At 57.7% G+C, this 90,610-nt stretch carries 87 protein-coding genes and 1 riboswitch (1 of these 88 running past the window's edge); of the genes, 54 read left to right on the top strand and 33 right to left on the bottom strand.

Translation table 11 applies throughout. The features are described 5' to 3' along the window. The first annotated feature begins 84 nt into the window (after positions 1-84). The 20 genes from mraZ to mutT all read left to right on the top strand — a co-directional run bounded on the left by mraZ (position 85) and on the right by mutT (position 23,294). The gene (gene mraZ / locus NOR51B_RS01560) at positions 85-537 is read left to right on the top strand and encodes a division/cell wall cluster transcriptional repressor MraZ (protein WP_009021481.1); all 453 of its coding nucleotides are present in this window, start codon (positions 85-87) and stop codon (positions 535-537) included. Continuing rightward, positions 537-1,457, top strand: coding sequence for a 16S rRNA (cytosine(1402)-N(4))-methyltransferase RsmH (gene rsmH / locus NOR51B_RS01555; protein WP_009019244.1), 921 nt, complete (start codon positions 537-539; stop codon positions 1,455-1,457). Before mraZ ends, rsmH begins: the two co-directional genes overlap by 1 nt. After that, the gene (ftsL, locus tag NOR51B_RS01550) at positions 1,454-1,732 is read left to right on the top strand and encodes a cell division protein FtsL (protein WP_050759393.1); all 279 of its coding nucleotides are present in this window, start codon (positions 1,454-1,456) and stop codon (positions 1,730-1,732) included. Before rsmH ends, ftsL begins: the two co-directional genes overlap by 4 nt. After that, positions 1,732-3,456 (top strand): peptidoglycan D,D-transpeptidase FtsI family protein, encoded by a 1,725-nt coding sequence (locus NOR51B_RS01545; protein ID WP_009019624.1) that lies wholly within the window; start codon positions 1,732-1,734, stop codon positions 3,454-3,456. Before ftsL ends, NOR51B_RS01545 begins: the two co-directional genes overlap by 1 nt. Further along, positions 3,453-4,907 carry a UDP-N-acetylmuramoyl-L-alanyl-D-glutamate--2,6-diaminopimelate ligase gene (locus NOR51B_RS01540; RefSeq protein ID WP_009019247.1) on the top strand — a complete coding sequence of 485 codons (1,455 nt, stop codon included), beginning with the start codon at positions 3,453-3,455 and terminating at the stop codon, positions 4,905-4,907. The genes NOR51B_RS01545 and NOR51B_RS01540 overlap by 4 nt, the downstream gene beginning before the upstream one ends. Next, entirely contained in the window at positions 4,900-6,270 is a 1,371-nt protein-coding gene (locus NOR51B_RS01535; RefSeq protein WP_009021035.1) for a UDP-N-acetylmuramoyl-tripeptide--D-alanyl-D-alanine ligase, read from the top strand. The genes NOR51B_RS01540 and NOR51B_RS01535 overlap by 8 nt, the downstream gene beginning before the upstream one ends. Then, a complete protein-coding gene (gene mraY / locus NOR51B_RS01530) occupies positions 6,264-7,346 on the top strand; it encodes a phospho-N-acetylmuramoyl-pentapeptide-transferase (RefSeq protein ID WP_009021118.1) in 1,083 nt (360 codons plus the stop codon). Before NOR51B_RS01535 ends, mraY begins: the two co-directional genes overlap by 7 nt. Positions 7,347-7,357: 11 nt before the next feature. Beyond that, positions 7,358-8,719 (top strand): UDP-N-acetylmuramoyl-L-alanine--D-glutamate ligase, encoded by a 1,362-nt coding sequence (murD, locus tag NOR51B_RS01525; protein WP_040481542.1) that lies wholly within the window; start codon positions 7,358-7,360, stop codon positions 8,717-8,719. Continuing rightward, a complete protein-coding gene (gene ftsW, locus NOR51B_RS01520; RefSeq protein WP_009020865.1) occupies positions 8,716-9,900 on the top strand; it encodes a putative lipid II flippase FtsW in 1,185 nt (394 codons plus the stop codon). Before murD ends, ftsW begins: the two co-directional genes overlap by 4 nt. After that, positions 9,897-10,997: an undecaprenyldiphospho-muramoylpentapeptide beta-N-acetylglucosaminyltransferase gene (murG, locus tag NOR51B_RS01515; protein WP_040481539.1), complete on the top strand. Its 1,101-nt coding sequence runs from the start codon at positions 9,897-9,899 to the stop codon at positions 10,995-10,997. Before ftsW ends, murG begins: the two co-directional genes overlap by 4 nt. Beyond that, on the top strand, positions 10,987-12,438 hold the full coding sequence (murC, locus tag NOR51B_RS01510) for a UDP-N-acetylmuramate--L-alanine ligase (protein ID WP_040481536.1): 1,452 nt from the start codon (positions 10,987-10,989) through the stop codon (positions 12,436-12,438). Before murG ends, murC begins: the two co-directional genes overlap by 11 nt. Continuing rightward, on the top strand, positions 12,435-13,370 hold the full coding sequence (locus tag NOR51B_RS01505) for a D-alanine--D-alanine ligase (protein WP_009020777.1): 936 nt from the start codon (positions 12,435-12,437) through the stop codon (positions 13,368-13,370). Before murC ends, NOR51B_RS01505 begins: the two co-directional genes overlap by 4 nt. Positions 13,371-13,398: 28 nt before the next feature. Beyond that, the gene (locus NOR51B_RS01500; protein WP_050759392.1) at positions 13,399-14,157 is read left to right on the top strand and encodes a cell division protein FtsQ/DivIB; all 759 of its coding nucleotides are present in this window, start codon (positions 13,399-13,401) and stop codon (positions 14,155-14,157) included. Next, a complete protein-coding gene (gene ftsA / locus NOR51B_RS01495; protein WP_009018868.1) occupies positions 14,157-15,389 on the top strand; it encodes a cell division protein FtsA in 1,233 nt (410 codons plus the stop codon). Before NOR51B_RS01500 ends, ftsA begins: the two co-directional genes overlap by 1 nt. A gap of 62 nt (positions 15,390-15,451) precedes the next feature. Next, a complete protein-coding gene (ftsZ, locus tag NOR51B_RS01490) occupies positions 15,452-16,633 on the top strand; it encodes a cell division protein FtsZ (RefSeq protein WP_009019393.1) in 1,182 nt (393 codons plus the stop codon). A 135-nt stretch (positions 16,634-16,768) separates the two neighbouring features. Further along, on the top strand, positions 16,769-17,689 hold the full coding sequence (lpxC, locus tag NOR51B_RS01485; protein WP_009020629.1) for a UDP-3-O-acyl-N-acetylglucosamine deacetylase: 921 nt from the start codon (positions 16,769-16,771) through the stop codon (positions 17,687-17,689). A gap of 162 nt (positions 17,690-17,851) precedes the next feature. Further along, positions 17,852-18,775, top strand: coding sequence for a M23 family metallopeptidase (locus NOR51B_RS01480; RefSeq protein ID WP_009020736.1), 924 nt, complete (start codon positions 17,852-17,854; stop codon positions 18,773-18,775). Between the two features lie 78 nt (positions 18,776-18,853). Further along, on the top strand, positions 18,854-21,580 hold the full coding sequence (gene secA / locus NOR51B_RS01475) for a preprotein translocase subunit SecA (protein WP_009021476.1): 2,727 nt from the start codon (positions 18,854-18,856) through the stop codon (positions 21,578-21,580). A gap of 2 nt (positions 21,581-21,582) precedes the next feature. Further along, on the top strand, positions 21,583-22,779 hold the full coding sequence (gene argJ, locus NOR51B_RS01470; RefSeq protein ID WP_009020942.1) for a bifunctional glutamate N-acetyltransferase/amino-acid acetyltransferase ArgJ: 1,197 nt from the start codon (positions 21,583-21,585) through the stop codon (positions 22,777-22,779). Positions 22,780-22,898: 119 nt separating this feature from the next. Then, positions 22,899-23,294 (top strand): 8-oxo-dGTP diphosphatase MutT, encoded by a 396-nt coding sequence (gene mutT, locus NOR51B_RS01465; RefSeq protein WP_050759508.1) that lies wholly within the window; start codon positions 22,899-22,901, stop codon positions 23,292-23,294. Here the strand turns inward: mutT and coaE are convergent. Genes coaE through pilB form a run of 4 tightly spaced genes read right to left on the bottom strand, consistent with a single transcriptional unit; the run spans position 23,266 to position 27,722 of the window. After that, positions 23,266-23,874 (bottom strand): dephospho-CoA kinase, encoded by a 609-nt coding sequence (coaE, locus tag NOR51B_RS01460; protein ID WP_009021114.1) that lies wholly within the window; start codon positions 23,872-23,874, stop codon positions 23,266-23,268. The two genes, mutT and coaE, sit on opposite strands and share 29 nt — an antisense overlap. Then, positions 23,871-24,731, bottom strand: a complete 861-nt coding sequence (locus NOR51B_RS01455) for a prepilin peptidase (RefSeq protein WP_009019743.1) — start codon at positions 24,729-24,731, stop codon at positions 23,871-23,873. Before NOR51B_RS01455 ends, coaE begins: the two co-directional genes overlap by 4 nt. Before the next feature lie 28 nt (positions 24,732-24,759). After that, the gene (locus NOR51B_RS01450) at positions 24,760-25,968 is read right to left on the bottom strand and encodes a type II secretion system F family protein (RefSeq protein WP_009020882.1); all 1,209 of its coding nucleotides are present in this window, start codon (positions 25,966-25,968) and stop codon (positions 24,760-24,762) included. Between the two features lie 23 nt (positions 25,969-25,991). Beyond that, positions 25,992-27,722 (bottom strand): type IV-A pilus assembly ATPase PilB, encoded by a 1,731-nt coding sequence (pilB, locus tag NOR51B_RS01445; RefSeq protein ID WP_009020317.1) that lies wholly within the window; start codon positions 27,720-27,722, stop codon positions 25,992-25,994. A 532-nt stretch (positions 27,723-28,254) separates the two neighbouring features. Between pilB and NOR51B_RS01440 the strand changes: the two genes are divergently transcribed. Genes NOR51B_RS01440 through rffA form a run of 5 tightly spaced genes read left to right on the top strand, consistent with a single transcriptional unit; the run spans position 28,255 to position 32,337 of the window. Beyond that, positions 28,255-29,091: a class I SAM-dependent methyltransferase gene (locus NOR51B_RS01440; RefSeq protein ID WP_009019534.1), complete on the top strand. Its 837-nt coding sequence runs from the start codon at positions 28,255-28,257 to the stop codon at positions 29,089-29,091. Next, complete coding sequence (locus NOR51B_RS01435) at positions 29,088-30,014, top strand: glycosyltransferase family 2 protein (protein ID WP_009021598.1); 927 nt, start codon at positions 29,088-29,090, stop codon at positions 30,012-30,014. Before NOR51B_RS01440 ends, NOR51B_RS01435 begins: the two co-directional genes overlap by 4 nt. Positions 30,015-30,016: 2 nt before the next feature. Next, positions 30,017-30,805, top strand: a complete 789-nt coding sequence (locus NOR51B_RS01430; protein ID WP_040481529.1) for a GNAT family N-acetyltransferase — start codon at positions 30,017-30,019, stop codon at positions 30,803-30,805. Then, the gene (locus NOR51B_RS01425; protein ID WP_009019643.1) at positions 30,802-31,200 is read left to right on the top strand and encodes a GtrA family protein; all 399 of its coding nucleotides are present in this window, start codon (positions 30,802-30,804) and stop codon (positions 31,198-31,200) included. Before NOR51B_RS01430 ends, NOR51B_RS01425 begins: the two co-directional genes overlap by 4 nt. A gap of 9 nt (positions 31,201-31,209) precedes the next feature. Continuing rightward, positions 31,210-32,337, top strand: coding sequence for a dTDP-4-amino-4,6-dideoxygalactose transaminase (gene rffA, locus NOR51B_RS01420; protein WP_009020655.1), 1,128 nt, complete (start codon positions 31,210-31,212; stop codon positions 32,335-32,337). Positions 32,338-32,718: 381 nt separating this feature from the next. Here the strand turns inward: rffA and NOR51B_RS01415 are convergent, their stop codons facing one another. The 6 genes from NOR51B_RS01415 to NOR51B_RS01390 all read right to left on the bottom strand — a co-directional run bounded on the left by NOR51B_RS01415 (position 32,719) and on the right by NOR51B_RS01390 (position 42,158). Then, complete coding sequence (locus tag NOR51B_RS01415; protein ID WP_009020876.1) at positions 32,719-34,845, bottom strand: hypothetical protein; 2,127 nt, start codon at positions 34,843-34,845, stop codon at positions 32,719-32,721. 88 nt (positions 34,846-34,933) lie between these two features. Beyond that, positions 34,934-35,350: a pilin gene (locus tag NOR51B_RS15830; protein WP_009019020.1), complete on the bottom strand. Its 417-nt coding sequence runs from the start codon at positions 35,348-35,350 to the stop codon at positions 34,934-34,936. Between the two features lie 672 nt (positions 35,351-36,022). Further along, a complete protein-coding gene (locus tag NOR51B_RS01405; protein WP_009019178.1) occupies positions 36,023-37,894 on the bottom strand; it encodes a sulfatase-like hydrolase/transferase in 1,872 nt (623 codons plus the stop codon). Continuing rightward, positions 37,881-38,504, bottom strand: a complete 624-nt coding sequence (locus tag NOR51B_RS01400; RefSeq protein ID WP_081443864.1) for a class I SAM-dependent methyltransferase — start codon at positions 38,502-38,504, stop codon at positions 37,881-37,883. Before NOR51B_RS01400 ends, NOR51B_RS01405 begins: the two co-directional genes overlap by 14 nt. 237 nt (positions 38,505-38,741) lie before the next feature. Then, positions 38,742-40,937 carry a malate synthase G gene (locus NOR51B_RS01395; RefSeq protein WP_009020627.1) on the bottom strand — a complete coding sequence of 732 codons (2,196 nt, stop codon included), beginning with the start codon at positions 40,935-40,937 and terminating at the stop codon, positions 38,742-38,744. A 258-nt stretch (positions 40,938-41,195) separates the two neighbouring features. After that, the gene (locus tag NOR51B_RS01390; RefSeq protein ID WP_009019617.1) at positions 41,196-42,158 is read right to left on the bottom strand and encodes a LysR family transcriptional regulator; all 963 of its coding nucleotides are present in this window, start codon (positions 42,156-42,158) and stop codon (positions 41,196-41,198) included. A 161-nt stretch (positions 42,159-42,319) separates the two neighbouring features. On the opposite strand from NOR51B_RS01390, the gene NOR51B_RS01385 reads away from it, so the two are divergent. Together NOR51B_RS01385 and rraA are read left to right on the top strand one after the other, a co-directional pair. Further along, a complete protein-coding gene (locus NOR51B_RS01385; RefSeq protein ID WP_009020393.1) occupies positions 42,320-44,083 on the top strand; it encodes an acyl-CoA dehydrogenase in 1,764 nt (587 codons plus the stop codon). Between the two features lie 6 nt (positions 44,084-44,089). Further along, complete coding sequence (gene rraA, locus NOR51B_RS01380; RefSeq protein ID WP_009021377.1) at positions 44,090-44,578, top strand: ribonuclease E activity regulator RraA; 489 nt, start codon at positions 44,090-44,092, stop codon at positions 44,576-44,578. A gap of 12 nt (positions 44,579-44,590) precedes the next feature. On the opposite strand, the gene nadC is transcribed toward rraA, so the two are convergent. Further along, complete coding sequence (nadC, locus tag NOR51B_RS01375) at positions 44,591-45,421, bottom strand: carboxylating nicotinate-nucleotide diphosphorylase (protein WP_050759391.1); 831 nt, start codon at positions 45,419-45,421, stop codon at positions 44,591-44,593. A 95-nt stretch (positions 45,422-45,516) separates the two neighbouring features. Here nadC and ampD point away from each other — a divergent pair, with 95 nt between their 5' ends. The 4 genes from ampD to NOR51B_RS01355 all read left to right on the top strand — a co-directional run bounded on the left by ampD (position 45,517) and on the right by NOR51B_RS01355 (position 49,899). Beyond that, positions 45,517-46,131: a 1,6-anhydro-N-acetylmuramyl-L-alanine amidase AmpD gene (ampD, locus tag NOR51B_RS01370; protein WP_407635203.1), complete on the top strand. Its 615-nt coding sequence runs from the start codon at positions 45,517-45,519 to the stop codon at positions 46,129-46,131. After that, positions 46,128-46,934, top strand: coding sequence for a regulatory signaling modulator protein AmpE (ampE, locus tag NOR51B_RS01365; RefSeq protein WP_009020216.1), 807 nt, complete (start codon positions 46,128-46,130; stop codon positions 46,932-46,934). Before ampD ends, ampE begins: the two co-directional genes overlap by 4 nt. A 71-nt stretch (positions 46,935-47,005) precedes the next feature. Continuing rightward, positions 47,006-48,496 (top strand): sigma-54-dependent transcriptional regulator, encoded by a 1,491-nt coding sequence (locus tag NOR51B_RS01360; protein WP_009020237.1) that lies wholly within the window; start codon positions 47,006-47,008, stop codon positions 48,494-48,496. Positions 48,497-48,522: 26 nt separating this feature from the next. Then, positions 48,523-49,899, top strand: a complete 1,377-nt coding sequence (locus NOR51B_RS01355; protein WP_009019838.1) for a protein kinase domain-containing protein — start codon at positions 48,523-48,525, stop codon at positions 49,897-49,899. Positions 49,900-49,988: 89 nt separating this feature from the next. On the opposite strand, the gene NOR51B_RS01350 is transcribed toward NOR51B_RS01355, so the two are convergent. The 5 genes from NOR51B_RS01350 to NOR51B_RS01330 are packed head-to-tail and all read right to left on the bottom strand — an operon-like array spanning position 49,989 to position 54,737. After that, on the bottom strand, positions 49,989-50,924 hold the full coding sequence (locus NOR51B_RS01350; RefSeq protein ID WP_009019104.1) for a ketopantoate reductase family protein: 936 nt from the start codon (positions 50,922-50,924) through the stop codon (positions 49,989-49,991). Next, a complete protein-coding gene (locus NOR51B_RS01345) occupies positions 50,921-51,766 on the bottom strand; it encodes a phosphotransferase (RefSeq protein ID WP_009019442.1) in 846 nt (281 codons plus the stop codon). The genes NOR51B_RS01350 and NOR51B_RS01345 overlap by 4 nt, the downstream gene beginning before the upstream one ends. Next, a complete protein-coding gene (pnuC, locus tag NOR51B_RS01340) occupies positions 51,733-52,305 on the bottom strand; it encodes a nicotinamide riboside transporter PnuC (RefSeq protein WP_009021440.1) in 573 nt (190 codons plus the stop codon). Before pnuC ends, NOR51B_RS01345 begins: the two co-directional genes overlap by 34 nt. Then, positions 52,306-52,569, bottom strand: coding sequence for a YkoF family thiamine/hydroxymethylpyrimidine-binding protein (locus tag NOR51B_RS01335; RefSeq protein WP_040481523.1), 264 nt, complete (start codon positions 52,567-52,569; stop codon positions 52,306-52,308). Further along, entirely contained in the window at positions 52,569-54,737 is a 2,169-nt protein-coding gene (locus tag NOR51B_RS01330) for a TonB-dependent receptor (RefSeq protein WP_081443861.1), read from the bottom strand. Before NOR51B_RS01330 ends, NOR51B_RS01335 begins: the two co-directional genes overlap by 1 nt. Positions 54,738-54,774: 37 nt before the next feature. Beyond that, a riboswitch (TPP riboswitch) is annotated at positions 54,775-54,921 on the bottom strand. 123 nt (positions 54,922-55,044) lie between these two features. Between NOR51B_RS01330 and NOR51B_RS01325 the strand changes: the two genes are divergently transcribed. From NOR51B_RS01325 to NOR51B_RS01245, 17 genes are all read left to right on the top strand, one after another. After that, on the top strand, positions 55,045-56,142 hold the full coding sequence (locus NOR51B_RS01325) for a sensor domain-containing diguanylate cyclase (protein ID WP_009020041.1): 1,098 nt from the start codon (positions 55,045-55,047) through the stop codon (positions 56,140-56,142). Positions 56,143-56,310: 168 nt separating this feature from the next. Next, positions 56,311-56,925, top strand: a complete 615-nt coding sequence (gene cysC / locus NOR51B_RS01320; RefSeq protein WP_009020070.1) for an adenylyl-sulfate kinase — start codon at positions 56,311-56,313, stop codon at positions 56,923-56,925. Between the two features lie 19 nt (positions 56,926-56,944). Beyond that, positions 56,945-58,132 carry a sulfate adenylyltransferase gene (gene sat / locus NOR51B_RS01315; protein WP_009020689.1) on the top strand — a complete coding sequence of 396 codons (1,188 nt, stop codon included), beginning with the start codon at positions 56,945-56,947 and terminating at the stop codon, positions 58,130-58,132. 124 nt (positions 58,133-58,256) lie between these two features. Further along, positions 58,257-59,261 (top strand): type II secretion system protein GspC, encoded by a 1,005-nt coding sequence (gene gspC, locus NOR51B_RS01310; RefSeq protein WP_230198377.1) that lies wholly within the window; start codon positions 58,257-58,259, stop codon positions 59,259-59,261. Positions 59,262-59,292: 31 nt separating this feature from the next. Beyond that, on the top strand, positions 59,293-61,323 hold the full coding sequence (gene gspD / locus NOR51B_RS01305) for a type II secretion system secretin GspD (RefSeq protein WP_040482232.1): 2,031 nt from the start codon (positions 59,293-59,295) through the stop codon (positions 61,321-61,323). Between the two features lie 16 nt (positions 61,324-61,339). Continuing rightward, a complete protein-coding gene (gspE, locus tag NOR51B_RS01300) occupies positions 61,340-62,854 on the top strand; it encodes a type II secretion system ATPase GspE (RefSeq protein ID WP_050759507.1) in 1,515 nt (504 codons plus the stop codon). After that, positions 62,851-64,071 (top strand): type II secretion system inner membrane protein GspF, encoded by a 1,221-nt coding sequence (gspF, locus tag NOR51B_RS01295; RefSeq protein ID WP_009019782.1) that lies wholly within the window; start codon positions 62,851-62,853, stop codon positions 64,069-64,071. Before gspE ends, gspF begins: the two co-directional genes overlap by 4 nt. Before the next feature lie 3 nt (positions 64,072-64,074). Then, on the top strand, positions 64,075-64,506 hold the full coding sequence (gene gspG / locus NOR51B_RS01290) for a type II secretion system major pseudopilin GspG (RefSeq protein ID WP_009021400.1): 432 nt from the start codon (positions 64,075-64,077) through the stop codon (positions 64,504-64,506). 43 nt (positions 64,507-64,549) lie between these two features. Further along, positions 64,550-65,107: a prepilin-type N-terminal cleavage/methylation domain-containing protein gene (locus NOR51B_RS01285; RefSeq protein WP_040481520.1), complete on the top strand. Its 558-nt coding sequence runs from the start codon at positions 64,550-64,552 to the stop codon at positions 65,105-65,107. After that, on the top strand, positions 65,082-65,489 hold the full coding sequence (gene gspI, locus NOR51B_RS01280; protein ID WP_040481517.1) for a type II secretion system minor pseudopilin GspI: 408 nt from the start codon (positions 65,082-65,084) through the stop codon (positions 65,487-65,489). The genes NOR51B_RS01285 and gspI overlap by 26 nt, the downstream gene beginning before the upstream one ends. Beyond that, the gene (gene gspJ, locus NOR51B_RS01275; RefSeq protein ID WP_009019664.1) at positions 65,473-66,129 is read left to right on the top strand and encodes a type II secretion system minor pseudopilin GspJ; all 657 of its coding nucleotides are present in this window, start codon (positions 65,473-65,475) and stop codon (positions 66,127-66,129) included. The genes gspI and gspJ overlap by 17 nt, the downstream gene beginning before the upstream one ends. Continuing rightward, the gene (gspK, locus tag NOR51B_RS01270; protein WP_050759390.1) at positions 66,110-67,156 is read left to right on the top strand and encodes a type II secretion system minor pseudopilin GspK; all 1,047 of its coding nucleotides are present in this window, start codon (positions 66,110-66,112) and stop codon (positions 67,154-67,156) included. Before gspJ ends, gspK begins: the two co-directional genes overlap by 20 nt. 90 nt (positions 67,157-67,246) lie before the next feature. Further along, positions 67,247-68,416, top strand: coding sequence for a type II secretion system protein GspL (gene gspL / locus NOR51B_RS01265; RefSeq protein ID WP_050759389.1), 1,170 nt, complete (start codon positions 67,247-67,249; stop codon positions 68,414-68,416). After that, positions 68,413-68,880, top strand: a complete 468-nt coding sequence (gene gspM, locus NOR51B_RS01260) for a type II secretion system protein GspM (protein WP_009021069.1) — start codon at positions 68,413-68,415, stop codon at positions 68,878-68,880. The genes gspL and gspM overlap by 4 nt, the downstream gene beginning before the upstream one ends. After that, complete coding sequence (locus NOR51B_RS01255) at positions 68,877-69,617, top strand: type II secretion system protein N (RefSeq protein WP_040481515.1); 741 nt, start codon at positions 68,877-68,879, stop codon at positions 69,615-69,617. The genes gspM and NOR51B_RS01255 overlap by 4 nt, the downstream gene beginning before the upstream one ends. Positions 69,618-69,829: 212 nt before the next feature. Then, complete coding sequence (locus tag NOR51B_RS01250; RefSeq protein ID WP_040481512.1) at positions 69,830-71,170, top strand: sodium-dependent transporter; 1,341 nt, start codon at positions 69,830-69,832, stop codon at positions 71,168-71,170. Position 71,171: 1 nt separating this feature from the next. Continuing rightward, positions 71,172-72,587: an alanine/glycine:cation symporter family protein gene (locus NOR51B_RS01245; RefSeq protein ID WP_009020132.1), complete on the top strand. Its 1,416-nt coding sequence runs from the start codon at positions 71,172-71,174 to the stop codon at positions 72,585-72,587. A gap of 45 nt (positions 72,588-72,632) precedes the next feature. Here the strand turns inward: NOR51B_RS01245 and NOR51B_RS01240 are convergent, their stop codons facing one another. From NOR51B_RS01240 to NOR51B_RS01220, 5 genes are read right to left on the bottom strand one after another with little or no spacing between them, the layout of a single operon-like run. Then, positions 72,633-73,715 (bottom strand): S1C family serine protease, encoded by a 1,083-nt coding sequence (locus NOR51B_RS01240; protein ID WP_407635202.1) that lies wholly within the window; start codon positions 73,713-73,715, stop codon positions 72,633-72,635. After that, complete coding sequence (gene htpX / locus NOR51B_RS01235; protein WP_009020158.1) at positions 73,712-74,587, bottom strand: protease HtpX; 876 nt, start codon at positions 74,585-74,587, stop codon at positions 73,712-73,714. Before htpX ends, NOR51B_RS01240 begins: the two co-directional genes overlap by 4 nt. Positions 74,588-74,589: 2 nt before the next feature. Continuing rightward, a complete protein-coding gene (locus NOR51B_RS14750; protein WP_154647572.1) occupies positions 74,590-74,913 on the bottom strand; it encodes a heat-shock protein HtpX in 324 nt (107 codons plus the stop codon). A gap of 30 nt (positions 74,914-74,943) precedes the next feature. After that, entirely contained in the window at positions 74,944-75,663 is a 720-nt protein-coding gene (locus NOR51B_RS01225; protein ID WP_009020768.1) for a J domain-containing protein, read from the bottom strand. Next, a complete protein-coding gene (locus NOR51B_RS01220) occupies positions 75,663-76,355 on the bottom strand; it encodes a vWA domain-containing protein (RefSeq protein ID WP_009021678.1) in 693 nt (230 codons plus the stop codon). The genes NOR51B_RS01225 and NOR51B_RS01220 overlap by 1 nt, the downstream gene beginning before the upstream one ends. A 133-nt stretch (positions 76,356-76,488) precedes the next feature. Between NOR51B_RS01220 and msrA the strand changes: the two genes are divergently transcribed. Then, positions 76,489-77,154, top strand: coding sequence for a peptide-methionine (S)-S-oxide reductase MsrA (msrA, locus tag NOR51B_RS01215; protein WP_009021348.1), 666 nt, complete (start codon positions 76,489-76,491; stop codon positions 77,152-77,154). A gap of 34 nt (positions 77,155-77,188) precedes the next feature. Here msrA and NOR51B_RS01210 read toward each other — a convergent pair whose 3' ends face one another. The 8 genes from NOR51B_RS01210 to NOR51B_RS01175 all read right to left on the bottom strand — a co-directional run bounded on the left by NOR51B_RS01210 (position 77,189) and on the right by NOR51B_RS01175 (position 83,279). Further along, the gene (locus tag NOR51B_RS01210) at positions 77,189-77,902 is read right to left on the bottom strand and encodes a 16S rRNA (uracil(1498)-N(3))-methyltransferase (protein WP_009019662.1); all 714 of its coding nucleotides are present in this window, start codon (positions 77,900-77,902) and stop codon (positions 77,189-77,191) included. Positions 77,903-77,905: 3 nt separating this feature from the next. Continuing rightward, the gene (gene rimO, locus NOR51B_RS01205) at positions 77,906-79,252 is read right to left on the bottom strand and encodes a 30S ribosomal protein S12 methylthiotransferase RimO (protein ID WP_009020710.1); all 1,347 of its coding nucleotides are present in this window, start codon (positions 79,250-79,252) and stop codon (positions 77,906-77,908) included. A gap of 56 nt (positions 79,253-79,308) precedes the next feature. Beyond that, positions 79,309-79,812, bottom strand: coding sequence for a DUF2244 domain-containing protein (locus NOR51B_RS01200; RefSeq protein ID WP_009020025.1), 504 nt, complete (start codon positions 79,810-79,812; stop codon positions 79,309-79,311). A 78-nt stretch (positions 79,813-79,890) separates the two neighbouring features. Continuing rightward, positions 79,891-80,577 (bottom strand): RluA family pseudouridine synthase, encoded by a 687-nt coding sequence (locus NOR51B_RS01195; RefSeq protein WP_009019328.1) that lies wholly within the window; start codon positions 80,575-80,577, stop codon positions 79,891-79,893. Continuing rightward, on the bottom strand, positions 80,574-81,332 hold the full coding sequence (locus NOR51B_RS01190; RefSeq protein WP_009018867.1) for a pyridoxine 5'-phosphate synthase: 759 nt from the start codon (positions 81,330-81,332) through the stop codon (positions 80,574-80,576). The genes NOR51B_RS01195 and NOR51B_RS01190 overlap by 4 nt, the downstream gene beginning before the upstream one ends. Then, positions 81,329-81,952, bottom strand: coding sequence for a peptidylprolyl isomerase (locus tag NOR51B_RS01185; protein ID WP_009021705.1), 624 nt, complete (start codon positions 81,950-81,952; stop codon positions 81,329-81,331). Before NOR51B_RS01185 ends, NOR51B_RS01190 begins: the two co-directional genes overlap by 4 nt. Before the next feature lie 16 nt (positions 81,953-81,968). Next, on the bottom strand, positions 81,969-82,667 hold the full coding sequence (locus NOR51B_RS01180) for a TIGR04211 family SH3 domain-containing protein (protein WP_009018892.1): 699 nt from the start codon (positions 82,665-82,667) through the stop codon (positions 81,969-81,971). Positions 82,668-82,685: 18 nt separating this feature from the next. Beyond that, complete coding sequence (locus NOR51B_RS01175; protein WP_009020060.1) at positions 82,686-83,279, bottom strand: inner membrane-spanning protein YciB; 594 nt, start codon at positions 83,277-83,279, stop codon at positions 82,686-82,688. A gap of 128 nt (positions 83,280-83,407) precedes the next feature. Between NOR51B_RS01175 and NOR51B_RS01170 the strand changes: the two genes are divergently transcribed. The 5 genes from NOR51B_RS01170 (at position 83,408) to NOR51B_RS01150 (ending at position 87,350) form a co-directional block, all read left to right on the top strand. Continuing rightward, positions 83,408-84,217 (top strand): PHP domain-containing protein, encoded by an 810-nt coding sequence (locus NOR51B_RS01170; protein WP_009021532.1) that lies wholly within the window; start codon positions 83,408-83,410, stop codon positions 84,215-84,217. Beyond that, positions 84,214-84,840 (top strand): L-threonylcarbamoyladenylate synthase, encoded by a 627-nt coding sequence (locus tag NOR51B_RS01165; protein ID WP_009020230.1) that lies wholly within the window; start codon positions 84,214-84,216, stop codon positions 84,838-84,840. The genes NOR51B_RS01170 and NOR51B_RS01165 overlap by 4 nt, the downstream gene beginning before the upstream one ends. Positions 84,841-84,854: 14 nt before the next feature. Further along, positions 84,855-85,730, top strand: coding sequence for a segregation and condensation protein A (locus NOR51B_RS01160; protein ID WP_009021119.1), 876 nt, complete (start codon positions 84,855-84,857; stop codon positions 85,728-85,730). Then, positions 85,730-86,482 carry an SMC-Scp complex subunit ScpB gene (scpB, locus tag NOR51B_RS01155; RefSeq protein WP_009021642.1) on the top strand — a complete coding sequence of 251 codons (753 nt, stop codon included), beginning with the start codon at positions 85,730-85,732 and terminating at the stop codon, positions 86,480-86,482. The genes NOR51B_RS01160 and scpB overlap by 1 nt, the downstream gene beginning before the upstream one ends. A 70-nt stretch (positions 86,483-86,552) precedes the next feature. Then, positions 86,553-87,350, top strand: coding sequence for a pseudouridine synthase (locus tag NOR51B_RS01150; protein ID WP_009021212.1), 798 nt, complete (start codon positions 86,553-86,555; stop codon positions 87,348-87,350). Between the two features lie 35 nt (positions 87,351-87,385). Here the strand turns inward: NOR51B_RS01150 and NOR51B_RS01145 are convergent, their stop codons facing one another. The 4 genes in view from NOR51B_RS01145 to NOR51B_RS01130 are tightly spaced (at most 20 nt apart) and all read right to left on the bottom strand, a layout consistent with a single transcriptional unit that may run on beyond the window. Next, positions 87,386-88,138 carry a YciK family oxidoreductase gene (locus NOR51B_RS01145; RefSeq protein WP_009019200.1) on the bottom strand — a complete coding sequence of 251 codons (753 nt, stop codon included), beginning with the start codon at positions 88,136-88,138 and terminating at the stop codon, positions 87,386-87,388. After that, positions 88,135-88,812 carry an HAD family hydrolase gene (locus NOR51B_RS01140; RefSeq protein WP_009020650.1) on the bottom strand — a complete coding sequence of 226 codons (678 nt, stop codon included), beginning with the start codon at positions 88,810-88,812 and terminating at the stop codon, positions 88,135-88,137. The genes NOR51B_RS01145 and NOR51B_RS01140 overlap by 4 nt, the downstream gene beginning before the upstream one ends. Next, positions 88,809-89,513, bottom strand: coding sequence for a bifunctional 2-polyprenyl-6-hydroxyphenol methylase/3-demethylubiquinol 3-O-methyltransferase UbiG (gene ubiG, locus NOR51B_RS01135; RefSeq protein WP_009020126.1), 705 nt, complete (start codon positions 89,511-89,513; stop codon positions 88,809-88,811). Before ubiG ends, NOR51B_RS01140 begins: the two co-directional genes overlap by 4 nt. A 20-nt stretch (positions 89,514-89,533) precedes the next feature. Continuing rightward, positions 89,534-90,610 carry the 3' portion of a TRZ/ATZ family hydrolase gene (locus NOR51B_RS01130; protein WP_009018921.1) on the bottom strand. It continues 249 nt past the right edge of the window, so 1,077 of the gene's 1,326 nt are visible here — the last part of the coding sequence; the start codon falls outside the window, past its right edge; the stop codon is at positions 89,534-89,536.

Raw genomic sequence — 90,610 nt, 5'->3', positions numbered from 1 at the left:
TATCCCTATAGTGGCGAAAAGTGGGGCAAAGTGGTTTTTCCTGTCCCATAGTGGTGAGTTTTTAAGCGGGGTGGGACGAGGCGCATGTTCAGAGGCGTGCAGCACATCAATATGGATGCCAAGGGTCGCATGGCGATACCTGCGCGTCAGCGGGATGTGCTGATGACCGCCTGCGACGGACATATTGTTGCCACCATCGATACCCAGTCCTCCTGCCTTGCCGTTTACCCGCTGCCCGAGTGGGAGCGCATTGAATCCGAGGTCCAGGCGTTGCCCGCCCTTAACCCGGGTGTGAAGCGATTCCAGCGATTGGTTCTGGGTTATGCCTCCGATATCGAGCTCGATGCCAACGGACGCTTTCTGGTACCGCCGTCGCTTCGCGAATACGCGGGGCTTGAGAAGAAGGTCGTTTTGGTGGGGCAGGGAAATAAATTTGAGCTCTGGTCAGAATCGCTCTGGCTGGCTGAGCGTGAGGCTGCACTGTCGGCGGATGCGGGCTTCGAAGTGCCCGCTGAGCTGCTGTCGCTCACACTCTGATGGCTTCGGGCCATCGATCGGTATTGCTTGAGGAGGCGGTGACTGCGTTGATAACGACCGCGGACGGCACCTATGTTGATGGCACCTATGGCCGTGGTGGGCATAGTCGCCGGGTGCTTGCTGCGCTCAGCGAAGCCGGCCGTCTTATTGGCTTTGACAAGGATCCTGAAGCGGCAGTGCACGCCGAGGACCTCGCCGCTACTGATTCCCGCTTCAGCTTCTTCCACCGGAGTTTCGCCGACATCCCTGACATCAAACGCCCGGAGCAGGGGTTTTCCGGTGTGCTTCTCGATCTTGGTGTTTCCAGTCCGCAGCTGGATAACGGAGAGCGGGGATTTAGTTTCCAAAGCGACGGTCCGCTCGATATGCGCATGGACAGTTCGTCGGGAGTCACCGCCGCGGTGTGGATAAATAAAGCGCCACTGGCTGAGCTGATACAGGTGTTCAGGGATTATGGCGAGGAGCGTTTTGCGACGCGGATTGCCAATGCCATTATCGACGCCCGCGAAGAGACGCCGATTGAGCGCACCGGGCGACTGGCTCAGATTGTCAAGGTTGCCCATCCGCGCTGGGAACCCCACAAGCACCCGGCGACGCGGGTGTTTCAGGCGATTCGCATCTTCATTAATCGGGAGTTGGAGGATCTTGAGTCGGTTCTTGTGCGGGTAATCGATACGCTGGACGTGGGCGGCAGGCTGGTAGTTATCAGTTTTCACTCCCTCGAGGACCGGATCGTCAAGCGCTTTATGCGCGACGAGTCTCGAGGCGTCTCGGTGCCCCGGGGAGTTCCGATCCGGGATGCGGATATGGGTCGCCGGTTGCGGGTAGTGGGCAAGGCGGTCAAACCTTCTACAGAGGAATTGGCGAATAACCCCCGAGCGCGCTCGGCGGTGATGAGAGTCGCGGAGCGGTTGGCGTGATCGGTGCCGGGCGCAGCAGTTTAGGAATCGCATTGGTCGTCACGGTGAATACGGTGTCGGCGCTGGCGCTGGTGTACTCCTCGCATGTCTGTCGCCAGTACTATGCGCAATTACAGCACCTGGAGCAGGGTCGTTGGGCGCTCGAAGAGGATTTCAGCCGGCTGCTGATTGAGCGCAGCACTTTGGCCAGTCCCCATCGCGTCTATCAAGTGGCAACAAACCAGCTGGATATGGCACCGCCGCCTGCGGTCGATATTCTTGTGGTGGCGCCCTGATGCCGGCGGCCGCGCAAAATCTGGGTGGCGGGCGCCTGATCATTGTCGCTGCATTACTGACGATGTTGCTCGGATTGTTGCTGGCACGTCTGGTTATGCTCCAGGTGCTGGATGAAAAGGGTGGTGCCGAATTTCTCAAGCGTCAGGGTGATCTACGCGCCGTCCGCAGCGCCGAAATTCCCGTGTATCGAGGGTTGATTACCGACCGCCGCGGGGAGCCCCTCGCGGTGAGTACACCGGTGGTATCGCTGGTCGCCAACCCACAGCGATTACGCGACTCGAGTCGAATTGCCGAGCTTGCCGGCGCCATTGGTCTTGCGGAGGCGGAACTCAGGGAAAAGCTGGACCAATACCGCAATAAACAATTCATGTATTTGCTTCGACATCAAACGCCGACGGTCGCCCGCAGGATCCTGGCATTGGGAATCAAGGGCGTCAGCGGTGAGCGTGAGTATCGACGTTTTTATCCGGCAGGGGAGGTGGCGGCCCATGTGGTCGGTCTCACCGATCGGGACAGTCAGGGTATTTCCGGGCTGGAACTGGCTTTTCAGAGTGCGCTCTCGGGTACGCCGGGTAAGAAACGATTTATTAAAGACCTGCACGGCGACTCGGTCCGCGACATCGGTGTACTCGTCGAGCCTGAGCCCGGTGAGTCGGTTTCGCTGAGCATTGATTTACGGCTCCAGTATCTGCAGCACCGAGAGTTGCAGCGGGCCATGATCGAGACGGGTGCTGACGCGGGTGCCGCAGTAACGATTGATGCCTGGACGGGTGAGGTTCTCGCCATGAGCAATCACCCGGTGTTTAACCCGAATTCGCGCCAGTTCGATTACCAGTCGGCCCGAAATCGCGTGGTCGCCGACGAGTTCGAGCCGGGATCGACGATGAAACCACTGACGCTGGTAGCGGCGCTTGAGAGCGGCCAGTTCACCATTGACACCGTGATCGATACATCGCCGGGGCGGATCAGAGTCGGGCGCAAAGTGCTGCCCGATCCCAAAAACTACGGTGAGATCACCGTGTCACGGGTCATCGAAAAATCGAGTCAGGTCGGCGTCACCAAAATCGCGCAGCAACTCGACCACGAGGCTGTACTCGATGTTTACCGGCGATTTGGTCTCGGCGAACCCACCAGCGTCGGCTTTCCCGGCGAGCGTCCCGGGATGGTGCCGGACCGAACCCGGTGGAGTGAGATCGAAAAGGTCACATTGGCATTTGGTTACGGTTTAACCGCGACGCCGCTGCAGGTAGCCAGCGCTTACGGCGTCTTTGCCAACCGCGGTCGCCGCATACCGTTGACGCTGCTCAAGCGCACTGCTGACGACCGCCCTGAAGGTCAGCAGGTGATCGCTCCCGAGATCGCCGATGACGTATTACGGGTATTGCATCGGGTTACCGGAGAGCACGGCACCGCGCGCAAGGCGCGCGTTGCCGGTTTTGAGGTGGGCGGCAAGACCGGCACGGTGCACAAGGTCGGTGCTTCGGGGTATCTCGCGGACCAATACGTCGCGCTCTTTATCGGTATTGCGCCCATCGAAGCTCCGCGCTACGTCACCGCAGTCGTTATCGATCGACCCAAGGGCGATAGCTACGGTGGCGGCTCGGCCGCGGCGCCGGTTTATTCGCGTATCACCGAAGGCGTACTGCGACTCGGCAACGTGCCCCCTTCGCCGCCGCACCAGGATGCCGGTGCGCAGCTGGCCATCGCAGGAGGTGGGGCGTGACACTGGCGGTAAAGTCTTTGGCGGAACTGATCGACGTCCCCGCCGAGCTCGGAAGTGTCGCGATCAGTGATATCACTCTCGACAGTCGCGCGGTGGCACCGGGGGCGGTCTTTGTTGCCATGCCTGGCGGTGAGTCCGACGGCCGCGGCTTCATTGATGACGCACTCCGCGCCGGTGCGGCGGCTGTACTTGCCGAAGCTGACGGGCTGGCGCAGCAGCACCCGAAAGTGATTGCGGTGCCCGCTCTGCGATCCCGCTGTGGCGACATTGCCCGCCGGGGATTTGGTGACGTCAGCGCGCGCATGGCGCTGGTCGCCGTGACCGGGACCAATGGCAAGACATCGATCGCCGACATCACCGCCCAGTTGCTGCGCGGATTGGGCGTGAAGACGGGCACTATTGGCACACTCGGTTCGCGGACGAACACAGTCGCTGCTACCGCGGTAAACACCACCCCGGACGTATTTACCCTGCATCGAACCCTGGCCGCCTGGCACGCGGAAGATATTGATCACGTGGTGCTCGAGGCGTCGTCTCACGCGCTGTCGCAGGAGCGTTTGGCGGGACTCACCCTACGCACCGGTATCTTCACCAATTTATCCCGTGATCATCTCGATTATCACGAGGATGAGCGCGCCTACCTCGCCGCCAAGCTCCGACTGTTCAGCGATTATCCGCTCCAGTACGCCATCTACAACGCCGATGATCCTATGGCGTCCGAGGTTCGAACGGTGGCATCGTGCCCGACGCTCGGTATTTCAATGAGCTCCGCGGAAGCGGATGTCTTTGCGCAGTTCGAAGTACTGCAGAGCGGACTGAATATAACCCTGCATGCCCCCTACGGAACGGCCAGTGCAGAAACGCCGCTTTCGGGGACCTTCAACGCCTTCAATGTGGTGGCGGCTGTGATGGCGGCGACGACCCTGGGCTACGACTTCGAACAGGTAATGGCGTTGCTGCCTACCCTGAAGACTGTCCCGGGCCGCATGCAGCGTGTGGCCAGCCCGCAGGAATTGGCGGTAGTCGTGGACTACGCCCATACCCCGGAAGCGCTGGCGGTCGCGATTGAAGCACTGCGACCCGGCTGTACCGGTGAGCTCTGGCTGGTTTTTGGCTGTGGCGGCGATCGCGATCGCGGTAAGCGCGCGCAAATGGGCCGTATTGCAGCCACCCTTGCCGATCGTGTTGTTGTGACCAGCGATAACCCCCGTTCCGAGGCGCCTGAGCGCATTATCGATGACATTCTGAAGGGCATTGATGGTCCCGCAGTGGTCGTCGAGGATCGGCGCGGCGCCATCATGCATGCGCTGGGTGCTGCGCGCCCGGGGGATGTGGTCCTCATCGCCGGTAAAGGGCACGAGGACTATCAGGAATCAGCAGGTGTCAGGCGTCCCTTCTCCGATAGTGCTGTCGCCCAGGAATTTTTTGCGGGGTCCGCGGCCAATGATTGAAGCGCTGGACCTCAATGCTATTGCGACGCGACTCGGGGCTGAGGTTCTCGGCGCCACCGATGCCCTCCGTGTTTCCGGTGTTGCCATCGACAGCCGCACTGTCAGCGCCGGTGACTTGTTTGTCGCGCTGCGCGGGGAGCGCGTTGATGGCCATGATTATGTCGCCGCGGCGCATGCCGGGGGTGCGGTGGCAGCCGTTGTCGAGGAGCCGGTGGCTGTTGAGATCCCGCAGCTGCAGGTGGCGGCATCTGTGGATGTATTGTCGCTGATTGCGGGCATGGTCCGTGAGCAGTATCGAGGCGTTCTCGTCGGCATTACCGGTAGCGCCGGCAAAACCAGCGCCAAAACCCTGCTGGCGTCGGTACTGGCGGAGGCGGGCCCCACGCTGGCGACATCCGGTAATCAGAACAATGAAATTGGCGTTCCGTTGACGCTGTTTAGACTCGATCCCGCCATTGAGTTCGCTGTTGTCGAGATGGGCGCGGGCAGGCCCGGAGATATCGCGCATCTCTGCGCTGTCGCGAGACCGGGTATCACCGCATTGCTCAATGCCGCGCCTGCGCATCTGGCGAATTACGACAGCGTGGATGCTATCGCCCGGACCAAGGGGGAAATCCTGGCTGCTCTGGGAAGCGGTGACCTCGGGGTGTTTAATGGAGATCAACGCTATGCCGACGTCTGGCGCGAAATGGCGGCACCCGCGGAGGTGCGCACCTTTGGCATGAGCAAGGGTGTCGATGTTCGTGCCATCAACATTCAGTACGAGGGCTACAAGGGTACTCATTTTCGGGTCAAAACACCGGAAGACGGTTTTGATGTCGCGCTGAAGCTGCCGGGCAGTCCAGGGGTCTATAACGCACTCGCAGCCATTGCCATTGCCGGCGCCCTGGGGCTGAGTCCAGCCGCTATCGCGCGCGGGCTTGAAAAGGTGAGCCCCGAGCGCGGTCGCGGAAGAGCGCTTCGCGCCAGCAGCGGCGCGCAAATCGTCGATGACAGTTACAACGCCAATCCTGTAGCGGTGGCTGCGGCGATCGATACGCTTGCAATGACCCCCGGCAGGCGCTCGCTGATTCTGGGCCCGATGTTGGAGCTCGGACCGAAGACCGATGAATTCCATCGCGAAATGGGTGTGCGTGCCAAAGAAGCTGGCCTCGATCGCCTGATCACCGTGGGCGAGGCTACCCGGCCGGCGGCCGAGGGCTTCGGCGGTTCGCCACAGCATTTTGCCGACAACTCAGCGCTGCTCTCAGCACTCCCTGATTTTACCAGCGGTGACACTGTGTTGGTTAAGGGGTCCCGAGGCGCTCGATTGGAAGTAGTGGTGGATGCCCTGTTGGGTGAGCTGGAGGCTGCGGCATGCTGAAGTGGCTGGCTGAGCAGTTGATCCCGCTGGAGCCGGGCTTTGCCGTTTTCCAGTACCTGACGCTGCGAGGCATTCTTGCCGCCGGGACAGCGCTGTTGATATCGCTGCTGGTGGGTCCCTGGATGATCCGACGACTCAATCGATTGCAAATCGGTCAAGCGGTCAGGATCGACGGGCCCCAGACCCACCTGGCAAAGGCGGGAACGCCGACCATGGGTGGGGCGCTGATTCTCGTGTCAATTGCCGTGGCCTCATTGCTTTGGGGCGACCTGGGTTCGCGTTACCTGTGGGTCACGCTGGCGGTAACCATCGCCTTTGGTGCAGTCGGTTGGGTTGATGACTATCGCAAGGTCGTGGAGAAGGATTCCCGCGGGCTCCCTGCGCGCTGGAAGTACCTCTGGCAATCGATCATCGCGGTGATTGCCACTGTTTATTTAGCAGCGTCTGCCGTAGACCCCGCCGAGACGACGCTCTATGTGCCCTTCTTCAAGGACGTGGCGCTATCGATGGGGTGGCTGTTTGTTCCCTTTTCCTATTTCGTGATCGTCGGTTCCAGTAACGCGGTCAACCTGACCGATGGTCTGGATGGTCTGGCTATCCTGCCGACGGTGATGGTGGCGACGGGCCTGGGCGCCATTGCCTACGTCACCGGCAACATTAATTTTTCAGATTACCTGAATATCCCCTACCTCGCCGGCAGCGGCGAGTTGGTGATTTTCTGCGGTGCGATCGCGGGGTCCGGCCTCGGATTCCTGTGGTTCAACACCTATCCGGCGATGGTCTTTATGGGTGATGTGGGTGCGCTGGCACTGGGGGCGGCTCTCGGAGTTATGGCGGTCATCACCCGGCACGAAATTGTATTGCTGATTATGGGCGGCATATTCGTTCTGGAAACCGTGTCGGTCATGATTCAGGTGGCTTCTTTCAAGCTGACGGGTAAGCGCGTATTTCGGATGGCGCCAATCCATCATCACTTTGAGCTCAAAGGCTGGCCCGAGCCTCGCGTCATCGTCCGATTCTGGATTATCACCGTAATGCTGGTCCTGTTCGGTCTGGCAACGCTGAAGCTGCGATGAGGAGTGACGTGATGACATCCGCTCTAATCGCCTCCAGTGAATCAAGAATGATATTGGGGCTCGGTGCGACCGGTTGCTCGGTGGCAAGATTCTGGCAGCGTAACGGCATACCCTTTAAAGCCTGCGATACCCGACCTGAGATGGAGTCCGAGTTGCTCCATTGCGAGGCGACCGCCGGCGCGGAGCAGGTTCTCTTTGGCGACTTCGACCCGGTGGTGGTCGATGGGTTGACCGAATTGGTCGTGAGCCCGGGAATCGCCATGGACCACCCCCTGGTGGATCGTGCCCTGAAGGCTGGCGTGCGGGTGATTGGCGACATCGATTTATTCATGGCCGAGGCCAACGCACCCGTAATAGGTATTACGGGCTCCAACGGCAAGTCCACGGTGACGGAGATGGTTGCGGCGATCTTACGTGCGTCGGGCAGTGCGGTGGCAGTGGGCGGCAATCTGGGTACGCCAGCGCTTGACCTGCTGGAGCATCCAGCCGATATCTATGTGCTCGAGCTGTCCAGTTTTCAGCTCGAGCGCAGCGAAAAGCTGGGCCTTGCCGTTGCCACCGTGCTCAATATCTCTGCTGACCATCTCGATCGGCACGGGTCGATGCCTCGATACCATCAGGCGAAACACCGTATTTTCCGCGGTGCCCGTACGGTTGTCGCCAATCGAGCGGATCCACTGACTGTTCCCCTGCTGGAAGAAAAGGCGGATGTCGTGGTGTGGCGCGACGGCGAGCCAGACCTGCGTGAATTCGGTACCCGAGTGGTCGACGGCGAGGTGATGCTCTGTCGCGGCTTTGACACGCTGGCTGCGGCGACGGAGCTGCCATTGCCTGGTCGCCACAACCTGGCGAACGCCCTGGCGGCAATGGCAGTGGCCAGTGCGGCGGGCGTGGACGACGAGCAGTTGGTGCCGGGACTGAAACACTTCCACGGCTTGCCCCATCGCTGCGCTCTGGTGCGCGAGCTCGACGGTATTCGCTTTATCAATGACAGCAAGGGGACCAATATCGGGGCGACCCGAGCGGCGCTGGAGGGCCTGGGCGGCAACGGCAACGTGGTGCTCATCGCCGGGGGCGTCGGTAAGGGTCAGGATTTCACCGAGCTGCAAGCTTCAGCGGAGCAACGGTGCCGACGTGTTTTGACAGTCGGTGAGTCGGCGCGGGAAATCGAGCTGGCCTTGGGTGCTACCGTCCCGTGCCAGCGCGTCGAGACTATTGAGCAAGCGGTGACCCGTGGCCGTGAATTAGCCAAGGCCGGGGATATCGTACTGCTGTCCCCCGCCTGTGCGAGCTTTGATCAGTTTTCGGGATATGCGGCGCGCGGGCTTGCCTTTGAAGAGGCCGTGAAGGCGTTGCAGGAGGGTGAGCAGTGAACGCCATCACCTTCAGCCCAGCCCGACCCGATCCGCTGTTGTCTGGTCTCGCCATCACATTGATAGCGGTGGGCCTGGTGGCCATCAGCTCTGCGTCCATCGAATACGGGGATCACTACTTCGATAACCCCTGGCACCATACGATCCGGCATTCGATCTATCTGGTGCTGGCGGTGGCGGCCGCAGGTGTGGCCTACATGGTGCCCACCACGTTCTGGCAGCGCACCTCGCCGTGGTGGTTACTACTGGGCTTCGCCCTGCTGATTCTTGTGTTGCTGCCCGGTATTGGGCGCAACGTCAACGGGAGTCAACGGTGGCTACCGATTGGCCCGCTCACCGTGCAGCCCTCTGAAGTGGCCAAGTTTGCGGTGGTGCTGTATCTGGCGGGTTTCCTGGTTCGCCACCAGGCAACGGTTCGCAGTCACTGGGAGGGGTTGGCGAAGCCGGTGGGTATTCTTGCAATGGTCGCTCTGCTGTTGCTGCTCGAGCCGGACTTCGGTGCCACCGTGATCACCACTGGCACGGTATTTGGCATGTTGTTTCTCGCCGGCGCGCGCCTGATTTATGTGCTTGGTCTTGTGGGTGTCGCCGTGGGTGCGTTGGTTGTGATGGTTGTGAGTGCGCCGTATCGCCTACAGCGACTGACCGCTTATACCGATCCGTGGGCAGATCCTTACGGCAGTGGCTTCCAGCTCATCCAGTCATTGATTGCCTACGGCCGCGGCGAGTGGTGGGGCGTTGGCCTGGGTAATAGCATCCAGAAATTGTTTTACCTGCCCGAAGCCCATACCGACTTTGTGTTTTCCATCTGGGCGGAAGAAACGGGCCTGGTGGGCTCGACGCTCGTCATTCTGGTCTATGCATTACTGGTCGGCCGCATCCTGCACATCGGGTACACATCGATTCGTCTCGATGACGCCTTTGCGGCTTACGTCTGTTACGGCATTGGTCTGATTTTCGCGGGCCAGGCCTTCGTCAATATGGGTGTCAGCTCTGGATTGCTACCTACCAAGGGTCTCACCTTGCCCTTGATCAGCTACGGCGGTAGCAGTCTTATCATCAGCTGCGTCATGCTCGCTATTGTGCTCCGTATCGAGCACAACAACCGCCTCAGCGGTGGGCAGTCTGGTAAAAAACGCCGGGCGGGAAGCCGTCGAGCGGCGGGGAGGGCGCGCGCATGACGGCCCCTCGTGTGTTAATCATGGCTGGTGGCACCGGCGGACACGTGTACCCCGCGCTTGCCGTCGCCGAGGAGCTGCGGCTGCGTGGTTGGATGATCGACTGGGTGGGCACCCAGCGCGGACTCGAGTCCCGCGTGGTTCCGGAGCACGGTATTGAGCTGCACACCCTCCCGGTGCGCGGCTTGCGCGGGAAGGGTATTCTCGCGCGTGTTTCAGGGGTGCTGCGCCTGGGCCTGGCGATGATCGCCAGTCTCGCACTGGTTGCTCGCCTGAAGCCGGATGCCGCTCTGGGAATGGGCGGTTATGCTGCGGGCCCCGCCGGGCTTGCCATGCGAGTGTGGCGCAGGCCGTTGGTGATTCATGAGCAAAACGCGGTGGCAGGGACCACCAATCGCCTGCTGGCGCCGTTTGCCAATCGGATTCTCTGCGGCTTCGAAGGCGCTTTCAGCGCGCCCAGAATCGTTGAGGTGGTGGGCAATCCGGTCCGCGATAGTATTTTTTTGCAGACCGCTGAAAAGCACTACCCGGAACGATTCACCCCTGAACGGCCGCTCCGGTTGCTGGTGCTTGGCGGCAGCCTCGGCAGTGCTCCGATCAATAACGCCGTACCCGCCGCGGTATCCAATTTGCTAGACAGCGCGCCAGACGCACCCGTCACGATACGCCATCAATGCGGCGAGTCGCACTTTGCGGCCACCCAGGGGTTGTATGCAGAGTTGGCGCAGGCGGTCACCGTCATTCGTTTTATTGAAGATATGGCCGACGCTTATCGGTGGGCAGATCTCGTCATTTGCCGCGCCGGTGCCTTGACGGTCTCGGAGTTAGCGGCAACGGGCACGCCCGCCATTCTTGTCCCATTACCCCATGCGATTGACGATCATCAGACCCGCAATGCGGAGGTGTTGAGTGCGGTGGGCGCCGCGGAGCTGCTGCCCCAGCGCGATATCAGCGATACGGTATTGGCCGATCGACTGAATCGGTTTCTGCGTCATCCCGAGCGCCTGAAGGACATGTCGGTATCCGCACGATCCCTGAGTCCTGCCGCCGCCACTCGTCGCGTGGCGGATGTTGTCGAGGAGGTGGCCCATGTCGCCTAAATCCCGATCGACCGAGACTGGGCCGTTTGCAGTGCCAGCCATGGGCCGTATCCGCGAGATCTTCTTCGTCGGCATTGGCGGTTCGGGGATGAGCGGTATAGCCGAGGTCCTCGTCCGGCTCGGCTATCGGGTTGCGGGATCCGATGTACAGGATAGCCCTGTCATCGAGCGGCTGCGCGGCCTCGGTAGCACGATTCATATCGGGCATGACGGTGACAATATTGCCGGCGCCGATGTGCTGGTGGTTTCGAGTGCCATTGCCGATACAAACCCCGAACTGCAGGCGGCGAAGGCGAGCAGGATTCCGATTGTTCCGCGCGCAGAGATGCTGGCAGAGCTGATGCGCTATCGATACGGTATTGCCGTCGCGGGCACCCACGGCAAGACCACGACCACCAGTTTGATCGCGTCGATACTGGGTGAGGCGGGCGAGGACCCCACCTTTGTCATCGGTGGCGTTCTCAATCAGGGGGGCAGTAATGCGCGGCTCGGTGACGGCCGCTTTCTGGTGGTTGAGGCCGATGAGAGCGACGCGTCGTTCCTGCATTTGCTGCCAATGATGAGTGTGGTCACCAACGTGGAAGCCGACCACATGGACCACTACGGTGGCGACTACGCCAACTACGAACGCGCCTTTGTTGAGTTCCTGCACAACCTCCCCTTTTACGGGCTGGCCGTGATGTGCATCGATGACCCGGGGGTGCGGGCCGTGCTGCCCACCGTCACGCGGCAGGTGCTGTCTTACGGACGAGACGACACCGCTGACTTCCAGCTGACAGCGCTTGAGGGCGATGGAATGGTGACCCTGCTGACGGTGCGCCGGCCCGAGCCGTGCAAGACCCTGGAGCTCACGCTCAACATGCCGGGGGTGCACAACGCCCTCAACGCCACGGCGGCGGTCGCGGTGGCGACCGAGCTGGGTATCGCCGATGACGCCATTGCGGCAGGGCTTGCCCGCTTCGGCGGGGTGGGCCGTCGTTTCAGCCGCCTCGGCACCGTCCGCTGGGAGCACGGCGAAGCCCTGTTGATTGACGATTACGGCCATCACCCTACCGAGGTTGCCGCAACACTGGCAGCGGCCCGATCGGCGTGCCCCGATCGGCGGCTGGTCATGCTCTACCAGCCCCATCGCTACAGCCGCACCCGGGATCTCTATGAGGATTTTGTCGCTGTGCTCTCGGATTGTGAGGTCTTGCTGCTGCTGGATGTCTATTCCGCCGGTGAGGAGCCGATTGCCGGAGCCGACAGCCGCGCGCTGACCCGTTCGATCCGACAGCGCGGTGCGGTGGAGCCGATCTTCGTCGCTGATGCCGAAGCTCTGGCCCCGGTACTGATCAATATTCTGCGCGACGGTGACCTGCTGCTCACCCAGGGTGCCGGCAACATCGGTGGTATCGCACAAACCCTCGCCAACGCGGATCGGTTGGAGGATTTGCTATGAGCCCGACGGTCTTCAAGGGAAAGACCCTCGCGGTATTACTAGGCGGAACGGCAGCTGAACGCAGCGTGTCGCTCCAGAGTGGCGAGAATGTCGCGACAACGCTTGCGACCACCGGCGCAGAGGTGCGTCGGGTGGATACCGCCGACAACGGCTGGCAGCAACAGCTCAAGGGCGTCGATTTTGCCTTCAACCTGCTGCATGGGCCGGGTGGTGAGGATGGCACTGTTCAGGGTTTTCTCGAGTACGAGGGTATTCCCTATAGCGGTTCCGGGGTGCTGGGCTCGGCGCTCACCATGGATAAAGCGCGCACAAAATGGCTGTGGGCGGGAATCGGCCTGCCCACGCCCGAGTTCCTGTTGCTCAATCGTGACAGTGAGTGGCAGGCCATCATCGATGCCCTCGGCCCGGTATTTGTCAAACCGACCCGCGAGGGCTCGTCGATCGGTATGTCCCACGCCGCCTCCGCCAGCGAATTGGCCGATGCCTACGACAATGCCGCGAGCTACGGTACCGCCGTGATGGCTGAGCAGTATATCGAGGGGAGTGAATATACCGTCGCCATCCTCGGCGATCGGGCACTGCCATCGATTCGCATCGAAACCGATGCGGCGTTCTACGATTTCGAAGCCAAGTACGTTTCCGAGGATACCCGCTTCTTCTGTCCATCGGGTCTCGCGGAGCAGGACGAAGCGGCGTTGGCCCAGCTCGCTCTCGATGCCTTTGCGGCCACGGGCGCCTCCGTTTGGGGACGCGTCGATGTCCTTCGCCGTCGCAATGGCGACTGGCAGTTACTCGAAGTCAACACGGTGCCGGGTATGACTTCCCACAGTCTGGTACCCATGGCGGCAAAGCAGGCGGGGTTGTCGATGGCTGAGCTGTTGGCGGCGATTTATGTCTCGAGCAGCGAGGAGTGTGGCGTTGACCGGTCGTAAGTCAAACACACAGCGAGGCGCCCGGCGTATGCGGTCAAAACCGGCCACTACGTCGATCAGCTCGACCGTGGGCCTGTGGTTTAACCGGGCACTGATCTTGCTCGCTACCGCAATGGTGGCCGCGGCCGCCGCCCGAGGCAGTAGCTATCTGATGTCGCTGGAGGTCGAGCGGATCGCCGTCACCGGCGACCAGGTCAATATCGACCCTGAGGACATCCAGTCGCTGGTCGCGCCGAAGCTGGTCGATGGTTTTCTCGCCGCTGATTTGGAGGCGCTGGCTTTCGATCTAGAAGCAATGCCGTGGGTGTATCGCGCGTCGGTGCGCAGACGCTGGCCGGATGCGGTCGTGATCCATATCAAGGAGCAGCAGCCCATCGCGCGCTGGGGCGATCGGGGCTTTCTCAATCACGAGGGCGATTTATTTGTGGTGGAGCCCGGTGCTGGATATTTACAGCTTCCCCAATTGCACGGTGAGGCCGGCAGTGAAAGGGCGTTGATGCGGCGTTACCGCAGTCTCGAGGCGCTGCTGACACACCTCGATATCGGTGTTCACCGGCTGTCTGTCGATGAGGTGGGTCAGTACACCGTGGCGCTCGATAACGGCGTTGAGGTCCTGCTGGGCAGCGATGATTTCGTCGCCCGTGCCCGACGATTTATCAGTCTTTACGAGCGCGAATTAGCTCAGTTACCCGTGGCGTATGTCGATTTACGGTATTCCGACGGCGCCGCCGTTCAACTCAATGATCAGGTTGCCATGACAGAACAGCAGATGCAGGAGGGGCCGTAATGGCCGCGACACCGGATAAACGCATGATCGTCGGGCTCGACATCGGCACCTCAAAGGTGGTTGCGGTCGTGGGGGAGCTCGACACCGACGGCAGTATCGAGATTGTCGGCATCGGTTCCCACCCCTCTCGAGGAATGAAAAAAGGCGTGGTGGTGGACATCGAGTCCACGGTTAACGCCATTCAGCGCGCGGTGGAGGAAGCCGAGCTGATGGCCGGCTGCCAGATTCATTCAGTGTATGTGGGCATCGCCGGCAGCCATATACGTTCCATGAACTCCCACGGCATTGTGGCGATCAAGGACGGTGAGGTTTACCCGCCAGACCTGGATCGGGTGCTCGATGCGGCTCAGGCGGTCGCGATTCCCGCGGACCAAAAGGTATTACACGTGCTGCCGCAGGAGTACGTCATCGATAACCAGGGGGGCATCAAGGAGCCACTGGGTATGTCGGGGGTGCGCCTCGAAGCCAAGGTGCATCTCGTGACCTGCGCCGTCAACGCCGCCCAGAATATTGAAAAATGCATCCAGCGCTGCGGCTTGGCAGTCGACGGCATCATTTTGGAGCAACTTGCGTCCAGTCATGCGGTCATCACCGCCGATGAGAGCGATCTCGGTGTCTGCATGGTCGATATCGGTGGCGGCACCTCCGATATCGCCATCTTCACCGATGGCTCGATCCGGCATACCGGGGTCATCCCGATCGCCGGTGATCAGGTGACCAACGATATCGCCATGGCCCTGCGCACGCCGACTAATCACGCCGAAGAGATCAAGATTCGCTACGCCTGTGCGTTGACGCAGCTGGCCCGACCCGAAGAGACTATCAAGGTACCGAGCGTCGGTGATCGCCCGCCCCGAGACCTCTCGAGACAGTCGCTGGCGGAGGTGGTCGAGCCCCGCTACGACGAATTGTTCACCTTGATCCAGTCTGAGCTGAGGCGCTCGGGGTTCGAGGAGTTGGTACCCGCCGGCATCGTGCTCACCGGTGGGACCTCGAAAATGGAAGGGGTGGTCGAGCTCGCTGAAGAGATTTTTCACATGCCGGTGCGGGTGGGTTCGCCCCAGCACGCCACCGGGCTCAACGACATTATTCGCAATCCCATTTATGCCACCGGCGTGGGGCTTTTGATCCATGGCGCCCGCGATGTGGATGGGGTTTCAGGGGGTCGAGAGACCCGCATCTCAAGGGGAGTGCTTGCCGCCATCAAAGACTGGCTCGGCAAGCACTTTTAACGATTTTCAAGGGGAAACGTCGGTCAATGGCCGGCAAAAACTGAAGTAAGGGGAGTAACACCATGTTTGAACTTGTAGACAACGCACCACAAAACGCAGTGATTAAAGTTATCGGGGTCGGAGGCGGTGGCGGCAACGCCGTGCGCCATATGATCGAACACAATGTCGATGGGGTCGATTTTATCTGCGCCAATACCGACTCCCAGGCACTGTCTGACATTATGTCGAAGACGGTGCTGCAGCTCGGTACGGGCATCACCAAGGGCCTGGGTGCCGGTGCCAATCCTGAAATAGGGCGGGCCGCGGCGCTTGAGGATCGCGATCGTATCGCCGATGCGCTGCGGGGCGCCGATATGGTGTTCGTCACGGCGGGCATGGGTGGAGGCACCGGTACCGGCGGCGCTCCCATTGTTGCGGAAGTCGCGCGGGAAATGGGCATTCTGACCGTGGCGGTGGTTACGCGCCCCTTCAGTTTTGAAGGAAAGAAGCGATTGGCGATCGCAGAAAACGGATTGCGGGAACTTGAGGAGCATTGTGACTCTCTAATCACGATTCCGAATGAAAAACTGCTGGAGGTTTTGGGGAAAAATACCAGCCTCTTGGATGCCTTCAAGGAGGCGAATGATGTACTTTTAGGGGCTGTTCAGGGGATTGCAGACCTGATTATCCGCCCGGGCATGATTAACGTCGACTTTGCCGACGTGCGCACGGTCATGTCAGAGATGGGTTCGGCCATGATGGGCACCGGTAGTGCCTCTGGCGAGAACCGGGCGAGGGAAGCCGCGGAGCGAGCTATCAACAGCCCGCTACTGGACGATATCAACCTCGCAGGTGCGCGTGGGATTTTGGTTAACATCACCGCCGGCATGGACCTGTCGCTCGGTGAGTTCTCCGAAGTTGGCGACACGATTGAGGAATTTGCCTCAGATGAGGCCACTGTTGTCGTCGGGACGGTGATTGATCCCGAGATGAGCGACACGCTCAAGGTTACAGTGGTGGCGACCGGCCTCGGCGCGGCAGCAGGCGCGATGGCGGATCGGCCACAATTGAAAACGGTGACGACGAAGGCCAGTCCGGCGATGACGGCCGACGGCACACCGAACTACGGCGAAGAATACGATTTACCCCCGGCAAGACGCGGAGGTTTAAGAGCAGGTGGCGGCGGCCAGGCAGCAGCGGTCGCCGACAATGGCGGCGAGGAGTATTTCGATATTCCCGCATTTTTGCGTCGCCAGGCGGACTGACACCGGAGCGTCCGCCGAAACGACCGGAGTTTTTTCGATCCCGCAGGGGTCGTTGTAATTTCGGATAACGTTGCGGTAACCGCAGCGGCAGGGCCTTGGTGCTCGGTTGTTGCGAACGGACAGGAAAGTGTGAGCATGATCAGACAGCGAACGTTGCGAAACCCGATCAAGGCCACGGGTATTGGGCTGCATACCGGTGAGAAAGTGTTTCTCACGCTCAGTCCGGCTCCCGTCGACAATGGCATTGTTTTTCGACGCACCGACGTCTCCCCCGTCGCGGAAATCCCCGCCCGCGCCGAAAACGTCGGTGATACAACGCTCTCGACCAGTCTGGGATTGGGTGAGCACCGAGTCTCCACCGTGGAACATCTGTTGTCCGCGATGGCGGGACTCGGTATCGATAACGCTTACATCGACGTCACAGCGCCGGAAGTGCCGATTATGGATGGCAGTGCCGGCCCGTTCGTCTTCCTGCTGCAGTCCGCCGGTATTGAAGAGCAGAACGCCGCCAAACGTTTTATTCGGATCAAGCGACCGATTACCGTGACCGATGGTGATAAAAGCGCCAGCCTTCTCCCCTTCGATGGCTTCAAGGTGTCTTTTTCCATCGATTTTGACCACCCCGTGTTCCGTGATCGATCGGCTCATGCCCAGATCGATTTTTCCACCACCTCTTTCGTCAAGGAAGTCAGTCGCGCACGGACCTTTGGTTTCATGCACGAGATCGAATACCTGCGCTCGAAAGGTCTCGCGCGCGGCGGCAGTGTGGACAATGCGATTGTCGTGGACGAGTACCGAATCCTGAATCAGGACGGCCTCCGTTACGAGGATGAATTTGTAAAGCACAAGGTGCTCGACGCTGTTGGCGATCTGTATCTCCTCGGGTATAGCCTGATAGGCGAGTTCAAGGCCCACAAGTCCGGCCACGCCCTGAACAACGCGGTATTAAGAGCCCTGATTGCCGAGGAAGACGCCTGGGAAATGGTGACTTTCGAGGACGAAGCCGAGACCTCGCCCATCGCGTTCGGTGGCAACCCGGGTCTCGCCACCGCCTGACCCCCGCTCAGCGCCGACCCCAGACACGTGACTCACGGCTGAATTCTTCAGCCCGTTTTTGACTTTCTTGGACGATCCCGGCGGCGCGACGGTCGCATTTGGCGACTTTGCTCCGGGGCGTAGTCGTGGCATCATTGGCGGCCCTGATTTTTGAGCTATTAATTGAAACTCATTCTCGTTCAGCGTAAAGCCGGATCCCGAGCCATCGAGCTTGGCCGCTGGTCGTGGGCGGTGGTTTCGGCCTGTGTGCTCGGCCTGCCCCTGGGGCTGACCGCATTGGGCTACCAGCTGGGCCAGGCGAATGGTGCTGAGGACGCGCTCCACGAACGCATCAGTGCGGCTGAGGCCGCGGCGAGTGCCCGCGCCAATGCGCTGGCGCAGCTCGGCGCCGACGCAGAGAACCGCCTGACCGCCATGACACGGAAGTTGGCCGAGTTACAGGCGCGCCTGACTCGACTCGACGCGCTGGGCGTTCACCTGACCGAGTTGGCCGGGCTCGATAACGGCGAGTTTGATTTTGATTTGGTGCCCGCCGTCGGCGGACCCGCGGCGTCGCTGTCTGCCGGGATTGACCCCAAAGAGGTCGAAAACGATTTTGCCCGCCTGAGCGCCACCCTCGATGACCGGGAATCCCAGTTGGATATCCTCATCGGTTTACTGCTGGACTCAGAAATTCGCAAAGAGAGTATTCCCGCCGGTCGTCCGATAGCGGCGGGCTGGTTGTCTTCGCCCTACGGCAGTCGCACCGACCCCTTTACCGGCCGCAAAGCCTGGCACGATGGTATTGATTTTGCCGGTCGCGAGGGCAGCGACGTCATCGCCGTTGCCAGTGGTGTAGTGAGCTGGAGTGGCGAGCGTGCGGGTTACGGCACCATGGTGGATATCTCCCATGGCGATGGCCTGATCACTCGCTACGCCCACAATCAGGAAAACCTGGTTGCCGTGGGCGATCTGGTTCGTCAGGGCGAGCCGATTGCGCTGATGGGCAGCAGTGGCCGCTCCACCGGACCGCATCTGCATTTTGAAGTCTACAAGCACGGACGACCGGTCGATCCGGCCTCTTATATCCGCCGCAACCGGCGCTGATTTTCTTCGAGTCCTGCCCTCCCGGGCACCTCACCGGGCGCTGGCGTCCGCATCACTTTATCTATCGAAGTCCATACCATGATTGTTAAATCGCTAAAGAAAATATTTGGCACGCGCAATGATCGCGAGCTCAAGCGCATCTCCAAGGTCGTCAAGCAGATCAACGCGCTGGAGGAAGACATCCAGGCGCTGGATGATACGGCGATCAAGGCGAAAGCCGACGAACTCAAGGCGCGGGTCGCCGACGGTGCCACCCTGGATCAGGTCTTGCCCGAGGCGTTTGCCCTGGCCCGCGAGGCCGGCGTGCGTGCCCTCGGCCTGCGTCATTTCGACGTGCAGTTGATCGGTGGTATTGCTCTTCATGAAGGCAACATCGCGGAAATGCGCACCGGTGAGGGTAAAACCCTGGTGGCGACGCTGCCCGCGTTCCTGAATGCACTTTCGGGGAATAACGTACATCTGGTGACGGTCAACGATTACCTGGCCAGCCGCGACGCCGCCTGGATGCAACCGCTGTATGAATTTCTCGGCATGAGTGTCGGCGTTATACGCGCCGGGCAAAGCCCCGAGGAAAAGCGCGCCGCCTATCAGTGCGACATTGTCTACGGCACCAACAATGAATTCGGTTTCGATTACCTCCGGGACAACATGGCCTTTGCCCTCGCGGACAAAGCACAGCGCGACCTCTCGTTTGCCATTGTTGATGAGGTGGATTCGATCCTGATTGATGAAGCGCGGACGCCGCTCATTATTTCCGGCGCGGCTGAGGATAGCTCGGAGCTCTACAAGGCGGTCAATCGATTGATCCCCAAGTTGACTGAAGCCAGCGACGAGGTCGAGGGCGACTACACGGTCGACGAGAAGCACCGCCAGATCGAGCTCACCGAGGACGGACACGAGAAAACCGAGGCGATGCTGGTCGAAGCGGGACTGCTGGAAGAAGGTGACAGCCTGTACGCCGCCACCAACCTGAAGTTACTGCATCACGTGCACACTGGGCTTCGGGCCCATGTCCTGTTTCAACGGGACGTGGAGTACATCGTTCAGGAGGGGCAGGTGGTGCTGATCGACGAGCATACCGGTCGAACCATGCCCGGTCGTCGCCTGTCCGAGGGTTTGCATCAGGCGATCGAAGCGAAGGAGGGCGTGTCGATTCACAACGAGAGCCAGACCATGGCATCGACCACGTTCCAGAATTACTTCCGCCTGTACGGCAAGCTCTCGGGTATGACCGGTACTGCCGACACCGAAGCGTTTGAATTTAAACAGATTTATGGGCTCGACGTGTTGGTGGTGCCCACCAATAAACCCATGGTGCGAAACGACCTCAACGACCTGGTTTATTTGAGCCAGGAAGAGAAATTCGATGCCATTGTTGAGGATGTTAAATCCTGTATCGAGAGCAACGCGCCGGTGCTGGTCGGTACCGCGTCGGTCGAGACCTCGGAAGAACTCTCGGCAAAATTTCGCGCGGAGAAGGTCGAGCACAAGGTACTGAATGCCAAATACCACGCGCAGGAGGCGGAAATTATTGCCCAGGCCGGGCGCCCGGGCGTGGTGACGATTGCCACCAACATGGCCGGTCGCGGTACCGATATCGTGCTCGGCGGCAGCCTCGATGCGGAACTGAAAGCCGCAGGGGATATCGGCGAGGAGAAGAAAGCCGCGATTCGCGAGGAATGGCAGCGCCGGCACGATGCGGTGATGGAAGCGGGCGGTCTGCACATCCTCGGCACCGAACGCCATGAATCCCGGCGCATCGATAACCAGCTGCGGGGTCGTGCCGGACGACAGGGTGACCCGGGTGTGACCCGTTTCTATCTTTCGCTGGAAGACAGTTTGATGCGGATTTTTGCTTCCGATCGGGTCAAGGGCTTTATGCAGGCCCTCGGTATGGAAAAGGGCGAGGCGATCGAGCACAAGATGGTGACCAATGCCATCGAGAAAGCCCAGCGCAAGGTGGAAGGGCGCAACTTCGATATCCGCAAGCAGTTGCTGGAATACGATGATGTCGCCAACGACCAGCGTCAGATCATCTACAGGCAGCGCAACCAACTGCTGAGCGAGACTGATGTCAGCGAGACGATTACCACGATACGGCGGGATGTGGTCAACGAGGCCATCGATACCTTTGTGCCGCCGATGAGTGTTGAGGAGCAGTGGGATGTTCCCGGTTTGGAGCGGCATCTGGAGGCGGAATTCGTGACGGCGCTGCCGGTTGCTGAGTGGCTTGAGGCGGATACTTCGCTGCACGAGGAGAGCCTCCGTGAGCGCATAGTCGCCGAGGTGCAGGGTGCTTACGACGCCAAGGCCGGGGAGGCCGGTCCGGGTATGCGCCATCTGGAGAAGCAGATCATGCTTCAGGTGCTCGATACCCTGTGGAAGGAGCATCTGCAGACCATGGATCAGCTGCGCCAGGGGATTCATCTGCGCGCCTATGCCAACAAGAACCCCAAGCAGGAGTACAAGCGGGAGTCGTTTGCGCTGTTTGAGTCCTTGTTGATCCGGTTGAAGTACGAGGTGATTCGCTTTCTGAGTCATGTGCAGATTCAGAACAAGAATGAGGCGGAGCAACTCGAGCGGCAGCGGCGGGAAGAAGCAGCGCGCAAGCAGCTGGCGTTCGAGCATGCCGAGGCCAATGTGGCTGCCACCGAGGCAGGAGGTCCCGATCAGGCGGGAACGCCTGCGGCGCCACCCGCCAAGCCGCAGCAGGTCGTTCGCGACCAGCCCAAGGTGGGGCGCAATGATCCCTGCCCCTGCGGTAGCGGTAAGAAGTACAAGCAGTGTCACGGAGCCCTGGCTTGAGTTTGGCGCTACCCATTGCCGGAATCCGACTGGGTGTGGCTCAGGCGGGCATCAAGAAACCCGATCACGACGACCTGACGGTTGTCGAGCTGGCCCACGGCACCGCGGTGTCCGCGGTATTTACCCAGAACGCGTTTTGCGCAGCACCCGTGCGGGTTGCCAAAGCACACCTCGGCGTGGGCTATCACCGCCCGACCCATCTGGTGATCAATACGGGTAATGCCAATGCAGGTACCGGTGAGCCGGGGATGAAGGCGGCGTTTCGTACTTGCGAGGCAGTCGCGCAGTTCGGTGGCGCCCGCGCCAACGCAGTACTGCCGTTTTCAACCGGTGTGATTGGCGAGCCGCTACCCGTGGAGCGTATTGAGCAAGCGCTGCCCGATGCCTTCGCGGATCTGTCGTCCACTGGTTGGGAGCGGGCGTCCTGGGCCATCCTGACCACCGATACCCGGCCCAAGCTGACGTCCCGCGAGGTCACCATTGATGGCGATACCGTAACCATCACCGGTATGGCCAAGGGCGCGGGTATGTTGTGCCCCAATATGGCGACGATGCTCGCCTTTATTGGCACCGACGCTGCAGTGGCAAAGCCGGTGCTCGATGAGGCACTGAGCCAGGCGGTATTGGCGAGCTTTAACCGCATTAGCGTCGACGGGGATACCTCTACTAACGATGCCGCGGTCCTGTGTGCTACCGGCAAGGGCGACGTTGCCATTGGTGAGGATGATTTCAGTGCGGCGGCTCTATTTGTAGACGCGCTGACCGAGTTGTGTCTTGAGCTGGCGCAGGGACTGGTGCGCGACGGCGAGGGCGTGTCCAAGTTTGTCGCGGTTGAAGTGATTGGCGGCAGGAGCCAGGAAGAGTGTGATCAGATCGGCTACACGATCGCCCACTCGCCACTGGTCAAGACTGCGTTGTTCGCCAGCGACCCGAACTGGGGCAGGCTGCTCGCCGCCATTGGCCGAGCGGGATTGCCGGACCTGGTGGTCGAGGATGTGGCGATCCATATCAACGACGTATTGATTGCCGAACACGGCGCCCGGGCGGCGAGTTATACCGAAGAAGCGGGAGCGGCCGCTATGGCCGATGAGGACCTAAACATTCGTGTGACCCTGAATCGGGGTGAGGCCAGCGGCACCATCTGGACGTCAGATTTGTCCTACGATTACGTGCGTATTAACGCCGAATATCGTACGTAATCCTCAACCCATGCGTTGTTTCTGCTCTGGGTTAGCCGATTCTCCCCACTCGTGTGCCGGCTGTACCTCGGCATGTGTGCCCGGGCAGGCTGATTTTTCGAACCATTGGTGCGACGGTAATGACTGACCGGATTCATGTGGCGGTGGGTGTGCTTCGGGATGATCAATCCCGAATTTTGATTACCCGTCGCGCCGCTGACGCCCACCAGGGCGGGTTATGGGAGTTTCCGGGCGGCAAGGTGGAATCCGGCGAGACCATCCAGAGTGCCCTGGCCCGGGAGTTTCTTGAAGAGCTGGGTACCCGGGTGCTCGAAACTGCTCCGCTTTGTGAGATTACCCACGACTATAGTGACAAGGCGGTGCTGTTGGATGTGCACTGGATCACGGCGTGGGAGGTGGAGCCCCGAGGGTTGGAGGGTCAGCCCCTGGCCTGGGTGCCGCCAGACGAGCTTGAAAACTTTGAATTCCCTGCTGCGAACCAACCCATTATTGAGGCGATTGCTGCGCAAGCCTGAGCAGTGTTTGGTGTAGCTGCACAACCTGCTCGTCCAGTGCTTCGAGTGTGCCACTGTTGTCAATCACGGTATCAGCGTTGGCCAGGCGTTCGGGACGCGGAAGCTGGGCGGCCATTATTTTCTCGACCAGTGCGGCATCGTTATTGTCCCGCGCCATGGTGCGCTCAAGCTGGACGGACTCGGGTACATCCACGACCACGACGTGATCGGCAAAGCTGTTCTGCCCGGATTCCAGCAGAAGGGGCGAGGCGAGGATGACGTAGGGTGAGGTTGCGCTATTCAGCTGGCTTGCCAATTGATCGCGAATTCTCGGGTGGGTGATCGCCTCCAACTGCTTACGCTGTTTGGGGTTTTCAAAGACAATTTTGCGCAGCTGCGCCCGGTCGAGGTTGCCGTCGGCCTGTATAACACCCGGACCAAAATGCTCGCGAATCTCATCGAGGGCAGGCTGCCCCGGCGCAACAATCTCTCGAGCAGCCACATCGGCATCGACCACGGTAATGCCGAGTGCCGCCAAACGATCGGTGACCGCCGACTTGCCGCTACCGATACCGCCCGTAACCCCCACGCAGTAGGTCATTGCAGACCGCTGAATTCGAGATAGCGGGCTGTTAGTTGCTCACCATAAAACAGGAACAGCAGGCCGGCGCCCGCCAGATAGGGACCGAAGGGCATGGGGATATCCCGGCCGCTGCGCTTCAGCATGACGAGCAAAATACCAATGACAGCGCCGACGAACGACGAGAGCACAATAATCAGCGGTAGCGACTGCCAGCCAAACCAGGCGCCGAAGGCGGCGAGCAGCTTGAAGTCGCCATAGCCCATACCCTCCTTGCCCGTGACCAGCTTGAACAGCCAATAGACCGACCAGAGTATGAGGTAGCCGGCCATGGCACCCATAACGGCAGCCTCCAGCGAGGTAAAAACACCGAACAGATTGAATACCAGGCCAAGCCACAACACCGGCAGGGTAATGCTGTCTGGCAGCAGCCGGGTGTCGATATCGATACCCGTGAGCGCGATCGATGCCCAGATAAGCAGCAGCGCGCCGAGCAGCTCGAGGCTATAACCAAAGGTGATTCCAGCCGCGACGCAAAGCAGGGCGCTGGCCAGTTCTACCAGCGGGTAGCGGATGGAGATTGGCCCATCGCAGTTGGCGCATTTACCCCTGAGTGCCAGATAGCTGATTAAAGGGATGTTCTGCCAGGGTTTAATCGGTGCCTGACAATGGGGGCATTGGGAGTTGGGGACGGCCAGCGAAAGGGGTTTTTCTTCTGGTGCTTCCTGCTCGAGTAGCTCGCAACAGTCGCGACGCCAGCCCTGTTCCATCATTCGGGGCAGGCGATAAATGACGACATTGAGAAAGCTGCCGATGGTAGCGCCGAAGAGCGCAAGCCCAAGCAGGAGAAAGCCGGTGTGTTCGACCAGGGGTGACATCGCTGCGCCTTGCTGTGGCGGTGGATCGTTAAACCACGGATCCGAGCATGAAGATGGGTAGATACATGGCAATCATCAGACCGCCAATCAACACACCCAGAACCGACATAATGATTGGCTCCATCAGCGCGCTCATGTTGTCTACCGCATCATCGACCTGTTGCTCGTACTGATCGGCGACTTTTCCGAGCATTTCATCAAGGGAGCCCGATTCCTCACCGATGGAGGTCATTTGCAACAGCAAAGTTGGGAACAGGCCCGTCGACCGGATTGCTGCATACAATGAGGTTCCCGACGTGACATCATCGCGAATTCTACGAATGCCATTGGAGTAAATAGCATTGCCAGCCGCCCCCGCAGTTGAATCGAGCGCTTCGACTAAAGGAACACCTGCTGCGAAGGTTGTTGAAAGCGTGCGCGAAAAACGGGCAATCACCGCGTCGTGGACAATGCCACCGATTATAGGAAGCTTGAGCGACAGTGCATCAATCCAATCGGAGAAACGTTTCGATCGCCGTCGGGCCTGAGCGAAAGCGGTAAGCGACGCCATAATGCCAATCAGAATCGCCAGCCACCATTTTTGCACTACTTCGGAGATGCCCAGCACGAAAAGGGTGAAGCCCGGTAGGTCGGCGCCGAAGCCCCGAAAGGTCTCGGCGAAGGTGGGTACCACTTTGACCAGCAGGATACCGGTAACAATAATGGCGACCACAACCACGGCAATGGGATAGGTCAGGGCTTTTTTGATCTTGGCTTTTAACTGCTCGGTTTTTTCCTTATAGGTCGCCACGCGATCGAGCATGGTTTCCAGGGTGCCGGAGTTTTCACCGGCGGCGACAAGGCTACAAAACAGATCATCGAAATATTTGGGGTGTTTTTCAAAGGCGTTTGCCAATCCCCCGCCCGCGGCGACATCGTTTTTTATCGTGGTAACGAGATCTCGCATGCTCTCGTTTTCGACGCCCTCTGAGACAATATCAAAACTCTGAACCAGAGGGACGCCGGCTTTCATCATCGTCGCCATCTGGCGACTGAATATAGCAATATCGACAGGTTTTATTTTCTTGGCGCTGCCGAATAATGGTTTGGGTTTCTTTTTAACCGACTTTACCGCTACCCCCTGCTTGCGCAACTGGGCTTTGGCTATGGCGAGGCTGGACGCAACGATTTCGCCCTGCATATTCCGACGCTGCTTGTCGGTACCTTTCCAGACAAAAATGGTGTTGGTGGCTGCCATCGCTTGCTTAGCTCATGATTGAATTAGTCGGTAGTTACGCGGTTCACTTCGGCCAGACTGATCAGCCCCGCAGCACATTTTCTAAGCGCGGAGGTTCTAAGATCGTCGAAACCCGCTTCCCGCGCCTCCTTGGCAATCTCCAGGGAATTGCCATTTTCCATAATCGCGGTCGCAATACGTTTGGTGATTTTTACCACCTCATAAATGCCGACCCGACCCTTGTGGCCATCTTTGCATTCGTCACAGCCCACGGGCTTATGAATAGTTGCATTCGCGAGCATCTCTTCGGTAAAACCAAGCTCGAGAAGCGTGTTGTGGGGTACGTCTGTTTCGGGTTCTGCGCAGTTCTTGCACAATCGCCGGCCGAGCCGCTGCGCGATGATCAGTGATACCGATGCTGCAATATTAAATGCGGGTACGCCCATATTGAGCATTCGGGTGATGGTCTCCGCCGCGCTGTTGGTGTGCAGTGTGGATAGCACCAGGTGGCCGGTTTGTGCCGCCTTCACCGCAATCTCCGCGGTCTCCAGGTCACGGATCTCACCCACCATGATGACATCGGGATCCTGGCGCAGGAATGAACGCAGGGCTTCGGCAAAGTTCAGACCGACTTTTGGGTTGACATGAACCTGATTGATCCCATCCATGTTGATTTCAACCGGGTCCTCTGCGGTAGATATATTCCGCTCCGGGTCGTTCAGAATGCCCAGGCCCGTGTAGAGCGAAACGGTTTTACCGGAGCCGGTGGGTCCGGTGACCAGAATCATGCCCTGCGGTCGGCTGAGGGCATCCATGTACATTTCCTGTTGTACCGGATCGTAGCCCAGCGCATCGATACCCATATGCGCTGCCGCGGGATCCAGAATCCTCAGCACAATCTTCTCACCGTACAGTGTGGGTAGGGTATTAACCCGAAAGTCGATCGCCCGGGTTTTGGATAGACGCATCTGGATGCGGCCATCCTGGGGCACGCGACGCTCGGAAATGTCCATCTGCGACATGACCTTCAAGCGTGCGGAGAGTCGCGGCGCGAGATTGCGAGGTGGCTTGACCATTTCCTGTAAAATGCCATCGGTTCGGAAGCGAACACGATATTCCTTCTCGTAGGGTTCGAAGTGAATATCCGAGGCGCCCTGCTTGATGGCATCCAGTAGCACTTTGTTGACAAAGCGAACTATCGGGGTGTCATCTGCGCCACTGCCCGGGTCGTCACTATCCTCTTCTTGGACGCCCTCCGAGATTTCGAGGTCGAACTCCCCATCCTCGCCCAGATTATTCATGTCATTCGCGAAGGAGTCGGCCTGCTCTACGACAACGGCCAGCATTTTGGCTAGGTCGCTCTCCGGTACCAGAACCGCTTCAGTGCTTAAACCGGTAGCGAACTTTATTTCATCGAGCGCGTTCAGGTTGGTCGGATCGGACAGCGCGATGAAGAGCCGATTACCACGCTTAAATAGCGGTAACGCATGATGCTTGGACAGCAAATCGGTGTCGACCAACTCCTGAGGGAGGCTTTCTTTGGCGATTGCAGTGAGGTCGAAAAGGGGTGCGCCAAATTCGCGCGAGGCAATATTGGCCAGCCGGTCACTATCCACGTCCATGGACTCTACGAGGTGGCGGACCAGCGATACCTTTGCTTTGGCGGCTTCTGCGACGGCGGAAGCCGCCTGTTCTTCGCTGACAAGGCCATCCTCCACCAGCCGACCGGCGAGTCCGCTGAGCTTGGTGGTTTTGCCGTTTACGCTGACATTCATTTCGCCAATATATCGTGTTTCGCAGGGGCTTTCATAGCGTTATTGACAGACTTTTCTTCCGAAACGGTGTATCACGCCTTCCTGAAAAGTACGCCCGGCAAGGTTAATGCGTGACCACGTACTCTGCTTTTCAGAGGAGCCATGGCAAGGCAAACTAAAGAAGCTAAATGATTGCTTCGATTTTCGCTGTGCGGCAACATGCTCGATACAGTGTTGGCCCTCATAGATTTTTATGCTGTATTCAAAACCTCGTGCCTAGTTGTGGAGCAGGCGGTTGCGTTGATTTCATCTATGGCTAGCCAATCATCAGATTTTCTGGTGCCAGCTAAAGGCCCAAGAATTGCCGCGCTAAGACGACATAAATACTTCTTACTACACCAATTTTGGGGTGCTAAATAAAGAAGGTGTTGGTATCGATAAAAGCTTGTTTTTAAAGTATTTTCACCGGTGAATGCTGAAGCTAATGCAGTTCTATACGCCTATGGCAAATACATATTGGAACGTATTGTGCAGGTAGTTTCTGGGGGGTGTGATGAAATTAAGGTCCACTGATAGTATCAAGCGTCCAGCAAAGCCGGTTAAGCACCGTGATGATGAGTATGATCAATCCAGCTTTTATTCCCTCCGGTTAATGCAGGAGAATCATTTTTGGTATCGCGGACGACACCGCTTCCTATTGGCTTCACTGGACCGCTTTCTGCCAGCTAGCGCTCCACCCCTTACTTGTGTTGACCTTGGCGGAGGTGTCGGCGGGTGGGTAAAGTATCTTTTTGATCATCGGCCGACTTGTTTCGCTGAGTTGGCGCTGGCGGATTCTTCTCTCACGGCTTTGGATATGGCGGCGAGTCTAATGTCGCCCAATATTTCGCGGTATCAAGTAGACCTAATGAATCTGGACTGGGAGAAGGCATGGGACATCGCATTTCTCCTCGATGTCATTGAACACTTGCCGAATGATGACCATGCCATGCGCAACGCCGCACGGATCCTAAAACCAGGCGGTCTGTTGTTCGTAACGACGCCGGCTTTGAAGCAATTTTGGAGTTACAATGACGTGCTTGTAAATCACCAGCGACGATACAGCGTAGAAGATTACGCACAGCTCGCGCAGCACAGTGGGTTAGAGCTATTGGATGCTCGATACTTCATGTTTCTGCTAAGCCCTTTATATTGGCTATTTCGACAGCGTTCGGGTGTGCTTGAGATGACAGCTGAACAGCAGAGAACGTTCTTGAAAAATAGCCATAGAGTGCCGCACAGGTTAATAAATTTTTCGCTTGCAGCTGTGTTTGCAGCCGAGACACCGTTGGGTCACTGGGTGCGTTTCCCATGGGGCACCTCTATTCTCGGCATTTTTCGTAAATTATGATTTCCTTCCTTATTCCCGTATACCGGTCTGCGGAGAGCTTGCGCGAATTGCATTTTCGCATTGGAGCTGTATTTGAAAACTTTCCAGACGGTTTTGAAATTATATTCATTGAAGACTGCGGTGGCGACGTGTCATGGCAGGCCATTCAAGATTTAGCAGAGCAAGACGCACATGTCAGAGGTTTACGCCTGAGCCGTAACTATGGTCAGCATAATGCTTTGCTTTGTGGAATACGTGAAGCTCGGGGTGAGATAGTTGTTACCTTAGATGACGATCTTCAGCATCAACCTGAGGAGATTCCGAAGTTACTCGCGAAATTAAACGATGGATTTGACGTGGTGTATGGGCCACCAGCCCATCAACAGCATGGTTTATTTCGCGATCTGGCCTCTCATATTACAAAGCTAGCATTAGAAGGCGCGATTGGTGCTGCAAACGCTCGGCAGGTGGCCGCGCTCAGAGTATTTAGAACCCGACTTCGCGATGCTTTTTCTGACTACCGGAGCGCCACCGTCAATATCGACGTGCTGTTGACTTGGGCGACAACGAATTTTTCAGCGGTACCCGTGGAGCATTCCCCGCGTCGCTTTGGCAAGTCCGGCTACACCTCGCGTAAACTTATCAGTCACGCATTCAATATGATGACGGGTTTTTCCACCCGACCGTTACAAATAGCCAGCATGATGGGATTTTGTTTTGCGTTTTTCGGATTGCTCGTCTTAGTTTACGTACTTTCTAGTTGGTTGATCAGTGGAAGTTCCGTCCCCGGTTTTATGTTTCTGGCCTCAATTATTACTATCTTCTCGGGAGCGCAGCTGATGGCCTTAGGTATCATCGGAGAGTATTTGGCCAGAATGCATCTCAGGATTATGGAGCGACCCCCATATGTCGTCTTCCAAAGAACTGATGATGAGAGCAGTTAGGCATGACTGCTACTGCACTTCTCGAATTTGCCTTGGAAACACCTAATATCAGATTAATTGCCAGAGAAGTGTCATGGGATAGCGTGGTATTCTCTACCCGAGTTTTGCAATTGCAGGAATTTGAGTTGCTCGATCAACGAGCAGCATTTTATGACTTTAAAAACTATGAAGGGTGGGTGGCAAAAGAAAAAGTTGGCGTTGTAAGTTGCCGACTGCCGAATGAGCGGATTCGTGAGTCGATGTTCCTTGAGGCCCGTAATTTTAAATTTATCGAAACGGTACTGCATCCTTGTCTAAATCGTCTGCAACATAGATCTTTTGAGGCCGTTAACTTAAACGTAGCGACTGCCAATAGCAGCGACCTTGATATTCTGGTTGACGTGGCCAAACAGTCTTTTGGGTACGAACGCTATCATATCGACCCAAGATTTAACTCCAAGCGGGCAGATGAAAGATATGGGCGTTGGGTAGCAGCTAGCTTGTGCCATGAATCCCAGAGGTTGTTAAAGGTTATGGACGGCGAGCGCTTGGTTGGTTTTTTTGTAGTAGAACACAAGCGGAACCAAGAAATTTATTGGCATCTGACGGCGATTAATCCTCGCTGGCAAGGACGCGGTTATGGGTACAGGGCCTGGTTGGCAATGCTTCGGCACCATCAGATGGCAGGTTACCGCTCGGTAACAACGACGATATCAGCTGGGAATAGCCGAGTGCTCAATCTGTATGCCAAGCTTGGCTTTCGATTTATTGCGCCAGAGAAGACGTTTCATTGGGTTAATGAGCTCGCATGACTGACTGGAGATTGCAGATCCTCCGATTTGCCGTGGTGGGTTTAATCTCCAACAGTTTTTTATTTTTTCTCTATTTGCTGCTTACATCGTTAGAACTTGGCCACAAAAGCGCAATGACCCTTTTGTTTGTAGCAGGGATGCTGCAGACGTTTGTAGCGAATAAACACTGGGTTTTCGATTATGAAGGCGGGTTCTGTATATCTTTTTCAAGGTATGCTTTGATTTACTTTCTTGCTTATTTTTTTAATCTTGCAGCACTTCTTATATTAGTTGATTTCTATCAATTTCCCCATCAGCTTATCCAAGGGGTCGTGATTTTCGTGGTCGCTCCCTTGCTTTTTCTTCTGCAACGCTATTGGGTGTTTCGTGCAACTGATTCATCGGTTATGGACTGACAATCGCTAATGACTATTGTGTTTAACAAGCCATACCTCTGCGGCGAAGAGCTCCGGAACATTGCACAGGCCCATGCCAATGGGCAAATAGCAGGCGATGGGCCATTTACTAAAAAATGTCAGACTTGGTTGGAGCAAGTTACGGGCTGTAAAAAGGCTCTGTTGACGCATTCCTGCACTGCTGCATTAGAGATGGCGGCCATACTAGCTGATATAAAGCCGGGCGACGAGGTGATAATGCCTTCCTATACCTTTGTGTCCACTGCTAATGCCTTCGTCATTCGTGGCGCTGTACCGGTTTTCGTCGACGTTCGCGCAGAGACGTTCAATTTAGACGAGAGATTAATCGAGCCCTCTATTACGCCGCGTACTCGAGCCATCGTGCCGGTGCATTACGCCGGTGTCGGCTGCAATATGAATGTCATTATGGCTATCGCGGAGCGCCACGGACTGCTCGTTATCGAAGATGCTGCACAGGGAGTTATGGCTAGTTATGTCGACAGACCGCTTGGGGCAATTGGTCATTTGGGGGCCTTTAGCTTTCACGAAACTAAAAACATTATTGCAGGTGAAGGGGGCGCGCTTCTGGTGAACGATCCGACTCTCGTAGATAGAGCCGAGGTCATCAGGGAAAAGGGCACAAATCGCAGTAAGTTTTTTCGTGGCGAAATCGATAAATATACCTGGGTCGACACAGGCTCTTCCTATCTGCCAGGAGAGATGGTTGCGGCATTTCTCTGGGCTCAATTTGAGGAGGCTGAGCGCATCACCACGTGTCGCCGCGAGCTATGGATGAGGTACCATGAGGCGTTCTACCCGCTAGAGCGTGCGGGTCGTTTACGCCGACCATCAATTCCCGACGGTTGCGGCCATAATGCGCATATTTATTATCTGGTTTTGCGAGATTTAGCGGATCGCACCGATTTTATTCGAAAAATGAGGGCTAAGGATGTCCAGTGTGTTTTTCATTATGTGCCTCTGCATAGTTCACCACAAGGTGCCAGGGTTGGCCGGTCTAGTGGTGAATTGCCAGTCACTAATGAGTTATCCGATTGTATCGTCCGCTTGCCGCTCTGGTTGGGGTTGGAGGAGGAGCAACACAGGGTGATCGAAGCGGCGTTAGGCTCTCTTCACTAACAGCGTTTGATTTGCCTTTGGTGGCGAAGCCGCGGCAATGGTGGGTATTACTTCTCCACGCTAATAGCCAAGAGACGCCGGCCGACGCTATTACGCTCAGGTAATCAGCAAAGTCCAAACTTCTCGATTAATATTCCTACGCTAACTTCATCTTTTTGGATGAAAGTTATTGTCTCATACTGATCGGAACCGTCGAGTGCACTATGGAATTCTGCAACCCTGATCCTTGAGAGCAGTGGAGTCTGCATTCATGAGAATAAAATTTTCGATTACATATTACGCCTCACTGATAAACAATCTTTCTACGACCTAATCCCTGTGCTGGTCTCCAATGATGGGCATCAAAAGATTTGTCAGGCTACTTAATAGTCGTCTCGCGGATCAGAATGCAATATCAGGTAAAGGCGCACCGCTCATGCTTAGCAGCGACTCGCAGTGATCCGTGTAAATGTAGTTATCTAAGCTGGTACTTCGACTCGGATTCATTTCGATGCGATGCCGCTTCGAGAAGTTTCTTGCTAAATTATTTATTCCTTCATTTGATTCTGTGTCGAGCGCAAGAGTGGTATAAAGCTCTAAAATCTTAACAGCCTGTGGTCTCGTGATTAATCTTTCTGGCGAGGAGTCCTCCCAGTAACTAGTCATTACGGCGACGAGCAAGCTAGTCTGGAAGTCAGTATCTTTATTGTCTCTTGCGTTATAAGCCATAACGATAAGATCTAAAGTGCTTCTGTTCGAAAGTGCTTCGAAAGCTTTCTTTGTACGTTCGTAGTCCTCTTGGGAGATTGCCGAATACATGAGGGGCCTAAGATAGGCATCTCGATAGAAAATTGAATTCTTCATTAGATTGGTAGATTCCAAAAATCCATCTACTCCGACAGGTACACTTTCTAGGGCGAAAGTGAGTTCTTTTAGAATTTCATTCCTGGGTTTCTGGGCATCTATTATCTCTTTCATTTTGTTTTTATTCATGTGTTCAATAATTTTTGGCGTACATGATGGAAACATCAAAATATCAGCAATTTCCTGAAGACCGCCAGTTTTGGAGTAGAGAACATTACTGCTCCCAATGTACTCTGGTGTAAGGTTAAAATCTTTTCCAATTGATAGATGTGTTAGCTTTGAAAAGGGCCAAATTGCCAGGTCGATCTGATATTGAGCAGCTAGGTCGCGAGCTTTACCGGGGTGACTGTCTGTGAACTGATTAAATTTGAGAAAGTGGGATGGGGGGTAAAGAATTCCCGTTCTACCATCAATAAAAATCTTGTATGTCGGTGGGAGTCTATACAGCAAATAGCCGCCCTGATGGTACATATTGAAGATATTACCACCTCTGCCGGACTGCGCCTTTAGGTAGTCTACAACGTCAGAGGGTATTGTTTCGGAGTACCTCGGGATCTTTTTTGGAACGTAGTGAAAGTTCGCTACGAACGTTAATGTCGCTGCGAGTCCTAATAGAACTAAAAGAGCCCTAATGCCTACCGACAAAGTCAAAAATGTAACTTTGCTTCGCTCATTAGATGCCATAACGAAAAAGAGTACCGAAATTGCTACGCCGGCCATTGATATCATTCTTATTCGATCAATCGAAGCATAGATAAAAATCAAACAAACGATGGCAATACCGATATTTCTCGACGCCACTGCCCAGGCCGTCACGCTGAGTGCGACAGCCCAAAAAGCAATAATTGCACTGCCTTCGCCGATCAGGATTAAGGAAGATTGATGTTCGGAAATTCGATCCCAGGAATCAGAAAACTGAAGAGCGTTGATTATCGGGTGAGCGATGTCTTGATTGGCCCAGCCAACAACGAGCAATATCAACCCTGAGGCCCAAAAAAGTGGCCATTCGCTGGCGATTTTATGCGTGCCTTTGCTAGTAAAGTCATAAAACTTTTGAATGTATAACCCCGAAAATATCACGTAGGGGATTATGCCGGCGTGAAAATTTACCCAAGCCAGCGATAGAACTAGTATTGCTGCCACATTCTTGGGCGAAAACTCGCGATCCGCCATCGAATACAGAATGGCGGCGATGCTAAGCAGCGTAAAGTCGACTATTTCGGGGCGAGGGACTAGCCGCTGCTGTATAAAGTATGTGCTTGCGGCTAGGCCCAGAGCAGCTACTAGCCCTTTCGCGTCAGAACATTTGATTAAGAAGAAAAGTGATATTAAAAAAGTCAGGAAAAAGAATGATTTAAGCGCGATCGTAGCGTGCTCGAACCCCAATCGTCGTTCCAGAAAGCCATATAGAATCTGAAACGGATAAGGCTGGAGTTTTACAGATGAGTTTTCGAAGGTGAAGCTATAGTGATCTATTAAGGGAGATAAGCCCCGATATAACAAATCTATCCCAACTTTAACATGCCAAAATTGGTCGTAAGTGCCATTGTCCGAAGTTACTGCCCCATAAAACGAGATCGCTACGGTAATCAGCACGAGTACAAGAGTGCTTTTGTTTATCCAGCTAGCCTGCGCGATATTATATTTGATTTTATTTGGCGCCATTTTTGCAATTCATATCCAATGTAAAAAAGCCGGACCGTCAAAAAGACGCCCCGGCTTATCTTATACAGCTGGACTTAGATCGAAGAAATTAACAAAAGCCTGCCGCTACACAACTCCCGCCCTCGGTCCATCTGACGGTGTCGAAGTTAGTGTCCAGCGTAGCCGTTAATGTGAAGGTTTGGCTGTCGACGTCAGCACTGCCCGTGGCGTTGATTACTCCCGCGGCCCAAGTAAGGGATGTTACGAAATTTCCCGAGTTTCCGCCGCCCGTGTTGACTTGCGCGGCGACTGGTAAGACACCATATTTCTGAGCCCATACTTCAACCTGAGATTTTACGGTCGAGGTGGCTAAAATAACTTCAGAGAACTTTGCGCGCTTGACGTAAGTTTGATAAGCGGGCAGAGCAACTGCAGCCAAAATACCGATGATGGCGATTACGATCATCAGTTCGATGAGCGTAAAACCACTCTGTTTTCGGGTTGCCATATTGTCAATTTGTAGCATTCTGATTTCTCCTATTTACCACAGTGAGGCGAGCCAGCTCTGGCTACCCAGATTCTAACGGCGGCTCGCGTGCGTAATGTTAAGCAATAAGCTTGCCAATCTTCAAAATAAGCTGCTTTTAGCCGCCGGTGTCTCGGCGTCTAGGTTTAGTCAGAGACGCATTACCTCGATACGATAAATCTTTCGAGCTTATACTTAGTGGCGATGACGCGGGTGGTGCGAAATTGACAAAAATTGTCAGCACTATGCGAGTAAGGCTTACCGAGGATGGTTTTCGCAAAGCCACAAAGAGGGCGTTTGCCATTGTTATCTCAGTCAAGGTCGAGCGCAAATTCATAATTCCTGCTCCGTATAGCCCATTGGCTGGCGCGATCCCCAAGATATTTAATCGCAGGCTGCCTACATTGCGACGTTTAGCGCCACAGTGAGGCGCGACGGGCTCGTAAGTCGGGTCGCGCACGTTCCGCACACTCGCACCGGCAGCCATGCTTTCTACTGTCCCGTGCATCTGCGGCTTAGAGACCAGCGCTCGGTGAGACTAGTTGGCGACGTATTGGCTGGTGATGCGCGGCGTATCTGACGGCCAGTTTAATCTTCATCGATAGCTCGTATGAGTACTCAGACGCCATCTAAACTTTATAAAGTCAATAGTGTTTTCCTATTTCTGTTTGATCATTTTGAGCCTTCCGTCCCAGAATTCGACTGCCCGGAAGCAAGGGCACTGGACGCTACCTTTGTCATCCATGTGAGTTTTAGGTTTTTGGAAATATTATGCGATTGGTTCTGCGTCTCATCCACGTTTTTTGATATATTGAAGATATATTCTTCGCTAGAATTTACATCCAGCCAAAACTTCCATATATTATCGTTGTCCCTGAAGTCGAATAGACCTATGTTATTACCTTGCTGAAAGTAGGAAAAGTCTCTTTCATAGAGGTGGCTCAGACTCAAGCCCTGCCAAGATCTAGGTTCTTCTAGGCCAACTTCTTGAAGTATCGTCGGGGCTATATCAATTTGTGACGCCGAAACCCTTTTCAAGAGTTTAGGGCCTTTATAGCCAAATCTTTTCATTAATAGCGGTATCTGAATCAGTGGCTCGAACGGGCTCGCCTGGTGCCCGTAATGACCGTGCTCCCCAAGCGCCTCACCGTGGTCTCCGGTTATAACTAAAAACGTGTCGTTTAAATAACCTTTGGATTCCAATAACCCGAGAATTTCATTTATCGCATGGTCAAAACCTATTACTCCATTATCATAAAAGTTGAAATAAGATCGTCGATTGGCTTTATTTTCTTGACGAAACGCCTTGGAGTAATAATTTTTTGAAGGCATATACGAGTTCAATTCTGGGTGACGTTTTCCAAGCGCGTGCGTTGACATCAAATGGATTTGTAGGAATGTTGGTTTCCCTGCCCACGTATCTAAGCTTTCTATTACCTTAATGACCTTAAAGTCATCGTTCAGATATCCTGCCGATAGCGAGCCATCCCAAAAGTAATCCGAAGGACCGAGTTGCGTTGCCAGCCCGTAAAAATTAGTGTGATCGCCGCCCAATACTAACATGATTTCAAACCCGCTCGCCGAGAGAACCTGTTGAAGCGTCACATCGTGCGTACGAAAATCTTTCACGTATTTTGAACGCGCAATGCTCATCAATCCACAGAAAGATTCGGCGCAAGTAGAGTGGATTTTCGATTTGTATTCAAATGGATTAGTGCGTTGCCGCCGATCTAGGTGGGGAGTAGTCTCCCTTTCATAGCCTAGTATCCCTAAGTGATCGTATCGGAGGGCATCTCCGACAATAATAACGACATTTCTTTTTAGTTGCGGATCTTTCCTCTTCCGATAATTATCAAGTTGGTCTACGGTGCCTCGGTTGAATTCAAGTGTGTCAATTAGGTGGCTTTGGCTGCTATTGAATCCGCCTAAAGGGTTAAATGTTTTCGCGATAGGTTCAGCGTCGTTGCGAGGGATCGTTATACCCATATATATGGTTATTGTCATGACTAAAGAAGCTGCGCCTAATGCGAGAGGCGCTATTTCCGAGGTCACTCCGGCATTATTTAATGCAACATGCCAGTTTAGATAGCCTAGAAAGCGGCGAAGTAGTAGGGAAAGCGCTAATATGGAAAGCGAAATTATGGTGAGGAATATAAGTGGGGAAACACCTAGAACTTCGCTTAGGAGGCTCCATTGTTTGATATAAGTTCGGATTAAAGGCCAAGTGGCCACCCTACCCCAGCTATCGAGGCCGACCAGTATTAGCACATAATAAACACTTATTAAGGTGAGTGCTGCGCTGTAAATTATGATGGTCGCAAATTTTATTGGAGCCAAGATCGCATTTGCCATGATATACCAGCGAAGGCTGATAAAAAAGAAAGCGATTGTGGAGATTATCTCGAGGTGTGGTGTGATAGCGCTTGTCGGCGCTCCGAAGAAGTTTATGTAGATAAATAGAAACGCGAAGGCTGGCATGAGCCAGACAAGAAACTCAAGAGCAATCAGGTAGCCGGCTCTGACTGCGGTGTTATGACGTCGCATTGTTCAGTAATACCAACTTTGATAGTGACAGCAGGTTTACGTTTTGTATTTTTTCAATTTCCCAGTGTTTGGAGTCTAAATTTTCTATAGAGAAGTTTGACTGAAAGCCAATGTAATTTGAGAGGGGCGAGACGACCTGTTCGGCAAAGCTCCATATACCAGCGCCTTTGAAGTGATTGACGATTATTATTTTACCATTCGGTTTGCATACCCTTCTCATTTCGTGCATCAGCGCGGATGGATCAGGTGTCACCGAAAGCACGTAGGGTGCAGTAACGCAATCGAAGTGGTTGTCTGGTAGAGGTAGGTTTTCAGCATCAGCGAGAATTAATTTTACCTGCTCACCTGAAGTTTCACGCAGTTGCGCCTTAGCGCGAGTTAGCATATCGAATGAAATATCGATGCCTACGACGGTCGTTTTTTCGGGATAAAGCGATAAAGCTAAGCCTGTTCCCACTCCTACCTCTAACAAACTTTTTGGGCTTATTTGCTCAATCCATTTTGCCATTTCTTCTCTTCCGTTTTGGAGCAATTGCCCAAAAAGTAGATCATAAAACGGAGCATACCTCTTGTATGCCGCAATGACTCGATTAGAGTTGCTGCTATTCAACCTAGGTCCTTAGGGGATGTGGGAGTATTCGTTGAGCGTATTATAAATCGGCATCAAAATTGCCATCATTTTAGGGGAACTAAATGCGATAGCGATAGGCCGACTATTGAAGAGTAGAGGTCCTTTAGAAATTGTACGCCGCTACGTTCTCAATGTTGACTATTTTCGCGGCATTTTTACGGATACCTCAGGACCTAAGCAATCAGATGTTTTAAGTGGTTGCCCGGTTCAGAACTCTTATCTGTCGGGAAAACGCGAAAAAGCGGATTGCAGCTTCGCCTCCCTCCTCCTCCGATGCAACACCGGCTCCGTATACCCACTCGGCTGCGCCATCCCCTCAAATACCAAATCACACGCCGCCTGAAACGCCACGCTGGCTGTAAACTCAGGCGCCATCGGCTGATAAGCCGGGTCGCCGGCATTCTGTTCGTCCACCACCGCCGCCATGCGCTCGAGCGTCTCCCGCACCTGCGCTTCGGTGACCAGCCCATGGTGCAACCAATTGGCAATGTACTGGCTGGAAATACGCAGCGTCGCCCTGTCTTCCATCAGGCCTACGTCATTGATGTCAGGCACCTTGGAGCAGCCCACACCCTGGTCGACCCAGCGCACGACATAGCCGAGGATGCCCTGGGCGTTGTTGTCGAGTTCGCGCTGGATGCCCTCGGCGTCGAGATTGCCGGCGCCTTTCAGCGGCACGTCGAGAATCTCCGCGACGGTCGCGCGATGCTTTCCGCCAAGCGCTCGCTGAACGGCCGATACGTCGACATCGTGGTAGTGGGTGGCGTGCAGCACGGCGGCTGTAGGTGAGGGCACCCAGGCGCAGTTGGCGCCGGCTTCGGGGTGGCCGATTTTGGTCTTGAGCATCTCTGCCATCTTGTCGGGCATGGCCCACATGCCCTTGCCGATCTGGGCGTGATCCTGCAGCCCGCAGGCGAGGCCCACATCCACGTTCCACTTTTCGTAGGCGTTGATCCAGGTCTCGGACTTCATGGCGCTTTTGGCGGTCATCGCACCGGCTTGCATACTGGTGTGGATCTCGTCCCCGGTGCGGTCCAAAAAGCCGGTATTGATAAACACTACCCGCTCGCGTGCCCGGTTAATGCATTCGGCGAGGTTGATCGTGGTTCGCCGCTCTTCATCCATGATGCCCATCTTGATGGTGTTGCGCGGCAAACCGAACGCATCCTCTACCCGAGAAAAAAGATCGACGGCGAGGCTCACCTCGTCGGGGCCGTGCATTTTCGGTTTAACGATGTAAATGCTGCCGGTCTGCGAGTTCCTGACGGTGCCCGTGTGCTTCAGGTCGTGGACCGAGCAGAGTACTGTGAACATCGCATCCATCAGGCCTTCGGGAATTTCATTGCCTTCGGCATCGAGAATCGCCGGGTTGGTCATCAAATGGCCGACGTTGCGCACAAACATCACGCTGCGTCCGTGTAATGTCAGGGTTGAGCCGTTGGCAGCGGTGAACTCCCGATCCGGGTGTAGTGTGCGGGTATGGGACTTACCCCCTTTGGTCACGGTCTCGCTGAGGTCGCCTTTCATCAGCCCCAGCCAGTTGCGATACACCAGCACCTTGTCCTCGGCATCAACCGCGGCGACGGAGTCCTCGCAATCCTGAATCGTTGTGATGGCCGCTTCGATGCATAAGTCCTTGACGCCCGCGGTGTCCGTTTTTCCCACGGGATGCTCAGGGTCGATCTGGATTTCCACATGCAGGCCGTTGTGCTTGAGCAGAATGCTCTCAGGCGCCGCAGCTTCGCCGGTGTAGCCCACAAATTGGGTGCCCTCCAAAAGCGTCGCAGCACTGCCGTCTTGTTGCGTGATGGCCAGCGCGCCATCTGCCACCGAATACGCTGCGGCTTCGGCATGGGCGCCGCCATCGAGCGGAAAGTGTTTGTCGAGAAAGCGTCGCGCCCAGGCGATGACCTTGCCACCGCGCACCGGATTGTAGGCCCCCCCGCGCTCGGCACCGTCTTCCTCGCCGATGGCATCGGTGCCATACAGCGCGTCGTACAGGCTGCCCCAGCGGGCATTGGCGGCGTTGAGGGCATAACGAGCGTTCATGACGGGAACCACCAATTGCGGCCCGGCAATGCGCGCGATTTCGTCGTCGACGTTGTCGGTGGTGACGGCGACGCTTGCAGGCTCGGGCAGTAAATAACCGACGTCCTGTAAAAAGGCCTTGTACTCGGCCCGGTCAAAATCAGTCCCCGGATTCGCCCGGTGCCAGTCATCGATTTTGCGCTGCAGGTCGTCCCGGATTTGCAGCAGTTCCCGGTTTCGCGGGCCGAGTTCGTTGACGATATCGGCGAGCCCCTGCCAGAAGACGGAGGGCTCCACCCCCGTACCCGGCGCAATCTCATTCACCAGCAGGTCATGCAGCCGGGTGTCTACCTGCAACCCTGCGCATTCGATTCGTTCGGACATTCTGCTTCTCCTATTGGTCGCCGCGTTCGGCAGCGGCGCTGGCCGCACTAGCACCCCCTGTGAAGGGTGAAGCCATACTCAAAACGCTATTGTCAGCGATCCTCTATATAAGAACCAGAAATGATAATGATCTATGCTATTTATTTGGTGAATGTAGAGCCGATACTCGAATCCCCACCCGATACTGGCTGCCGAGCAGCGATATCGCTACGGCAAAACGAGGGGATGAAAAGGAATGCCGCAGCCGTGGATACCCGATTACTCGGGGATCCACCCCTCAGGGCCGAGGTTTCGCGCCGTTTGGGTGATGAGCTGGCGCACCCAACGGTGGGCCCCATTGTGCTGGAGAAGCGGGCTCCAGGCCATCTTCAGCTCGAGTTCGGGCACGTTAAAGGGCACATCGCGCACCACAACGCGAGGATTATCCCGCTTTAACCAGGTAGCACGGGAGGGCAGGGTAACAATGAGGTCGTTGTGCTCGGCCAGGGTCATCGCTGCCTGATAATGCCGCGTGAACACGCGAATGTGACGCTTGCGCCCCAATTCGGCGAGGGCCAGATCGACCCAGCCGAGGCGTTGAACGTCATCGGGATTGACCCCCACGCCAACCCCCATACCGGTCTTGCTTACCCAGATATGGTCGGCCTTGAGGTAGGTCTCAAGATCGAATCGCTCCAGTATCGGGTTTTCAGGGCTCATCAGGCAGGAGAAGCTGTCCTGCCAGAGGGTAATCTGATGAAACGACTGGGGCATCTGGTCGAAACGGTTAATAACCAGATCCACTTTGCCTCGCTCGACGTCGAGAAAGCTCACGTCCGAGGGCGTCATAATATCCAGCGTGAGCCCCGGCGCCTTTTCACGCAGGCGTCGCAGCACCGCGGGGAACAGCGTTGATTCGGCGTAATCGCTGGCCATAATCCGGAAAACCCGCTCCGCACCCTCGGGATCAAAGTCGGTGGCGGGTTGGATGGCCCGGTCAACCCCCATGAGGATATTGCGCACCTGTGGCTGCAGCTCAAGGGCGCGGGCCGTGGGCGTCATGCCATCAGACGTTCGCACCAGCAGCGGATCGTCAAACACATCCCGCAGACGTCTGAGCCCGTTACTCATGGCCGGCTGGGACAAGCCCAGCTGGTGTGCGGCCTGGGTCACATTGCACTCGGCGAGCAACGCGTCGAGATAGACCAGTAAATTAAGATCGATGCGATTCAGATTCGCCACGGTTAAGCTCTCCCCAAAAAGCTTTCCCGCAATTTACGCTAGTTCAGTGGTGGAATAGAAGCCACTGGATCGTGTTTCGGTTCGCGACAGCGTCCATTTGCGTTAAAGTTCGCGCCGCAATACCAGCAATCACACAAGCGATCACGAACCGGAGCGACGCCATGTACAAGGCCCCCCTCGAAGATATGCAGTTTCTCATCGATGACGTTATCGACATCGAGAACACACTGGGCTCGCTGCCCCGGTTTGCTGAGCACGGATTGGGTCCCGACCTCACCACAGCGCTTCTGGATGAAGCCAGTAAATTTGCCAGCGATGCGCTGGCGCCGCTGCGTCGGGGCGGCGATACTCATCCCGCGACCTGCGCCGATGGCAAAGTCACGATCTCACCCGGATACGCCGAAGTATTACGTGGTCTTGGTGACGGTGGCTGGGTGGGCATTACCGCCGACGCGGAGTACGGTGGGCAGGCGCTCCCCGAACTTTACGGCACCGCCTCGCACGAAATGTGGAACAGCGCCGATATGGCTTTTGCCCTCGGTCCCTTCCTGAGCAGTGGCGCGGCGCTGGCGATTGCCGCCCACGGCAGCGATGAACTCAAGGAAAAGTACCTGAGCCGAATCAATTCCGGCGAATGGTCGGGAACCATGAACCTCACCGAATCCGGTGCCGGTTCCGATCTCGGGCCAATGAAAACCCGGGCCGAGCGCGAGGGTGATCACTATCGGATTTTCGGCCAGAAGATTTACATTACCTGGGGTGACCACGACGCCAACGAAAACATCATCCATCTCGTACTGGCGCGACTGCCTGATGCCCCAGAAGGGTCACGCGGGATTTCCCTGTTCCTCGTCCCCAAATTTTTGGTTAACGACGATGGATCATTGGGTGCGCGAAACGACGTTTATCCGGTTTCGGTCGAGCACAAGCTGGGTATCCATGGCAGTCCCACTTGCGTCATGGCCTATGGCGATAATGACGGCGCCATCGGTTATCTGGTGGGCGAAGAAAACAACGGCCTCGCCTGCATGTTCACTATGATGAATGAGGCGCGACTCAAGGTGGGTCTGCAGGGGCTCGGGACGTCCGAAGGTGCCTATCAGCAGGCGGTAGACTATGCCCGCGAGCGGGTTCAGGGTGGGGTGCCTATCATCGAGCACGCCGACGTCAAGCGCATGCTGCTGACCATGCGCGCGCTCAACGAGGCGATGCGAGCGCTGGCGTTTTCTGAGGCGGTGACCATGGATCTCGCCCATTACGGGCCGGAGGAGGCGCGAACGCCGAACCAGCGCCGCATTGATCTGATGATTCCCGTGATCAAAGGCTGGCTCACCGAAGTGGGTCTCGAGGTCACCTCCAATGGCGTTCAGGTGCACGGTGGCATGGGCTATGTTGAAGAGACCGGCGCAGCCCAATACATGCGCGATGTGCGCATCGCGTCGATTTACGAGGGCACCAATGGTATCCAGGCGGCGGACCTTTTGAATCGCAAGGTGGGTCGCGATGGTGGGGCGACCATGGAGGCGGTGCAGCAGGAAATTCGCGACACGGTCGAGGCGTTAAAAGCGGCTGATAATCCGGCGCTAAACACCCTGGGCGGTGCACTGGAAAGCGCATTGGCGGATCACGTCGAAACCACCCAGTATTTGCTGAGCGCCCTGAGCGACAGCACCTTCCGGGCCATGGGCGGGTCCTTTGATTACATGATGCAGACGGGCTACCTGTTCGGAGGCTGGCAGCTGGCTCGATCGGCGCTGGTGGCCGGCAAGAAGCTGGCCGCCGGAGAACAGTCGGAATTTTGCGAATGCAAGATCGCCACCGCCGCTTTTTATGGGGCCAATATTCTGCCGCGCTGTGTGGGGCATCGCGGCGCGATCATCGATTCCGCGTCCACCCTCGAGCAGTATCCGGTGGGTTGGCTGTAAATCTCCATGGCGGTAAGTAACTTCGCCACGCCCGACCTGTCGGATGATTGTCCGGTCGCCCAGGTGCTGCCCTTTCAGTGGCAGCGTTTCGGCAGGCGCGTGATTTTCGGTGGCCCCGCGTCCACCGTCGCCTGTTTTGAGGACAACTCACGGGTCGCCGAGGCGGTTGCCGAAGCCGGGGAAGGGCGCGTTCTGCTGGTGGATGGCCAGGGCTCGCTCGACCGATCGCTCTTGGGAGACCGACTGGCCCGGAAAGCCGGCGACAACGGCTGGGCCGGTGTGATCGTTATCGGTGCCGTGCGCGATGTCGAGGTTATTGACGACATCGATATCGGGGTCTACTCCCTTGGGGTGTGCCCCCGAAAAACCGAAAAACGCGATCGCGGTGACCGCGATATTTCGCTGGAGTGGCGGGGCATCACGGTGTCCCCCGGGCACTGGATTTATGCCGACCGCAATGGCGTGCTGGTCAGCGCCGGTCCGATTCACGGCTGAATCGATGCCCGGCTAGCTGAGTCGCAGGGATAAATCCAGCGGTGTTACCGACTTGGTCAGAGCGCCGATCGAGATAAAGTCGACCCCGGTCGCGGCGATGGCGGGCAGCGTGGTTTCGTTGACATTGCCCGAGGCTTCCAATTCGGCGCGGCCTGCGTTCATCGCCACGGCCTCACGCATGGCGTCCAGCGAAAAATTGTCCAGCATGATGCGGTCGGCCTGAGCCTCCAGGGCAATTTCCAGCTCGCCGAGACTCTCTACTTCCACTTCAACCGGTTTTCCCGGTGCCTGGCGCCGCGCTTCGGCAACCGCCTGGGGAATCCCACCACAGGCGGCGATGTGGTTTTCCTTGATCAGGAAGGCATCGAACAGGCCGATTCGGTGGTTGTGGCAGCCGCCCTGGGTAACGGCATATTTCTGCGCCAGTCGCAGGCCCGGAAGTGTCTTTCGGGTGTCGAGCAGGCGCACCGGAGTGTCGGCGACAAGGTCAGCGTAGGCGCGGCAGCGGGTCGCGGTTCCCGATAATAACTGGAGGAAATTAAGGGCAGTTCGCTCCCCGGTGAGGATTCCGCGTGCTGGCCCCGACACGCTAAAGAGCCGGTCGTCGGCCGCCAGGCTATCCCCGTCGGCTTTAAACCAGTTCACCGTCAATGTGGGGTCGACCGCGGCAAAGGTCGCATCCACCAATGCAGAACCACAAAGCACCCCCGGTTCCCGGGTAATCACGGTCGCGGTCGCCTGGGTGTCAGCGCCGATCAGCCCGGCGGTCACATCGCCACTGCCGACATCCTCGTCAAGGGCGACCTGCACCAGTTGTTTTATGTAGTGAGGGTCCAGAGTCACAAAGTTTCCCCTATTCAGCACCGCCCCGGCACTCACTGCGGGCTGGCGACTTTGGCGTCAGTTGGGCAGTGCGTCACCTCACGGGAGATACTGCCGTGAGATACACTGCGCGGGTGAGACACACTGCAGACACAACATACACCCTGATACAGGGCTGGATTCCTTCAGCGCACCACGTCGTATCGCCCAATTATAATGCCCGTCCCGCTGAAGCCGAGCCCAATTTGATTGTGGTGCACAATATTTCACTACCACCCGGTGAGTTTGGTGGGGGCTACATCAATGCCCTGTTTACCAATTGCCTGGATCCAGCGGTGCATCCCTATTTCGCCGAAATCTGCGATTTGCGGGTGTCCTCGCATTTTCTTATCAGCCGCGGCGGTGAACTGACCCAATATGTGGCTACCGATGACCGCGCCTGGCATGCCGGGCATTCCGAATGGTGCGGCCGTGGCAATTGCAATGATTTCAGTATTGGCATCGAGCTCGAGGGGACCGACGACGAGCCTTACGCTGAGGAGCAATATGCGGTTCTGGTCCAGCTGATCGATCTCTTGCAACGCGAATACCCCTCCATAGCCGCGGATGCTATTGTTGGCCATTCGGATATTGCGCCGGGGCGTAAGACGGATCCCGGACCCGCGTTTGACTGGCCAAAGCTCTGGGCGCAGTTACGCCTTGAGCGGTCCCAGCAGGGGAGAGCGACGTGAGTTATCTGGCATTTATTGTTGCCACCGGATTTTTGGTGCTGTTGGGTCCCGGCGGTCCCTTGCACAGCGACGGCTGGTTTCGCTCGCTACAGGCGCGGGTGGATGCCCTTGAGCCTGACCTGTGGTTCGGCTTTTTCTTGATGGTGGTTGCACCCTGTGTCGGTTTTGCCGTGCTGTATGCCATCGTGGACGGCGTGTTCGGCGACGCGGCAATGTTGTTGCTCGGTACCCCAGCCCTGTTTTTTTCATTTGGTCGGAATGACCTGCCCACGCTGCTCGAACGGTTCCTCGCGCGCGCCCGGAATGGCGACAACGAGGGCGCGGCCTGGGTGCTCACTGAAGCCGGTATTGAATCCGAAGCCGACGGGATTGATGAGTTTGCACGGGTAGCGGCACGGGCAACCCTCTATGAGGCCTATCAGCGCTGGTTTCCGCCAGTATTTTATTTTTTGTTGTTGGGGCCCCTCGGTGCCGTCGCCTACCGGTTAATGCAATTGAGCGTTAATGACCGGCGGGTGCCCGTCGGCTCTCTGCGCCATCTCGCAGACTGGTTGCCATCGCGCATGCTGTTACTGACCTTCGCGATCATCGGACGCTTTGATCGGGTCAGACCAGTGCTGACCGAGTACGCCCTTGATCCGGATATCGAGACCGACGAGCTTCTGTTTTTGGCGGCGGAAGCGGCCTTTGATGTCGATAACGAAGCTGACCCGGCGGGGCAGGTAACGGTGGTTCAGGACGCGACCCGGAGATCGATGACGGTTTGGGTTGTTGTGATATCGATACTGGCCATCATCGCCTGAAGAAGCAGTGATAAGCGCCGATAATGAACCGACGTTCTTTCTTCCCTTAAACCGCTTTCACGTCCATCACCATGAAGTCAACTGGTAAAACCCGACCTGCCCTTAGAACCGAGAATGGTGGTGAGGACGACCGTCAGACACTCTGGGCCACCCTGGTTTTCCATCCGGACTTCACCCGAATCGGTGCCCGCGCCGCGCTGTTGTCGTGGCCTGCGGAGCGTTGGCCGTCCCCGCGGGACAAGCACGCTATTGGCCGGGCAGTACCGGACTTCAGCGACGGCCTGCCCATTGGAGATCCGCATGTCAGCCGCCGTGCGCTCACTCTGTCGTTTAAACCGGCAGGGTTGCTGATCAGCGTGGCCTCCGAGAGCGCAGACTGCCGTATCGGGGCGGATAGGGCGACCGAGGTGCTGGTCGATCACGCCCAGTTAGCCGTCGGTGTGCCGGTCCGTTTGGGTCACGGTGTGGTGATTCTTTTGCGACAGGCTGCTAGTGCGCCTGCAGTGTATGGCACATCGATCGATGAGGATGCCTATCCCGGTACGTCCGAGGAGGTGCGTCAGTTGAGGCAGCTCATTTTCAGTGCGGCACGGTCGCATCTACCGGTGCTCGTTCTCGGAGAATCGGGTGTGGGCAAAGAGCTTGTTGCCGGCGCGGTGCACCGATTCAGTCCCCGCGCCGATGAGCGGCTGGTGGCGATCAATATGACGGCCATCTCCGAGGGACTGGCAGCGGCTGAGCTCTTTGGCAGCACCAAGGGGGCTTTCACCGGTGCACAGCCGCGTTCGGGTTTTTTTCGCGATGCGCACAAGGGCACTTTATTTCTCGATGAAATCGGCGACACCGCACCACAAATCCAGACGCAACTGTTGCGGGCGCTGCAAACCGGCGAAGTGCAGGTTGTGGGCGGGCGACCGGAAGTGGTCGATGTGCGCATTGTCGCGGCCACTGATGCCGATACCAGTGCGGAGTCGGGCTTTCGCGCGGCGCTGAAGCATCGCCTCGCCGGAGTGACACTGGAGGTGCCGCCCCTGCGCTCAAGACTCGAAGACATCGGCGTTATCGCGCGGGGTCGATTACTGTCCTCCGAGCAGGGAGCCGCTCTGCTGGCTGCCGCGGTCGAAGACCCTCGGGTTGCGGCCTATTGGGCAGGACGCTTCTTCGACTGGTTACTCGAGCGGTGGCCCGGCAATATCAGGGAGCTGATCAATGCCTGCGATCGCGAGTTGCTTGATGCCGCGGGCCGTATTCAGAACGGGCAGTGGCAGATTCACGAGCCAACAACCGATTTTGTTACCGATGTTGGTGACGATCGTCTGGCGGAGGTACACCGCGCGAGTGAATTCGAGGTGGCTGCAACCGCGCGCGCTCTGGGGATGAGTCGGCCAACGCTGTACCGTCGGATTCGCGCCCACCCCGACTTGCGCCTTGCCGATGATATTTCAGACGATGAATTACGTGAGAGCGTTGCTCGGTGGGGGCGCGACGAGCGGACGCTCAGTCGGCATCTTGAGGTTTCTGCCTCGGCGCTCAAAGCACGTTTGAAGTCACTGAAACCCTAGGTTATTGCGGAAATGGTTGAGCACTGGTGATACCAAAACGGTTCAGCCGCTCCTTCCGCTTACCGCGCCCCTATAAGGCGGTTGCCCGTCTCGGTTCAGGGGGCGAAGGTGAATGCTGGCGAGCCTATGATCCGCTACTCGAGCGCGATGTGGTGGCCAAGTGTTACTCGTCCGGTGGTATTGCTCGCGATCAACCGGTGCTGATGCAATCCCTTAGCCTGCTCGCCCAAATCAATAGCCCCCTGGTACCCACGGTGCACGCGGTCGTGGTCAGGCGCAGAGCGGTCTGGGTAATCTCGCGCTTTGTGGAGGGCCAAAGCCTGGTCGACCGTGGAGGCCTTCCCGTCGAACGCCAGCTTGACTGGGTTATCGAACTTCTGCGGCAGTTGGACGCGCTCCACATGGAGGGCCTGCTGCATGGTGATCTGGCGCCAGGCAATGTGGTTATTGACACCAATGGCGGGGCACAGCTCATTGATTTTGGGCTGATCACCCCATTGGGCAAGCCGGTGATGGGCGCAGGTACCGAGGGGTTTCAGGCACCCGAGCATCGTGCACGGCAATTGGCGGAGCCATCGATGGACGTCTTCGCGCTCGGAGCGCTGATTATCTGGATGATCTCGGGCGACCCACCCAAAGTACTGGGGCGCTTTGGCGGGGCATTGGTCACCCATATACCCAGTCCACCACTCGATCTGGATGTGGCGCATCGCCGACTCTGGCGCAGCGCTGAGGCCATGGTTACCCCCAATCCGTCCCAGCGACCTTCTTTGAGCCGTATCGAACAGACACTGCTGGCCGTGGGAAAAACGGGTGCGATACCGGTCGCCCCAGGGCGTTCGCCGGGTTCGACCCAGTCTCTCGCGCCAGGAATACCAGCAGCGGGTATTGGCACCCCTGGTTCAACCCAGAACCCCGCTACCGCGAAAAAGTTCGCAGGCAGTGAACCGAGTCGCGCACCCGCCGAGGGCAAGTTTGACGCGCCGGTTGGGGGGCTTGGACGATGGGCGCGATGGCATCATCGCCTGTGGCTGTTGTTACCCGCGCTTGCCGTGGCCGGGTTTATGGCGGTCGAGAGCCTGCAGCGAAGCGTTTTCATTACGGTTGCCGACTGGCAAATTGCGGAGCGGGGGTTGTCGGCGCCGTTGATTACCGAGGAGACGCTACTGCAGATGGCGACCACGGCTGCGCAGGCGCATTGGCGTGTCGACAGCGACGGCCGGGATGAACAGCTGGCGCTTTCGCTCACCTGTGATCGCTCGAGCTGCCAGCTCAGTGCTGAGCATCGCGGCTACGGCCCGGTCCATTGGCACCAGAGCACGGTCGATCAGGAAACGTCGGCAATGCTCTGGACGGCGGCGATCACCGATTTAATGGATACAGCGAGCCGCCATGAACGCTAAAGGGCGTCGACCCCGCCGATGGCGACATGCGCGCCATCGAGTCTGCTCTACAAACCCGACCAACGCCCACCACAAGCGATAGCTCAAGATCATGGGGTTGGGCGTTTCGCGTATGGAGCTTCCTTTTCCCGCAATGCAAAAAGGAGTTGATCAAGGTGCGGGGTATCCACTTCGCTTGCGGCTTCGGGCTTTAGGGTGTCGAGCAGGTAGCCCAGAATATCCTCGAGTTCACTGCGTCGGCGGGCGTTGAAGTCGGCGCACATCGATGATGTATTGGCGGCGGTTTGCCGGGCCACGGTGATTGCTTTTTGACCCAGATCGGTGGCGACACCGGTGTACCCAAGGGCGCTGAAAATAGTACGGGTTTCTTCGATAACCGAGTGAAATTCATCGTTCAGGCTGCCCTCGAGCAAGCCCCCATTGTTAACGTTGTACAACGCGGTCAATGGGTTGATGGCGCAATTGATGGCGAGCTTGTTGAAGAGAATGCTACGGATATCGGTGGACCAGTAACTGTCCGGTGTACTCCTCAGAAGCTCGGCGATGCCCGGCGGCGGTTTCTCCATCATCGCCTTATGGGCACTTAAATGACCCACCTGTGTGGCGCCGAGCCCGGCACGGTGAATATGGTCCCGGTTGCTGCGATAACAGCCCGTGGTGGTGGTACCGGCACACACCTGAACAGGGTGTCTCGTCGTCTCGATTGATTGCAGCCAGCTCAGGCCATTGACCATGATCAGGACCGTGGCATCGGGCGCCAGCGCAGACACCAGGGCATCGAAGACTTCCGTGACCTGGAAAGCCTTGGTGGTGATTAACAGGTGGTCAATCCTGCCCGACTGGCCGATGGGGCACTCGGGAAACAACAGGGTTTCAATGTTCTCCCCGGTCTCAAGCGTGAGCGCCCTGGTCCCGTCGCTAGGCCGATGGGTGAGCAGTGTCACATCGCAACCGTAGCGACGTAACTGGTGGGCGAAATAGCCGCCAATGGCGCCGGCGCCGGCAACATGCCAATGAACCGTCATCGCACGCGCCTCAGGTAATGCTGGACCCGATCCTGGGTGTAGGGTTCGGGTGGGCGCTGCCCTAGCGAGGAATACCAGAGGAAGCTGAGTGCGGTATAGATTGCCAGTGCGTCTGAGAGCGACAGACGATCGGTGGCATCCAGCCCCGCCGCCCGGATGAGGGGTTCGGATTTCAGGTTGGGTCGCTCCGCCAGTGCCGCCGCGAGATCGAACCAGGGCGAGCCCATCGCCGCATAGTCCCAGTCGATGGCGACCCATCCGCCGCCGGCTGCCATAAGCACATTGCCCGGTGTTAAGTCGTTATGACAGGGTACCTGAGGGTATTGGTTAAGGCGCTCCAGGGCTCGGTCAAGTGGGGGCCGCCACGCGGTCAACAGTGCTCTGATCTCCGGACCCCCACTGGCGGTTTGGTAGTTATCGAGGTGGGCGGCCAGGTCCAGCTGATGGTTGAGCGGGGGAAGGGCGCGGACTGATTTGAGTAGGCCGCCCAGCTGCTCTTCGTTGATGGGAAAGGGCGGCGGCTGGCAGCGCGCCATCACCCAAATACCCGTGTCTTCGCAGGTGTAGACCACGGGGGGTGCGATGCCGAGGCCTGCGGCGTGTCGATGTGCAATGAAGGACGTCGAGACGTCGATGCCAGTAGGTGTGTCGGTCGAATCGGGCATGCGAATAGCGAATTCACCGGATCCTGAGGCTCCGACCACCAGGTTTGCCGTGCCCACGCCCAGGATCTCAGTTATCTGCGGCCGGTGTGTCAGGGGTGGTTGCACGTCCCAGTCCGCCCACCGATCAAGTACCGATTCAAGTGCTAAACGCTGTGATTCGCTAGGTGTTTTCGCCACTGCCAATATCCCACCGCCGCCAAAACGACGTAGCCTGCAAACAATGCCGCGGTAAGGTCCAGCCCGCGGGACAGGTAAAGGTAAATGGAAAGCAGGTCGATAGCGATCCAGTAAAGCCAGTTTTCGAGTATTTTGCGTGCCACCATCCAGGTGGCCAGGACCGCGGCGATGGTCGTTGTGGCATCGAGGAACGGGAGGGCTGCTGACGTATAGCGCGTCAGTAGCCCACCGGAAACACCGGCGAGCACGGCGATACTGGCGAGCGCCACCAGATGCCAGCGCCAGGGTTTCGTTGTTACCGGAAGTCTGTCCTTGCCTGCATCACTGCCCCATTGCTTCCATCCGTACAGGGATACCGCGATATAGACCCACTGCAGGGCGGATTCCATGAGCAACGACGCGCGCCAGAAAATAACAATGTACAGGCCGGCGCTGGCAATGGCGACGAGAAAGCAGGATCGTCGCTCTCTAATGGCCAGCACGAGGTAAGCCAGCGCAAGCGCCGATGCTGCGGGCTCCAGCCAGGCTTCGATCAGCATTTACCCGGCCGGCTCGATATCCACGAAGTGTTCGGGAATAAACTTGGCGACCAGTACCTGTTTGCCAAAAGTGGCATAGCTCGCTTCGAGCGCCGCTTGAATCGCGGAAAACACCGCTGCGCTTTCACCGGTGACCTGCGTGCTCATCGAGTTGGTCACAGCGCTCACCGGTTGCTGCTCAAGTAGCCTGTCGATGAATGAGAGCACGATGGCCTCGTAGTTCTCGCTCAGGGGATAAAGGCTAAGTTCTGCTGTCATGCGCATCAGGTTTCTCCATGGAGGAAATCGTACTCAAGGGTTAAACCAAACATCCGTGGCTCGCCAAACTGGTAATAGGGCTCGAGCGCATATTCCTTTCGCGGGTCGTTACCAAAGGTGCCGAAGCCGCGGACGGTGTAGGTCTCGTTGCTCAGATTCCTGCCCCACAAGCGCAGCGTCACGCCGCCCCTTTGCCAGCCGATATGACCGTTGAGTAACAGTCGTTCCTCGGAGCGAACTTCGTGGCGATCCGAGAACAGGTAGTCGTCCATGCCGGTGAGCTCCAGCCCCAGAGACAAGGTGTTGGTAGCACGCCAGTCGGCGGCAAGTCGATATTGATAGCTCGGCGCCTGGGGCTGGTCGCGGCCGCTCAAATCCTCTCCGGTGGCACTGGTGTAGTCATCAAAGGTGGCATCGAGCAATCCCAGTGCCGCCGCCAGCGACCAGTCCGCATTGGGCGTCCAGCGGCCCTCCCACTCGATACCCTGATTGGTACCTTCTGCTGCGTTATCGGTGTAATCGATGAAGGCGGTGCTGCCGTCTTCTCGGGGGATAACCAGTGAGCCCCTCGCCTGCTGATCGCGACGCTGCATATGGAAGGCGGTCAGGGTCGATGACAGTTGTCCGTCGGCGGCGGTGAAATGCCAGCCAATTTCGGTACTCAGCAGGGACTCCTCGTCGAAAAATCCAAAAGTGGACGATAAGTCCTCGGAGGGTGGCGGCTCGATAGCTTCAATGCTCGCCAGCAGACTGGCATTGACACCCCCGGCACGCACACCTCGGGCGAGGGCCACATACACCCGGTTTTCGGGGTTGGGTGCCCACTCGAGCCCCATCCGGCCACTCCACAAATTGTCGTCAATGCCTTCGTCGATTGCCGCGCTGTCGGCGTAGTCGGTGCGTCGTTGCTCCAGACGGGCGCCAATGAAGATGCTCAGCTCGGGAGTGAGGGTCTGGTCGACCTGGCCAAATATCGCGGCGGTTGAAATATCGAGATCGCTGGTAAAGGGTCCAGCCAGATAGGTGTAGTCGCGGCGCAGAGATTCATCCTCCTCCCGGATATAAACTCCGGCGACCCATTGAGTGGCGCTGTTATCCGTTGAACGGGCTCGGCCCTCGAGACTGAACATATCCCGGTCACGCCGGTAGCGGTCGAAGGACGAATACTCCCAGCCCGGCGCAATACCGACAAAGGACCAGTCCTCGTCGTAGCTATAGTCGGTGTCGGTGCGAGCCATGCTGAGCTGAACACTTTTTTCGATAGTGTCGCCAAAGCCAGTCCAGCGCAGCCGCAGGGCGTCGGTCGTGAGGCGGTCACTTCCCGGCGCATCCGACAAGGTGTTGCGCGTATTGTCGAGGGAAAATGCATCGTAACCATTGTCCACATCGATATGGTAGGCGCCCACGTCAATACGATGGCGACTACTCTCCCAGGCGAGTTGGGCACGAACCGTGGTTTCGTCGATATTGTTGGTATCGTCACGCCCCAGCCAGGTGTTGTCGATGGTTCCATTGCTCCGGTAGTTGTTAACAGCGAGCCGAACCGCGGTGCCGTCATTGATCGGCCCACCCAGCGTCGCGCCGATCCGTTGACCGCCGTAGTTCTCAAGGCCCGTGACAATACCCAGCGTCTTACCGGAGTCCGCCGGTGTGCTGCGGAGGTTGATCAGACCTGCCAGGGCATTCGCACCCAGCAGCGTGCCCTGGGGGCCGCGAAGAATTTCTACCTGGCTGAGGTCAAAGAGGGTTGCGGCACCGCCGAGACCCGTCAGGTCGATACCATCGAGCAGGGTGGCTACGGACGCGTTTAGCGGCTCAACAAACTGACTGCGTTCGCCCACGCCTCGTATCTGCAGGAATCGCCCGCGTGATGCGCCACTGGCAAAGTTGACGTTGGGTGCGGCCGAGAGCACGTCAGCCAGATGCTCGGCAGCGCGTTGTCGCATGATCTCGGTATCAATCAGGGTAAAACTACTGCGCTGGGCATCCTCGGCCATAAGGCCTGCGGATACGACGACCTCCTCGAGCGCCTCGTCTTCGGCATGGGCGGGCACCACGAGCACTAGTGATAACAGCGAGGCCACTGTTGTCCGGGTTAAGGTCAACGAGGTCGCCGGTGCGGTGTGGGGGCGATTACGATGATCTGGCGATTGAATGGGTGTAGATTCGAACATGTTGACTCTCCCCGGCGCGGGCAAAGTCACTACAAGCAGAATTGCAGCGCCCTGTCCCTCCGCCGGTATTATCCGGTTCAGGTTCAACGGGTTCCCCTGGTGACAGAGCAGTGCGTACGATGTTCCCGTCGCATTCTCGCCAATCAAGGGGGGTCTCAGGCCGCAGCCACCCCGCAGGAACTCCCAGTATAACGCAACATATTTTCAATAATCGAGGTATGATGACAACGTGAGGTCGTCATCCTGAGGGCGAATTCGAGACCATAAGAGCCCCGAGATAAAAGACCCTAAAAAGGAGCGTTAATTTGTGGCTACTCCGGTAGAGGAAATTACTGTCGGTCTACCCCATGAGGGGCCGAGTCTGGAAGATAACCAGGATTTTTATGAGGTCAATCAGTATCTGCTGAGAGAGGTTTCCATCCTGTGCCGTCATTTGATAAGCACGGATAGCTTTGAAGAATTTTTGCACGCGCTCCTCCTGGGTGTCGGAGAGATGTTTGGTTCCGCCAAGGTGGAAGTAGTGATTCATGATCCGATCGCTGATCTCGCCGGGTACCTCGAGGATGAAACCCAGTTCGCAGGGCGCGTAAGGCTGACTCCCGACTCTGTGGAGGTGGTTTCACTGCATTCCGATGACCCGGCAACCTATCTGGTCAAAGCAGAGATGTCGCGGGAACTGGGCTTGATCCGAGGGGTCGATGTTGCAGACCACGTGTATGTCATCCCTCTGGTTCAGGGGGGCGTTCTGGTGGGCAGTCTTCACTGCGGCGACACCAAATTACATACCAACGCCACCGGCGATCCTGTGTTGATGGCTGATTTTGGTGAGTTCATTCCCGCCATACTGCAGCGTGTGATCAAGATTGAGCGAGCGTCGCGAGCGATGCTGTTGGACCCCGCCACGCATATTTCAAATCGGGCCGGGTTCGTACGCGACCTGGAGCGCGACCTGGACAAGGCACGACGAAAAAGCGGTAGCGTTTCGGTCGTTATTCTCAGGCTGTGTGGGATTGAGTCAATGGGCAACCTGTCGCAGCGGCATTTGCAGGAGCACTTCCTGCGCCAGGTGGCGGTGCTCCTGTCGGGGACCCTGCGCGCGTCCGATTGTATGGCGCGCCTCGGCCCCGTAACCTTCGCTGCCAGTCTCGTTGATGTCGAGCCAAAAATGGTGACCGAAATAGCCAATCGTATCCAGAGCGACCTCAATGGCTCATTGATCGATGACGGTATCGGCGCGGTCGTCGAAATCGTCGCTTGCGCGGGATATACCACGCTGAACGTCGATAAAGAGGTGTCGGAGTCCAATACGCTTCTGGCTCGAATGATCATCGAAACTGCGACTGAAGCAGCCAATTGCCTCTACGCCAACGATGGGCCGGTACGATACGCCGATGTCGAACTTTAGGTTCGGTTTTTGCCCGCTTCGGGTGCCCTAGCCAAAGCCCTTATCGGGCCCCTCAGTTCGAGCTCAGCACAGGCCGAAGCGCCGGGATAGCTAGCTGATTTTGCATCGCGATTGGGTTAGTCTTCGCGTCGGCCAACCAGACCTTACACTTTCATTGGAAGCATTGAATTGACGGAACAAAAAGCCACGAATGTTCACTGGCACGAGGGCGAGATCAATCGACCCGAGCGTGCCAAATTATTAGGCCACTCGGGCGCCACACTGTGGTTTACAGGGCTTTCTGGATCGGGGAAAAGCACGGTCGCCGTTGCCCTTGAAGGCGTACTGCACGACGCCGGTGTGCTGTGCTACCGGCTCGACGGCGACAATGTTCGCCTGGGTATCAATAAAAATCTGGGCTTTAGTGCTGACGACCGCGCCGAGAACATCCGTCGAGTGGGTGAGGTGTCCAAGCTGTTTGTGGATGCCGGCCTGGTGGTATTGAGCAGCTTTATCAGTCCCTACCGCGCCGATCGCGATTTGGTTCGGGAATTACATGAATCGGCCGGACTACCGTTTATCGAAGTTCACGTCGATTGCAGTCTCGATGCCGCCGAGGCCCGCGATCCGAAGGGTCTTTACAAGAAGGCGAGGGCTGGCGAAATCAAGAATTTTACGGGTATCGACGACCCCTATGAGGCGCCAGACCGCCCCGAAGTCCATTTGCGCACCGATGAGCAGACCCTCGAACAGGAAGTGCAGTTAATCCTGGATCATTTACGTACCCACGGCGTTCTGCGCTGAGCCATTACACGGAGTTAGCATGTCCCTGATCAAGCCCCATGGCGCCGATGAACTGCAGCCCAGAATTGTCACTGGCGCCGCCCGCGATGCGCTCCTGAAAGAAGCCGCCGAATTACCCACGGTGATGCTGTCATCGGCGGCAGCCGCCAATGCGGTGATGCTGGCCGGTGGGTATTTTACGCCGCTCAAGGGGTATATGAACCGTTCTGACGTTTTGTCGGTCGCCCAGCATATGAAGACCGCTGATGGCTTGTTTTGGCCAGTGCCGGTGGTGAACCTGGTGCCCCAGTTCAAGGGTGCTCCCGGAGACAGAGTCGCTTTACTCGACCCCAATGTCGCTGGAAACCCGGCGCTGGCCGTTATGACCATCGAGGCAGTTGAAACGCTTTCCGATGCTGACATGGCACTGGTCACCGAAAAAGTGTTCCGTACCTCCGATCCCGAACACCCCGGGGTTGCCGCCTTCAACAGTCAGGGGCAGACGCTGCTCTCTGGGCCCATCGAGGTATTGAATTACTCCTATTTTGAGCAGGATTTTCCCGACACTTTCCGCACGGCGGCGTCGCTTCGCGAAGAAATTGCCGAGCGGGGCTGGGCGCGCGTGGTCGCTTTCCAAACCCGCAACCCCATGCATCGCGCTCATGAAGAGTTGTGCCGTATGGCCATGCAGGATCTCGATGCCGACGGCGTTCTCATTCACATGTTGCTGGGCAAACTGAAGCCCGGTGATATCCCGGCAGAGGTGCGCGATGCCTCCATAAGGAAAATGGTCGAAATCTATTTTCCTCCCAACACGGTAATGGTGACGGGCTATGGCTTCGATATGCTTTACGCGGGGCCGCGCGAGGCTGTGCTGCACGCGGTGTTCAGACAGAATGCCGGTTGCACGCACCTCATTGTCGGCAGGGACCATGCCGGCGTTGGTGATTACTACGGCGGTTTTGACGCCCAGACAATATTCGATGAGGAGGTCCCGGGCGGTGCGCTGGATATTGAAATTTATCGCGCTGACCATACGGCCTACAGCAAGAAGCTGGACAAAGTGGTGATGATGCGCGACGCGCCGGACCACACCAAGGACGACTTTGTGCTGCTCTCAGGAACCAGGGTTCGTGAGATGCTGGGTCAGGGAATCGCTCCGCCCCCTGAGTTTTCACGGCCTGAAGTTGCCCAGATCCTGATGGATTATTACCAGTCGATGGCATGAGGTGTACCTAGGTGATCGTCTCCGCAGAGGGTTGTTGCCCCCACGTCGGAATCAGTAGACGGGGCGTTGCACTGCCCGAGAATGATCACAACCCGCATGGGTTTCCCGCTAATCTGGAGCGATGTTGAGCGTCTGGTCCGGTAGCGTTGAGCGTAAGCTGGCCCAGACGGCGCGATTGCTGTCGACCGGTGATCGATTACTCTGGATTAGGCGAGCCGCAATCCTGCTTTTTTTCATATGGGCGAGCCATAGCCTGGTTATGGGACTTTGGGCGATCCTGCCGGGGGCGGCTCCTGTGGAGTCGATGGGGCAGGTCATAAATCCTGTTTCCGGCGTATCCCTGTCCGAGTCCGTGGCCGTGGATCTCGAAGATATGGTGGGTCTTGGATTGTTCGGTGAATCGATCGCGGCCGCCGAGCCTGAACCCCTCGCTGATACAGCGACTGACAGTTCCAGAGAGGGGATTGAGGACGGAGCGCGGGAGTCGCGGCTGGGCCTTACCCTTACCGGGATTGTGGCCTCCACCGAGGATGGACTGGGTAGTGCGGTCATTAAATCGGGTAATACCGAATTGACTTATGCTGTCGGTGACACCCTGCCGGTTTCCAGCGGGGTAACGCTCGCCAAGGTCATGTCGCGCCAGGTCGTCATTGACAATAAAGGGACTTACGAATTGTTGACCCTGTTCGATGACAATGAACTTTCCCGGATGGCGAGCGTAAAATCCGCGCCGGGGCGCCCAGTGCCCCGCGCTGAACGCCCGGTGAATTCGCAGGCGCGGGAAATCAGGGTGGATGATCCCGCGAGGAGCGAACTGGCCGCGCGGTATAGGGATAAGTTCTACGACGAGCCGCAGACCCTGGCTTCGGTGGTCAGTGTTTCGGTTGTGCGTGACGATGGCGGGCTGCGGGGTTATCGACTGGCGCCCGGTCGTGAAGCTGACGTCTTTCGGCAACTGGGGTTTCGCGCGGGCGATCTGGTGACCGCGATAAATGGGTTGCCATTGAGCGATCCCGCCAACACACTCAAGCTCTATCAGGCGATGCGAGCCGCTGACAGTGCCTATTTTGAAGTTGAGCGTGGCGGAGTGCCCGTGTCCATAAGCGTGAGTCTCAATGCAGAGCAGTAGGGGTTATAACGCCATGGCGGCAGATGCCAGCATGTCATCCACGATCCGCAAAGCTCGACCGCCCCGGTCGCATTTTGCCACGGTGGTGGTGCTTGTTCTGGGGTTGGCCTGTGGGCTGGCAACCGCACCGACTCTCGCGCAAAGCTATACCGTTAATCTGAAAGATACGGATATTCAGGAGCTCATTAAATTCGTTGCCGATGTCACCGGCAGTACTATTGTTGTAGACCCCTCAGTTAAGGGAAAGGTCAAGGTCGTCTCCACCGAGCCCGTGACCAAATCCGAATTGTATGACCTGTTTCTTTCGATTCTCGATGTCCACGGTTATACCGCGGTGCGCAGCGGAAGCGTGATTCGTGTCATACAGAATAAGGACGCCCGCTCCTCGTCTGTCGGCGTGCCTCCCCTCACCGATACACTGACCAATGACGAATATGTGACCCAGGTGATTCGGCTCGAGAACGTATCAGCGGCCAAGCTGATACCGGTTCTCAGGCCACTGGTGCCGCAGCAGGCCCACATGGCGGCCTACGCGCCGAGTAACGCGATCATCATCTCGGACATTCGCTCCAACATTGGTCGCATTCGCGAGATTATTGATCGAATGGACAGCTCGGCGGTGCGCTCGACCGAGGTGGTTCGACTCAAATACGGTGTCGCTGAAGATATCGTACAGATGCTGCGCACGCTCGAAACCGATGAGGGTGAGGCAGGCGGCGCCGGCGAAGAAGTGACGCTGGTCGCGGACAAGCGCACCAACAGCGTCGTGGTGACCGCGGATGAACTGAACAGTGGTCGCATCAAGCAGCTGATTACCTATCTTGATACGCCCTTGGAGCAGAGCGGTAACGTCAAGGTGATCTATCTTGAATACGCCAATGCTGCCGAGGTCGCTGAAGTACTCACACGGGTAATGCAGAATATTACTCGTCTTGACGACAACGGCCAGCGAGAGCGTTCTGCGGGTGGCAATTCGACCATCGAGGCGGATGAGGGTACCAACGCACTGATTATAACGGCGGACGCTGATGAAATGGCGGCGCTGGAAGCGGTGATCGCTCGTCTCGATATTCGGCGTGCGCAGGTTCTGGTGGAAGCCATTATCGTAGAGATGGAAGTGGTTGAGGGGCAGGAGCTCGGTTTGCAGTGGCTGTTTGCCAATGACAGTGGCTTTTATGGCAGCAATATCAGTACGTCTTCTGCCCAGCGGGCGCGCAACGCCGCCATTGCCGACGCCATACTGCCCGGAGATGGGGATAGCTCCGGCGATATTGGCATTACCGATCTCGCCGGCGCGCTCTCGCAGGTTCCCGGGGCTACACTGGGCTGGGGTGCCGTCGATGATGATCTGACCATGACCGTTATCCTCAACGCCCTTGAGACCCAGGGCAATGCCAACATCCTGTCGACGCCGAGTCTTCTAACCCTCGATAACGAGGAGGCTTATATCACCGTGGGGCAGCAGGTGCCCTTTGTCACGGGCTCGTTCACCAATACCGGATCTGGCGACTCAGCCCGCAATCCCTTTCAGACCATCGAGCGCCAGAACGTGGGCATTACCTTAAAGGTGACCCCCCAGGTGAATGAGGGCGACTCGGTCGTCCTCGATATTGTTCAGGAAGTTTCCAGTATCAGCCAGCAGTTGCTCGTGGCATCGGACGTGATTACCAATGAACGCAAGATCGAGACCAAAGTACTGGCCAGTGATGGCGATATTGTGGTGCTGGGTGGTCTGGTGAAAGATGAGGTACAGGATAGCCAGCAGGGGGTGCCGATTCTGTCGAGCATACCCTTGCTGGGCCGGCTTTTTCGCAATGATGTGGTCGAGGTCAGCAAGTCCAATTTGCTGGTGTTTATCCGTCCGACGATTGTGCGTACCGACGTCGAGTTGGCGGGTGCTACAGCAGAAAAGTACCGGTTTATTCGGGAGCAGCAACTCGAGCGGCGCAAGCGGGGGCTGATGTTCCTCGACGATGGCAACCTGCCGGTTATCCCGACCTGGGAGGAGCAGGTGAGCCGGCTACCCGAGGAGCCCGCTGTCGGAGACGCCGGCGGTGAATGATCTCGCAGGCGATGCTATCGAATCGATAGCGGCTGTCGAGTTGGACGCCGTCGCGCCGGCCAACGGTCTTCTACCGTTTGCTTTTTCCAAAGCCAAGGGCGTACTGCTGACGCGCTCGGAACAGGGTGCGACGCTTTACCATACCGGCGCGTTGAGCCCGGACACCTTGCTCGAAGTGCGCCGATTTTTGGGCGCTCCCTTCGCGCTTGAAGTGATCAGCGAGGAGCGGTTTCGGATTCGTCTGACCGCCGCCTACCAGCGCACCAATAGCGAAGCGGCGCAGATGGCTGAGGACATTGGCGCCGATGTTGACCTCGCCAAGCTAGTCGATGAAATTCCGGATCTGGGTGACCTGATGGATGCGGAAGACGATGCACCCATTATTCGCCTGATCAATGCCATTCTTTCGCAGGCGGTTAAAGATCAGGCGTCGGATATTCATATCGAGACCTTTGAGGACCGCCTCAGTGTCCGCTATCGCATCGACGGTGTGTTAACCGAGGTGCTGTCCCCCAAGCGAATGCTCGCTTCGCTGCTCGTGTCACGGCTCAAGGTGATGGCGAAACTCGATATTGCAGAGAAGCGGGTGCCGCAGGATGGCCGCATATCGGTTCGGATTGCGGGCCATGCGGTCGATATTCGAATGTCGACCATTCCTTCGGCGCACGGCGAGCGCGTGGTACTGCGTTTGCTCGATAAGCAGGCCGGTCAGCTCGAGCTGGACCAACTGCAGATGAATGCGCAGGTGCTGGCGGGGTATCGAAAGGCACTCCGGGCGCCTCACGGCATTATATTGGTGACCGGTCCGACAGGGTCAGGAAAGACCACAACGCTCTACGCCGGACTTTCCAGTATCAACCAGACCTCCCGGAACATTCTAACGATTGAAGATCCCATCGAGTACATGTTGCCGGGCGTGGGCCAGACACAGGTCAACACCAAAGTGGATATGACCTTTGCCCGCGGCCTGCGGGCGATACTCCGTCAGGATCCCGATGTTGTCATGGTCGGTGAAATCCGCGATCTCGAAACCGCTGAAATAGCGGTGCAGGCATCGTTAACCGGCCATCTGGTGCTGTCCACGCTGCACACCAATACGGCGATTGGTGCGGTGACACGTTTGAAGGATATGGGTGTCGAGCCGTTTTTACTGTCCTCCAGCCTGCTGGCCGTGATGGCCCAAAGGCTGGTGCGACTGCTGTGCCCGGACTGTAAAATACAGGCAAAGGCGACTGACGCCGAACGGGAGCTGCTCGGATTGGAGCCCTCGGATACCCCTGTTTTGTCGCGCCCCAATGGCTGTGATCATTGTAATCAGACCGGCTATCGGGGCCGCACCGGCATCTACGAGCTGATCGAAATTGACGAGGAGCTGCGGCAGCTGGTGCATGATGCCCGTGGCGAGCAGGCGCTGTTGTCGGCAGCACGGCAGCGCTATTCCGGCATCAGTGTCGATGGACGCCGCCGCGTGCTCGCGGGAGAGACCAGTATCGAAGAGGTGCTGCGCGTCACCTCAATTACCGAGTTATGACTGCGTTTCGTTACAAGGCGCTCAACAGCGATGGCAAGCTGGTGAATGGTGTTCTCGAAGGGGACTCCGAGCGTGCCGTGCGGGTACAACTCCGTGGCCGACAATTGCGCCCGGTGGAGGTCAGCACAGCGGCGGCGCGTGCCTCGGAGCGCTGGCAGCTCAATTTACCGATCCTGCGCAGGCGTCTTGGTGCGGCTGAAATCGCTTTGATTACCCGCCAATTGGCCACCCTGGTCGCGTCTGCGCTGCCCCTCGATGAATGCCTGCAGGCGGTCGCCGAGCAGACGCGGAAATCGTCCACGAAGGCCCTGCTGCTGCAGGTTCGATCGAAGGTGGCCGAGGGTTATACCCTGGCGAGTTCAATGAGTCAGTTCCCGGGTGCCTTCGGCGATATGTATCGCGCGATGGTTCACGCGGGTGAGCAGGCGGGACAGCTGGCGCCGGTGCTCGAACAACTCGCCGATTACACGGAGAATCGTCAGCACACCGCGCAAAAACTGCAGATGGCAATGATTTATCCGCTGGTACTGGTCGCCGTCGCCATCGCCGTGGTGGCCGCCCTGATGGTTTTCGTGGTGCCGGAACTGGTCGGTATTTTTGCCCACACTCAAAAAGACTTACCCGCTTTGACAGTGGCCTTGATTGGCACCAGTGATTTTCTCCGGGACTACGGCCTGGGGTTATTACTCATTCTGGTGGCGGCAGTAGTGGCATTTCGTTACCTGCTTCGCGATCCCGGCAGACGTCGGAGATGGCATGGGCTATTGCTGCGCATTCCCCTGATTCGCGGTTTGCTGGTCAGCATCGATACTGCACGATTTTCATCGACGCTCAGCATTCTGATGGCCAGTGGCGTTCCCCTGCTGGATGCCTTGAGAATCGCCGGTGCGGTGATGTCGAACCTGGTATTGCAGGACTCCAGCCGCGCCGTTGCTGTTCGTGTGCAGGAAGGCAGCAGTTTGAATCGCGCTTTGGCACAGGAGCCGTTCTTCCCACCGATGATGGTGCACATGGTGGGGTCGGGTGAAGCCAGCGGTGACTTGGAAACAATGCTGGCCCGGTCGGCAAACAATCAGGAACGTGAACTCGAAATGACGCTGGGTACGGTGATGGGTCTTTTTGAACCGCTGATGGTGGTTTTCATGGGGGGATTGGTGCTGGCTATTGTCCTCGCCATTCTGCTGCCGATTTTTGATTTGAATACGATGGTGAGGTAAATCATGCGCAGGCATCAGGGCTTTTCGCTGATCGAGATTTTGGTGGTACTGGTCATCATGGGTTTGTTGATCAGCGTCGTGGCGCCCACGGTTCTGAACAGCGCCGATGATGCGCGAATCAAAAAGGTGGCCGCTGATTTCAAGTCAATCGAGACGGCACTGAAGATTTATCGTTTGGACAATTTCATCTACCCGAGTACCGAGCAGGGGCTGGCGGCGCTGGTGACTCCCAGCACCCTCGCTCCCGAGCCCAGAAATTTTAAAGCCGGCGGTTACTTGTCAGAGCTTCCCGTTGATCCCTGGGGCCGCGAGTATCTGTACCTCTCGCCTGGCGAATATGGCGAGGTCGATATTTATTCGCTCGGTGCCGATGGGCTCCCGGGGGGGGAGGGTCAGAACGCCGATATTGGTAACTGGACCGACAGTCAGGGCTGAAGCTCCGCTGAAACCGCGCTAAACAATGTCAACTCCAGAGGCTATGACGCGATCGATTCGAGGCTTCAGTCTGATTGAACTGCTGGTCGCTGTGCTGATCATTGTGCTGCTGACATCGGTGGTTGCCTTTAATGTGGGCAGCGGTGGTCAGCCTATCGAGCAACGCGACCGGGCGAGACTGGTGGCCAGTCTTATGGCGACAGCCCTCGCCGAATCAGAACTCACCGGCGCCGATCACGGACTTCTGCTGACAACGGCGGATGCCGTCAATGGCTATCAGGCACGCGCAACATGGCTCAGGCGTTACGATCAGGGCTGGGCAGCGCCTCGCACCGGGGCTGACGCCTTTGCTGAAATAGTCTTTGCGCCAACGACGGAGCTGCGAATTTCACTGGAAGGGCAACCGGATCTGGGTGTGGCTGACGACGGGATGCGCCAGCCCATACCGCAGATCGTTTTCTTCGCCGGCGGCGAAGTGACGCCGGGCCAACTCGACTGGGTTGATCGGGCGACGGGTAATCTACTCTACCGATTGCAGTGGGACCTGTTCGGGCGAAGTGAGTTACTCCCGGGGGGTGAGCGCATTGAAGAGGAATCCTGAGCGCGGTTTTACCCTGGTTGAGGTGATGGTGGCATTGACCGTTGTGGCGGTTGCATTGCCGGCGCTGGTATTCGGTTTGATGCAGCAAATAGACGGTACGGCGTATATGCGAGATCGCTCGGTGGCGAGTCTCGTTGCGAGTAACGTGCTCGCTGAGTTCCGGCTGATTGTGGCACAGGAGCAAACGCTCAGTTTGCGCGAAGCCAGCGGCGAGGTCCGAATGTTGGATCGCGATTGGTACTGGTGGATGACGTCTCAGGCAACCGATGTTCCCGGTTTTTTTCGCGTTGAAATCAGCGTTGATGAAACTGGCGACGATGATGGCACGACGCTGCACACCCTGACCGCGCTGATCGCCCCCGAGCGTGTTCTTGTTAACTGAGCGGCAAGGCGGGTTTACGCTGGTCGAGGTGCTGGTGGCGATGGCCATTACCGCGTTTGTTGCCGTTGTGGGTTATACCACCCTGGATGCGGTAATCAGTGGTGTCGAGCGTGAACGCCAGCAAGCGGAGCGGCTGCACGAGGTGAACCGTGCACTTTCCATTCTCGCTCGTGATCTTCGCCAGGTAACGAACCGTTCGGTGCTGGATGAATTCGGTACGCTCGAGTCCGCGCTCGTCGGCGGGGCGCTTGCGCGCGACTTGCTGGTGTTTACTCGCAGTGGCTGGCATAACACCGTCTCGGCGCCGCGCAGCGCGCTGCAGCGAGTGATTTATCGGCTCGACGGTGATCGGTTGCTGCGGGCCAGCTATCCGGTGCTGGATCGAATGCCCCAAACCGAACCGATCGAGGTGGTATTACTGGAGCAGGTGGCTTCGGTACGACTCCAGTTTCTCGATGACGTGGCAAATCTGCGCAACGGCCGAGGCATCGAGGTCGATCGCCGACAGTGGGCTGAAAGCTGGATCGCGGATGTCGCGTCACCCGACACCGTGGTAGATCCTCCCGCCGCTGTTGCCATGACGCTGGAGCTGCAGGATTGGGGTGAATTGAGTCGACTGTATGTCTTGCCACCTTACTGAACCGCGGCGTCAGGACGGGGCTGCGCTTGTCGTTGCCCTACTGATCTTTGCCATAGCCGCTGCTTTGATGGTGGGGTTGCAGCGGGAATTCACCCTGCAGCTGAAAAGGGTCGGCGGTACCCTGCAACAGGAGCAGGCGTGGCAGTACCTGCGTGCCGCGGAGGATCTGGCCAAAATCGCCTTGCGCCTGGACACGAGAAACGACGTGGGTTCGGATCGTGCGACCGACCATCTCCAGGAAATATGGGCCACTGAAACGGCCAACTATCCCCTTGCGGAAGGGGGCTGGTTAAGGGGCTCAATCGAGGATTTACAGGGCCGGTTCAATCTGAACGGGCTGGTCGAAGCGAGAAGCGACGGCGCGACCGATGGGCCTGACTCGAATGTGCGGCAGGGGGAAGATCGTTTAACTGCCCATCAGCGGCAATTTGTTCGCTTGTTGCTTGCCCTTGAAATCCCAGACATGGATGAGGGGCAGGCACTGAAATTGGTGGATTCGATTGCCGATTTCATCGATACCGATGATGCACCACGTCCTCTCGGTGCCGAGCGCGATGCGTATCAGAGGAAAAATCCCCCTTACCGTCCGGCTAACCGCACCCTCACCAGTGTCACTGAGTTGCGTGCCGTGATCGGTATGAACGATGATATTTATCAAGCGTTGGCACCCTACGTCACGGTGTGGCCTGAACGTGGCGGCGCGCTCAATGTGCTGACCGCACCCGCTACCGTACTGCGAAGTTTGAACACCGAGACCACACTGCAGCCATTAACCGCGCTTGACGGGGAGGCTCTGGTCCGCGGCAGAACTGACGGCGAGTGGCAATCGCTGGATGAACTGACTACGGAGACTTTGCTCGAGGCGTACGGCATTGACAACGTGGCCGGCGAATTGGGCGAGCGCTCAAACTGGTTTCTGCTGACCGCCCGAGTCGAGATTGCCGACACCGAACAGCGTCTGTACAGTGTCATCGAGCGCGATGGCGATAGTCTCATCACCCGGTACCGAACCATGGGAGATCTGTGAAAACCCGCACTGCCATTGTCGATACCTGCCAGCAATCGCCAGGATTTTCTCGCGCCTGGCGTACTGTTGTCACTCTCCACGGAGTACACCATGTCGGCGACTGAGAATCTTGCCGTTGTGCGTCTTGAGCAGGGTGCCCCGCGCCTGTGGAGGGCAGGTTCGAAGACGCCGGATACCCTTACCGAAGACAGCGCGATACCAGAAAACGCCGTTTTCGCCATCGCCGGTGATGCGGTTCGACTGTTCGTCAGGGAATTGGCGCCGGAGGAAGCCCGGCATATCGCCAAATCCCTGCCTTATCTGGTCGAAGAGGACATTGCCGACGATGTCGATGCGTTGCACTTTGCCTATCAGGCCTGCAGCGACCACCGTTACGCGGTGGCCTGTTGTGCAGAGTCCGTCATTGACAGTGTTCAGCAAGTCTTCCCGCACTGCTCGCGTCTGCGCCGGTGGTTGCCCGAGCCCCTGCTGCTGCCCTGGCAGGCTGGAGAGTGGACGCTGTTATTTGAAGAGGATTCGGTGCTGTTGCGCATCGCGGAGTACCAGGGCACCCGGATTGAGTATGAGTTGTTGCCTGCGTTGCTGCGCGCGCTGCCTCCACCGGAGTCTGGCCTGATTGCCTATGGCAACGATCGGCAGAGGGCACTTCAGGCGATCCCCGATGAGCTGAGAGCGATGGTTCAGTGGCGGCAGGGTGGTTTTGGTGACGCGCTATTGGTCGCCGATATTGGACCGGCAACCCTCAATCTGCGCCAGGGCCGTTATGCACCCCGATTACCGCTTCAGCGCTGGTGGGGCGAGTGGCGCTGGGTGGCGATGGCGGCGGGGGCTGCCCTTCTGCTTCAGTTGGGGTCTGACCTGGTGATTGGACAACGCCTGAAACATGAAAATCAGGCGCTTCGCGCCGCGATTGAAAGCAGTTATCGACAAGCCAACCCCCGCGGCGCCATGGTCGATGCGGAGAAACAGCTCGATAGACAGTTGGCTGAGTTTCAGTCATCGGATGTCTCCGGCGCGTTCACGCCAACACTCGCGGCGATTACGTCGGTGCTGGCGCAGGAGACTGGGATTACATTGGCCAATCTCAGCTTTAGTGGGCGCCAGGGGCAGGTCAGGGTTAACCTCCTGGCGCCTGACTTCTCGGCGGTAGAGCGGTTGCGATCGGCGATGAGTCAGCGGGGCTATCAAACCACATTGGAAAGTTCGAGTGCTGCTGAGACTCGTGTCCGCGCGCGCCTGCGTATCGAGGTGGCATCGTGAAAACCTGGTTCAGGCAATTACCCCAACGCGACCAGATAGCCTTACTGCTGCTTGCTGGCGCGCTGTCGCTCTGGTTGGTTTATCAGGCGCTACTGATGCCAGCAAAAACCCAGCGTGAGCGGCTACTCGCTACCAATGATGCGGCGGCACAGTTACTGGGCCGGGTCGATACCAAGGTGTCCCAGTTGATGTACCTGCGTGAGCAGGGTGGGAGTCGCCGTTCACAAAATATAACGGCAACGATTAATAGCACGACACGGGCGCTCGGTATCGCGGTACAGAGAATGCAGCCCAACAGTCGAGGTGAGGTCCAGATTCGCATGGAAGACGTCGACTACGACCTGCTGGTGCGCTGGTTGCATCGAATCGAGGTCGTTGAGGGGCTGTTAATCGTGGAGGCATCTATCGCTCAGTCGGGTCGCAGCGGCTCGGTGAACGCGTCGATTCGGATTGCCCAGTCGTGACCCCAAGGCGCGCCGTCGCCGCAACGGGCGGGTTGTGGTTGGTCGCGATGATGATCGCGACTATTCCCGCACATTTACTGACGGTGCTGTTGCCGCCCAATCTTTCTCTGGTGGCCGTAAGCGGTACCGTGTGGCGCGGTGAGGCGGCCAGGGCTGTCCTGTCTACACCGGCGGGATCGATGACATTGGGCCGGTTGAGCTGGCGTTTATCGCCCCTGTCGCTGATCAGGTTCTCACCCGCGGTCGAGCTTCGCAGCCAGTGGGGGAACCAGCGATTAGCGGCCACCGTAAACGTTCGGGGTGCTGATCGTTTGGCGCTGAAGGCGCTCACCGCGGAATTCGACGCCGGACTGATCAGGCAATTTGCTCCCCTGTATGTTGGCGGAAGGCTTCGACTGGATGTAGCGCAGGCGGAGATCGCCGGTGGTGTTCCCACTACCGTGAACGGACGTCTGGTGTGGGAGCAGGCGGTGTGGACAGCGGATCGCGGCGATAGCGCGCTGGGCTCCTACGCGCTGCCGGTCGAGACACGAGATTCCGTTATCACTGGCGAGTGGATCACGCTGGAGGGACCATTGGTCATCGAGGGTACGGTTCAGCTTCAGGAGCGTAACTACCGGCTGGATATCGACCTGAGTGGGCCGGCCTTGACCGATCCGATGCTTGCGGCGTCGTTACGCATGATGGCAGTGCCCACTGCGGGTGGTTTCGAATTGGCCGCCGAAGGTCGTTTTTAGTCGTTGGGCTTGGTGTGGAAACCCGTTTACGCATTACCGGGGGACCGCCTGGCGCCACCCGAGAAAATTCTGCCCCGCAGTAGGGTAGTATCTGCATTGCGCGGGTATGCGCGTGTTCGGGTTATCGTTACCACAGAGTGGCTTTGGGTGAGCCCCGGGTTTATTTCGCGCCAGCTCTCGTGATTTAGTCAGCAAGCTAGGAGGTTTCCTGCATGGCAGGCGGTTCAGCGCATTGGTCGAGTCGATTCGCATTTGTAATGGCCTCGGTGGGGTTTGCGGTCGGTCTTGGCAATATTTGGCGATTCCCTTACATCACCGGCGAGAACGGTGGTGCGGCTTTCGTACTGATCTATCTTTTATGCGCTTACGCCATCGGTGTTCCCTGCCTTATCGCCGAGTTGATGATCGGTCGACGAGGGGGTAGCAGTGCACCGAAATCGGTCGAAGTGGTCGCACGGGAATCAGGACGTTCGCCGATCTGGAGCTGGATCGGCGGCATGGGCGTTTTTACGGCCTTCACCATTTCAGTGGTTTACGCGGTTGTTGTCGGTTGGGTGTTGAAATATTTGTTCAGCGCGCTGAGTACTGGCTTTGCCGGGGTCGATGCCGCTGCTGCCAACCAGTCCTTTAGTAATATGCTCGACGATAGCTCGATGATGTTGCTATGGACGGTTGTGGGCACGCTGATCACGGGCGGTATTATCTTCGCCGGCGTCAAGGACGGTATAGAGCGCGCCGTGACCGTGATGATGCCCGTCATGTTTGTATTGCTGATTGGCCTGGGTATCTACAACGCGTTTACCGGGGGCTTCATGACGACCCTCGAGTGGCTGTTTACCCCGGATTTCAGCAAGGTCGATGGCTCAGTGGTGCTCGCCGCCGTAGGGCAGGCGTTCTTCTCCCTGAGTATCGCCATGGGCGGGATGATGACCTACGGGTCTTATTTACCGAAGGATTTCTCCATTGTTGGAGGAGCGGCTTTGATTGTCTTCGCCGATACGATGGTGGCTTTGTTGGCAGGGTTCGTGGTGTTCCCCATGGTGTTCCATTTCGGCCTGGATATGAGCAGCGGCGCCGGTTTGATTTTTCAAACACTACCGGTCGCTTTTGCGCAAATGCCCGGTGGACATGTGTTTTCGGTATTCTTTTTTCTGATGTTGGCCTTTGCCGGGATTACGTCACTGGTCGGTCTTCTCGAGTCGGTCACCGCCTGGTTCGATGAGCGGTTCGATGTTAATCGACACCTGAGTGTGGCCGCCGTAGTCCTGATAGTGACTGTCTGCAGCATCGCCAGCGTGTTGTCCTATAACGTTTGGTCCGAAGTACGCATTGCAGGAATGAATTTCAACGATATCGCCGAGGATTTACCCGGAAAGGTTCTACTGCCCCTGGGCGGGCTGATGATTGCTGTTTTTGCGGGTTGGCGGGTACTGCGCACCCACAGTGAGGATGAGCTCAATACGAACTCCACAGCCTTTGTGACCTGGCGCGCGCTGGTACGCTATCTGGTGGTTCCTGCGATTGCCGTCATTCTTGTCAGTGGGCTGATCTAATATGTTGGTAACCATTACCGACTGGCTCTGGTCCTATGTCTTGATCGTGGTTTTGATCGGTGTGGGGCTGCGTTTCAGCGTCGGTTCGCGCTTCGCCCAGCTGCGACTCTTTGGTGCCATGTTTTCAGGCCTGCTGCACAGCCACCTCGGAGGTACCGATCGGGGTATCAGCGGATTTCAGGCCCTCGTGGTGAGCATCGCCGGAAGGGTGGGTGGCGGCAATATTGCCGGAGTGGCGGTTGCGATCGCACTCGGCGGCCCCGGGGCGCTTTTCTGGATGTGGCTGATTGCGCTGATCGGTATGGCGACCAGCCTGTTTGAATGCGCCATCGCCCAATTGTTCAAGCATCGACACACCGGTGAGGATTTCCGGGGTGGCCCGGCCTATTACATGCGCTACGGATTGGGCTGGAAGGTCTTGCCGGTGGTCTACTCGGTGTTGCTGTTGTTGACCATCGGCGTTGGCTTCAATGCAGTTCAGTCCTACGCGCTGACCCAGTCGGTGGAATCCGCCTTTGGAATACCGGCCTGGCAGGCGGGCCTGGTGCTTACCGCGTTCATGGGCGTGATCCTTTTTGGCGGAATTCGCCGCATCGCGTTATTTGCTGAAATCGTCGTACCCCTCATGGTGGCGGGTTACTTCATTGCTGCAGTGGTGGTGGTGGTTCTCAATATCAGCGAAGTCCCCGCAGCCCTCGGCCTGATTATCAAGTCAGCCTTTGGCTTCGATCAGGTGATGGGCGGTGGACTTGCTGCCGCCGTGATGCAGGGGGCTCGCCGTGGTTTGTTTTCCAATGAGGCGGGGCTGGGAACCGCACCCAATGTTGCCGCGGTTGCCGATGTGCCGCACCCGATTTCCCAGGGGCTGGTTCAGGCACTGAGCGTCTTCATCGACACCATGATTCTCTGTACCTCGACCGCGCTGATCATTTTGCTGTCCAGCGTCTACCAGCCGGAGGCAGCGAACATGCCCGGTGTCACCATGACGCAGCTGGCGTTGGCGGAACATCTGGGCTATTGGGGGGAACCTTTGGTCAGTATTGCGCTGGTGATGTTTGCGGTGACTTCTATCGCCTACAACTGCTACCTCGGTGAAAATGCCATCGCCTTTTTTGATGATCTTCCCCGGGGCACGCTCACGGTTTTTCGCATTTTTATTCTGGTCATTATCGCCTGGGCCTCGATGCAGGATTTGGGTACGATTTTCAGCTTTTCGGATCTGACCATGGCGCTGTTGGCACTGACCAATTTATACGCGCTGTGGAAGCTCTATCCCGTCGGTATTCGAATACTCAGGAATTTCGAGGATCAGCGTCGGGCGGGGCAAGCGCCGGTTTTTGATCTGTCCAAGGAACCGACCCTCGATCTGGATCCGGAGAGTTGGGGGACGACTGCCGATCCGGAACGAACTGGATGATCGCGAGTACCGCAATCGCGATCGCAATAAGCCAGGGACGCCACTTCATCGCATATCGGTCAGCGTAACCGTGTAAGACAGCTCACTATCATCCCGGCGGGTTCTAATTTCGATTTCGTCGCCGACTTCGTGCTGTTCCATCGTGGTCAGGTAATCATCGGTTGAACGGATCTCAGCATCGTCGATGTGGGTGATCACATCGCCAAGTCGAAGTTCTCCGCGTGACCCGCGATAGGCGCCAATAAGGCCCGCACGGTCGGCGGGAGACCCCCGGACAACACGTACGATGGGTACGCCCTCGACCCGGTAGCGCTTCATCCAGCGATCGCTCGCAAGCTCGAGTCCCAGGGTGGGGCGCATGATTTTGCCGTAGGCGATCAGTTGCGGCACTGACTCCTTGACCGTATTGACCGGTATGGCAAAACCGATGCCGGCGCTGGCACCGCTGGGGGAATAAATAGCGGTGTTGACGCCAATGAGCTGCCCGAGGGAATTGAGCAGTGGGCCGCCGGAATTACCCGGGTTGATGGCGGCGTCGGTCTGAATAACATTGCGGATACGCCGGTTACTTGGTGACTGGATTTCACGTCCCAGCGCACTGACCACGCCGACGGTCAGTGTGGTATCGAGACCGAAAGGATTGCCAATGGCCAATACCTTCCGCCCCACCGAAAGATCGGAAGAGTCGCCAAGGGGTAGTGTGATGAGGTTGTCAGGGGGATCGAGAAGACGCAGCACGGCGAGATCCCTTTCGGGGGCAAGGCCCACGATCTCGGCCTTGTGCTCGGTCTGGTCCTGCAGGGTTACCGTCAGCCGATCGGCCCCGGCGACGACATGGTAGTTGGTGACGATGAGCCCGTTTTCGTCCCAGATGAACCCCGAGCCTGCGCCCCGTGGAATTTCGAGAATATTGAGCGAGAATAAATTGCGACGCAATTCGCTACTGGTTACGAACACGACGGCGGGGCTTGCAGCACTGAAAACCTCGGTGGTGTTGGCTTCGTCGTCCGTGGCAAAACTGAGGTAGTCAGTTTCGGGGGGAGGATCTGAAGACCAGCAGGCCGTCGCCACCAAAAGCGCGCTCAAGGTCGCCGGCAGTAGCAGCAACCCGCGAAATGGGGATATCACGACTGCAGCGCTCTAATGCGGTCTTCCAGTGGCGGGTGCGAGCGAAACAATGCGCCAAATTTTGACTGTCCTGTACGAATGCCGAAGGCCGTCATCTCACCGGGCAAATCCCCAGGTAACCCCTGTTCTTCGCGTAATCGCTGTAATGCGCCAATCATGTCCTGAGGCGTTGTCAGGCTGGCGCCGGCCGCGTCAGCGCGGTACTCGCGAAAACGCGAAAACCAGAAGACGATCATGCTGGCCAGCAGTCCCAGGAGTATTTCAGCGACGATGGTGACGACGAAATAACCCAGTCCATAACCCCGTTCGGTTTTGAAGACCACGCGATCTACTGTATGGCCGATTACCCGGGCAAAGAACATGACAAAGGTATTGACCACACCCTGTACGAGGCTGAGGGTGATCATGTCCCCATTGGCGACGTGGCCGATTTCGTGGGCGAGTACCGCGCGCACTTCGTTGGGCTGCATGCGACGCATTAAGCCGCTGCTTACGGCGACCAGTGCACTGTTACGATTCCAGCCGGTGGCGAAGGCATTGGAGGCTTCGGAGGGAAATACGCCGACCTCGGGCATGCCAATACCAGCGGCGTCGGCCAATTCAGCGACGGTGTCGACCAGCCATTGTTCTTCTCGATTTCGCGGGGCGGAGATGATGGCAGTGCCGGTACTGCGTTTTGCCATCCATTTCGACAGCAGCAGTGATACCAATGATCCGCCGAAGCCAAAGAGGGCACAGAAAACCAGCAGCGCCTTTAAATCGAGGTCGACGCCATTGGCGGCAAGAATGCTGTCAAAGCCCAGCAGGGTAAAAACGGTGCCTACCAGGACCAGCACAGCGAGGTTAGTCGCCAAAAACAGGAGTATGCGCACGCTTAGGTCTCCGAGAGGACGGTTTGTAGAGTGTTATGGGTGTCATTCTGCTCGTTTTCAAGCGCCAGGCTATCGGTCTCGTCATCAGCCCCGGGAATCGGCACGTCACTGATCGGGAGTTTGGGCAGTTTATTGTCGATACGTTCGATACATTTGATCTCGCCCCGCAGATCGATATCCCGGGCACTGAGTTCTACCAGTGTATTAACCGCCTCATCGCGATGGTCGAATGTGGCGACCCGCGGCGCCTCGCTGCCATCGATCCAGGCTTTACTGCGTCCCCAGTAGTGACCGTCCTGATTACAGATAATGTGGGTTTGCGTCATGATCATCCAAATAAGCTTGGTTAATAAATGTCAGTGTTTGATGAGAAAGTCTTTCGCCTGGTTGATCTTGGCGGCGAGATAATCGTTGCCTCCGCGATCCGGGTGCAGTTTTTGCATGAGGCTGCGGTGGGCGGCGATGATTTCTTCATCACTGGGTTCTCCCCCAAGACCGAGTACCAACAGCGCTTCTTTTCGCGACATACCCCCGGTCGATGCGGAAGCGCTGGCCTCGGCCTCGGCGTCTGAATCGTCATCGGGGAACCGCTGTTCCAGATAGCTCTGCAGTAATTGTGCCGAGTCGCTGTCGTTTTGTTGACAAAAAGCCAGTAGTTCGTCCAGTTGTTCACGGGTCATTTCATTCAGCAGCCAACCCTCGTAAGGTCCGCTGAGGACCTCGCCCGCCAATTCGCCGGAGCTGTGATCCAGGGTCATAGTCAGTAGTGCACTGCGTACTTCGGAGTGCTGCCCGGTGTTGGTTTGCTGACGGTGCTGTAGCCATTGCTGGAGTAAGGGAAAGGCGCGGATCACCGTGGGTAACAGCTGCCGCAGCCCGACCGCAAGCCCGGTGATGGCAGCGCCGAGCCAGTGCATTTTTCCGGCCAGTGTCAGCAGTGCCGCGGCGATGGCCGCAACAATAAGACCGAGCTGGATGAAGCCGGATCGCCGTTTGTGCGGGGGAAGACGCTGTACCCGACGTACAACGATGACCAGGGCGATAATAATCGCGAGAAGCAGTATTAACTTGGGCACTAGTCTCTACGGGGTAATTGGGAGAGTAGTAGTTTACCAGCTTCGGTCCCGGAACTGGTTAGCGCTTTATGGCCGCCGCTGGTGAATCTAACCACCGCCTCGAGGAGTGAACGGAGCCGCTCGGCACTGTTGGCATCAAACTGAGCGTAGGCGCCACCACTGTTTTTCGCCATTTGCTCGAACACGCCGGCGACGTTGTTATCGTGGCCTTCCTGAAAAAGAAAAACAGGTTGTTTCCTGACGCCGCATTGCGCCGCCAGTTGACACAACTCTTTGGCGCTTTCTTCCATGGCGTCCCCGATAAAGACCAGTGCCCTCACGGGGGTCGCGGGTGTGCTGGTGGCGAGATAGTGTCGCAGCACCCGGCCTATCTGTGTGGGACCGCCCTGGCACGCCACAGCGGACATGTGCGCCTGTAACTCGCTGGCAGCCGTCAACCACGGGCTGGCAACGAACTCGTTAAATCCCCGGTAATACGCCAGTTGCAGCGCCAATGAGGATCCTGTGACGGCGGCAGTGAATAGTTCGTTGTGCAGCGCCCGCGCCCGCTCCCAGGTGGGCTCGCGACTCGCGGTGGCGTCGAGGGCAAACATCAGGCGGGACTGCCGCTCAACAACTCGGCGAATCGCCTTCGATTTTTTCAGGAAGGCGCTGACATCGCTGGACGGGTTTGTGGTGAGTGACTTGCTCATTGTCGCCTCCCTCGATTGACTGGCGCAGGTGATGCAGAATGCTCGACGCCAGACCACAGCTTTGGAGCCTATGCTAATCGGACGGCAAATCCCTTAGACTTACCCTACATTTGAAACGTTCAGTGGTCTCATTGTGAACCTTTTTGATCTGCGAAAAAAACACGCGATTCCCTCGCCCGAGAAAGCGCTGCCCGGGCGCGACGAGCCTGTGGAAATTACCGGTCAGCACGCGGTTCTCGGAACGCCGATGCTACCTCCTTTCCCCGAAGGCTATCAGCGCGCGGTGTTTGCCATGGGCTGTTTTTGGGGAGTGGAGCGCCGTTTCTGGCAGCTGGAGGGGGTGTATACCACTGCCGTGGGCTACGCCGGCGGGCAGACCCCCAATCCGACCTATCGCGAGGTCTGTTCGGGACTCACCGGTCATACCGAGGTGTTTCTTGTGGTCTTTGACCCGACGATTATCACCTACGAGCAGCTGCTCGAGTGTTTTTGGGAGAATCACAATCCAACCCAGGGTATGCGTCAGGGCAACGACTACGGCACACAGTATCGCTCGGCCATTTACTGTACCGATTCGGATCAGCTATCCGCGGCACAGGCGTCCCGTGATCAGTACCAGAGTGCGCTCAGCGCCAAGGGCTTTGGTGATATCACTACTGAGATCATGGAAGCCCCGCCGTTTTACTACGCCGAGGACTACCATCAGCAGTATCTGCACAAAAATCCGGGTGGTTATTGCGGAGTCGGCGGCACCGGTGTGACCTGTGCCATCGGAACCGGGGTGGCTGCCGAAGCCTGATCAAGGGGCTACGCCCTTTTGACGGGGTGCGCCATCAGATCAGTTGCCGGCCGAGCACAGTGTTCAGCGCCGTGTCGACACTCAGGATTCGCCGACCAAGACTGCGGACGGATACACCCTGCTGACAGGCCAGCTCGACCTCAAAGGGGATAAAACCACCCTCCGGCCCGATGAGAATCAGCGCCTTGTGGTCCGTCTGATCGGCGGCGAGCACCGGTTCACTGCCGGGGTGCACGATGACGCCGGCACGATCGCTGATCAGTGCGGGCAGGATGTCCTCGATAAACGGCCGAAAGCGCCGGTGCTGGTGCACTTTCGGCATCCGGGTATCGCCGCTCCGCTCGAGACCTGCCTGCAGCGCCCGCTGTATGTTTCCAGTCTGCAACAACGGCGATTGCCAATAGCTTTTCTCCACGCGCCAGCTGTGAATCAGATGCAGGGTCCCGACGCCAAACTCGGCGACAGTGCGCAGCACTCTTCTCAGCATTTTGGGGCGGGGCAGGGCGAGGGCGATATCGTAAGGGTGGCGCGGAGGGGGCGACTCGCTCAGGGCCACCTGCATCAGTACTTCGCCCGTATCAATGGCAGTGATCGTGCCGGTACCCATGTTGCCGTCGACCAATCCCACCTTTAACGAGGTCCCTACCTCGGCGCCGAGTACCCGCTGGATATGCTGGAACCGGTGGTCGGTGAGGCGAACCTCATCGCCGTGCAACCAGTCGTTCTCGGTGAGCAGCAGTATATTCAACGATTAGCCAAGCCAGAGATCGTAATCGTCAGCCGCGGTGACCTCGCCGCGCACACGGTCGCCGGGAGACAGGTCCGATGCACCCGGTAGATGAACCAGGCCATCGATCTCGGGCGCGTCCGCCGCCGAGCGACCGATGGCGCCTTCTGAATCAACCTGATCGATCAAAACGTCGATGGTGGAGCCGACTTTCCGCTGCAGCTTATCGGCGCTGATGCGCTGTTGCAGGGCCATGAAGATTTGCCACCGCTCTTCCTTGACGGCCTCGGGAACGGGGTTGGGCAGGTCATTCGCCGCCGCTCCGGCCACAGGCGAGTACTTGAAACAACCGACGCGATCGAGCTGGGCTGACTCCATAAAGTCGAGCAGCTCCTGAAACTCGGCGTCGGTTTCCCCGGGGTAGCCGACGATGAAGGTGCTGCGCAGGGTAATATCGGGGCAAACCTCCCGCCAGCGATGGATTCGGTCGAGGGTCTTCTCTGCCGCCGCCGGCCGCTTCATTCGCTCAAGTACCGCGGGGCTTCCGTGCTGTAAGGGGATATCGAGGTAGGGCAAAATCTTGCCGTCAGCCATCAGCGGTATCACCTTGTCGACATGCGGGTAGGGATAGACGTAATGCAGGCGGATCCAGACGCCCAGCTCGCCAAGCGTAGCCGCAAGTGTTTCCAGATTGGTTTTGAGGGGTCGCCCGTCCCAGAAGTCGGTGCGGTAGCGCAAATCAACACCATAGGCGCTGGTATCCTGGGAGATCACCAGGATCTCGCGAACCCCCGCGCGCACCAGACCTTCTGCCTCGCGCATCACCTCGCCGATGGGTCGGCTGACCAGATCGCCACGCATGCTCGGGATAACGCAAAACCGACAGCGGTGATTACAGCCCTCTGAAATCTTGAGGTAGGCGTAGTGACGCGGCGTCAACTTGACACCCTGAGCGGGAATCAAATCGATCGTCGGGTCGGGTTTGTGTTTGTTGGGCAACACGCGCCGTACTTCACTGAGCACCTCCTCATAGGCCGCCGGACCCGTGATACCCAGCACCTTGGGGTGCGCCTCCAGAATCGCCTCGGCGTCGGCGCCCTTACCCATGCACCCGGTCACCAATACGCGGCCGTTTTCCTCGATGGCCTCTCCGATGGCTTCGAGTGACTCGGCCTTGGCGCTGTCGATAAAGCCGCAGGTATTAACAATGACGACCCCGGCATCCTCGTAGGAGGGTGTTACTTCATAGCCATCGAGCCGCAGCTGCGTCAGGATGCGTTCGGAATCAACGAGCGCTTTGGGGCAGCCGAGCGAGACAAAGCCGACGCGCTGCGGCCTGTTTTCTGCACTGCTGCTGTTGGTATTGGTCATAGTGGATATCGGCGCGGGAGTTTCGGGGCCGCAATGGTACCACCCGGCATGGAATGCTACAGCTGTAGACGGGTTTGGGCGCTGTGGGTACCGGTCCGCAACTCAGCCTTCAAAAGCTTCATCAAGGCCAGTGCATCATCCCGGTTGAGAAACTCGCCGACCGCCACGTGGTGCTCGCGGCTGTGAATCGCAAGCGCGGGTCCGTCCCAGGGATGCGCTTCCGGGGTGACCGCCAGACGGGTCTGCTCCCGGGGCAAGCGCCAGGTTCGTCGCGGTGCGTAGTGCCCCTTGTCAATTTTAATGCGGTCCTTGGTCAGTGTAATGACGTGTCGATATTGCAGTTTCCAGTTGACGTAATAGAGCGCACCACCGAGGCAACCCAATTCAAGCCCGGCCAGCGGCAGTATCGGCCAGGCGCCTAGCAGCGTAAAACCGATCGCAGCGGCGAGGGAGGGGACGGCAATAGCCACCAGCGCCCAGAGATTGTGGCGCCAGGAAGAGGAATGATTGGGCTTGGCGATAATGATTTTGGCACCGCCTGCCTCTGAATGGTGAATCACACGTTAGCCCTTTACTGCTTTAGCCTGATGCTAGCCAATACGCGGAGAAGAGAAAATCCGATGTCCCGGCCAAGCTGTTCAAACGCCGAACGGCGCCGGTGACACGGCGGCCAGACGATGACCGAGCGTCGGATGTGGGAAAGCGAGACGCGTCGCATGCAGTAGCAAGCGCGGTGCTGCCGCAAGGGCGTCTGCGTGGGCATAGAGATCGCAACCCAGAATCGGGTGCCCGATCTCACGACAGTGAATGCGTAATTGGTGCGAGCGACCGGTGACGGGGTTCAGTCGAAGCAATGTGCGATCTGTGCCGCGTTTGAGCACCGTATACCGTGTGATTGCAGATTTACCCGTGTCATGACAGATTTTTTGCAACGGCCGACGATGCCAATCGGCAATAATGGGCAGGTCGATCGTCCCTGAGTCATGAGCTAAGACGCCCCAAACGACCGCGAGATACTCCTTTTCCACCCGACGTTCCTGAAACAACCGGCCCAGTGCCGAGAGCGCGCTTCGGCGCGTGGGTACGACCATTAAACCGGAGGTATCGAGGTCGAGTCGATGTACCGCCGCCACATCGGGGAAGCGTGGCATCAGCCGGGTCATCAGGCTGTCCCGGTTCAGTGGATGCCGCCCTGGAACACTGAGCAGCAAAGTAGGCTTCTCGACAATGAGCAAGTCATTGTCCTGATACAGCAGTCGTATCGGCTCCCGGGTGTGGGGAACCAGGTAGGGAGGACTATCCGGCGTGGCCGGATCGGTGATCATCGGCCTTCAAGTGCCTGTAGATAAAGTTGGATCGCGCGTTCAATACCGTATTGCAACGCATCGACGGTAAACGCGTGGCCAATACTTACCTCGAGACACTCGGGGATGTCAAAGTCGGGGAGATTGCTCAGGTTCAGGTCGTGCCCCGCGTTGACTCCCAATCCCACTTTCGCAGCCGCGCGGGCCGCCGCCTGATAGTCCGTCAGTGCCTGCAGGTAGTCACCCGCCGCGTGGGCTCGGGCGTAGCGTTCGGTGTAAAGCTCGATTCGATCGGCTCCCGCGTCGCGGGCCATTGCCATGGCTTCGGGGAGAGGATCCATAAACAGACTGACGCGGCATCCCCAGGCCTTGAGTTGTTCGATCACCGGTTGCAGGCGCTCACCATCGACCTCCAGGTCGAACCCGTGATCTGACGTCAGTTGGGCATCGCCGTCGGGGACCAGCGTCGCCTGTGCAGGCCGCACTTCCTCCACCAGCGCCATAAATCCTGGATAGTCACTGACACCGGCACGATCACTGGATCGGGGTGGTGCGAATGGATTGCCCTCAATATTGAGTTCCACGTCAATGCCCGCCTTTAACTCTCGACAGTCGTCGGCGCGAATATGGCGTTGGTCGGGTCGCGGATGTACCGTGATGCCACCGGCGCCGGCAGCAATGCACTGCCGGGCGTGGTCGAGCACATCGGGTATGGTGGTATCGCGAGAGTTACGGATCAGCGCAATTTTGTTGAGGTTGATGGAGAGAATCGTCAATCCGATGTCACCCGAAACGCGCGCTTGATGATAATCGGCTCCAGGGGGACGTCGGAAAGCGGCCCCTTCCGGCCATCAACCTGGGTAGCCATGGCATCGCCGGTTGGGGCGGTGGCAATAAAATCGACAACGTTCAGCCCATCGACGACTTCCCCAAAGACCGTGTAACCCGCTCTTCCCGGCGCCCAATCGAGGCGCAGATTGCTGCGCTGATTGATAAAAAACTGGGCGGCTGCGCTGTCGGGGTCGCCGGTTCGAGCCATAGCCACCGTGCCCCGTATGTTGTGCAACTTGTTGATCGACTCATTGACTATAGGTTCGCCGGTGGGCTTCTCGATGAGCCGGGTGTCAAAGCCCCCGCCCTGAATCATGAAGTTGGGGATGACCCGGTGAAAAATCGTGCCGTCATAGTGACCGCTGTCGACATAGGCAAGGAAATTGGCGGTTGTTGTCGGCGATTTCTCTTCCAGTAAACGCAGGGTGATATCGCCGGAGGTGGTTTCGAGGCGCACCAGTACCGGGGCAGAGGACGGCTCGCTCTCCTGAGCCAGGGAATCTGCCGACGGCAGCGCGAACGCAACGGCGAGCAGCAGGATTACTGTGTGCAGTGGTTTCAACATGGTCTTTATTCTCCTGTCATACCCAGCCATCGTTGGATCGTCGTCGCGGCCAAAGACGGGGTGCTACCACGGCGAGAATCACGCCGAGCAGTACCGCCAGCGCTCCATCGATTAACTGATTGTTGGCGACGCGCTCCTGCAAACGCACATTTTCGAGGTGTAACAGCTCGGCCTCCGAGCGCTGTTCTTCCAGTTCGGTGGTGAGTATGCGGTTCTGACTGTCCAACTCAACCGCGGCACCAGACACCCGCTTCAGCTCGGCGAGCTCGACCTGGGTTTCTTCAAGTTGGACGCTGAGGGTGCTGATTTCACCGCCGGCTTCGGAGGCGGCGGACTTGCTGTCCTGAAGCTGCTCCCGGAGCCGATCGCGCTCGCCGCGGACACGGTCGAGTTCTGCTCGCTGATCCGCCAGCAAGAGCGCGGCAGGGGGCGCCTCCTGAAGGTATTGTGTGCGCACCCAACCGCGAGTGCCGCCCCGGGTTTCGATTTCGCTCCACACCTCATCTTCGGTGGTGCTGAACACGGTCAGTGCGGTTCCGGAAGGGATACCGCGGTGCACGATGCGATACTCGGAGCCTGCCCCGCTGCGAACCGGAACCAGTACCTTGTCGCTGACGTACTGTGTTTCCTGGGCCAGTACTCCAGAGGCCATCAGCGCAAGCAGTGCGCCCACGATTGTGGTTCTTAGCTCACCCAGTGCGTTGGTCTTGCGCATTTACCTCTCCTAATGCGGTCATTCCCCGTTTTCAGGGGCGACATTCTGTTTCAGATGGGGGCCCATCAGGGCGGCCGTTAGAATCATGAGCAGCAGCGTAAAACCGATACTCGAATAGAGCTTGTAGGATACCCAGGTGGCTTCACTGAAGGTGTAGGCCACTACAATGTTGAGTGTGCCGACCACTGTGAAGTGGGTCACCCAGAGCCAGTTGATGCGACGCCATATGGCGTCCGGTAGCTGCAACTGGGAGCCCATCAAGCGTTCGATCAGGTTCTTCTCGCCAAAAAAATGGGAGCCCGCAAAAACCAGCGCCATCGCCCAGTTGAAAACGGTGGGCTTCCACTGGATAAACAATTCATTTTTGAAGAGCAGCGTTGCTCCACCAAAGGCCAGCACGGCGATACTGGTCCAGATCAGCCGCTTTTCCAGCTTCCGGTTTATGGCGTAAATAATGGGAAGCATAGCCACAGTGCTCAGCATGAGGACCGCGGTGGCGCTGTATATGCCGTTGAACGTGTAGGTCCAATCGCCGAACAGCAGCTGCTCGCCATCCATCTGGTAGGCGATAAAGAACAGCACTATCGGTAGCATTTCGAGTAGTTGTTTCATGCTCTGCGGATATTGTGTGGGCGATGAATAGGCCCGATCAATGATAACCTAGCGGATTGGAGCGCCACAGTTTACACGTTTGGCCGTCATTCGTTTTGGGGTTATGCCGTTTGCAGGTAGATTTTCACATGCACAGCACCGCGTCCGATGGCGCCCTGCGCCCCCGGGAGTTGCTCGCTCGGCTGCGGGAGGCCGGTGTCGAGCGCTTTGCCCTGACCGATCACGACACGATAGCCGGTTTTTCTGAGCTTCGTGACGCCGGTGTCGGCGATGAATTGGTGACCGGTGTCGAGTTGTCCTGTGCCTGGTCGGGGGTGACCGTGCACGTTGTTGGGCTGGGGTTTGTCGCTGATGCGCCGCCCATGCGAACCATGCTCGAGCGACTGGGCAACGCGCGGATGGGTCGAGCCGAAAAGATCGCCGAACGCCTGGCGAAGCGAGGGATGCCCGGCGGACTTGAGGCGGCGATGCAGATCGCAGGCAGCGCCCAGATAGGCAGGCCGCATTTCGCCCGGTGGATGGTAAGCGAGGGTTACGTCGAAGATACCCGCACCGCCTTCAACAAGTACCTGGGCAGCGGCAAGTTGGGTGATGTGAAGGCCTTCTGGCCGAGACTTGGCGAGGTGGTGGCCGCCATTGTTGAATCCAATGGTATTGCCGTGCTCGCCCATCCCCTGAAGTATTCGCTGACCCGCACCAAATTACAGATGCTGTGCCGTCACTTTCGTGAGTCAGGGGGAAGGGCGATTGAGGTGATCAACGGGCGGCAAACCCAGGATGAAACCTCACGTTTGCGGAAGTTGGCCGAGGCCGAAGGGTTCCTGGTGTCGGTGGGCAGCGACTTCCATCGGGATTGGGCCTACGGCCCCGAACTGGGCGTCGATAGTGATTTCGTAAAGGGTCTGGATCCCGTCTGGGGCGGTACGTTGATTTCATGAGTCAGTTTTTTGCCATTCATCCGGAAAACCCGCAGGCACGTCTCGTCGCCCAGGCGGTCACTATCGTGAACAAAGGCGGCGTCATTGTGTACCCGACCGATTCGGCCTACGCCCTGGGGTGCCTGTTGGGTAATAAGTCGGCCCTCGAGCGCATACGTCGCATACGACAACTCGATGACAGCCACAATTTTACGCTGGTGTGCCGCGATCTGAGTGAGCTGGGTAATTACGCCCGGGTCGACAACACGGCATACCGGTTGATACGAGCCCACACGCCCGGCCCTTTTACCTTTATTCTGGAGGCGACCCGCGAGGTGCCGAAACGTTTACAGCACCCGAAACGCAAGACTATCGGGTTGCGCGTTCCGGACAACGCCATCGCCCAGGCGCTGCTGGCCGAGCTCGATGCGCCGATGATGAGCGTGACGCTGATCATGCCGGATGACGAGTATCCGCTCACCGATCCCTATGACATCCGCGATATTCTCGAGCATCATGTGGACGCGGTCATCGATGGCGGCTACTGCGGCCTTGAGCCCACCTCCGTGGTTGATATGACCTGTGATCCCCCTGAAATAACCCGTCGTGGGCTGGGTGACTGCAGCGATTTTGATGTGACCTGAGGTATACTCTCCTGGTGAACGATACTCCCGAAATCCCAACACCCGAGACCCCTGTGGTGGTCGCCCTGCAGCCTTCCCGTGCGACCTTGGCTCGCACCGACGGCCCCCAGCAGGGGGAAATGCCCTTCGCCATGGTCATGGGCGAGGCGATGACCGAGGTGCCCAGGGATCTCTATATTCCGCCCAGGGCCCTTGAGGTATTCCTCGAGGCGTTCGAGGGTCCGCTCGACCTCCTGCTGTATTTAATTCGCCGGCAGAATTTGAATATTCTCGATATTGACGTGTCTGCGATTACCGAGCAGTACATGCAGTACGTGGAGTTGATGGATGCCGTGCAGTTCGAGCTGGCCGCCGAATACCTGCTTATGGCGGCGATGCTGGCCGAGATCAAGTCGCGGATGTTACTGCCCCGTGCGGATGAGGGTGACGACGACGAAGAAGATCCCCGCGCCAACCTGATTCGCAGGCTGCAGGAATACGAGCGCTTCAAGAAAGCCGCCGAGGATATCGAAGAGTTACCCCGGGTTGAGCGCGATACCTGGGTGGCCTCGGCGGAACCGCCAGACCTCAAGCGCGATCGACCCGAGCCGGATGTCGCCCTGAAGGAATTGATGATTGCCTTCGGTGAAGTGCTGAAGCGTGCTGATATGTTTGAGAGCCATCGCATAGAGCGGGAGTCGCTGTCGACCCGGGAGCGCATGTCCGATGTCCTTGAGACCCTGCGCACCAGGAAATTTGTCCCTTTTGTGTCGTTGTTCAGTGCCGAGGAAGGGCGCCTCGGCGTTGTAGTGACGTTTCTCGCGATCATGGAACTGATCAAGGAATCGCTGGTGGAGATTGTCCAGACCGAGGGCTTCGGGCCTATCCACGTTAAGGCGAGGGCCGAGTAATGGCAGAAACAGGGCTGGTAACCATTATTGAAGGCGCCTTGATGGCGGCGGGCGAGCCGGTGAGTATGCAGCGCTTGCTGGGGCTGTTCGACGATCTTGATCGCCCTGCGAAGGAGGACGTTGTCAGCGCCCTTGAAGAGGTGGCGGTTCGCTGCGAAGACCGCGGTTTTGAGTTGGTGGAGGTGGCCAGTGGCTATCGCTTCCAGGTGCGCCAGAATCTGTCTCAGTGGGTCGGTAGACTATGGCAGGAGCGACCCCAGCGGTACTCCCGGGCATTGCTTGAGACCTTGTCGTTAATCGCCTATCGCCAACCGATTACTCGCGGTGAGATTGAAGAGATCCGTGGCGTCGCGGTCAGTTCCAATATCATCAAGACCCTGCACGAGCGTGAGTGGATCCGCGTTGTTGGCCATCGGGATGTGCCGGGTCGACCGGCAATGTATGCGACGACCAAAGCATTTCTGGATTACTTTAATCTGAAATCGCTGGAGGCACTGCCCCCGCTGGCTGAGATCAGGGATCTTGATAATCTGTCGGGAAATCTGCCACTCGAGGACCCGGGTTTGGCAGCTGCAGCCAATGATGAAAGTACCCCGGCTATCGACAGCCCAGTGACAGAGAGCGAGGTCGAAGCGACTGGGGTCAACCAGGGAGAGTATCCAGCTCCCGAGCACGCCGATGAGGCGCCCGAAGAGGAACAGTCTGGTGAAGAACAACCGCAAGACAAGCAGGCCGGCCACGCCGACCACTGACGTCGCGCCTGCCAAGGGCGACAAGGTTCAAAAAGTTCTGGCCCGGCTCGGTGTGGGTTCGCGCCGCGAGATGGAACGCTGGATTGAGCAGGGTCGTATTGAGATCGACGGCAGGGTCGCCACACTCGGAGATCGGATTTACCCGGATCAGCGTTTAAAGGTCGATGGACGCCGGCTGGACCTCGAGCGTAAGGAAGAAGTGCGTTGTCTGCTCTATCACAAGCCGGTGGGTGAGGTGTGTTCCCGGAAAGATCCCGAGGGCCGGCGGACGGTGTTTGATTCCCTTCCCGCGCTGAACAACGGTCGATGGATTGTGATTGGAAGACTCGATTACACGACCTCGGGCCTGTTGTTGTTTACCACCGACGGCGAGTTGGCCAATGGGCTGATGCATCCCTCCAGTGAAATTGATCGGGAATATCTGGTACGTGTTATGGGCGAGGTGGACGACGCCATGCTCGACCGACTGCGTCAGGGTGTTCTGCTCGACGACGGTCCGGCGCGGTTTACCGATATTCAGGAAGGCGGCGGTGATGGCATCAATCGCTGGTTCTACGTGGTGCTCATGGAAGGGCGTAACCGGGAGGTTCGCCGCCTGTGGGAATCCCAGGGTTTGACGGTCTCTCGGCTGAAGCGGGTGCGATTCGGTGAGGTGTTTATTCCCTCCAAGCTGAAAAAGGGCCAGTGGATGGAGTTGCCCGAAAAAGATGTCGAGGTGCTCTATCAAATGGCGAAGCTGCCCGCCAAGCCGGTGGTTCCCCTCACCGCTCGCGAGCAGGAGAAACAGGAGCGGCTGACCAAGAAAAGCGGGCGCAGAATTCAACGGCCCGGTAAGGGCGGTAAACCCTGGCGGGTTCGCAAGAAGTAGCGGGACGCTGGCCGGCCCGGAGTCGAAGCGACACGCTATTGCGCGGACAGGGCCTGTCCGTTGACAGCTGCGCTCGCATCGCTCATCAAATAAATCCATCCCCGCATTAGCGTCTCGGGGTCAGGATTGTTTGTCGGCGGTTCGGCGGGATAAGCGGTTCGACGCATGGCGGTGTTAACGGCCCCGGGATTTAACGAGTTAAAGCGAATTCGAGAGGTGTCTCCCATTTCATCGGCCCAGACCTGCATCATGCCCTCCACAGCAAATTTTGATACGGCGTAGGCGCCCCAGAACGCGCGCCCTTTGCGCCCGACACCCGAGCTGGTCATCACCACCGATGCGCTTGGTGCCTGTTCAAGCAGGGGAAACAGGACCTGAGTGAGCATTTGTGTGGCGTTTACATTGGCCTGCATGACCTGGTGCCACAGTTGCAGGCTGGTTTGCGCCATTGAGCGCCGATCGCCGAGCAGCCCCGCGTTGTGTAACAGGCCATCGAGCTTGTCAAAGGTGCCCGACAGCTGTTGTGCCAGCTCCCGGTACTGGTCCTCATTGGCGGTCGCAAGGTCGAGGGGAATAATTCCGGGCTCGCGCAGGCCTTCGGAGATGATCGCATCGTAAACGGCCTCGAGTTTTTTCTCGGTTCGACCGAGCAGCAGTACCTCGGCGCCGTGTCGCGCATAAGCGAGGGCCGCGGCACGACCAATACCGTCGCCGGCGCCAGTAACCAGCAGTGTTTTCCCCGAGAGCTCATCGGTGCCTGGTGTGTAGTCGTCTGGAACGAAACTCATGCGATTAAATCCTCAATCATGCGGGCGAGCGCTTCACTGGACTCAACGACCGCATCGGCACCCCAGTCATGGGGATTGTCGCCGCTGTTAATATAGCCGTAAGCCGCGGCAATCGTCGGGCAGCCCGCGTTTTTCCCGGCATCAATGTCCCGGCGATGGTCACCCACATACAGCGTACCCGAAGGTGGGGTTCCCAGCAGTTTACAGCTCAGTAGCAGCGGTTCGGGATCGGGCTTGCTGCGGGTCACGTCGCCGGGGGTAACGAGCGCATGGGCCGCCGGTTCAAAAGGCATCATGGCCATCAAAGGCTCGGCGAATCGTCGATATTTGTTGGTGGCGACCCCCCAGGGTATACCCGACTTTCCAAGCGTGGCGACCAGTTCGCAGAGGCCGGGATAGGGCTTTGCCGCTAATCCCAGCGATTGGGCGTAGCGATCGAGAAACTCCTCGCGACAGTGCTCATAACGGGAGTGACCGGCATCGATATCGAACGCCATGGCAGCGAGCACCGGTGAGCCGTCAGACACACGGCGCCTGACCGTATCGTCATCGAGCGGCGGCAAGCCCTGCTCTTTGCGGATGGCGCCTACCAGCGCGATGAAGTCGTCTGCGGTGTCTACCAGTGTTCCGTCGAGATCAAAAACCACACCCTGGAGCCGTGCCGGAAGTTTCACGGTTTGATCGCTCGTACCATGTAGTTGACCGACACATCGCGCTCGACCAGTTTGTAGTGTTTGCTGATCGGGTTATAGGTGAGGCCGGTCATATCGGTGAGGGTCAGCCCTGCCTCGCGTACCCATCGGGCCAGCTCAGAGGGCTTTATAAACTTGGCGTATTCATGAGTGCCTCTGGGCAGCAGGTTGAGCACGTATTCGGCGCCGACAATGGCAAAGGCGAAGGACTTCGGATTGCGATTAATCGTCGAGAAATAGAGGTTGGCACCGGGTTTGGCGAGATCGGCGCAGGCCTGTATGACTTTGCCCGGTTCGGGCACGTGCTCGAGCATTTCAAGGCAGGTGACGACATCAAACTGCTCCGGATGCTCTTCGGCCAGAGCCTCTGCGGTGACTTGCCGATAGTCGATATCGAGTCCGCTCTCAAGCCGATGCAGTTTGGCGACTTCCAGCGGCGCCTCACCCATATCAATTCCCGTGACATCAGCCCCCCGAAAAGCCATGGCTTCGGTCAGCAATCCACCGCCACAGCCCACATCGAGGAGCGTTGTTCCCTTGACCGGTGAGCGTTGGTCGATCCAGTTGGCGCGGAGGGGGTTGATCTCGTGTAGCGGCCTGAATTCGCTGGCCGGGTCCCACCATCGGGCCGCCATGGCTTCGAACTTGGCGATTTCAGCGGGATCAACGTTGCTGTTACTCATAAACTATTCCTTGGCATGAATTAATGATGAGCCGGGTGCTCAGCGAGCTTACGCTGCCACTCTTGGGCACGTTCCAGTATGACGGTCTCGTCAAGGGAGGTGAGTACCCCTTCGCTGACGACGCGGCGTCCGTCGATCCAGCTGTTAAGCAGTTCATTACCGCTGGTGGCGTAAACGAGTTGTGAAATAACGTTGTGGATGGGCTGGGTCGCCGGACGCATCAAATCGATACCGATCAGATCAGCTCGCTTTCCCACCTCGATGCTGCCAATGTTATCGGCCATACCCAGCGCCCGGGCGCCGTTAATAGTCGCCATTTCGAGACTGTTGATCGCTGACAGCGCCGTCGATTCGCCGGTGCCAACCTTGGCAAGCAGCGCCCCGGTCTGCATTTCATTGAACATATTGAGACGGTTATTACTGGCGGCACCATCGGTACCGAGGGCCACATTGATACCGCGATCGAGAAGCCCCTGCGCCGGACAGATACCCGACGCCAGCTTCATGTTGGAGCGGGGGCAATGGATAACATGGGCACCGTATCGGGCGACGGTATCGATATCTTCACTACTGAGCTCGGTCATGTGCACGCATTGGGTTCGCGGGCCAAGAAAACCGATTCGCGCCAATTGGGCAATCGGGCGTTCGCCGATGCGGGTTATCGATTGCGCCACCTCATCGGCGGTTTCGTGGAGGTGTATTTGCAGCGGTGCATCGACCTGATCGGCCAGCATGGCGGATCGTTTGAGTGTCGCTTCGCTGACGGTGTAATTGGAGTGCGGGCCAAAGCCGATCTCGATCAGCGCACTGTTATGGAAGCGATCCCTGACAGTCAGACCTTTACTCAGGTATTCCTCGGCCTGACTGGCCCATGCGGTGGGCACATCGATAATGGGGAACATGATCTGAGCGCGCACGCCCGCGCGCTCAGCGCGCTCGGCGGTAATGTCAGGGAAAAAGTACATGTCACTAAACGTGGTCGTGCCGCCCAGCAGGAGGTCGGCAAGCGCGAGGTCCGTACCGTCTGCAACAAATGACTCGCTGACATGCGTGGTCTCTGCCGGCCAGATGTGTTCTGTGAGCCAGGTCTGCAGCGG

This window comes from Luminiphilus syltensis NOR5-1B (assembly GCF_000158175.1).
In the GTDB taxonomy this organism is placed as follows: domain Bacteria; phylum Pseudomonadota; class Gammaproteobacteria; order Pseudomonadales; family Halieaceae; genus Luminiphilus; species Luminiphilus syltensis.
The sequence above is the reverse complement of the archived record's forward strand: the minus strand, read 5'-3'. Positions and strand labels throughout refer to the sequence as shown.

Coding starts and splice junctions, on each gene's coding strand:
- murC (WP_040481536.1), top strand. CDS start 10,987: ATGTCGCCTAAATCCCGATCGACCGAGACTGGGCCGTTTGCAGTGCCA.
- mraZ (WP_009021481.1), top strand. CDS start 85: ATGTTCAGAGGCGTGCAGCACATCAATATGGATGCCAAGGGTCGCATG.
- NOR51B_RS01405 (WP_009019178.1), bottom strand. CDS start 37,894: ATGCGACGTCATAACACCGCAGTCAGAGCCGGCTACCTGATTGCTCTT.
- NOR51B_RS01175 (WP_009020060.1), bottom strand. CDS start 83,279: ATGAAACAACTACTCGAAATGCTACCGATAGTGCTGTTCTTTATCGCC.
- NOR51B_RS14750 (WP_154647572.1), bottom strand. CDS start 74,913: ATGACGCAAACCCACATTATCTGTAATCAGGACGGTCACTACTGGGGA.
- mraY (WP_009021118.1), top strand. CDS start 6,264: ATGCTGAAGTGGCTGGCTGAGCAGTTGATCCCGCTGGAGCCGGGCTTT.
- NOR51B_RS01440 (WP_009019534.1), top strand. CDS start 28,255: ATGAAATTAAGGTCCACTGATAGTATCAAGCGTCCAGCAAAGCCGGTT.
- NOR51B_RS15830 (WP_009019020.1), bottom strand. CDS start 35,350: ATGCTACAAATTGACAATATGGCAACCCGAAAACAGAGTGGTTTTACG.
- NOR51B_RS01220 (WP_009021678.1), bottom strand. CDS start 76,355: ATGAGCAAGTCACTCACCACAAACCCGTCCAGCGATGTCAGCGCCTTC.
- NOR51B_RS01185 (WP_009021705.1), bottom strand. CDS start 81,952: ATGTTGAAACCACTGCACACAGTAATCCTGCTGCTCGCCGTTGCGTTC.
- NOR51B_RS01385 (WP_009020393.1), top strand. CDS start 42,320: ATGTACAAGGCCCCCCTCGAAGATATGCAGTTTCTCATCGATGACGTT.
- rraA (WP_009021377.1), top strand. CDS start 44,090: ATGGCGGTAAGTAACTTCGCCACGCCCGACCTGTCGGATGATTGTCCG.
- gspD (WP_040482232.1), top strand. CDS start 59,293: ATGTCATCCACGATCCGCAAAGCTCGACCGCCCCGGTCGCATTTTGCC.
- sat (WP_009020689.1), top strand. CDS start 56,945: ATGTCCCTGATCAAGCCCCATGGCGCCGATGAACTGCAGCCCAGAATT.
- gspG (WP_009021400.1), top strand. CDS start 64,075: ATGCGCAGGCATCAGGGCTTTTCGCTGATCGAGATTTTGGTGGTACTG.
- NOR51B_RS01535 (WP_009021035.1), top strand. CDS start 4,900: ATGATTGAAGCGCTGGACCTCAATGCTATTGCGACGCGACTCGGGGCT.
- NOR51B_RS01245 (WP_009020132.1), top strand. CDS start 71,172: ATGTTGGTAACCATTACCGACTGGCTCTGGTCCTATGTCTTGATCGTG.
- gspF (WP_009019782.1), top strand. CDS start 62,851: ATGACTGCGTTTCGTTACAAGGCGCTCAACAGCGATGGCAAGCTGGTG.
- ftsZ (WP_009019393.1), top strand. CDS start 15,452: ATGTTTGAACTTGTAGACAACGCACCACAAAACGCAGTGATTAAAGTT.
- rsmH (WP_009019244.1), top strand. CDS start 537: ATGGCTTCGGGCCATCGATCGGTATTGCTTGAGGAGGCGGTGACTGCG.
- NOR51B_RS01350 (WP_009019104.1), bottom strand. CDS start 50,924: ATGACGGTTCATTGGCATGTTGCCGGCGCCGGCGCCATTGGCGGCTAT.
- NOR51B_RS01165 (WP_009020230.1), top strand. CDS start 84,214: ATGAGTCAGTTTTTTGCCATTCATCCGGAAAACCCGCAGGCACGTCTC.
- ubiG (WP_009020126.1), bottom strand. CDS start 89,513: ATGAGTAACAGCAACGTTGATCCCGCTGAAATCGCCAAGTTCGAAGCC.
- murG (WP_040481539.1), top strand. CDS start 9,897: ATGACGGCCCCTCGTGTGTTAATCATGGCTGGTGGCACCGGCGGACAC.
- ftsA (WP_009018868.1), top strand. CDS start 14,157: ATGGCCGCGACACCGGATAAACGCATGATCGTCGGGCTCGACATCGGC.
- NOR51B_RS01450 (WP_009020882.1), bottom strand. CDS start 25,968: ATGGCAGCCACCAACACCATTTTTGTCTGGAAAGGTACCGACAAGCAG.
- coaE (WP_009021114.1), bottom strand. CDS start 23,874: ATGACCTACTGCGTGGGGGTTACGGGCGGTATCGGTAGCGGCAAGTCG.
- rffA (WP_009020655.1), top strand. CDS start 31,210: ATGACTATTGTGTTTAACAAGCCATACCTCTGCGGCGAAGAGCTCCGG.
- NOR51B_RS01250 (WP_040481512.1), top strand. CDS start 69,830: ATGGCAGGCGGTTCAGCGCATTGGTCGAGTCGATTCGCATTTGTAATG.
- NOR51B_RS01415 (WP_009020876.1), bottom strand. CDS start 34,845: ATGGCGCCAAATAAAATCAAATATAATATCGCGCAGGCTAGCTGGATA.
- gspK (WP_050759390.1), top strand. CDS start 66,110: ATGTCTTGCCACCTTACTGAACCGCGGCGTCAGGACGGGGCTGCGCTT.
- lpxC (WP_009020629.1), top strand. CDS start 16,769: ATGATCAGACAGCGAACGTTGCGAAACCCGATCAAGGCCACGGGTATT.
- NOR51B_RS01500 (WP_050759392.1), top strand. CDS start 13,399: ATGCGGTCAAAACCGGCCACTACGTCGATCAGCTCGACCGTGGGCCTG.
- NOR51B_RS01330 (WP_081443861.1), bottom strand. CDS start 54,737: ATGTTCGAATCTACACCCATTCAATCGCCAGATCATCGTAATCGCCCC.
- NOR51B_RS01360 (WP_009020237.1), top strand. CDS start 47,006: ATGAAGTCAACTGGTAAAACCCGACCTGCCCTTAGAACCGAGAATGGT.
- secA (WP_009021476.1), top strand. CDS start 18,854: ATGATTGTTAAATCGCTAAAGAAAATATTTGGCACGCGCAATGATCGC.
- scpB (WP_009021642.1), top strand. CDS start 85,730: ATGGCAGAAACAGGGCTGGTAACCATTATTGAAGGCGCCTTGATGGCG.
- NOR51B_RS01145 (WP_009019200.1), bottom strand. CDS start 88,138: ATGAGTTTCGTTCCAGACGACTACACACCAGGCACCGATGAGCTCTCG.
- NOR51B_RS01435 (WP_009021598.1), top strand. CDS start 29,088: ATGATTTCCTTCCTTATTCCCGTATACCGGTCTGCGGAGAGCTTGCGC.
- mutT (WP_050759508.1), top strand. CDS start 22,899: ATGACTGACCGGATTCATGTGGCGGTGGGTGTGCTTCGGGATGATCAA.
- NOR51B_RS01505 (WP_009020777.1), top strand. CDS start 12,435: ATGAGCCCGACGGTCTTCAAGGGAAAGACCCTCGCGGTATTACTAGGC.
- NOR51B_RS01170 (WP_009021532.1), top strand. CDS start 83,408: ATGCACAGCACCGCGTCCGATGGCGCCCTGCGCCCCCGGGAGTTGCTC.
- gspL (WP_050759389.1), top strand. CDS start 67,247: ATGTCGGCGACTGAGAATCTTGCCGTTGTGCGTCTTGAGCAGGGTGCC.
- NOR51B_RS01545 (WP_009019624.1), top strand. CDS start 1,732: ATGCCGGCGGCCGCGCAAAATCTGGGTGGCGGGCGCCTGATCATTGTC.
- pilB (WP_009020317.1), bottom strand. CDS start 27,722: ATGAATGTCAGCGTAAACGGCAAAACCACCAAGCTCAGCGGACTCGCC.
- NOR51B_RS01335 (WP_040481523.1), bottom strand. CDS start 52,569: ATGCGCATGACAGCAGAACTTAGCCTTTATCCCCTGAGCGAGAACTAC.
- NOR51B_RS01180 (WP_009018892.1), bottom strand. CDS start 82,667: ATGCGCAAGACCAACGCACTGGGTGAGCTAAGAACCACAATCGTGGGC.
- pnuC (WP_009021440.1), bottom strand. CDS start 52,305: ATGCTGATCGAAGCCTGGCTGGAGCCCGCAGCATCGGCGCTTGCGCTG.
- NOR51B_RS01285 (WP_040481520.1), top strand. CDS start 64,550: ATGACGCGATCGATTCGAGGCTTCAGTCTGATTGAACTGCTGGTCGCT.
- rimO (WP_009020710.1), bottom strand. CDS start 79,252: ATGACCAATACCAACAGCAGCAGTGCAGAAAACAGGCCGCAGCGCGTC.
- NOR51B_RS01425 (WP_009019643.1), top strand. CDS start 30,802: ATGACTGACTGGAGATTGCAGATCCTCCGATTTGCCGTGGTGGGTTTA.
- NOR51B_RS01455 (WP_009019743.1), bottom strand. CDS start 24,731: ATGTCACCCCTGGTCGAACACACCGGCTTTCTCCTGCTTGGGCTTGCG.
- murD (WP_040481542.1), top strand. CDS start 7,358: ATGACATCCGCTCTAATCGCCTCCAGTGAATCAAGAATGATATTGGGG.
- NOR51B_RS01150 (WP_009021212.1), top strand. CDS start 86,553: ATGGAACGCTGGATTGAGCAGGGTCGTATTGAGATCGACGGCAGGGTC.
- NOR51B_RS01430 (WP_040481529.1), top strand. CDS start 30,017: ATGACTGCTACTGCACTTCTCGAATTTGCCTTGGAAACACCTAATATC.
- NOR51B_RS01195 (WP_009019328.1), bottom strand. CDS start 80,577: ATGATCACCGATCCGGCCACGCCGGATAGTCCTCCCTACCTGGTTCCC.
- NOR51B_RS01395 (WP_009020627.1), bottom strand. CDS start 40,937: ATGTCCGAACGAATCGAATGCGCAGGGTTGCAGGTAGACACCCGGCTG.